General features: G+C 34.9%; 86 protein-coding genes and 1 pseudogene (1 of these 87 running past the window's edge). 60 read left to right on the forward strand and 27 right to left on the reverse strand.

All coding sequences use genetic code 11. The features are described 5' to 3' along the window. The 9 genes from NU08_RS16480 to NU08_RS16520 form a co-directional block, all read left to right on the forward strand. Positions 1-1,320 (forward strand): MBG domain-containing protein (locus NU08_RS16480; protein ID WP_129748213.1); only part of this gene is annotated, 1,320 nt, incomplete at its 5' end. Between the two features lie 29 nt (positions 1,321-1,349). Continuing rightward, positions 1,350-2,669, forward strand: a complete 1,320-nt coding sequence (locus NU08_RS16485; RefSeq protein WP_165352469.1) for an OmpA family protein — start codon at positions 1,350-1,352, stop codon at positions 2,667-2,669. 427 nt (positions 2,670-3,096) lie between these two features. Continuing rightward, positions 3,097-4,029: a quinolinate synthase NadA gene (nadA, locus tag NU08_RS16490; protein WP_129748215.1), complete on the forward strand. Its 933-nt coding sequence runs from the start codon at positions 3,097-3,099 to the stop codon at positions 4,027-4,029. A gap of 29 nt (positions 4,030-4,058) precedes the next feature. After that, complete coding sequence (gene nadB / locus NU08_RS16495) at positions 4,059-5,573, forward strand: L-aspartate oxidase (protein WP_129748216.1); 1,515 nt, start codon at positions 4,059-4,061, stop codon at positions 5,571-5,573. Positions 5,574-5,604: 31 nt separating this feature from the next. Next, entirely contained in the window at positions 5,605-6,336 is a 732-nt protein-coding gene (ric, locus tag NU08_RS16500; protein WP_129748217.1) for an iron-sulfur cluster repair di-iron protein, read from the forward strand. A gap of 14 nt (positions 6,337-6,350) precedes the next feature. Next, positions 6,351-8,474, forward strand: coding sequence for a ribonucleoside triphosphate reductase (locus tag NU08_RS16505; RefSeq protein ID WP_129748218.1), 2,124 nt, complete (start codon positions 6,351-6,353; stop codon positions 8,472-8,474). Then, entirely contained in the window at positions 8,455-8,619 is a 165-nt protein-coding gene (gene nrdD, locus NU08_RS22545; RefSeq protein ID WP_129748219.1) for an anaerobic ribonucleoside-triphosphate reductase, read from the forward strand. The genes NU08_RS16505 and nrdD overlap by 20 nt, the downstream gene beginning before the upstream one ends. Continuing rightward, on the forward strand, positions 8,576-9,292 hold the full coding sequence (locus tag NU08_RS16515) for an anaerobic ribonucleoside-triphosphate reductase activating protein (RefSeq protein WP_242502579.1): 717 nt from the start codon (positions 8,576-8,578) through the stop codon (positions 9,290-9,292). Before nrdD ends, NU08_RS16515 begins: the two co-directional genes overlap by 44 nt. Before the next feature lie 20 nt (positions 9,293-9,312). Beyond that, positions 9,313-9,759 carry a CopD family protein gene (locus tag NU08_RS16520; RefSeq protein ID WP_129748220.1) on the forward strand — a complete coding sequence of 149 codons (447 nt, stop codon included), beginning with the start codon at positions 9,313-9,315 and terminating at the stop codon, positions 9,757-9,759. A gap of 32 nt (positions 9,760-9,791) precedes the next feature. Here NU08_RS16520 and aspT read toward each other — a convergent pair whose 3' ends face one another. Together aspT and NU08_RS16530 are read right to left on the reverse strand one after the other, a co-directional pair. Continuing rightward, positions 9,792-11,474: an aspartate-alanine antiporter gene (aspT, locus tag NU08_RS16525; protein WP_129748221.1), complete on the reverse strand. Its 1,683-nt coding sequence runs from the start codon at positions 11,472-11,474 to the stop codon at positions 9,792-9,794. A gap of 161 nt (positions 11,475-11,635) precedes the next feature. Continuing rightward, a complete protein-coding gene (locus NU08_RS16530) occupies positions 11,636-11,995 on the reverse strand; it encodes a hypothetical protein (protein ID WP_129748222.1) in 360 nt (119 codons plus the stop codon). A 167-nt stretch (positions 11,996-12,162) separates the two neighbouring features. Here NU08_RS16530 and NU08_RS16535 point away from each other — a divergent pair, with 167 nt between their 5' ends. The 7 genes from NU08_RS16535 to NU08_RS16565 all read left to right on the forward strand — a co-directional run bounded on the left by NU08_RS16535 (position 12,163) and on the right by NU08_RS16565 (position 20,753). Beyond that, positions 12,163-12,750 carry a TetR/AcrR family transcriptional regulator gene (locus NU08_RS16535; protein ID WP_129748223.1) on the forward strand — a complete coding sequence of 196 codons (588 nt, stop codon included), beginning with the start codon at positions 12,163-12,165 and terminating at the stop codon, positions 12,748-12,750. A gap of 70 nt (positions 12,751-12,820) precedes the next feature. Continuing rightward, positions 12,821-13,630: an SDR family NAD(P)-dependent oxidoreductase gene (locus NU08_RS16540; RefSeq protein WP_129748224.1), complete on the forward strand. Its 810-nt coding sequence runs from the start codon at positions 12,821-12,823 to the stop codon at positions 13,628-13,630. Positions 13,631-13,821: 191 nt separating this feature from the next. Then, entirely contained in the window at positions 13,822-14,721 is a 900-nt protein-coding gene (locus tag NU08_RS16545; RefSeq protein WP_129748225.1) for a carbohydrate kinase family protein, read from the forward strand. A gap of 386 nt (positions 14,722-15,107) precedes the next feature. Further along, positions 15,108-17,288 (forward strand): HAD-IIB family hydrolase, encoded by a 2,181-nt coding sequence (locus tag NU08_RS16550; protein WP_129748226.1) that lies wholly within the window; start codon positions 15,108-15,110, stop codon positions 17,286-17,288. 262 nt (positions 17,289-17,550) lie between these two features. Further along, positions 17,551-19,062, forward strand: a complete 1,512-nt coding sequence (locus tag NU08_RS16555; RefSeq protein WP_129748227.1) for a glycosyl hydrolase family 32 — start codon at positions 17,551-17,553, stop codon at positions 19,060-19,062. A 334-nt stretch (positions 19,063-19,396) separates the two neighbouring features. Beyond that, complete coding sequence (locus tag NU08_RS16560) at positions 19,397-19,987, forward strand: Crp/Fnr family transcriptional regulator (RefSeq protein ID WP_129748228.1); 591 nt, start codon at positions 19,397-19,399, stop codon at positions 19,985-19,987. Between the two features lie 76 nt (positions 19,988-20,063). Then, positions 20,064-20,753 (forward strand): CPBP family intramembrane glutamic endopeptidase, encoded by a 690-nt coding sequence (locus tag NU08_RS16565; protein ID WP_129748229.1) that lies wholly within the window; start codon positions 20,064-20,066, stop codon positions 20,751-20,753. Positions 20,754-20,899: 146 nt separating this feature from the next. Here NU08_RS16565 and NU08_RS16570 read toward each other — a convergent pair whose 3' ends face one another. After that, positions 20,900-21,256, reverse strand: a complete 357-nt coding sequence (locus NU08_RS16570; protein WP_129748230.1) for a hypothetical protein — start codon at positions 21,254-21,256, stop codon at positions 20,900-20,902. Positions 21,257-21,425: 169 nt separating this feature from the next. Here NU08_RS16570 and NU08_RS16575 point away from each other — a divergent pair, with 169 nt between their 5' ends. From NU08_RS16575 to NU08_RS16620, 10 genes are all read left to right on the forward strand, one after another. Then, entirely contained in the window at positions 21,426-22,553 is a 1,128-nt protein-coding gene (locus NU08_RS16575) for an NAD(P)/FAD-dependent oxidoreductase (protein ID WP_129748231.1), read from the forward strand. After that, entirely contained in the window at positions 22,554-23,267 is a 714-nt protein-coding gene (locus tag NU08_RS16580) for a methyltransferase domain-containing protein (RefSeq protein ID WP_129748232.1), read from the forward strand. Beyond that, positions 23,264-24,316, forward strand: coding sequence for a type III polyketide synthase (locus NU08_RS16585; protein ID WP_129748233.1), 1,053 nt, complete (start codon positions 23,264-23,266; stop codon positions 24,314-24,316). Before NU08_RS16580 ends, NU08_RS16585 begins: the two co-directional genes overlap by 4 nt. A gap of 11 nt (positions 24,317-24,327) precedes the next feature. Continuing rightward, positions 24,328-24,765 carry a 3-hydroxyacyl-ACP dehydratase FabZ family protein gene (locus NU08_RS16590; protein WP_129748234.1) on the forward strand — a complete coding sequence of 146 codons (438 nt, stop codon included), beginning with the start codon at positions 24,328-24,330 and terminating at the stop codon, positions 24,763-24,765. Continuing rightward, positions 24,762-26,030, forward strand: a complete 1,269-nt coding sequence (locus NU08_RS16595) for a beta-ketoacyl-[acyl-carrier-protein] synthase family protein (protein WP_129748235.1) — start codon at positions 24,762-24,764, stop codon at positions 26,028-26,030. The genes NU08_RS16590 and NU08_RS16595 overlap by 4 nt, the downstream gene beginning before the upstream one ends. Position 26,031: 1 nt before the next feature. Further along, the gene (locus tag NU08_RS16600; protein ID WP_129748236.1) at positions 26,032-26,286 is read left to right on the forward strand and encodes an acyl carrier protein; all 255 of its coding nucleotides are present in this window, start codon (positions 26,032-26,034) and stop codon (positions 26,284-26,286) included. Then, the gene (locus NU08_RS16605) at positions 26,283-26,780 is read left to right on the forward strand and encodes a 4'-phosphopantetheinyl transferase superfamily protein (RefSeq protein WP_129748237.1); all 498 of its coding nucleotides are present in this window, start codon (positions 26,283-26,285) and stop codon (positions 26,778-26,780) included. Before NU08_RS16600 ends, NU08_RS16605 begins: the two co-directional genes overlap by 4 nt. Positions 26,781-26,871: 91 nt before the next feature. After that, entirely contained in the window at positions 26,872-27,657 is a 786-nt protein-coding gene (locus tag NU08_RS16610; RefSeq protein WP_129748238.1) for a polysaccharide deacetylase family protein, read from the forward strand. A gap of 100 nt (positions 27,658-27,757) precedes the next feature. Beyond that, positions 27,758-28,831, forward strand: a complete 1,074-nt coding sequence (locus NU08_RS22550; protein WP_317126368.1) for a response regulator transcription factor — start codon at positions 27,758-27,760, stop codon at positions 28,829-28,831. An 80-nt stretch (positions 28,832-28,911) separates the two neighbouring features. Beyond that, positions 28,912-30,267, forward strand: a complete 1,356-nt coding sequence (locus tag NU08_RS16620; protein WP_129748239.1) for a hypothetical protein — start codon at positions 28,912-28,914, stop codon at positions 30,265-30,267. Positions 30,268-30,320: 53 nt separating this feature from the next. On the opposite strand, the gene NU08_RS16625 is transcribed toward NU08_RS16620, so the two are convergent. From NU08_RS16625 to NU08_RS16645, 5 genes are all read right to left on the reverse strand, one after another. Next, positions 30,321-32,105: a mechanosensitive ion channel family protein gene (locus NU08_RS16625; protein ID WP_165352470.1), complete on the reverse strand. Its 1,785-nt coding sequence runs from the start codon at positions 32,103-32,105 to the stop codon at positions 30,321-30,323. A gap of 96 nt (positions 32,106-32,201) precedes the next feature. Beyond that, a complete protein-coding gene (ilvN, locus tag NU08_RS16630) occupies positions 32,202-32,708 on the reverse strand; it encodes an acetolactate synthase small subunit (protein WP_129748240.1) in 507 nt (168 codons plus the stop codon). Positions 32,709-33,123: 415 nt separating this feature from the next. After that, on the reverse strand, positions 33,124-34,149 hold the full coding sequence (locus NU08_RS16635) for an NAD(P)-dependent alcohol dehydrogenase (protein ID WP_129748241.1): 1,026 nt from the start codon (positions 34,147-34,149) through the stop codon (positions 33,124-33,126). A 216-nt stretch (positions 34,150-34,365) separates the two neighbouring features. Then, positions 34,366-34,968, reverse strand: coding sequence for a murein L,D-transpeptidase catalytic domain-containing protein (locus NU08_RS16640; RefSeq protein ID WP_165352471.1), 603 nt, complete (start codon positions 34,966-34,968; stop codon positions 34,366-34,368). Between the two features lie 317 nt (positions 34,969-35,285). After that, positions 35,286-36,566, reverse strand: a complete 1,281-nt coding sequence (locus tag NU08_RS16645; protein WP_129748242.1) for a S28 family serine protease — start codon at positions 36,564-36,566, stop codon at positions 35,286-35,288. A 207-nt stretch (positions 36,567-36,773) separates the two neighbouring features. On the opposite strand from NU08_RS16645, the gene NU08_RS16650 reads away from it, so the two are divergent. After that, entirely contained in the window at positions 36,774-37,991 is a 1,218-nt protein-coding gene (locus tag NU08_RS16650) for a M24 family metallopeptidase (protein WP_129748243.1), read from the forward strand. 489 nt (positions 37,992-38,480) lie between these two features. On the opposite strand, the gene NU08_RS16655 is transcribed toward NU08_RS16650, so the two are convergent. The 9 genes from NU08_RS16655 to NU08_RS16695 all read right to left on the reverse strand — a co-directional run bounded on the left by NU08_RS16655 (position 38,481) and on the right by NU08_RS16695 (position 56,168). Then, complete coding sequence (locus tag NU08_RS16655) at positions 38,481-42,332, reverse strand: M43 family zinc metalloprotease (protein WP_129748244.1); 3,852 nt, start codon at positions 42,330-42,332, stop codon at positions 38,481-38,483. Between the two features lie 266 nt (positions 42,333-42,598). After that, entirely contained in the window at positions 42,599-44,056 is a 1,458-nt protein-coding gene (locus NU08_RS16660; protein WP_129748245.1) for a SusD/RagB family nutrient-binding outer membrane lipoprotein, read from the reverse strand. An 11-nt stretch (positions 44,057-44,067) separates the two neighbouring features. Then, positions 44,068-47,274, reverse strand: coding sequence for a SusC/RagA family TonB-linked outer membrane protein (locus tag NU08_RS16665; protein WP_129748246.1), 3,207 nt, complete (start codon positions 47,272-47,274; stop codon positions 44,068-44,070). A 249-nt stretch (positions 47,275-47,523) separates the two neighbouring features. Beyond that, positions 47,524-49,680, reverse strand: coding sequence for a S9 family peptidase (locus NU08_RS16670; RefSeq protein WP_129748247.1), 2,157 nt, complete (start codon positions 49,678-49,680; stop codon positions 47,524-47,526). 1 nt (position 49,681) lies between these two features. Next, entirely contained in the window at positions 49,682-50,980 is a 1,299-nt protein-coding gene (locus NU08_RS16675) for an aminopeptidase P family protein (RefSeq protein WP_129748248.1), read from the reverse strand. Between the two features lie 3 nt (positions 50,981-50,983). Continuing rightward, positions 50,984-52,219, reverse strand: coding sequence for an NAD(P)/FAD-dependent oxidoreductase (locus tag NU08_RS16680; protein ID WP_129748249.1), 1,236 nt, complete (start codon positions 52,217-52,219; stop codon positions 50,984-50,986). A gap of 243 nt (positions 52,220-52,462) precedes the next feature. Then, on the reverse strand, positions 52,463-53,473 hold the full coding sequence (locus NU08_RS16685) for a 4-hydroxyproline epimerase (RefSeq protein WP_091134305.1): 1,011 nt from the start codon (positions 53,471-53,473) through the stop codon (positions 52,463-52,465). 1 nt (position 53,474) lies between these two features. Then, complete coding sequence (locus NU08_RS16690) at positions 53,475-55,058, reverse strand: aldehyde dehydrogenase (NADP(+)) (RefSeq protein ID WP_129748250.1); 1,584 nt, start codon at positions 55,056-55,058, stop codon at positions 53,475-53,477. A 195-nt stretch (positions 55,059-55,253) separates the two neighbouring features. Further along, entirely contained in the window at positions 55,254-56,168 is a 915-nt protein-coding gene (locus NU08_RS16695) for a dihydrodipicolinate synthase family protein (protein ID WP_129748251.1), read from the reverse strand. Positions 56,169-56,347: 179 nt separating this feature from the next. On the opposite strand from NU08_RS16695, the gene NU08_RS16700 reads away from it, so the two are divergent. Beyond that, entirely contained in the window at positions 56,348-57,193 is an 846-nt protein-coding gene (locus tag NU08_RS16700; protein WP_008469133.1) for an AraC family transcriptional regulator, read from the forward strand. 199 nt (positions 57,194-57,392) lie between these two features. Here the strand turns inward: NU08_RS16700 and NU08_RS16705 are convergent, their stop codons facing one another. Then, positions 57,393-59,597: an alpha-galactosidase gene (locus tag NU08_RS16705; RefSeq protein WP_129748252.1), complete on the reverse strand. Its 2,205-nt coding sequence runs from the start codon at positions 59,595-59,597 to the stop codon at positions 57,393-57,395. Between the two features lie 909 nt (positions 59,598-60,506). Between NU08_RS16705 and NU08_RS16710 the strand changes: the two genes are divergently transcribed. The 4 genes from NU08_RS16710 to NU08_RS16725 all read left to right on the forward strand — a co-directional run bounded on the left by NU08_RS16710 (position 60,507) and on the right by NU08_RS16725 (position 69,011). Beyond that, the gene (locus NU08_RS16710) at positions 60,507-63,701 is read left to right on the forward strand and encodes a SusC/RagA family TonB-linked outer membrane protein (RefSeq protein WP_129748253.1); all 3,195 of its coding nucleotides are present in this window, start codon (positions 60,507-60,509) and stop codon (positions 63,699-63,701) included. A gap of 20 nt (positions 63,702-63,721) precedes the next feature. Then, on the forward strand, positions 63,722-65,422 hold the full coding sequence (locus tag NU08_RS16715) for a RagB/SusD family nutrient uptake outer membrane protein (protein ID WP_129748254.1): 1,701 nt from the start codon (positions 63,722-63,724) through the stop codon (positions 65,420-65,422). Positions 65,423-65,509: 87 nt separating this feature from the next. Continuing rightward, the gene (locus tag NU08_RS16720) at positions 65,510-66,946 is read left to right on the forward strand and encodes a hypothetical protein (RefSeq protein ID WP_129748255.1); all 1,437 of its coding nucleotides are present in this window, start codon (positions 65,510-65,512) and stop codon (positions 66,944-66,946) included. Between the two features lie 55 nt (positions 66,947-67,001). Continuing rightward, entirely contained in the window at positions 67,002-69,011 is a 2,010-nt protein-coding gene (locus NU08_RS16725; protein WP_129748256.1) for a hypothetical protein, read from the forward strand. A gap of 61 nt (positions 69,012-69,072) precedes the next feature. Here NU08_RS16725 and NU08_RS16730 read toward each other — a convergent pair whose 3' ends face one another. The 6 genes from NU08_RS16730 to NU08_RS16755 all read right to left on the reverse strand — a co-directional run bounded on the left by NU08_RS16730 (position 69,073) and on the right by NU08_RS16755 (position 81,559). Continuing rightward, entirely contained in the window at positions 69,073-72,021 is a 2,949-nt protein-coding gene (locus tag NU08_RS16730; protein WP_129748257.1) for an FAD-binding and (Fe-S)-binding domain-containing protein, read from the reverse strand. A gap of 231 nt (positions 72,022-72,252) precedes the next feature. Continuing rightward, on the reverse strand, positions 72,253-74,550 hold the full coding sequence (locus NU08_RS16735; protein WP_129748258.1) for an aminotransferase class III-fold pyridoxal phosphate-dependent enzyme: 2,298 nt from the start codon (positions 74,548-74,550) through the stop codon (positions 72,253-72,255). Between the two features lie 138 nt (positions 74,551-74,688). Next, entirely contained in the window at positions 74,689-76,821 is a 2,133-nt protein-coding gene (locus tag NU08_RS16740; protein ID WP_129748259.1) for a beta-galactosidase, read from the reverse strand. Between the two features lie 253 nt (positions 76,822-77,074). Then, a complete protein-coding gene (locus NU08_RS16745; protein WP_242502580.1) occupies positions 77,075-79,060 on the reverse strand; it encodes an MGH1-like glycoside hydrolase domain-containing protein in 1,986 nt (661 codons plus the stop codon). Between the two features lie 90 nt (positions 79,061-79,150). Further along, positions 79,151-80,704 carry an aldehyde dehydrogenase family protein gene (locus tag NU08_RS16750; RefSeq protein ID WP_129748261.1) on the reverse strand — a complete coding sequence of 518 codons (1,554 nt, stop codon included), beginning with the start codon at positions 80,702-80,704 and terminating at the stop codon, positions 79,151-79,153. Positions 80,705-80,743: 39 nt separating this feature from the next. Next, a complete protein-coding gene (locus tag NU08_RS16755; RefSeq protein WP_129748262.1) occupies positions 80,744-81,559 on the reverse strand; it encodes a DUF1338 domain-containing protein in 816 nt (271 codons plus the stop codon). 188 nt (positions 81,560-81,747) lie between these two features. Here NU08_RS16755 and NU08_RS16760 point away from each other — a divergent pair, with 188 nt between their 5' ends. Further along, positions 81,748-82,218, forward strand: coding sequence for an Lrp/AsnC family transcriptional regulator (locus tag NU08_RS16760; RefSeq protein WP_129748263.1), 471 nt, complete (start codon positions 81,748-81,750; stop codon positions 82,216-82,218). Positions 82,219-82,232: 14 nt separating this feature from the next. On the opposite strand, the gene NU08_RS16765 is transcribed toward NU08_RS16760, so the two are convergent. Continuing rightward, positions 82,233-83,006: an SDR family oxidoreductase gene (locus NU08_RS16765; protein ID WP_165352472.1), complete on the reverse strand. Its 774-nt coding sequence runs from the start codon at positions 83,004-83,006 to the stop codon at positions 82,233-82,235. A gap of 198 nt (positions 83,007-83,204) precedes the next feature. Between NU08_RS16765 and bioB the strand changes: the two genes are divergently transcribed. The 4 genes and pseudogenes from bioB to NU08_RS16785 all read left to right on the forward strand — a co-directional run bounded on the left by bioB (position 83,205) and on the right by NU08_RS16785 (position 85,966). Then, a complete protein-coding gene (gene bioB / locus NU08_RS16770) occupies positions 83,205-84,194 on the forward strand; it encodes a biotin synthase BioB (RefSeq protein ID WP_129748265.1) in 990 nt (329 codons plus the stop codon). A 31-nt stretch (positions 84,195-84,225) separates the two neighbouring features. After that, positions 84,226-84,460, forward strand: a pseudogene (locus tag NU08_RS16775) (XRE family transcriptional regulator); the annotation flags it as partial. Between the two features lie 187 nt (positions 84,461-84,647). Continuing rightward, entirely contained in the window at positions 84,648-85,364 is a 717-nt protein-coding gene (locus NU08_RS16780) for a hypothetical protein (RefSeq protein ID WP_129748266.1), read from the forward strand. A gap of 98 nt (positions 85,365-85,462) precedes the next feature. Continuing rightward, positions 85,463-85,966, forward strand: a complete 504-nt coding sequence (locus NU08_RS16785) for a DNA-deoxyinosine glycosylase (RefSeq protein ID WP_129748267.1) — start codon at positions 85,463-85,465, stop codon at positions 85,964-85,966. 9 nt (positions 85,967-85,975) lie between these two features. On the opposite strand, the gene NU08_RS16790 is transcribed toward NU08_RS16785, so the two are convergent. Both NU08_RS16790 and NU08_RS16795 read right to left on the reverse strand, forming a co-directional pair. Continuing rightward, positions 85,976-86,218, reverse strand: coding sequence for a hypothetical protein (locus NU08_RS16790; protein WP_129748268.1), 243 nt, complete (start codon positions 86,216-86,218; stop codon positions 85,976-85,978). Between the two features lie 251 nt (positions 86,219-86,469). Beyond that, positions 86,470-86,781 (reverse strand): EthD family reductase, encoded by a 312-nt coding sequence (locus NU08_RS16795; protein ID WP_129748269.1) that lies wholly within the window; start codon positions 86,779-86,781, stop codon positions 86,470-86,472. 139 nt (positions 86,782-86,920) lie between these two features. Here NU08_RS16795 and NU08_RS16800 point away from each other — a divergent pair, with 139 nt between their 5' ends. The 23 genes from NU08_RS16800 to NU08_RS22450 all read left to right on the forward strand — a co-directional run. Continuing rightward, the gene (locus NU08_RS16800; protein WP_129748270.1) at positions 86,921-87,898 is read left to right on the forward strand and encodes a GlxA family transcriptional regulator; all 978 of its coding nucleotides are present in this window, start codon (positions 86,921-86,923) and stop codon (positions 87,896-87,898) included. 393 nt (positions 87,899-88,291) lie between these two features. Further along, on the forward strand, positions 88,292-89,152 hold the full coding sequence (locus tag NU08_RS16805) for a helix-turn-helix transcriptional regulator (RefSeq protein ID WP_129748271.1): 861 nt from the start codon (positions 88,292-88,294) through the stop codon (positions 89,150-89,152). Positions 89,153-89,511: 359 nt separating this feature from the next. After that, positions 89,512-90,081 (forward strand): Pvc16 family protein, encoded by a 570-nt coding sequence (locus NU08_RS16810; RefSeq protein ID WP_129748272.1) that lies wholly within the window; start codon positions 89,512-89,514, stop codon positions 90,079-90,081. 131 nt (positions 90,082-90,212) lie between these two features. Next, a complete protein-coding gene (locus NU08_RS16815; RefSeq protein ID WP_129748273.1) occupies positions 90,213-90,899 on the forward strand; it encodes a hypothetical protein in 687 nt (228 codons plus the stop codon). 36 nt (positions 90,900-90,935) lie between these two features. Continuing rightward, positions 90,936-92,513, forward strand: coding sequence for a phage tail sheath family protein (locus tag NU08_RS16820; RefSeq protein WP_129748274.1), 1,578 nt, complete (start codon positions 90,936-90,938; stop codon positions 92,511-92,513). A gap of 49 nt (positions 92,514-92,562) precedes the next feature. Then, entirely contained in the window at positions 92,563-93,033 is a 471-nt protein-coding gene (locus tag NU08_RS16825) for a phage tail protein (protein ID WP_008469163.1), read from the forward strand. After that, positions 93,020-93,490 (forward strand): phage tail protein, encoded by a 471-nt coding sequence (locus tag NU08_RS16830; RefSeq protein ID WP_129748275.1) that lies wholly within the window; start codon positions 93,020-93,022, stop codon positions 93,488-93,490. Before NU08_RS16825 ends, NU08_RS16830 begins: the two co-directional genes overlap by 14 nt. A gap of 6 nt (positions 93,491-93,496) precedes the next feature. Further along, on the forward strand, positions 93,497-93,667 hold the full coding sequence (locus tag NU08_RS22375) for a DUF5908 family protein (RefSeq protein WP_165352473.1): 171 nt from the start codon (positions 93,497-93,499) through the stop codon (positions 93,665-93,667). Positions 93,668-93,766: 99 nt separating this feature from the next. Then, a complete protein-coding gene (locus NU08_RS16835; protein WP_129748276.1) occupies positions 93,767-94,441 on the forward strand; it encodes a hypothetical protein in 675 nt (224 codons plus the stop codon). Then, positions 94,441-96,240: a type VI secretion system tip protein VgrG gene (gene vgrG / locus NU08_RS16840; RefSeq protein WP_129748277.1), complete on the forward strand. Its 1,800-nt coding sequence runs from the start codon at positions 94,441-94,443 to the stop codon at positions 96,238-96,240. The genes NU08_RS16835 and vgrG overlap by 1 nt, the downstream gene beginning before the upstream one ends. Positions 96,241-96,367: 127 nt before the next feature. Then, a complete protein-coding gene (locus tag NU08_RS16845; protein WP_008469168.1) occupies positions 96,368-96,667 on the forward strand; it encodes a PAAR domain-containing protein in 300 nt (99 codons plus the stop codon). Continuing rightward, positions 96,660-97,094 (forward strand): GPW/gp25 family protein, encoded by a 435-nt coding sequence (locus tag NU08_RS16850; RefSeq protein ID WP_129748278.1) that lies wholly within the window; start codon positions 96,660-96,662, stop codon positions 97,092-97,094. The genes NU08_RS16845 and NU08_RS16850 overlap by 8 nt, the downstream gene beginning before the upstream one ends. Then, positions 97,091-100,816, forward strand: a complete 3,726-nt coding sequence (locus NU08_RS16855; protein WP_129748279.1) for a baseplate J/gp47 family protein — start codon at positions 97,091-97,093, stop codon at positions 100,814-100,816. The genes NU08_RS16850 and NU08_RS16855 overlap by 4 nt, the downstream gene beginning before the upstream one ends. Beyond that, a complete protein-coding gene (locus NU08_RS16860) occupies positions 100,816-103,533 on the forward strand; it encodes a hypothetical protein (RefSeq protein ID WP_129748280.1) in 2,718 nt (905 codons plus the stop codon). The genes NU08_RS16855 and NU08_RS16860 overlap by 1 nt, the downstream gene beginning before the upstream one ends. After that, positions 103,517-107,212 carry a contractile injection system tape measure protein gene (locus tag NU08_RS16865; RefSeq protein WP_129748281.1) on the forward strand — a complete coding sequence of 1,232 codons (3,696 nt, stop codon included), beginning with the start codon at positions 103,517-103,519 and terminating at the stop codon, positions 107,210-107,212. Before NU08_RS16860 ends, NU08_RS16865 begins: the two co-directional genes overlap by 17 nt. A 240-nt stretch (positions 107,213-107,452) precedes the next feature. Continuing rightward, complete coding sequence (locus NU08_RS16870) at positions 107,453-109,399, forward strand: hypothetical protein (protein ID WP_129748282.1); 1,947 nt, start codon at positions 107,453-107,455, stop codon at positions 109,397-109,399. A gap of 12 nt (positions 109,400-109,411) precedes the next feature. Beyond that, positions 109,412-110,251 (forward strand): hypothetical protein, encoded by an 840-nt coding sequence (locus NU08_RS16875; RefSeq protein ID WP_066034456.1) that lies wholly within the window; start codon positions 109,412-109,414, stop codon positions 110,249-110,251. A gap of 67 nt (positions 110,252-110,318) precedes the next feature. After that, complete coding sequence (locus NU08_RS16880) at positions 110,319-111,242, forward strand: hypothetical protein (RefSeq protein ID WP_129748283.1); 924 nt, start codon at positions 110,319-110,321, stop codon at positions 111,240-111,242. Next, positions 111,232-112,599 carry an ATP-binding protein gene (locus NU08_RS16885; RefSeq protein ID WP_129748284.1) on the forward strand — a complete coding sequence of 456 codons (1,368 nt, stop codon included), beginning with the start codon at positions 111,232-111,234 and terminating at the stop codon, positions 112,597-112,599. The genes NU08_RS16880 and NU08_RS16885 overlap by 11 nt, the downstream gene beginning before the upstream one ends. Positions 112,600-112,605: 6 nt before the next feature. Further along, positions 112,606-113,181: a hypothetical protein gene (locus NU08_RS16890; RefSeq protein WP_129748285.1), complete on the forward strand. Its 576-nt coding sequence runs from the start codon at positions 112,606-112,608 to the stop codon at positions 113,179-113,181. Positions 113,182-113,209: 28 nt separating this feature from the next. Then, positions 113,210-113,998, forward strand: coding sequence for a GH-E family nuclease (locus tag NU08_RS16895; RefSeq protein ID WP_129748286.1), 789 nt, complete (start codon positions 113,210-113,212; stop codon positions 113,996-113,998). A gap of 55 nt (positions 113,999-114,053) precedes the next feature. Then, entirely contained in the window at positions 114,054-114,614 is a 561-nt protein-coding gene (locus tag NU08_RS16900) for an HNH endonuclease (RefSeq protein ID WP_129748287.1), read from the forward strand. 44 nt (positions 114,615-114,658) lie between these two features. Continuing rightward, positions 114,659-115,343, forward strand: partial view of a DUF4157 domain-containing protein gene (locus NU08_RS22450; RefSeq protein WP_207214079.1) — the beginning only. It continues 1,373 nt past the right edge of the window; 685 of the gene's 2,058 nt are visible here — the first part of the coding sequence; its start codon is at positions 114,659-114,661; its stop codon lies beyond the right edge, outside the window.

Consider the following 115,343-nt stretch of genomic DNA (forward strand, 5'->3'; position numbering starts at 1 on the left):
TCTTGTACAGCTACTGCAACTGTTGAAGTAATTCAGCCTGCTAATCCAGTCAATTTAAATACGGCGGTGGTATCTGGAATAACTACAACAACTGCTTCATTATCTGGTACAGCATCTTCTGACGGAATAAACACTGACAGTGGATCTTGCTTGACAGAAGTAGGTTTTGTATATGCTCAACATGCCAATCCTACTACAGCTGATACAAAAATCAATGTTACTGCTGCATTAGGAACATTTACAAACTCTTTAACGGGCCTTAGAGGAAACAGAACCTATTACGTTAGAACTTATGCTGTAAACAGTAACGGTTTTGTTAATTATGGAAACGAAGTAAGTTTTATTACTCAAAAATATACTCTTACTATAACTGCGGCAACAGGACATACCAAAGTATATGGTACAGCCGATCCTGTATTCAATTACACAGCTTTAGGTTTTGCTAACGGAGATACAAACTCCATACTTAGCGGTCTGCTTACAAGAGATGCGGGAGAAAATGTTGGAAAATACAACATTAAATTAGGAACAATTAATGCTGGTGCAGATTACATAATTACTTTTACTGGTGCAGAATTTGAAATTACTAAAGCCAACCAAACAATTACTTGGAATCAAACTTTAGAATTTGGATGCGCAGATTCAAACAATGTAACTTTAACTGCTACCACAGACAGCGGCCTGCCAGTTTCTTATACAATAGCAAATGCGGCATTGGGAACAATTTCTGGATCAACTTTAAACATTACAGGATCAGGAAACTCAACCATTACTGCAACTCAAATTGGAGATCAGAATCATAATGCTGCCACAGCCGTTGTTAAACCAATTGAAATAAGTCAATCTGGACTTGTTATTCAGCAATGGGCAAACGTTCTATTCTTTGATAATAAATCAAATAATTATGTGGCTTGGCAATGGTATAAAAACGGAGCTGCTATTTCTGGCGCAACTCGTCAGTATTATAGCGAAATTCAGCCTTTAAATGGTACTTATCATGTAATTGCAAAAGACAAAAACGGAAATTCTATCAAATCTTGTCCAATTGAAACTACTGGAACGGTTTTCACCAAGAAAATCAAAATTTATCCGAACCCAGTTAAGCCTAATGCCGAGTTTACTTTAGAGTGTGATTTTAGCGAATCTCAATTAAATGGATCTGAGGTGGTTATTTATGACATTGCAGGGAAATTAGTTCAGACTATTTCAAATGTAAAACCAAAAAATCAAATTATCGCTCCATCACAGACAGCCTTATACATTGTTGTTCTTAAACTGGCTGACGGTCAGTTAAAAACAATCAACTTATTGGTTAAATAAAAATGAGATTTAATTTAAAATTACAAGCAATGAAAATTAAAGCCACCATAGCTATACTAACACTGTTTAGCGTGACGATAAAAGCACAGGAAATTAATTTTAAAATTAACGGCGGTCCGTCTGGAATTCTATACGATAGCAATATCGGAGACGGTAAACTAAAGTTTGGCGGAGGAATAGGTGTTGGATACACCTACTTCTTCAGCAATCACTGGGGAATTTCGACAGGTGTTGATGTTACTTATAATCAAAATAGTTTTGAATTAGATAACGGAACGACAATTTCAACCTATGAAGTCGATGACCAGACTTCTGCATTTGAGTATCAAGTGACTCCTACAAACTACAAAGAAGAGCAGCATTTTATTGGTTTCGCGATTCCGCTAATGATGCAATACAGAACATCAATTGCATCTCAGACACAATTGTACTTTGGATTCGGAGGAAAAATTATGTTCCCAGGAAAACAAACTGTAAAAGCTTCAGCTTCTGAGTTACAGCTGAGCGGCTATTATCCAGATGTGAATCTTTTGGTTGACGATTTACCATCTCACGGATTCGGAAAAGTAACCAATTGGCAGGATAAAACAACTGTAAGCTTAGATCCTGCTTTTATGTTAAGTTTTGAAACTGGTCTAACATTCAAACTAGCAGAAAAAACAAAGCTTTATACAGGTTTATACGTTGATTACGGTTTAACAGATTTGGCAAAAGAAACTCCAAATACCAATATTGTGGCTTACAATCCGAACGGACTTGACAATATTCAGGCAAACGGTACAATTGGAAATAGCAGAATCGTTCAGGAAAGCCGTTATCTATCTGCTGGTGTTCAATTAAAATTAGGTTTTTCATTAGCTAAAGACAAATCAGAACCCGTAAAGGCAAAAGAAGAAACTTTTACTCAAACAGAAACGGCTCCTGTTCAGAAAGAGATTCCTGTACAGCAAAAAGTTGTAGAAGCAGTTCCTGCTAAAAAAGAACTGACTTCAGAGGAAAGAAACTATATTGAAAAACAGCCTCTTGCATTCCAAGAAGTTGGAAATACTAGCGTAACTCCAGAATTGGCAACAAGATTGGATGAAATTGCTAAAATTCTAAAATCAAACAAAGACACAGATCTGAATATTACTGGATATACTTGTGATATAGGAACTGAAAAACGCAATCTTGAAATTGGAATGAAAAGAGCTCAGGCAGTTTCAGATTATTTACAGAACAAAGGAATAGAGTCTAACCGTATGCATTTATTCTCAAAAGGAGAAAGCGAACCTTTAGTTCCAAATACTCCAGCAGAAAATAAACCGCAAAACAGAAGAGTTTCACTTACTCTGATAGACGCAAAATAATTTTTTTAAATTACAATTGTAAAAAGCATGACAAAAGAGTTCGTCTCTTTTTCATGCTTTTTCTTTTTTATAGCAATTCAAATCAGCTAATAAGCCCGAAAACAACTGTATATTTTCTAGACTTAATCTAAGCTTTACCTTCAAGATTTGTAAAAAATACTTTTCATTTATATACTGGAAATTATGATTCTTAATATTTCCAAACATCTTTATAAATCTCACTTTCACTTTCAATTAAGATTCAATTCTCAAGGTTAACATATACAAACAAATATAAAACAGTATGATTAGAATCATGTTTTGAAAAAAACGATGATAATATATTTACCCTATTAAAATTATGTATTTAAATATATTTTAAAGCAGGTTTAAAAGACAACACCATTAGCTTTCATAAAGCGACGTAGTAGAAAATTCAAGAATTAAGATGGACAAGAACTTTTTAGTACAGGAGATAATCCGATTGAAAAAAGAAAAAAATGCCGTTATCCTGGCTCATTATTATCAAGATGAGGATATTCAGGAAATAGCAGATTTCATTGGTGATAGTCTCGAATTGGCTAAAAAAGCACAAAATACCAATGCTGATATCATTGTTTTTGCAGGAGTTCATTTTATGGCAGAAACGGCAAAAATTTTAAACCCAAATAAAAAAGTAGTATTGCCTGATTGGAATGCGGGCTGTTCCTTGGCCGATGGCTGTCCACCTGAAGATTTCAAATTATTCAAAGATCAGTATCCAGATCATATTGTAGTCACTTACATCAATTGTTCTGCACAAATAAAAGCTATGAGCGATTTAGTCTGTACGTCGGCAAATGCCAAAAAGATAATCGAATCGATACCGGCAGAACAAAAAATCATATTTGCTCCAGACGAAAACTTGGGCAGATATCTTCAAAAAGAAACCAAACGCGAACTGGTCTTGTGGAAAGGCTCTTGTGTTGTGCATGAAGCCTTTTCATTAGACAAATTAATAGAGATATATAACAAAAATCCGACTGCAAAAATTGCAGCACACCCTGAATCTGAAGACCATATTTTAAAAGCAGCACATTACATTGGCTCAACTTCGGGAATTATTAATTTCATTAAAACGGATCCTACTGCCGTTTTCATTGTGGCCACAGAAGCCGGTATCCTGCATGAGCTTACGAAAGCTGTACCTGATAAAACGCTGATTCCGGCTCCTACCACAGATGACAACAGCTGTGCTTGTAGCGAATGTGCTTATATGAAAATGAATACACTCGAAAAACTGTATTTGTGCCTTAAAAATGAAAGACCAGAAATGCAGGTTTCAGAAAAACTGAGAACAGAAGCACTTAAGCCTATCGAAAGGATGCTTGAACTATCATAAAAAATGCAATAACTCTAAATCAAAATAACATGCTTAAAACAGATATATTGATCATCGGTTCTGGTATTTCGGGATTATTTTTTGCTATGAAAACGGCAAAAAAACGCCCAGATCTATCCATTGTTATAATGACGAAAGAAACAGCCAAAAACACCAATACAAGACTGGCTCAAGGCGGTATTGCAGTGGTGACAGACCTTATAAAAGACAGTTTCAATAAACATATACATGATACGCTTCGTTCTGGAGGTGGTTTATGCGATAAAGAAGTCGTTAATATGGTTATTAAACAAGCTCCGGAAAGACTTCAGGAATTAATTGAAATAGGAGCTTCTTTTGACAAAAATGAAAAAGGCCAATGGGATTTAGGTCTAGAAGGCGGACATTCACAACATAGAATATTACATCATAAAGATAGCTCCGGACAGGAAATCGAGCAGAAACTGCTCAAAATGATCAAGAAAATGCCCAATATTGAACTCCTAGAAAATCATATGGTCATTGACTTAAATACCGAAACAAAAAAAGCTAAAACAACTTGTACCGGAGCTTTTTTCTTTGAAAAAAAACACAATCGAATAAAATATATTAGAGCTAGAACCATTGTTTTAAGCACAGGCGGATGCGGACAGCTTTTTGAAAACACAACAAATCCGAAAATAGCAACCGGAGACGGCTTGGCAATTGCGGCACGAGCTGGCGCAGAAATTGTCGATATGCAGTACATTCAGTTTCATCCAACGGCTTTGTATGCAGGAAAAGAAAATCAGCTGTTTTTAATTTCTGAAGCTGTAAGAGGTTTTGGAGCTCATATTGTTAATGAAGAGGGAAAAAGATTTTTATTTAAATATGATATCAGGGGCGAATTGTCTACACGAGACATGGTTTCTAATGCTATTAGCAAAGAGCTTCAATTGAGTGGAAAAAATCATGTTTATTTAGACTGCAGACATCTTGATCCTAAAGCTTTTGCAAATCAATTTCCCGTTATCACAGCGCATTGCAACGAATTGGGAATCTATCCTGAAAAAGATTTAATTCCTGTTGTTCCTGCTGCACATTATCAATGTGGCGGGATTAAAGTAGATCAAAATGGAGTTACCACAATAAAAAATCTTTACGCAATTGGGGAATGCGCGAGAACAGGGCTTCATGGTAAAAACCGTTTAGCATCAAACTCACTTCTTGAGGCTTTGGTGTTTGCACATCAGGCTTCAGAAAATGTGGATAGAACTATTGCAGAATTTATTTATTCATCCAAAATATTGATTCCGAAATTTCCAAAGGCGCATAATGTCGATGATTATCTAGCTTTTGAAGTACTTAAAAAGGAATTGCAAAAATTGGTCACTTCATTTTACACTAGTGAAGAACGAGACGCCGATTTGACTTTTGAAAAAATAAAAGAGCTTAATAATTATGCTGTTTCGCTTACAGAAACACATGAAATTACGATTCCGTTTATCGAATTTTCAAATATGATTGCTGCTTCTTTGCTTATCGTTAAACAATGCAAAGCTGCTAAAGATCAAAAAATATGCTGAAACCCAAATTAATCTATACACCCCTACCATTATGAAACTAACAAGCAAAACCACTATTGGTGAAATCGTTGCTGACGATTTCAAAACAGCAGCAGTTTTTACAAAATTTCATATTGATTTCTGTTGCAAAGGCCATCGTACAATCGAAGAAGTTTGCAAAAAAAGAGATATTGAAGAAAGCGTTCTTATTGAACATATTGAAAAAGCAAGAAGCAGTTCTGCCAACCAGTCTTTTGATTATAAAAATTGGACAGCAGACATGATTGCAGATTATATAACCAAAACCCATCATAGGTATGTTGCAGAAAAGTCTCCTACTATTTTGGAATACTTAAATAAATTGTGCGGTGTTCACGGTGCGATTCATCCAGAGCTTCATGAAATTCATACTATTTTTTCAAAAACGTATTTGGATCTCACGGCTCATATGAAAAGAGAAGAGTTGGTTGTTTTTCCTTTTATTAAAAAAATGAATGCCGCATACAGTAAAGGTACAGAACTGGAAACACCGCCTTTTTTATCTATTGAAGCTCCAATTGTAACCTTAAAAGACGATCATGTTACAGAAGGACAACGTTTTAAGAGAATTGCAGCTTTAACCAATAATTATACACCGCCTATTGACTCATGCAACACTTATAAAGTAGCTTTTCTCATGCTGGAAGAATTTGACAAAGATTTAAAGAAGCATATTCATCTGGAAAACAATATTCTGTTTCCAAAAGCCATTGAGCTTGAAAAAACATTTGAAAAAGTGTCTTAAATAAAATCAGAACCATGGAAAAATATGTAATCAAACGCAACGGAGATTATAAGCCTTTTGAAGCTTATAAAATTCAGGATGCCATTCAAAAAGCCTTTCAGAGTGTTAGCCAGCCTGTAGACAAAAGAATTTTCAAAATCGTTCTTTCTGGTCTTGAGGCAAAATACTCGTGGCCTGTAGAAGAAATTCAGGATATTATAGAAAGAGTGCTTTTTGAGAATGGATATTTCCAGACCATGCGTTCGTTTATAATTTATCGCCATACGAGAAAATTACAGCGAGAACATATTAATGGTTTAAACGACGACACTACTTATATAGACAGTACGCAAACTGTTGAAGAATACATCAACCAGTCAGATTGGCGAATTAATGCAAATGCGAATATTTCGTATTCAAACGCGGGACTAGTCAGTAATACCGCGGGAAAAGTAATCGCCAATTATTGGCTGGATAAAATATATAATAAAGAAGAAGGTTCTGCTCACAGGAATGGCGACATACACATCCATGATTTGGATTGTCTTACCGGATACTGCGCTGGTTGGAGCTTACGTGTGCTGTTAAATGAAGGTTTTAACGGTGTGCGTGGCCGTGTCGAGAGCAGACCTCCTTCTCATTTTAGAGAAACATTAGGTCAAATGGCAAATTTTCTGGGAATTCTACAAAGCGAATGGGCAGGCGCTCAAGCTTTCAGTTCTTTTGACACCTATTTGGCTCCTTATGTTTTTAAAGATCAGCTTTCTTATGAAGAAGTGCTAAAAGGAATTAGAAGTTTTGTTTACAATTTAAATGTGCCTGCACGTTGGGGACAATCGCCTTTTACAAACATCACTTTAGATTGGAATGTACCCGAAGATTTAAAAGAACAGATTCCGACTCGAAATGATGAGCACTTATTTCTAAAAGTTACTGATGAAAATCTGATTGAAGAAGCTAAAAAAAGAGGCGTTTCAAAATTGATAGATTTAAAATATGCTGATTTTCAAAAAGAAATGAATCTTATCAATAAGGCATATTATACTATTATGACTGAAGGCGATGCAAACGGACAACCGTTTACATTCCCGATTCCGACAGTAAATATTACAGAAGATTTTGATTGGAATGGAGAAAATGTCGATTTGCTTTTTGAAAACACCGCTAAAATTGGTTCGTCTTATTTCCAGAATTTTATTGGCAGCCAATATATTTTGGATGAAAAAGGAAACCGCATTGAAAACCCTGACGCCTACAAACCAAATGCTGTACGCAGTATGTGCTGCCGATTACAGCTCGATTTAAGAGAATTATTAAAACGAGGAAACGGTCTTTTTGGAAGTGCCGAAATGACGGGAAGCATTGGCGTAGTAACCATCAATATGGCGCGCCTTGGATATCTTCATAAAGGAAACATCATTACTTTGTTTGAACATTTGGATGAATTACTCCAAATAGCTAAATCGACTTTAGAAAAGAAAAGAATCTTTATTCAGCAAATGTATGACCGCGGACTTTATCCGTACACACAGCGCTATTTGAAACATTTTAGAAATCACTTTTCTACAATTGGCGTAAACGGAATGAATGAAATGGTACTAAATTTTTCTGAAGGAAAACAAAATATAACCGACACTTCGGGAATACATTTTGCAACCGAAATTCTAGATCATATTCGACTGAGAATGAAAGAATTTCAGGAAGAAACTGGAAACCTTTACAATCTCGAAGCAACTCCGGCAGAAGGAACAACGTATCGTTTTGCAAAAGAAGACAAAAAGCGTTTTCCAGAGATTCTGCAAGCAGGACAAAATGAAAACATATACTATACAAATAGTTCACAAATTCCTGTCGATTATACTGACGATCCTTTTGAAGCGCTATTGCTTCAAGATGAATTACAATGCAAATATACTGGCGGTACAGTTTTGCATCTTTATATGAGAGAAAAAATAAGCAGTCCAGAAGCCTGTAAAAACTTCGTAAAAAAAGTTCTAACCTGCTTTAAATTGCCCTATATAACCGTAACACCAATTTTCAGCATCTGCCCTATTCATGGTTACTTAGACGGCGAACATGAATATTGTCCAAAATGCGATGAAATTTTACTCAATAAAAACAATCAAAGACACTTGGCTTATGAAAACGAAAACACTTAAAGTTCTAGAAGAAAACAAATCTCAAAGAAGCAAATGTTTGGTTTACACCCGTGTAATGGGGTATCACAGACCTGTAGAAAGTTTTAATATTGGAAAAAAAGGTGAACACCAACAGCGTACACATTTCGAAGAAACTATTATCTAATAAAGAAATATTTAGCCTCACACCTTTTACTTTATTAGACTATCCGCATAAAACAGCCTGCATTGTGTGGTTTGCGGGCTGTAACATGCGGTGTTTATACTGCTACAATCCAGATATTGTTTTAGGAAAAGGAAAGATTGATTTTGATTCGGTTCTTTCGTTCCTTAAAACTCGTAAAGGATTATTAGACGGAGTGGTTTTAAGCGGTGGCGAATGCACTTTACACAAAAAAATAATTGATTTTATAAAAGAAATCAAAACAATGGGATTTGCGGTTAAAATTGATACCAACGGTTCCAGTCCAAAAATATTGAATAGCCTGATTCGTGGTCAATTAATTGATTACGTCGCGTTAGATTATAAAAGTCTTCCTCATACCTTTAAACACCTAACGCAGTCAGGCTTATTTTCTGAATTTCAAGAAAGTCTTTCTCTTTTGATTCAATCGAATATTCCGTTTGAAGTTCGCACTACTTTTCATTCTTCTTTAATTACAGAAAGTGATTTTATTCAAATGATCAAATATCTTGAAAGTCAAAATTTTGAAGGTAATTATTATGTGCAACAGTTTATGAATAATGTGCCAACACTTTCAAAGTTAGACAATTCGACTAAAAAGATACAACTTAAAGACTTCTCTACTTTAAAAATAAAAGTTATTTTTAGAGATTAATAACTCAAAATGAACTTGTTATGACTTTACATCATTTTGTATTAATACTTCATCTTTTGGCTGCTACAATCTGGGTTGGTGGTCATTTGCTTTTGGCTATTTGTTACCTTCCAACAGCATTGAAGAAAAAAGATCCGCAGATTATTTTAAATTTCGAAAAAAAATATGAAAAACTTGGAATGTCTTCTCTCGCTTTACTTATTATAACTGGAATCTGGATGGCGTATGATTTTGGCGTAACGGCAGAAACCTGGTTTCATTTTTCAAGCGGATTTGAAAAAGTAATTTCAATAAAATTGATTTTACTTTTCTGCACTTTCTTTTGTGCAGTGTGTGCACAATTTTTCATTATCCCAAAACTTAGATCACATAATATCAATAAAATGTCTGCTATTATATTAACGGTCACTTCAATCGGTGTTGCCATGCTGATTTTAGGATCAACGTTGCGTTATGGTGGGATTTAAAATTCCTTCCAGTACTTTATTTGGTTCATTTATTAAGACATCATACCAACAAGTATTGGCCCGAATGCAGTCAATAATATATTAGCTAATGCGTAAGGAATAGTGTAGCCTAAAACTGGAAACTTGCTTCCTGATGCATCTTGAACTGCTTTTAATCCAATTGTTGAGGTACCTGCGCCAGTTTGTGCGCCAAGTAAAATTATTGGATTTATTTTTAATATATACCTTCCAAAATACAGTCCGATGATATGAGGAATTAAAGCAACAGCCACGCCGGCAAGCAAAATGCCAAAACCGGTTTCTTTAAGACCAGAAATAAAACTTGGACCCGCAGCAAGACCAACAAGTCCAATAAATGCTGCAAGACCTACGTTGTCAAATATCCACAAGGCGGGCTCTGGAATTCTGCCAAAAACAGGTGTTCTTGAATGCAGCCAGCCAAAAATGAGTCCCATTACCAATGCACCGCCGCTTGTTGTTAAAGTTATTGAAACTCCAAATAATGTAACCGAAAGCAAGCCCAATAGTCCACCAAGTACAATACCCAAACCAACAAAAATAATATCAGTCTCTGGACTTAAACGATCCAGATAACCTATTTCTTTTGCTGCTTCTTCTAGTTTTGCTGGTCTGCCTGAAAGATTCAAAATGTCGCCTCTATTTAAAACCGTCTTAGATTCAAGCGGTATTTCATGGTTTTCTCTAGTTATTTTATTTAGCATTAATCCATGATAAAAACTACTTTTTCGAAGAGACTTTACTGTCATGCCTTCAATTGCTTTATTGGTGATTGTAACATCTAAATGTGCTAGAGGGAAATTCAACAATTCTTCATCCAAAACTTCTGGCCCAACAGAAAAGAGGCTGTCCAAAATGATTCCATGCTGTCCCATAATTACCATTACATCATCTTTATGAATTATGGTGTCTGGTTTTGGATCTAGCAATTGATCTTTATGGCGTATTCTCTGAATAACAATGTTCTTGTTGGATATTAATCTCTCAAACTCGCTTATACTAATTCCAATCCATTTCTCATTGGTAATTCTATATGCCCGAATAATCCACCTCTGATAAGCGCTTTTCATTCCTGGACCGTATTCCTGTTCAGTTTCTCCTGAGATGATTTCAGCCAGTTGTTCGCTTTCTTTAACTAAATCAATACCAAGTAATTTTGGAGCAATTGCGGTCAGAAAAAAGACAAAAGATGTTGCTCCCACCAAATAAGTTACAGAATAGGCTACCGGAATATTGTTAATTAATCTAGTTTTTTCTGCATCATCAAGATTTAAATGGCTTATAGCATCTGAAGCAGTACCAATTACAGTTGATTCAGAAAACGCTCCTGCTAATAATCCTGCTGCTGTTCCTACATCATAACCTAAAAAAACAGAAACAGAATATGCCACTAACAAGCAAGCCAAACATATTACCAAAGTGAGCAACAATTGCGGAAATGCATTCTTTTTAAAACCTTGAAAAAATTGAGGCCCAACTTTATATCCCGTTGAAAACAGGAAAAAATCAAAGAAAATGGTTTTTACAATACCGGGAATTTCAATATCCAGCTGACCAATTAGAACACCAGCGAATAAGGTTCCTAATACTACACCAATTTTAAATGTTCCAATTTTAATGCGCCCGATTAAGAATCCAAGAGCCAAGCATAAAAAAAGTGCCAGTTCAGGATGTTCTCTAAGTATAGCTGTTACCATATTGCATTTTTTTTAGATAAATTTAATCAAAAAACACAAGTAACTAACTATATTTCAGTTATTTAAAAGCAATTATTTTAAATCACATTATATAAACAGAAAAATAACGTTGATAAATGTAAATAACTAGACACTTTCTACAGCAAGCGACTAAAACAAAATTAAAAATAATCCGAATCCAGCATCCAAGTTATTCCATCATCTTCATGAAACATCGGACAAAGAATTATTTTTTTCTCTCCTTTCTCATTGATAAGGTACCAATCTGTTGTATTAATTAAATCAAGAAATTCTCTTTCTGCTATTTCAGCCATCTTATCATTAGCTTCCTCATCTCCTTCTTCTATAAGAATACTTTCCAATATAGAATGTTTAATAAAATCTGCAAGATGTTTATTTTCAGGAAGCTCAGCTAAATAATTGAACTTATAGGTGATTACTCCAAAATCTCTCATATCAAAATACGTTTTAACAATCGATCCGATATTAAGATCTCTCCAGTACAATTCGAATTTCTTCATTATTTATCTTTAAATTATGAGTCTTTACTTCAAACAAATATAGACATATGAATTTCTTATTTATGATACGTTTCGAAACATTTCTGTATTTAAAATTAAAAAAATCAACTAAAATTTGCATATATGACCAATCGGTCATATATTTGCATCGTTAAATACAATCTATCATGACAAAAGGTGAAGAAACCAGACAATTTATTATAGAAAAAGCCGCTCCTATTTTTAACACAAAAGGAATTGCAGCTACTTCTATGAGCGATATTATGGAAGCGACTAAATTGTCTAAAGGAAGTATGTATGTTCATTTTGAAAACAAAGATGTTTTGGCCTGCGCAGCTGTAGATCATAACATGAAAATATTAAGCACTAAACTAGAAACGGCACTTAGAGACGGAAAAAGTGCCAAAGAGCAACTTTTTGCTTATATCGAGTTTTTTAGTAATCCGATCAATCCGCCAGTAATTGGAGGATGTCCTTTGTTAAACTTTGGAACAGAATCTGACGATACCAATCCAATTGTAAAAGAGAAAGTTAACAATGCTATCAAGCGAGGTCAGTCTCTTTTAACTTCGATTATAGAAAAAGGAATCGCTGACAAAGAATTTACGCCTGACTGGAACTCATCAGAATTTGCCACTGCCCTTTTTGCTATGCTTGAAGGAGGACATTTAATGTCTCGAGTGTCTGGCAATAACGATAATATGAAAACAATAGAAAAAACGCTTAAAAAAATTATATCTGAAAAATTGATATAATTTTTTTTATTATAAAAATGACCGATTGGTCATGTTTAAATTTTAGTATTAATAATAAAAAACAAATACCATGTCAAAAACAATTTTAATTACAGGAGCTTCAAAAGGATTTGGAAGAGCTTGGACAGAAGCTTTTTTAGCTAAAGGATACAACGTTGCTGCAACAGCAAGAAATCTTGATACTTTAAACGATCTAAAAGAAAAGTACGCAAGTAAAATTTTGCCATTAAAACTAGATGTCAACATTCGTGAGGAATCTCTAGAAGTGGTTAAGAAAGTAAAACAACATTTTGGAACAATTGATGTTTTGATCAACAATGCAGGTTATGCGCTTACAGGTGCCGTAGAAGAAGCAAACGAACAAGAAGCTAGAGAACAATTTGAAACCAATTTCTTCGGAACTTTATGGTTGACACAAGCTGTTATTCCGATAATGAGAGAGCAAAAAAGCGGTCACATTATTCAGGTATCGTCTATTTTAGGATTGGCAACTTTACCAACAGGAATGGGACTTTACAGCGCTTCTAAGTTTGCTATTGAAGGTTTAAGCGAAACTTTAGCATCTGAAGTAAAACAATTTGGAATCAATGTTACTTTATTAGAACCAAACGGTTATGAATCTAACATCTGGCATACTGGAATTACCAGCAAAAGTTTACCGTATTATGACGAAATCAAAAAAGCTTTATCTGAAAGAGAAAACATATTCGGTAAAGTTGAAGCAACAGCTCCAGCGGTTGTAAACTTGGTAGAAAACGAAAATCCTCCTTTACGTTTATTACTTGGAAAAGTGGCATTTCCGTTCGTAAAACAAAGCTACGATCAAAGATTAGAAAGCTGGGAAAAATGGAACGATGTTTCAGTTGAAGCGCATGGATAATTCATTTTCATTTTTTAAAATTAAGAAAGGCAATCATATACGATTGCCTTTCTTAGTTATACTAAATCAAATAATCAATCCATTTTAGACAAAAAACAGGTTGCATAAGCCGTTATTGTTTTTTATTTTTATAAAATCTGATGAAATACTAAGCATCTGATATAATGTTCTAAAAACAAGAAAAAATTAAAATGAGTAACGACAAAAAACTAAAAGCTGTCGCTTTCGGAGAAGTACTTTGGGATATTTTTGGCGATCAAAAAAAAATTGGCGGAGCGCCTTTAAATGTGGCACTTCGTATGAAAGCTCTTGGCGTTGATTCAAATATGATTAGCTGCGTAGGAAATGATGAAGATGGGCAAGCTATTATAAGCGAAGTCAATAAATTAGGATTGGATACCAATACTATTTTAAAATCTGATCACTTTCCAACAGGATTGGTAAACGTAACGTTAGACGAAAGCAAATCGGCTACTTACGAAATTCTTTATCCTTCTGCTTGGGACAAAATTATTCTTAACGAAGAAGCGAGAGAATTAGTAGTAAATTCAGATGTTTTAATTTACGGAAGTTTGGTCTGCAGAGATGAAGTTTCTCGAGAAGCATTGGACGAATTGCTTAAAACTCATACTTATAAAGTTTTTGATGTGAACCTTCGAAAACCGCATTATAATTACGAAATCCTACAGCATTTAATGCAGTCTGCTAATTTCATCAAATTTAATGATGAAGAAATTATGGAAATCAGTGCCGCTTTCAATTCGCCTTATAAAACTTTAGAAGAAAACATGAATTTTATCTGTTCTCTCAGCAATGCTACAGCGATTTGCGTGACAAGAGGAAAAGATGGCGCTTTATTATTGTGGGATAAACATCTTTATGAAAATGAAGGTTATACCGTAAAAGTTGAGGATACTGTCGGTGCAGGAGATTCTTTTTTAGGCGCTTTGGTCACTTCACTTTTAAACGGAAAAGAACCGCAAGCAGCTCTAAATTTTGCGTGCGCAACTGGTGCTTTAGTTGCTGGATCAGTTGGCGGAAATCCTAAAATTTCAATATTTGATATTGAGAATTTAATTAATAAAAATTAAAAGAAAATAAAAATACGCTACATAAAGGATAAATCTTTGTTTGTAAGCTTCAGAGAAGCTAAATATTTATAGCAAGGGATAAATGGCTACAACATAAAGCTCCAGCGGAGCGACATATTTTACCCTTAAATATGTCGCTCCGCTGGAGCTTTCTTTTATTCTTCATTGTAATTCTATAAATATTTTACCCCGCTGGGGTTTTACTGTAAAATAAAATTTATAAAAATTCCGTTCAACAAGCCATCTTTTTGATACAATCTCCTTTTTATACTTAAATCATTACCTTCTCCATTCAAACATGGGAACTATGTAAATTTTAAATGAAATTATTTCTTCCTAATCTATATGGGCGCAGTACCTTGTGAATCCAAATAATTTAAGGAAGAATGATGAAAAAATTACGAATTTCACTTATCAATATTCACGGACTTTTGAAAGGTTCTGGTTTAGAAATCGGACGAGACGCCGACAATGGAGGCCAAACCAAATACATATACGAATTAGCCGAATTTTTATCGCAGCATGAAGATGTAGAACACGTTCATCTTTTTACCCGATTAATAGACGATCCCGCCCTTTCGCCCGAATATGCGGTACCTATCGAAATTATCAATGACAAATTAGACATTAGAAGAATTCCGTTTCTGGGAAAAAAATACAAAGCTAAAGAACAGCTTTGGGAAGGTCTTGATCTTTTTGTAAATGGCGCGATGCAGCACATCAAACAGCATAACATTTTCCCCGATTGGATTCACTCCCATTATGCAGATGCGGGTTACGCTGCAGCCGAATTATCAGCCGTTTTAAATATTCCTTTTGCTCATACAGGACATTCATTAGGATTTTATAAAAAGAAAAAACTAATTGAAAGTGGTGAAACTGAAGAAGAATTGGAGAAAAAATTCAAGTTTAAAGCCAGAATTTCTGCAGAAGAGAGAACCTTAGAACTCGCAGAATTTATTGTCACTTCTACTGAACAGGAAATTGAAACCTACAAAGCTTACAAAAATTTTGAATTAGGAAAATACCACGCCATTTCTCCAGGAATCGATACTCGAAAATTTGTTCCTTATTACTATCAGGAAAACGATTCTGACAAACACATGGAAGAAGCACAGCGAAAATATTGGGTTGCCGAATCTATTTCAAAATTTCTTACCAATCAGCACAAGCCTATTATTCTGGCACTTTCGAGGCCTGACCGCCATAAAAACTTGAACACTTTAATTGAAGTTTACGGAAAAGACAAAGAACTGCAAAGCATTGCCAATCTGGTCATTTTTGCTGGTATTCGAAAAGACATTGCCAAGATGCCTGAATCTGAAAAAAACGTTCTAACTGATTTGCTTCTTTTAATGGACAAATACGATTTGTACGGGAAAATGGCCATTCCGAAAAAGCATGATGTCGAAAATGAAGTTTCTATCATTTATAGATATGCAGCAGAAAAAAGAGGTGTCTTTGTCAATTTAGCTTTGCATGAAAATTTTGGATTGACCGTTATCGAATCGGCTAGTTCTGGACTTCCTGTTGTGGTGACAAAAAATGGCGGACCTTCAGAAATTATTCCAGTTTGCCAGAACGGAGAATTAGTCAATCCCCAAGAAGAAAGTCAGATCAAAAAAGCACTTCGGAATATTTTAACCGATGAAAATCAATGGAAATATTATTCGAATAATGGAGCCATCAACATTCAGAAACATTATAGCTGGATTAGCCATGTTAATCATTATGTCGAATTGGTTAAAGAAAATCTTTCCCTTTCATCTGGAGCTGGAATCAAAAAACAGCATTATCCTAATATCAACATCAGCCGATTAAAAAGAAAAATCGATCATTTATTGGTTTCCGATATTGACGGAACATTGATTGAACCTAAACTGGCAAATCCGGGTTTGAAAGAATTAAAAGCACATTTGATCAATCGCACCGATAAAATGGCTTTTGCAATGGCTTCTGGACGAAATTTAGCATTAGTAAAAAAGGTAATTGATGAAGAAGAATTTCCTCTACCCGACTTTATAATCTGTTCTGTCGGAACTGAAATCTATTACACCAACGGAAAGGATTATATTTTGGACAAAGGTTGGGCAAAATTCCTTTCTGGAAGATGGAAAAGAGAAGAAATTGTCAATAAACTTAAAGCCATTAAATGGATCAAACTGCAGGAAGAAGAAGCTCAGAATCCGTATAAAATCTCTTATTATTATGAGAAAGAACAGTACAATCATGATGAACTGATTACTGTTTTAGGAACAGGATGGTATAAAGTCAATATTATTCCGAGTCACGGACAGTTTTTAGATTTTATTCCCAAAAGAGCATCAAAAGGAAATGCAATTAAGTTTTTATGCCGAAAATGGTCTATTCCATTAAGTAATGTAATTGCTGCTGGAGATTCAGGAAACGATGTCGATATGTTTAGAGGTTCCATAAAAGGAATTATTGTTGGAAACCGAAGCGCAGAATTGGCAGATTATGAAACCACAAAAAGTATTTATGTGGCTAAAACTTCGGCTTCAGAAGGAATTTTAGAAGGTTTAAAACATTATAAAGTCATAAAATAACATTCGTTGAGGATAAAATTTTAAACACATAGAAACGCAAAGTATGTCATTCCGAGGAACGAGGAATCTCACTCGTAAATCGACAAAGATTGACAAATATTGGAACGGAAATTCTAGTGTGATCTCTCCTTCGTCGAGATGACAAAAATGCTTTCCATGTTTGTTAGCCAAAGTGAAACGCCTTTTCAGCACAAAAAAGCTGTATCTCTATGTGTTTAAAAAATAAAAAAAATTATACTAACAGTTTAAAATAAATAATAAAATGTATTCAGGTTCAGGATTTAGCAACTGGGAAATTGGAGATGTTGATGTATTTATAGATGAAAAAGGAGTTCATCATTTATTTCATTTAATCATTCCCAATCACGATTATATCGCACATGCAATCTCAAAAGACGGCCTTTCGTGGAAACGAGTAAAAAATGCACTATTTGTAGGTGATCCAGGAGAATGGGACGATGATATGTTATGGACGATGCATGTCAGCAAAAAATCGGATGGCGAGGGTTATGAAATGTATTATACTGGCTTGAAACGTCAAGACAAAGGAATTGAACAAAAAGTAGGTCGTGCCATTTCTCCCGATTTAATTACTTGGAAAAAAGAAAACCTATACGGACTTCCTTTTAAAAGTGAAGCGCCACATTATGAAGGTTCAAACAATAATCCACGTCAATGGATTAGTTTTAGAGATCCGTTTAAATACCAATACAAAGGCGAAGATTATTTGTTAATCTGCGCCCGAAGCGCCTCTGGACCAACATACCGCAGAGGCTGTATTGGTGTTGCCAAAAGAGAAAAAGAAGGTTTTGTGTTGCAGAAACCGCTTCATATTCCGTATGTATATGATGATGTAGAATGTCCGTGTGTCTTTGAGATTAAAGGAACTCATTATCTTTTAGGATCCATCAGGGAAGATATTAAAGTACGATATTGGTCTTCTTCAGAATTTAGGGGTGAATATTCTGCTTTTCACAACAACGTTTTAATGCCTCAAGGAAATTATGCTGCAAGAGTAGTCAAAGAAGGAAAACATTTTCTGGTTTATAATTTCTACTTCGCAGACGGAAATGTCAATACGCATCGCGTAATTCCGCCTCCAAAAGAACTCGATGTCGACAAAAGCGGAAGACTTTTATTGAAGAGCTATTATTATTGGCAGAAACTATATAAGAAAACCATTCTTCAAAAAGATCTTCCTCTTCCCTTGCCTATTTTAGGAAATCCAACAGCCGATTTTGTTTTAGAAAATGAAAGCAAATGGCGTTTTGGATGCCGAAGCGGTTATGAAATATACGGTTTCGAAAAACCTTCTAATGATTTTGTCTGGGAAGGAACATTGTCTGTAGAAGGAATGGGAAAAACAGGTTTTGTGATTGAATGTGATAAAGAAGGAACGGGATATTATATTTCGATTGATTTCATGAATGGTTTTGTACAATTCAGAGCTTGGGGATTTAATGAAAAAGACGTCAAGAATAATTTTATCTTCGAAAACATTCAAACCAACCAATTCGAAATTGGAGAAGAAAAACAAATTTCTTTTAAGATTATCCGCTACGGAAATTATTATGAACTCTCAATAAATGATATCGTAAAACTGACTTTATTGGATTTTAAATACAATGAAGGAAAAATTGGTATTTATGTCTGTTCTGCTGTAATTTCGATCAGCGATTCTAAAATTCATGTTATTCCAGAACCAGAAAATGAATATGCCGCTTCAGATCCTGAAAAATATGATAATGAACTACAGCCTAACTCTTTAATTTAAAATATTGACTTATAGTAGTTTAATTTAAGTATATAGTCTCGATTTGCGTATTTTTATCATTTCGACGAAGGAGACCCGAGCGATAGCGAATTGGCGAAGCAAATCTCCATAAGTAGCTCGACAAAGATTGTCAACTCTAGGAACGGAGTTTCTTGCGAAGATTTCTCTTTCGTCGAAATGACAATTATTGTGGTCATAAATGTCAAACTTTGTCAAAGTTTAAAACTTTGACAAAGTTGAACTCACTTCACAAAAATGATAACAGGATAACACAGCTGTTTTTATTTTGAAAGATTAAACCTATATTGGCATTCCAAACTCATAATTTAATAAAATGCCACAAAGTCCGTCTCCAGAAGATGTAAAACGAGTTTTCGAAAATTACTTTACTGCCGATATGAATATCTGGAAAGGGTTTTCGGAGAAAATTAAAGTCCGTGAATTTGAGAAATCAGAAATTATAAAAGATTATCACGGTGTCGAAAAATATCTTAACATCATCATTAAAGGATCTGCGGGATTGTTTGTTTGGGACGGAAAGAGAGACATTTGCATTAATTTATTGTATGAAAATAGTTTTATAAGCGATTATATGTCATTCTTAAATCAGCAGCCGTCGGTTATTAAAACCGAAGCCTTAGAAGATTTAACGCTTTGGTCTATTTCTCATCAAGATTTAAATGAATTGTACCAAAGATCGGAAACAGGCTTGCGAATTGGAAAAGCGATTTCTGAAATGCTCTATGTACGCAAACAGCAGGAACAGATTAATCTTTTGACGCTTTCTCCTCAAGAACGTTATTTGAAACTGATTGAAGGCCGTCCAGAAATTTTTCAGAGAACGCCTTTAAAAATCATTGCTTCTTATCTCGGATTAACAGCCGAAAGTTTAAGTCGAATTCGAAAAAGAGTCATGGAAAAATGATTTCTTACCCAAAGTCAATTTTATTTTCATTTATGCGCCATAAGTTTGCTTCACTAAACCAAACAAATTTAAAACGATGAAAAATAAAATCAACTTCGGAGCAATTATAGTTTTTTATGTAATCGCAGTAATCTGCAGATATGCAGCTGTTAAAACCAATTTATTATCAGGAATAGAAAATCCGTATTTAGTGATTTTACTTCGCGGTGCGGGACCTGCTTTAGGAGCTTTGGCTGCAATCAAGATATTCTCGCTTCATAACCCAATGTCTCTAAAAGGAATATACAAAAATGCAATTGTTCCTTTTGCCGTATATTGGTTGCTCCCTGCCGTTTTAATTGCAGGAGTTTATTACGCTACTATTGGCAAATTCCCAATTTTATTAATGTTTACTGTTCTGGCTTACGGACTTTTGGAAGAAATCGGATGGCGCGGATTTTTACAAGAACAATTAAAATCGCTTCCTAAATTTACTTCTATAGTGATTATTGCTGTCCTTTGGTTTGCATGGCATTTAAATCTGGAAACAACTCCAAGCAACATGATTTTCCTTGGAATCATTTTCTTCGGAACTTGGGGAATCGGAAAAGTATATTCTTCTACAGGTTCATTGCTAGCTGTGGCAGGAGTGCATTCACTAAACAATTTCTTTCGTAACGGTTTGCACGAAACAGAACTTACTTTGATTGTAATTTTACTAGTTATATGGATTGGTTTTATTATTCTTTACAACAGAAAATATAAAACTGTTGTAAATCCTGCTTAAATTATTTTTGCAGGCAATTGAGATAGTTTCTGCATAACCTAATAGAATAATTTTTTCACGCAGATTATGCAGATTAAATCAGTGAAAATCCCTTAATCTGTGGCAGAAAAAACAGCGCAAACTTTAGTTTTGCGCTGTTTCTATTTTTAATTAAGCCTTTCAGTAGTTTCCATTCTTAAGCAATGCTCACTTCCTAAATAAAGCGGATTTCCATGTTTTTCAGACCAGAATCCGTCTAAAACATCTTTTGTGACACATCTATACACTACAACGCCTTTGTAAATTTTATTGTCGTCTCCTTTGTAATTGAAATTAATTACCAGAATATTATCTTTAAAGAAACCTGTCCCTTTTTGCTGATGCGAGTTGATAACCCAATTTGCTTTAATTCGGTTGTTTTTGTCTAAAGTCAAAGTCAAAACACCTTTGTATGTAATTTCATTGCTCTCATCCTGATTGCTTCCCGAAACCGAAAAAGTGCCTACTAGATCTTGTATTGTCATTTATAAATGCTGCTATTTTTTGCAAAAGTAAAGATTATCTTTTAAATGAATTTTTATTCTGTTTTTCTAACCAAAACTCAATTAGCTTTTTAAGATAAAAGTTGAAATTTTGTTAACTTCTTATCAAATTAAGTAAAGTTCGTGTAAGAATTATGACTAAATTGGTAGTATGAGAACAAATCCCGATGTACTTATTATTGGCGGCGGTCTTGCTGGTCTTGCAAGCGCTTTACACTTGTCCAAAAAAGGATTGAAGGTTGTTCTTATCGAAAAAAATACATATCCAAAACATAAAGTCTGCGGAGAATATATTTCAAATGAAATTCTACCCTATTTATTTTGGTTGGATTTAGACGTTAGGAAACTTCACCCAACAAGTATTTCTAATTTTGAATTTACAGCACAAAATGGAAAAACGGCAAAAACTAAACTTCCATTAGGCGGCTTCGGCATAAGCCGTTATGAATTGGATCATTTTCTATTTCAAAAAGCTGTAGAAAATGGCTGTACTATTATAACAGAAACAGTTACAAACATTTCTTTTGAAAACGACATTTTTACCGTAACCACTTCTGAAGAAATGCTTTCTGCTAAAATCGTTTTGGGCGCTTACGGCAAAAGATCTAATGTTGATCAGGTTTTGTCAAGAGATTTTATTTCTAAGAAATCGCCGTGGCTGGCCGTCAAAGGGCATTATTCTGGAAATTTTGATGAAAAACTTGTCGCTTTATACAATTTTCAAGGCGGTTATTGCGGTGTTTCAAAAGTTGAAAATGATGTCATAAACATTTGCTATCTAGCCGATTTTGAAACTTTTAAAAAATATAAAAATATAGAAGAGTATCAGAAATCTGTACTTTATAAAAACAAGAAACTGAAAGCTGTTTTTGAAAACAGCACTTCCCTATTTGAAAAACCATTAACCATAAGCCAGATTTCATTTGACAAGAAAGAACCGGTTGAAAATCATATTTTAATGATTGGCGATACCGCAGGATTAATTCATCCCATGTGCGGCAACGGAATGGCAATGGCGATTCACAGCGCCAAAATTGCTTCTGAATTAGTATTGGATTTCTATTACGGAAAAATAGAATCAAGAAGCGAATTTGAGAAAAAGTATATTCAAGAATGGAAAAAGCATTTCAGTAAAAGATTATTCTTTGGGCGTTTATTAGCCAAAGCGCTCACATACAAAAATTTTACGCATGTAATGACAACTGTAGCGGCTTCAATTCCGTCATTACTTTCCTTTATTGTAAAACAAACACACGGCCGTCCCATAACAGTTGAATAAATGAGCGTAAACACCAAATATAGAACCGAAGAAATTGAAATCATGGACGATTTTTCGCTAGAAGGCGAAGAATTGATCGGTGCTTTAGATCAAATTGCTTCTATCAATCAATTGCTTGGAGGCAATAAATTGACGCTTCACGGCATAAAAAAACTTTTAAGCAAAACTGATATTTCAAAAACGATAATAATAGCAGACATAGGTTGTGGAAATGGCGATATGTTGAGAATGCTCTCGAAATATGGAAAAAAACGTAATCTAAATTTTAAACTGATTGGCATTGATGCAAACGCTTTTACGATCAACTATGCTAATAAACTTTCTAAAGATTTTCCAAACATAGAATATCTCTGTATGGATATTTTTAGTGAAGAATTTAGCCAATTAAAATATGATATTGTTCTATGTACGCTCACATTACATCATTTTACAACAAACCAAATTGCAGATGTAATGAATACTTTAAACAAAAGTGCTTCAATAGGTATTGTTGTAAATGATCTACATAGAAGCAAATTAGCGTATCGACTATTCGAACTTATTGGAGTTGTCTTCAATCTCAACAATATGTCGCGCAATGACGGATTAATTTCTATTCTTAAAGGATTTAAAAAGAAAGAATTAGAGCATTTATCAAAAAAATTAAATCTAAAAAACTACTCCATAAACTGGAAATGGGCTTTTCGCTACCAGTGGATAATTACAAAAATATGAGTGTCAAAATAATTACAGCTGTTAAACAGCTTCCGCAATATTCCAGAACAACAGAAGAAATACTTCCGCTTGTCGATGTGTGGCTTGAAGGTCAGGAAGAACGTTTCATCAAAAAAGTAAAAAAGATATTTGAAGGTGCTTCTGTAGATAAACGTTATTCTATCATGGAACCTTCGGAGGTTTTTACTGCCACTTCATTTGAAGAAAAAAATGATATTTACAGCCGTGAAATGATTGTTCTAGGACATCAAGTTCTAGAAAAAGCATTAGAAAAAACAGGCTGGGATCCGCAGAGTTTAGATTACATCATTACGGTAAGCTGCACCGGAATTATGATTCCTTCGCTTGATGCTTATCTGATTAATAAAATGAAATTACGACAAGATATTGTTCGTCTTCCTGTAACCGAAATGGGTTGTGCAGCTGGAATATCTGGAATTATTTATGCGAAGAATTTCCTCAAATCAAATCCGGGCAAACGTGCAGCTGTAATTGCCGTAGAATCGCCAACTGCAACATTTCAGCTCAATGATTTCTCGATGCCTAATATTGTCAGCGCTGCCATTTTTGGAGATGGTGCTGCCTGCTGTTTACTGTCATCAAAAGAAGAAGATTCTGGCCCCGAAATTCTCGACGAACAGATGTATCATTTTTACGATGCCGAACATATGATGGGCTTTAAACTCACTAATGGTGGACTGCAGATGGTTCTGGATATTGAAGTTCCAGACACAATCGCTTCGCATTTTGGCGACATTATCCATCCTTTCTTAAAACAGAATAATCTAGAAATAAAAGATATTGACCACATGATATTTCATCCGGGCGGAAAGAAAATCGTCACAACCGTCGAATCGCTTTTTGCGGGATTGGAGAAAAACATTGACGATACAAAAGAAATCCTGAGAGATTATGGCAACATGTCGAGTGCTACCGTTTTATACGTTTTAGAAAATATTATGAACCGAAATCCGAAAAAAGGAGAAAAAGGTTTAATGCTCAGTTTTGGCCCAGGATTTTCGGCACAAAGAGTTTTATTGCAATGGTAATTTGAAAGTTTATGAAATTAGATGATATTATCGCACAGCTTCCGTACAGCGAACCTTTTTTGTTTGTCGATGAATTGCTTCATGCTGACGAAAACGGTGTAACAGGAACTTATACATTTCGAGAGAATCTTGACTTTTACAAAGGGCATTTTAAAGATAATCCCGTTACTCCGGGCGTTATTTTGACTGAAACGATGGCTCAGATAGGAATGGTTTGCTTGGGAATATTTCTTTTAGGAAATGAATTAGGAGCAAATACCGTAATCGCTTTTACTTCTGCCGATATGGAATTTTTGAAACCCGTTTATCCAAATGAAAAAGTAACAGTAACTTCTGAGAAATTGTTCTTTCGTTTTGGAAAATTAAAATGCAATGCAGTAATGAAAAATGAAGCTGGACAAGAAGTTTGCAGAGGTGTTCTGGCAGGAATGATAACAAAAAGATTATGAAAAAGCGAGTTGTAATAACTGGTCTCGGAGTTGCTGCGCCAAATGGTGTTGGAATTCCTTCATTTACTCATGCGCTGCAAAACAGCATTTCGGGTATTCGACATGATGCTCAGCTTGAAGAATTGCAATTTTCTTGTCAGATTGCGGGTCAGCCTCAAATATCTGAGGAATTGAAATCGCAATATTTTACAGAACTCGAACTTCGCGGATTTAATAGTACAGGAATCTTATACGGCGTTATTGCAGGTCTTGAAGCTTGGCATAATGCAGGATTGCCTTTCAATGAAAATCCCGATTGGGACAGCGGAGCTATTTTTGGAGCTGGCACTTCTGGAATAGATAAATTTCGCGAAAGCATTTATAAAATTGATGAACTGCAAGTACGGAGATTAGGAAGCACTGTTGTTGCACAAACCATGAACAGCGGTGTAAGTGCTTATCTTGGTGGTAAAATCGGATTAGGAAATCAGGTTACAACAAATTCTTCGGCTTGCACGACTGGGGCTGAAGCTATTTTGATGGCTTATGATCGAATACAATCTGGACAGGCAAAACGAATTTTGGCTGGAAGCACATCTGATAGTGGCCCTTATATTTGGGGAGGTTTTGATGCGCTTCGTGTTTGCTCATCCAAATTTAATGATAAACCCGAAGAAGGTTCAAGGCCCATGAGCGCTACGGCAGCAGGATTTGTTCCTGGAAGCGGTGCTGGCGCTTTTGTTATTGAAGATTTGGAAACTGCTTTAGAACGTGGAGCAACAATTTATGCCGAAATTTTGGGAGGAAACGTCAATTCGGGCGGACAAAGAGACGGCGGAACCATGACCGCTCCCAACAGCAGGGCGGTACAAAGATGCATTAAAACAGCTATCGAGAATTCTGGAATTCATCCGAATGAAATTGATGCTATAAACGGTCATTTGACTGCTACGACAAAAGACAGTCTTGAAATTGAAAATTGGACAAAAGCATTAGGAAGAAATGGCGCTGATTTTCCGTATATTAATTCTTTAAAAAGCTTAACTGGCCATTGTTTAAGTGCTTCTGGAAGTATCGAAAGTGTTGCTGCAGTATTACAACTTCATGAAGGATTTTTGTTTGGAAATAAAAACTGTGCTGATCTTCATCCTGAAATTGCTGAATTGATTGCCCCTTCAAAAGTACTTTTAGAGACTATTAAAACTAATCCAAAAATAATTGCAAAAGCCAGTTTTGGTTTTGGCGATGTAAATGCATGTATATTATTTAAAAAATTCGAAAACTAACATGGACAGAACTGAACTTATAAAGGAATTAAAAGTAATTATCAAACCTTTTACAACAAATACAGAAGCATTTGACAACCTGACAGAAGAAACCGATTTTATTAAAGACCTTAATATCAATTCGGCTAATCTGGTTGATATTGTTTTGGATATTGAAGAAAACTTTGATGTCATACTCGACAATGCCGATATGGAACGCATGCTCGACGTAAAAACTGCAGTTGAGATCATTGAAACCAAACTTGCCGAAAAATGATTGGCAATGATGTTATAGATCTTGCACAGTCGCGTATAGAAAGCAATTGGCAAAGAAAAGGGTTTATAGAAAAGCTTTTTATAGCCAAAGAACAGCAGTATATAAAAGATTATGATAAGCCTGAAACTATGGTTTGGCTTTTATGGAGCATGAAAGAGGCTGCGTACAAAATTTATAATCGTCAAACCAAAATACGGGAATTCAGTCCCAAGAAACTTTCTTGTTCTTTAGATTTTATCGATTGTAATCTCGCATTGGGTAAAGTAATTTGCAATGAAAATAGATATTATACCAAAAGCATATTTTCTTTAGAAAGCATTCACACAATTGCGGTCGATAATTTTGCAAACGTCAATAATGTAATTGAAGTTGAAAATCAAGAAATTATTAAAGACGAAAACGGTATTCCATTTTTGAAAGTAGACAATATTCTTTGTGATATTTCAATCAGTCATCATGGAAGATTTGAAAAATCGGTAACTATGAGAATATAAGAAAATCTTCTTTTGTTTGGAATAACAATAGTAATAACAAGAAAAATCTTTAATTTTGAATAAAATTTTATTCGGTACCAATCTAAAATCTATGAGAATACTTTTTACTAAAGCAGTATTATTTTTGTTGTTCTTATCTTTCTTTTCATGTGAAAATAAAAAACCTAAACCTGCAGCAAAACCAACGTATAAAGCCGGTGTAATTTTATCTTTTGATGATGCTTACGTTGACGAATGGTCAGAAGCAGATCAGGTTTTGCGAAAGTATTCTTGGAAAGCTACTTTTAATGTCTGCAGAATAGATTCTATTGGTGCCCCAGAAATTAAAACACTTTTAGAAATGCAGAAATATGGTCACGAAATCGCTGGACATGGTTATCATCATTACAATGCGGTTAAGTTTACAAAGCAATTTAGTGTTAAGAAATACCTGAAACAAGAAATCGATCCTATGATTGTTTCCATGAAAAAGAAAGGTTTCAACGTTACTTCTTTTGCCTATCCGTACGGAGAAAGATCAGATTCTCTGGATCAGGCTTTATCACCTCTCTTTAAAATTATTAGAGGAAGAGCGTTTGGAGGTGAAATTCCAGAGAAACAAGACAGTTATTTCGATAATTCAAAAATTGTATTTGCTTTTGATATTGACAATAGCCATATACATTTTAGCATTCCGTACGTACTTGAATTATTGGATTATGCCAAAAAGAACAATAAAATTCTTCTTCTATGCGGTCATAAACCCGTTAAAGAAGTAACCGAAAATTATCAGGTTAAAATCGAGACTTTAGAATTTATCTGCAAATACATGAAATTGAATGATCTTAAATTCTACAAACTTTCAGACTTAGACAATTTGATTTCGGCGAAGCTTTAATGCTTATATTTGTGCTTATCAAATAAAAAACAGTCCTTTAACCTTTAATCTTTTTTTGTACTTTTAATCATTCATAAGCTTTTCAATTACTTGATTTAAAATGCAAAAAGAAAAAACATTCAGAGTTTTATTTTTGATAATCCTTATGCTTTCTGCGGTTCCGACTTGTTATGGACAATATAAGATTTCGGGATATATTGATGCTGAACAGAAAAACAAAACAGTTTATTTGAGTCTGCTAAAATATGATGAAGAAACTATGATTACCGAAAATCAGATTCTTTTTTCTACTCAAACTGATAACTCTGGTTATTTTGAATTTAAAGGCCAACTGTTGTCCGAAAAAGACAAGCTCTATCGCATTCATTCCAATATTAATACGATCAAAGGACTGCAATTGGTTAGCGATAATGAGAAAAGCAATTATCACAATTTTATTTTTTCAAACAGAGATACAATCTATTTTCCAAAATCTGGAAGCAATTGGTTTGGACAATCTAAAAACAGCAATTTGACTGATAAAGAATGGAGAAAACTAAAATCTTTTGAAGAACAGCTAGAAAAAAATAATGCACAAATCAAAAACAAGGAAGCACAACAGCAAGCCATAAATGATTTTGCTGAAAGAGTAAAATCATACAGCGAAAAGAACATTAAACATCCGTTGTTGAAACTTTTGGCTTTTTCAGACATTAAACGAAATGATTTTAATATCAAAAATGACTTTGAAAAAAATGAAGTGTTTTATGATGGCATTTTAAATTCACTAAAAAACTACTACGGAGAAACTTCTTATTATCTCCAATATCAAGATGAAATTTCAAAAATTTCTAACGTTATTTTACAGCAGAAATATGCCTTTCAGAAAAAGCTCAATTATACTTTAAGTATACTAGTTTTCATTCTAGCTTTTATTTCTATATTTCAATTTAGAAAATTGAAAGCTCTGAAACCTCAAATAGCAATACAAGAAATTTCAAATTTAACTTTGACGAATCAGGAAGAGAAAATTACCAGATTGATTTTAGAAGACAAATCGAACAAAGAAATTGCCGATGAACTTTTTATCTCACTAAGTACAGTAAAAACCCATATTCGAAATCTTTATGCAAAACTGGATGTCGCAAACCGTCATGAATTGGCATCTAAATTGAAAAATCATCCTTGGGATTAGTCCCAATTTCAGCCTCTAATTAACTGATTCCTAAAATTGCCCAATCTAATTTTGTTTCCGAAATCTTAAATCAATCGGAAATGAAAAAAAATCTTTTATTGCTAATTTTTGCCACAATCTCTCAATTTATCTCGGCTCAAGAGACTGACAAAGCTTTTAAAAACAGACAAAACATTCAGGAAAAACTATTGGAAGCAAAAGCGCTTTTAGAAAAAGATAATGGAAAACTTTGGGGCAAACCAATCTGGAATGACAGCATTATTGTAATCGACTTTGACAATTCAATCTATAGTTTGGCAAAGTTACCTAATAGCAAAACGGATATTGGAGTTTTGTATTTTAAAACTATGGAACCTAATTCGCTCGTTTTTGTCAATACCACACAAAAATATGAGGAAAAAGAATACGCAACGGTTCTGAATAATTATCTAGATGATAAAAGTGCTACAATTATCCATGAATTATTTCATTTACTGCAAATGAAATCCAAAAAATTTAACGGAAATCCGATTGAATATCTTGATGAAACTAATGCAAGAATTTTATTGCGATTGGAATATCAGGCATTAAAGAATGCTTTGAAATCGATTATCGAAAAAAGAAAAACAGATGAAATTAAAAGTTATTTGAAGGATGCTGTACTATTTAGAAAAGAAAGACAACAGCAATATTCAAAATATTTGAATGATGAGCTGGAAATAGAAACTTTGGAAGGTTTGGCAAATTACACTGGTTTTGTTTTGTCTTCTTATGACAATAAATATGAAAAAGCGATTGAAGAAATTAACCAACGAGAAGAAGCCAAAACATACACGAGACCTTTTCCGTATGCCACCGGCCCAGCCTATGGTTTGCTTTTTGATTTTTTAAATATCACTTGGAAAAATAGTTTAGATAAAACATATAATTTCGCTGATATTTATGAAGTTATGATTTTAAAATCAAAAATAACTATAACCAAAAAAGAATTAGAATTAGCTAAATCCAGAAACAATTTTGATGAAATAAATAAACAAGAAATTGCCCGAGAAGAAGAACAAAAAAAGCTAATTTCTTATTATACTGATTTACTAATTAACAAACCAACATTGAAAGTAGCGATTACCGATATCGACCATTATGGCCGCACTTTTAATATGAACGGGACATTGACTTTAAACGATAAAGGAATTGTATATTCTAGCATTAAAGGTCGAGATAAATCAGGTAAAAACTTTGGAAATTTTGCTACAGTTGAAGGCAAAAATCAATTGGGCAAAGCAGGTATTTTAAGTTATGATAAAGATGAGAAAACGTATTTTGTTTTTCCGCTTCCCTCTAAAATTGAAGGTCAAAAAATTACAAGTGAATTTTACGAAATAGAACTAAATCCAGATTGGAAAATTATAAAGCAAAATGACGGAAATATGGAAATTGTAAAAGAATCTAAAAGCTAATTTATATTTTTCTTAAAATAAAACGAGCTTCAAATTTTTGAAGCTCGTTTCTTTTATAATAAGGTTTCGTCATCATCAGGATTAAAACTGCCTTTGGCAGGATATTGAATGCTATCTTTCAATTCTTCTACTCTTTTCGGATCAAATTTCGGAAGCTGCAGTTCGTTGTTTTCCTTCCATTTTTTAACTGTTTCAGAGATTTCATCCGCCTTTTCTTTTGAAAAAGGGGTATCTCGCGCCATGTATAAAGTTTGTGATGGATAAGCCAATGAAGTTCCACTTTTTTCTATAATATCCATCATTCTCAATAAAAGATCTTCCTGAACTTCTTGTGATGTTTCGACATTTATAGCTTCTATATAGGCTGTAATTTCGACTTTTAAAGCATCCGCAGTAATTCCAGTAAAACGAACTATAGGTGGCGTGTTTAAAACAGCAGGATGCGCGTAGAGCAAAGATCTTAATTCTACAAGCAGATAACGCATTTGATCTGGAGTGGTTTCCATTCTAAAACCAAAAATCGGATTGAATATAAAACGGTCGCGATGCGCGTAATTTTCTATTTTACTTGCCGATAATTGGCCATTCGGAATCGTTACAATACTGCGTGCCGCTGTACGAAGCGTTGTAGAACGCATTCCGATAGATTCTACAGTCCCTTTTATATCATCAACTCGGCAATAATCTCCAACACGCAACGGCTGATCGGCAATAAGGCTCACACTTCCAACAAAGTTTTCTATAGTTTTTTGCGCTCCCAGAGCCAACGCAATCCCCCCGATTCCCAGTGCAGCAAGTCCGGCTGTAACATCAACTCCTATAATTCCTAAGATTGCTATAATTCCGATTACGACAATTGCGGCTTTCATGGTACGGCTCAAAAACAATACGGCAGATACTGCAGATGCGCGTCCTCTACTATTCATTCTGCTTCGTGTGTACATGCTCACAAAGTCGGTCATTCGCCAAAGCAGGATTAAAAAAGCTAAAATTCCAATAGTGATTATTATAATGCTAAAACGCTGACGTACTATAATCGAAATTCCCATTCGCTGCGTAAAGGCAACAAATAAAATTACCGTAATATACATTTGAACAGGAAGAGTCAGTGCGTCTATAATAGCAGTACCTTTTTCTGTATCGGCTTTTTTCCATATTTTCTGAATCAGGAAAATGAGTATAAAAATAAGCAGTCTCGACAATAGATAAGTAACTACTGCCATGATCACGACTACTCCCCAATGTCCAATGGGAACATTTCCTAATTTTCTTTCTTTTAAAACTCTCGGCAATACTCTGTCCAAAAAAGTTTTTTCTCCGCTGACATCCGCTCCACGAATTGCTTCTACTGTTTCTGCCGAAAAAAGCCATAATGCTGGCTCGCTGTCATCTGACTGATTTTCTAAATAAAGCTGTATATTTATTTTATCAGTAGATATATTTCCAACCAAATCAATGCCTGTTGTCAGATTATCATCTAAACGTCCTAATTCTTTATTACTTAAAATAGATGATGGCGAAAAATTACCTCCCTGATCCAAGAGCTTCTGAAAAGTCTTTGCTATTTCTATCCTTTCAGCCGTTTTACGATAAGAACGCTTGCTAAGCACAAGATACTGGCTTGCACGCAGATAATTCTGATCGCCAATTGCTTTTATAAATCCGTTCACCGTTCCTTGAGGCGTTCTTCTTCCTAGCGAATCGTCAGGAATTTTTACTGGTTCTTCGGCTGTAGTTTTAGATGTTCCCAAAAGCTGTGCTTCTAGCTTAGAAGGAATCATCAATAATGCCGATGCGAGCAATAAAAAAGACAATAAACGTTTAGTACCCAAAATCATATTTTTTGCTTTAGTGACTTAGACTATTAAAAGTAAGAAATATGGCAGAAAAACAAAACGTTTCGGCAAGAAAACAATTTATTTGCTGTGTCTTTTTTAAAATTCCACATCAAAACCTTCACTAGATTTCATCAAGGCAATCCTTGAACTCTTTACAAACTCAATTAACCCGAATTGATTTAATTTTTCAGTTATATAGCAAATTTTATTATCAGTTCCGGTTGTCTCTAATATTGTATACTCTTTTTGGATTTCTAAAATTCTTAAATCATGCTCTCGAAGCATACGTTCCATTTTAGCTTCAGTCATAAATGCAGCTGTCGGAACTTTAAATAACACGGTTTGTACAGAAACAATTTCTTCATTCAATGAATAATAACATTTATAAACTTCTATAATTTTTTCAATCTGCGCCACTAGATTAATGACTTGATCTAGAGTTTCATTTACTACAATTGTATGTCTGTACATTTTATCGATTTCACAAATAGACATATTTAGGCTCAAAATATTGATTTGTTTTCTTATAAACATTGAGCTTAGCTTAGTGATTAACCTTATTTGATCTTCAGAATAAATAGTAAGTGTAAATTCGTTTTTCATTGCTGTTTTAATTTGTTCTTATTTTTGATGGATTGGTAAGGAGAATAAAAAAAACCTTTCACATTTGACTGAGAAAGGCTTTTATTAATAGACAATAGAATCCTGACTCGTCATGTGATACGAATAATGATAATTGAAATAATAATGCTATTCTGGATAGAATTTTTCATATTGCTATAAACAAAAAAACCTCCCGTAAAAGGGAGGTTTTTCTAAATTGTATATTTTACTTATTTACATAACACCCCTTCACTACTATCGAATGATAATTGTGATAATAATTGAAGCGATGTTAATACTATTTTTCATTTGCTTGATTTGTTGCGCAAATATATTGATATTTTTTAATCTGCAAAGATTAATTATAACAAACAAAAAATCCGTCTTTTACAACGGATTTATTTACTTTTGAGTTTTAAGGTACTAAAACGGCTCTGCCTTTTATTTTTCCTTGTCTCATTCTATCATAAACTTCGTTGGCATCATCAAGTCTATGTTTTTCAATTTCTATATGGATTTTCTTTTGTCTTGCCAGACCTACAACTTCCATCAGTTCTGTTCTTGATCCCCAATACGGATTGGTCATACTCACGCCAAAAGGTAAACCATTCATGCTGTATTGGTAATGTCCTCCGCCGAGACCAACAATGGTAAGATCTCCGTCAAGACTTACAACTTTTGTTCCCAAATCTATTGTAGAAGTTGCTCCTACGAAGTCTAGAACCACTTTGGCTTTTTTGATTCCTGTAATTTTCTGAATTTGTTCTGCTGCATCAGCGTCTTTAGAATTAATTACATAAGCCGCTCCTAATTCTTTTGCAAAAGCTAGTTTATTTTCAGTAACATCGCAGGCAATAATTTCAGCTCCGCTTATTTCTCTCAATATCTGTAACGCAACATGTCCTAATCCCCCAACGCCAATTACTACCACATATTCGTCGGCCATTAATTTAGGAAGCGAACGTTTTATCGCAGAATAAGGCGTAAGTGCAGCATCTGTCAATGGAGCTGCAATAACAGGATCTAAATCATATATAGGCACCAAAAGTCTAGAAGATGGCACGAGCATATAGTCGGCCATACCGCCGTCCAGTCCTAGTCCGCCACCATATGCTTGTTCAGATTGATGATCACAATAATTTTCTTTGGACTGCTGGCAAGGTTTGCAATGTCCGCATCCCCACGGACCGTAAACTAAAACTGCATCTCCTTTTTTATACCCTTCAACATTCTCCCCAACTTCTTCAATCCATCCAGCATTTTCATGTCCTAACGTAAAAACGGTTCCAACCACTGTTCCTTCATCTATAATATGCAGGTCTGAGTGGCAGACACCAGCTCCGCCGATCTTTAACAAAACTTCATCACCTTTAGGAACAGGTCTTTCAATGTCATTAACAACGCGGACATCTTTGTGTCCAAAAAAACGTACTGCTTTCATAAAATAAACTTTTAATTACTATTCTACTAATTTACAACTTGTATCTTTTATAAGTTTTATCAGACAAGTTAAGTTTATCCTAATTTATAGCCAATAACAAGCTTTTATATAGAAAGCGGTAATAATTTGGGGGTAAGCAAAAAATGTAAAATCGAATGTGCTGATATAAAAAAGAGAGCCTAGGCTCTCTTTTTATTTATATTTTGCTGATTCTATTTAATAATAAACAGACAATAAGATTTTAGAATTTGAACTTTCTATATATTTTGAAAGTCTAGTTAAAAATTCTTGATTAACCATTGGACAACCGTGACTGTTAATGATATAATACTCTTTTTCATCGGATGGAACCTCTTTATAAGAATGCAATACAATGGCACGTTTCATGGCATTATTATTCGTTTCGTCCAATCCCGCCAATCTAAAAGCTTTTCCGAACACACCTTTATATGGTTTTTCTACAGAGTATCTTCCAAGTGAAGTGCAGTTAGATTCTGGAGCATTACTAAATTGTAAGATGTCTCCTTTTATTCCAGTTTCAGAGCCTTTTCCGTGTGCCACTAAACCTTGATCGAGAATTTGATTATTTTGAAGATCGTAAACAAAAAAGCGATTTCTCCCAGATTTAATTTTCATGTCCACAAGAAAAGCAATTTTATTGTTATACTTGTGATTTGATGCTGTAAAAGCCTTTATTTCATTTACATGCTCATTGAGTCTTGCAAATTCAACTTCGTCTAAAATTTCATCTTCGTCCCACATACTTAATGAGGTAAACGAACTTAAGAAAAAAAGCAGTGCCAATAAAAATACTCTCATGCCCGGCAAAATGTTAAGTTAATAGTTATGACTTGGGGTCATTGATAATTTTTTCTGTTGCAAAATTATACACAAATCTTATACAATTCCCATACCATAAGTTAAAGATATTATAAATATCTGAAAACTACAATATTATATGTTAAAATTCGATTAACAGACCACATTTCATGCTAAAACGTGTTAATATTATCTCAATGTAACTTCCTTTCTATTGATTTATTGCGAATAAGCATAAAAAAAATCTGCCAAGTGAAAGCCACTTGACAGAAATTATTAGAAACATAAACGCAATTAGTAATTTTTTTTTGAGCCTTCTAATCCAGCCATTTTTTTAATGTATCCATAATCAGTTTTTGATCATTTTCAGGAAAATTTTTGACTCTTGTTGAATGACTTCCTTGCGGAAGCACCATTTTTAAAGCATCAACATTCGGCTTTGGAGTTGGAGAACACGAAAACCAAGTATCATAGCCTCCATAAATGTAAAGTATTTTATCGCCTTTGTTTTCAACGTATTTGCGCACTTTCTTAATATACTTTGGATTATATTTTATTGTAACGTCTTTTGGTGCGAATCGTGCATTGGAACTGCTTTTTACAATAGTTAACAGATCTGAAACAGGTTCAAGATCAAAACCATAATAGCCTAATTCGCTCAAATGCTGGTAATAAGACGGCAGATAGACAAATGACATTTTATCATTGTAAGTCCCTACTCCAACAATTTTATTCAAATAATCAAAAAGCTCTTTTGCAGAGGCATTTACTGGCGGAATTTCCTCGCATTTGCCACCCCATTGCCAAAACGAAAAAGGAAATTCTAGAACAGCATATTCCAACGCTTCCGCGAAAGGAACTTCCATAAATTGCATCTTTTTCTCAACTGAAAAACCTTTAAAAACATCTAAGACAGCTTCTCTATTTTGCAAGACAGCTCTTTGAAACGCTGTTATTTTTGCTCTGCATTCAGGCGTTCCAACGGTTCTTGTATGCTCTATCGTTCTTGGATCTTCGCAAGTATTAATTAGCGGTGCAACATACGGCATTGCCACATCTACATCGTTTGGATAGATTGATTTATAAATTAAAGCCGTTTCTCCTCCTTTACTGATTCCAGTTGAAATCCATTTTCCCAAGTATATTTTTTTTAGTTTAGTGACAATGTTATGATAATCTTCAATAGCTTGATCATTAGTTAAATATTCCCATTGAATCGGATTTGGTCTTGATTTTCCATAAAAACGATATTCAACCGCAACCTGATTGGCCTGCAACAAACTGCTCACTTCGCTTTTAATATTTTCTGTATTATAACCATGAGTTTCAATTACAGTCGGTCTGTCGTAACCTAAATGCGATAGATAAATATAATGTTGAAAAGTGCCTTTTTCTGGATGTTTATGATCAAGAGGTTCGTCTAAAATAAGCTGGTACGATTCGGTATAATTTTCTAAGTTATCGATTCGCGTTATAATGGCTTTTGGAAATAATTCGGTTAGTTTTTGCTGTAGATTTACTGAAGATTCCTGAGCAGAAACCTCAAAATAGTTCAAGCAAAGAAGGAACAGCGTAATAATAAAGGATTTTGGATTCATTTTTAATCTTGTTATTTGAGTTTTTAAAAGTAAGTGCAATACAAAGCAGTAACTGATACTATATTACCCTTAAAATGTAGTATTTTATCTAGTTTACATTAACATAGAACAAAATCCAAATAATGCTTTACTTTTATTGAAAAATTGAACTTTATATCAGTTTAACGAATTACGGTGCATTAAATAATAACTTTAAAAAAATAAAAAATGGCAATTGGAGTTGGCGGATCAACTGTAGACATCGAATTAGAAAAAATACAAAACATGACGCTTGGTGTTGTGCCAATCGAACTACCTGAGTATAAACAGCGTATTAAAAAAGCGGTTTCTTTAATGAAAGAACTCAATTGTAAAGCGCTTTATGCAAATGCAGGAACCAATCTGTATTATTTTACAGGAACGAAATGGAATCCGTCTGAGCGTATGGTTGGCGCTATAATTTTTGAAGACGAAACTGTTGAATATATTGTTCCGAAATTTGAAGAGGGAACTTTTAAAACTTTCATGAAAATCGAAGGAAACTTAAATTTCTGGGAAGAACATGAAAGCCCTTCTGAATTGTTTGGGAGTATTCTGAAAAATAAAAATGTAACTGATGGAAATATTGCGCTGGATGAATCGGCTGCTTTTTTTCTAATTGACGCAATCTCAAAAGCAAATACAAATTTCAGTTTTGTAAACGCTCAACCTATAACTGCAGGTTGCAGAATGCATAAATCGGTTAATGAAATTGCTATTATTCAAAGAGCGAAAGACATAACAATGACTGTTCAAAAAGCAGCGGCTCGCATTTTGCATCCAGGAATTGCCGTAAGCATTGTTGCTGATTTTATACATAAGGCACATATTAAAGCTGGTATTCCGTCAGGTTCTTATTTCTGCATTGTTCTTTTTGGAGAAGATTCACAATATCCGCATGGAGTTACTTCTCCTCAAAATTTAGTTGACAATGATGTCGTTTTGATTGATACCGGATGCCGTTTAGAAGGTTATTTGTCTGATATCACTAGAACTTATGTGTATGGAACTCCAAATGACGAGCACAGAAAAATCTGGAATCTTGAAAAAGCAACCCAAAAAGCAGCTTTTGATGCTGCGCAAATTGGAGCAACATGCGGATCTGTAGATGATGCTGCGCGTAAAGTTCTAGCGGAAGCGGGCTTAAGCGGTGATTACGAAATTCCAGGCTTACCGCATCGTGTAGGACATGGAACTGGTTTGGACATTCATGAATATCCTTATTTAGTAAGAGGAAATCAAACCATTTTAAAAGAAGGAATGGTAGTAAGTAATGAACCTATGATTTGTATGCCGGGTCAATTTGGTATTCGCCACGAAGATCATTTTTATATGACGGCAGAAGGTCCAAAATGGTTTACGGAGCCAATGCAGAGTATTGATAATCCGTTTGGATTAGAGGTTTAAAATAATTTTGATTTAATATTTTAGAAAGAGCTGTTTGTTTAGACAGCTTTTTTTCTTTATAAATTATATGTCGCTCCTCCGGAGCTTTTTCATCTCTGAGAATTGCAATTTCTATAAATATTTTGCTTCTCCGAAGCTTTCTAATTTTTGGTAAATTGAATTTTCTGTTCTTGTGCAATTATTTTTAAACATAACTCTATTTTTCGTTCTTAGAAAACAAATGATTGATGATTCTCTTTGCGTTCCAATGGCTGAAACCCATTGACTTTGTTTAAATTTAAACTTGATTTTTATAAAATATCTACTCCTCAAAAGTTTTTTCTAATAGTTTAAATGCTTCGGAGAAGCAGAATATTTATAGAAAAAATACAATTTCCAAATATAAAAAAGCCCCAGCGGGTCGAAATATTAAATCATTAATAAAGGGTAAAAAAAGTAGGGCTGTCCATTTTCGTAAACAGCCCTTCTCATTTTAACTAAATTAACTTATTACTCAACCAATAATTTTTTCTTTTCTACAAACTTTCCATCAGTAGCCACAACAATATAAACTCCTTTATTTAAATATTTAAGAGAATAAACAGTTGTATTATGAACAGTATCTACCAAATGACCTGTACTATTGTAAATTGACACTTTCACTTTATTGACATCAATGTTATCAAAAGTAAAGTTCACAACGTCTGACGCTGGATTTGGATACATTGTAAATGCTTTCGCCGTATTTGTATTTATGCCTGGCAAACCAGTGCTTCCAGATTGCAAATCGATTGTATGAGAAGCGCTCCATTCGCTAAAAGCCGCTCCATTGATTGCTCTTACTCTAAATTCATATACAGTTTGAGTTCCTTGTTTTGGAATCCACAAATAATACGTGGTAGAAGTTCCCGCCGCTGTCCATCCTGATGAAGTATTTAATTGCACTTCATAAGACGCAGCATCTGTTGATGTTGCCCAAGAAGCATAAAATCCTGACGAATATACGCCTGCGTTTCCAAGATTAGCAGGAATTGTCAAAGTTGCTGGATTTGGTGGAACAGATGTTCCTGCTTGAACAGTATAATCCTCGATTTCACCATCCCCAAGATTTCCGCATGTTGAAGACGGATTAGTATTATATTTCATCACCACTCTCATTCTGGTAGTTCCAGTAAATGATTGAGGCGTAAAACTTGCCGTAACCGCACCATTTGATGAAATATTATTAATCACTTTTTCAGATGCTTCAAACTGATTGTTTTTATTGTAATCGATCCAAACTCCCCAATATTCAGTGTAAGCAGAGCCAGTAAAACCTGGAGTTAAAGTAACGCTTGTATTTGCATTCGGATTCAGCGTAATCACTTTCGAAGTATAATCGGCATAACCGTTTGTTTCTTTTCCAGATGTATTTACAAAACTTCCTACTGCTACAGAACTTATGTATTCATAACCGTTTGTTCCTTGCGCAGTGCACGGTGGAGCAACCGGAATTGTTACAGAAACCACATTAGAATACGCAGAATAATCAGTTCCAGATTTTGCTCTCGCTCTATATTTATAAGTGTTTCCTGCTGTTAAACCTGTATTGGTATAAGTTGATGCAGTGTTAGCTAACGTAGCAATTTCTGCATAAACATCATCTGCTCCCGCTCTCTCAATAATTACATTTGAAGCATTCGTAGCATTGTTAGTCCAATTAAGAATGGTTTCTAAATTTGCTGCATTGGCTGTTGCCGTTAAATTTGTTGGCGCAAATACTATATTGGTAGTTTGTACTCCTGCTAAAATAGGTTCGTTTGGTTTGGTGTTATAAGCAAAATCCAAAACGGTATATCCTACTCCACCAACTTCCACTTTTACGTGCATCCATCCGTAGCAAGTACGTCCTCTACTTGTATATTCAAAACCAACATATCCTGTTTTATTATCCCAAGTTGTATAGGTAGCTGTTCTCAAATCCAATTGATTTGGATATGCTCCTGGCGCTGCAAAATTACTTGAAGCTCCAATAGAAGTACCTTGTGATAAGAATGATATATTTCTTGTTCCTGCTTCAGAAACTAATCTTTTTCCGTAGGTCTCCATTTTTAAAGCTGCGGCAGCATATTGCCAAGCTCCATATTCAGTATTATCTCCAATACCCAAATCAAAATATTGCCATGTAGATGCTGCATTAGCCGTATAATCTGGATTGTTTACATAAAACACTCCATAAGGCGCATCAAATTTCAAATTGATTGTTTTTGTAGCGGTATCCAAAGTAGCTATACCGCCAGTAATTGCTGCATCTTTAAACGTAACTGTAACAACAGCATCGTTTGTTGTGTTGTGCGCAGTTGCTTTTCCTGTAAAAGAAAGTACTGTTTTAGTATTGCTTTCAAGAGTTAAAACTGCAGTTAAACCAGCTGGAACACCAGTAATAGTATAATCAGTTCCTGCTGTAAAAGTACCGTTGCTTTTTGTAAATGTACCATTATTAGTACTCAAAGCAATTGTCGCTGTAGAAGTTATGCTTCCATCATTTACTTCTGCTTCATACAATGTATCTGGAGATAAAGTTGTCGCCGTTTTATCGGTCATTCCTGTATAAATTGGAGTGTTTGGTTTTGTATTGTATGCATATTCCAAAATTGTATATCCATCACCATCCGCATTTACTTTTACTTTAAACCATCCATAACAAGTAAGGCCATCCATTAAATAATCGAATCCTACGTAACCTGTTTTTCCGTCCCAAGCTGTGTAACTCGCTGTTCTTAAATCTAATTGATTTGGATATGCACCCGGAGCAGTCATATTGCTTGTTGGACCAACGGCTGTGTTTGAATTTAATAAAGAGATATTTCTAGTGCCAGTTTCGCAAACTAATCTCTTGGCATAAGTTTCAATTTTTAAAGCATTTGCAGCATAACGCCAGCCTCCAAATGCACGATCATCTCCTTTTGCTATTTCAAAATATTTCCATGTCAATGCCGACGAAACCGTCACATCTGGCATGTCTACAAAAAAGATTCCGTATGGATCTGAAAATTTAAAATTAAAGAATAAAGATGTGCAAGATAAATCAGCTGTTCCTCCCGTGAATGCAGCTGGTAAAAAGCTAATTCCACCTGAAGTATTATTGCTTAATGCATGATTAGTTGCTTTTCCAGTTAATGTAACTGTAATTTGATTGTTGGAATTTACAGTAAGCACAGGTGTAATTCCTGCTGGGAAAGTATGCGTAAAATGAGTTCCTGCTGTCAAAGTTCCAGAAGAAACAGCAAAAGTTTTAGTTCCGTTTAATTTGATTATGGATGAAGTGTCAAAAGAACCGTCGTTTATAATCGCTTCTTTAAAAGCTGTAGCCGAAGCAGTAAGCGTGCTTCCTGTAGAATTTACGCCAGTATCAATTAAGTTTTGCGCCTGCCAAAGTGATTTTCTCGCAGGGTGTTCTAAAGCAGCCAACATTCTATCAATCTGACCTTGAGTATACATTTTGTAGCAGCCTTGCGCTCCATTGTACCCCATGTAGTTTTCGAAATTTACTTTGTCTCCGCTGCAATTTGTTCCGGGAGTACAGCCTAAAGTATGTTTTCCGTCTTCCGCTGGAGTATCGGCAACTTCATCAGTTCCAGTACATCCTCCTTCAAAAGTATGGATTAGGTTAAGGAAATGACCAAACTCGTGAGTAAGCGTTGCAGAGAATTCTTTACTGTAGGAGTTATCATATAAATATGCTCCATTAAAAACAACACGAGCTGTATTGTTTGCTGTCATGTCTGAACTGGGATACCAAGCCACCCCTGAATTATTTGTTGCTCCGTCATTGTACAAATCGTTCTGTATATAGACGTTCATATATTTGGTATTATCCCAAGCATCCGAAGCGATTTGGTCATCATATCCGCCTCCATTTCCGTAACCATTTTTAGTTGGATGAAAAACTACTCCTGTCGTACAGCCGCCATTCGGATCTTTTTTAGCAAGCTTAAATTCAATATTCAAAGTTCCGCGTCGTGCCTGAAAAAACGATTCAACGGTCTGAAAATCGGCATTACGACCATTAAAATCATCATTAAGTTGAGCTAGGTGATTTACGATTTTTTCGTACGTAACTGTTTTTCCGCCTTGTACATCTCCATAAATATGAAATACCACTGGAATTGTGTAAGTAGTTGCAGCCGTTTTTGCCGTTGAAGATTTACGCTGGGCCGCAAAATTTTTACTGAAAACATCAAAGTTCTTTTTCTCTTGAAGTGCATGTGGATTATTCCGATACACTTTTTCATTTTCTTCGCTTGTTCTACAAGGCAAACCTTGTGCGCTAACTTTCAATAAGCTGAAAATCAGAAAGCAGATTAGTAATTTTAATTTCATTTGTTTAGGTTTTTTAATTAGTAACAATCAAAATTACCGCACAAGCTTCTATCTTTCTGATAGTATTTTAATCAGAATTAATACATAATTATCACATTTTTAACCTTAAAAAAAACACATAATAAAAAAATATTCATAATAAAACACTAAAAACAAACCTTATTAAAAACATAAAAAGAATCAGTCTTCCCTTGCAAATACTGTAAAAAACAAAAACCAGCACTTAGAAAGTGCTGGCTCAAAAAACAAATTAAACTAACTCAAAATTAAAATTTGTCCCAAAAAATCTTCGTTGTCATTAAATCTCCTCCTATTGCTGCTGAAGCTGCTTCATAATTTGCCGTATTCAGCGTTTTGTCAGATGTGGAATAAATATTTCTAACAGGAACTTTACCCTCTGCTTCTTGCACAGCTGTTGAAGGCGCTACCAATATTGGATAATCTAACCTTCTGTATTCTGTCCATGCTTCAAAACCGCGATTGTAGTAAGCGATCCAAAGCTGGTAAGCAATTTTTTGCTTGTCTGTTCCTGAAGCAGTAGCAAAAGCAACATCAGGACGTGCAAGATAAGTTTGAGCATTAGCATCAGAAACTCCCCAAAATTTCATGCTTGCTTCTATCCCCTTAGTATAATATGTTGAAGCATCAGCTCCAACGTTAAAGCCTCGGCTTGCCGCATCTGCCAGTAAAAAACAAGTTTCGGTATAATCGAATATAACTCCTGGATTTGTTTTCTGTTTTAATCTTGCACCAGTATTTGAATAATCTGCATAATTAACCTGTTTTGCGTAAGGAGCTCCTTTATATTGCCCGTTTACCTTTGAATTTGGATTGAAGAAAAAATCGCGTCTCGGATCTTCTTTTCCATTTAATTCATTTACAAAAAATTCAGCAATATTAATCTGGCTTTCGTTTACCAAACTGTCATACAATGGATTCATGTCTGTTATTGAAGAAAAGTACTGAAACAATGCCGTATCAGCTTCTTTACTCATAACTCCTGAATTAAAAGCACTTTCTACCATTGCTTTTGCCTTTACAGCATCAACATCAGCAAGGTGCAAGCCCATTTTTAGTTTTACGCTATTGGCTAATGTTTTCCATTTTGCCACATTTCCGTGAAAAATCAAATCGGCATTTCCAAAACTTCCATTTTCATCATTCAAAGCCGCAATAGCAGCGTCCAAACGAGAAGCCAAATCAAAATAGATTGTTTTTGCATCGTCATATTTTGGAAGCGGAAATTTTTTAATATCTAACGCTTCAGAATATGCGACATTACCAAATAAATCTACTAGAGTTTGATAAGCCATTACAATTTGCACTTCTAAAATAGCAAGCTGATTTTTCTTTATGCCTTCTTCAATTGGCCCTAATACTTTTGTGTTTTGAATTTGCTTTTGTGCATTTACTAGATCTTGAAGCACATCACGGTATAACAGTACAGCATGTGAACTTCCTAAATTTCTTTTCGCCTGATTATAATTGGCTTCATCCGTATAGGTAGATGTAGACCAATGCTGTGCATAGGCTCTAAAATTGTTTGAATTTACCGAAGCATTGGTTAGAAAGTAAGCATAATTAACCTGTGCGCTAGTCATCAACGCACTTGGCAAAGCGGTTTCATAAGCCTTTTCATTTTTGTTCATGTCATCTAAGTTATCACATGAAGCTACTGCACATAAAACGGCTCCTGCAAAAAATATTTTTTTTATAATTGTCATGTCTTTATTTTTTAGAATTGAACTTTCATGGTAAAACTGTACTCCTTTGTAGTTGGCAGTACTCCAGTCTGGAAACCTTGTAAATTACCCGAAGATGCTCCTGCCTCAGGATCTGCGTATGGCAGGTTTTTATGGATGATCCAAAGATTGCTTCCGTTTAAAGCAAAAACCATATTGCTGATGAATGTGTTTTCTAAAAATCTTTTTGGTAGTTTATAGCTCAAACCTATTTCGCGAAGCTTTACATAAGACGCATCATATACATATTGCTGCTGTGGCATAGAATTATAAAAATAGTATCCGTCTGTTCCAGTTACACTAGCAGTAACATTATTTGGTGTTCCATCTTGTTTTACACCATCCAACAATATACCACCGCCTTGAGCAACTGGTTCACGCTGAGGAACTCCATTATGGTTATTGCTTACTGTACTTTCGTAGATTCCCGTCGTATGTCCGTATTGCTGATCTAGAGAATATACATCTCCACCTTTTTTCACATCAATTAAGAAATTGAAAGAAAGGTTTTTGTACGTTAAAACGTTATTGAAACCGCCAATCCAATCTGGAGCAACATTTCCAATGACAACTCCCGCACTTTGCAGATATCTTCCGTTTGAACGAATTACTTTTTCTCCGTTTAAATAAGTATATCCAGAACCAACCAACTGCCCTACTGGCTTACCAACTTCAGCCACATAGTTTACCCCTTGGAATGATCCTAACGAAATCTGACTCGCTCCTCCTAAAGAGATTACTTCATTTTTATTGGTTGACCAGTTTACTGTAGCTTGCCATGAGAAATCTTTAGTTTTTATAGGAGTAGCATTTACTGTAACCTCAAATCCTTTATTCTGAACATCTCCACCATTAATCCAAGCTCTTGTATATCCTGTTTGTGTTGGAGTTTCGATAGAAAGAATCTGATTTGTTGTATTAGTTTTGTAGTAAGAGAAATCAACGCCTAACCTATTTTTAAAAAACTTAAGTTCAAGACCAGCCTCAACTCCTTTGGTCAACTCACTTTTTAAATCAGAATTGCTTCTGCTATTATCTGTAGAAAAACGGATTCCACCTGGCCCAAAATTGGTATTTTTAGGATAAAGCGTAGAAGTTACCGCAAATGGAGCATCGTTTCCTGTTTCAGCATAATTCAAACGCAGTTTACCAAATGAAAGCCAATCTGCTTTAATATGATTGCTAAAAATATAAGTCGCTGTAATCGATGGGTAAGAATAGGTATCATTATCTTTTGGCAAAGTAGATGATTGATCTATTCTATAAGTTCCTTCAAGAAAATAAGTATCTAAGAAATTAAAACTTGCCATACCATAAACACTATTGGTTCCCAATGTCTGCTGCATCTCGTCAGGACTGTTAATTGGGTCAATTGAGTTGGTCAAGGCATAAATTCCCGGCACAACCAATCCGCCATTTGTTACCGCGTAGATAGAATTATTAACAGAACGTCTCGTGTTTCCTCCTAACATACCATTAAAATTGATTCCGTCTGTGATGGCTGTTTTGAAATTCAATACTAAATCTAAATTGATTTCGCGGAAATTTTTATCATATCTAGAATATTGGCCAAGAGCATTTGGTGTTCTTTTAGAACCTACAGCAATACGCTCTTCCTGCAATTGATGGTAAAAATCTACTGCACCGCGTCCCATGATATCAAACCAATTGGTAACTTCTGTTTTTACCACAACATTACCGAAGAAGCGATCTCTTTTTAATGAATTGTAGTTATTATAACGCTGAAAATAAGGATTGTCGTGAAACTGAACTGCTAAATTGTCTGGCGAACCAACGTTCCATGTTGTGTTTTTACCTGTTATTTCGTAAGCTTCTTTTAGATCTCCAAAATCAGCATTAGTCGTATACCATTGTCTTACGCTGCTCAAATAATTATTTCCTCCATCGCCATATCCTGTTTCATTCATTCCAATGGCATTAGAAGTCAAATAATTGGCTGAAGTTGAAATTCTCGTTTTAGGTGTAACTTTATAACTTCCAGAAAAATTAAAATTGTCTTTTCTGTTGTTGCTATTAGGAAGAATTCCTTGCTGCTGATTGTAATTTGTATAACCAAATCTAAAGTCTCCCTGATCATTTGCTGCCGAAAAAGCGATACTGTTGATATATGTTAAACTGTTTTGATAAAAACTATTTGGATTGTTTTTTACAGCGGTGTAAGGCGTCGCTTTTCCGTAAGTTGGCAATTCTGGATAAAACGAATTCCAGTTGTAAACCAACAATGAAGGATCAAATTTTGGCCCCCACGCCGCATCATCAGTAGCTGTGTAAGGATGAACTCCACTGCCTAGATCAACTGTACCATAAAAATCACCATAACCTCCTCCGTATTGGTTTTGATATTCTGGTAAAGTTTTCTTGTCTACAACTCCAACATTTACTCCAGAACTAAAATCAAATCCTAATCCTCCTTTTGTTTTGCTTCCTTTTTTAAGCGTTACAATGATAACACCGTTTGATGCTCTAGAACCATATAATGCGGTTGCAGCCGCACCTTTTAAAACGTTCATCGTTTCTATATCATCAGGGTTAATATCTGAAGCGGCATTTCCGTAATCATAACCTCCTACGTTTCCTCCCGATTTTTGATCGGCCGAATTGGTATTATCATTATTCAATACAATTCCGTCAACAACCCATAAAGCCTGATTGTTTCCCGTTAATGAAGTAGTACCACGAATGACAACATTGGTAGAACCGCCAATATTGTTATTTCTTCTGATTTCAACTCCAGCAATTTTTCCTGAAATATTATTCGAAACGTTACCAGTATTTATTTTAGTTAGCTGATCTCCATTTATTTCTTGTGTAGCATAACCCAAAGATTTTTTCTCTCTCTTAAGTCCTAATGCTGTAACTACGATTTCTTGCAATTGTGTCGATCCTGCGGTCATTTTAACATTTACACTGTTGCCGCGTGCTGGAACTTCTTTAGTCTGCATTCCAATAAAACTAAACACAAGCACAGCATTTGCATCAGCTTTTATTGAATATTTCCCATCAAAATCAGTTTGAGAGCCATTCTGAGTTCCTTTAACCAAGACACCAACGCCTGGCAGCGGAACTCCATTCTCATCTGAAACAATTCCCGACACAACCCGATCTTGGGCAAAAGTCAGTTTAGTCAACAGTACAAAAAAGAGTACTGCAATTTTTCTAAAATTAATCTTCAATTTCATAAAATGGTTTTATAATTAATGTGGCAAATATTTTGCTTTTTAGACAATTATTATGATAATATATTACCGAAAAACCTGATTATATTACCCTATAAATAACAATTTCGCAATCGCACAATTACCATATTATCTTTTAGAAAAGATTTCAAAATCAAACAATTAACTCAAATCAAAATCAGAAAGCCTAAAAAAAAAGAGGAGAATTTCATCAAGTTGAAATTCTCCTCTTTTTATAATATATTACTTTTTTTATTTCGCTCCTGGCGGGCAATTTTTTTCTGTATATCTCACAAAAGTATCCATTAAATGTTGTGAGGTTCCTTCACCTTCATCAATGCTATGCGAACGGTTTGGATAAATCATTAAATCGAACATTTTATCGTACTTCACCAATTCGTTAATTAGAACTTCTGCATTTTTATAATGCACATTATCATCGCCTGTACCGTGAATATAAAGTAAGTTTCCTTTTAAATTCTTAGCATGAGTTACTGGAGAAGCCTGAATATAAGTTGCTTCATTTTCCTCAGGCAATCCCATATAACGTTCTGTATAAATGTTATCATAAAAATGCTGATCTGTTACTGCTGCAATCGCAATTCCCGTTTTATAAATATCTGGGTATTGAAACATTAAATTTAAAGTTACAGCGCCACCACCGCTCCAACCGTGAATTGCTACACGATCGGCATCAATAAAATTCCATTTTAGAACTTCTTTAGCCGCCATTGCCTGATCGTGCGTATTGATAATTCCGATATTTTTATAAATTGATTTTCTCCACTGTGTTCCTTTCATTGCAGGAGTTCCTCTGTTATCCATAGCAATTCCGATGTATCCTTTTGGAATTAAAGCAGCGATAAATTCATTAAAATATGGTCTGTCATTGGCAACCGTAGCCATTGGTTCTCCATACACATAAAAGAAAACTGGATATTTTTTTGAAGCATCAAAATCTAATGGCTTTGCCATGATTCCGTCAATATCAATGCCATCAACTGTTTTCACTTTAAATTTTTCTAACGAATAATCTCTATGAGGAGCAGAAAAAACATCTGCTTCTTTTGGATAAATCTTTTGATGTCCAGACAAAGCGATCACTCTCTGATTATAATCTCTCGAAATGCTTGCGTTGGTATGCTGTGCGTAAGCCGCATCTGTAGAAAAGATATATCGGTTTGAACCTTCAAAAATAGCTGGTGTTACTCTTTTTGTCTTTTTAGAACTTAAATTGGTCTCATATAAATAGCGCTGTGTTGCATCTGATGGACTGGCAACAAAATAGATTGTTTTTGTTTTTTCGTTATAAGCTTTATAATAAGCATCAAAATTAGTTTTGGTTATTAATTCTTTTGATTTTCCGTCCAAACTTATTTTATAGATATGCATCCATCCGTCGGCATCAGAACTCCATAAAAAGGATTTTCCATTATCCACAAACTGACATGGAAAAGTATCATATAGTCCTGAAGAAATATCAAAAACATCTATCCAAGAATTTGACTCTTCTTTATAAATTACTCTTGCCGCACCCGATTTTGGATTGCAATCGTACATCGTTACCTGATTCTGGTTTCGGTTTAACTGAATCACCATAACAGACTCGTTATTAATCCATTTCATTCGAACCAAATAATTATTATCTGGCTCTCCCGGAATGTTTAGCCAATTGGTTTGCAAAGAATCAATATTCACAATTCCGATTTTAACCGAAGATGGTCTTTCTCCTGCTTTTGGATATTCTACAGGAATAATTGTCGGATACAACGAATCGGTATTATTAATCATATAATGAAATTTGGTAGACGTTGCATCTACTCTCCAAAAAGCAATGCTTTTTCCGTCTGGGCTCCACCTAAATCCATCACGCGCAGCTAGTTCTTCCTCATAAACCCAATCAAAAGTTCCGTTGATGATTTTATCTGTGCCATCTGTTGTAATGGGTGTAATTTTTCCAGAATTCAGATTTTCAACATAAATATTGTGTTTTGAAACATAGGCAACATTTTCATTATCGCTTGAAAATTTAGCAAACATTAATGATGAAGCGTCCAAGTTTTTGCCTAATTGTTTTCCTTTTCCTGTAGCCAAATCAAAATACCAATAGTCGCCTCGGGTGTTGTCTCTCCAAACTTTCTTAGAATTTGTATAAACTAATACTTTTGTTTTTAGATCGTTCCAGACCAATTGCTCAATTTCACCACTAAATCCAGATGCCGCTAATTGTGCTTTTGATAAAATAATGTTTTGTTTATCCAGCTTATCGACATCGTAAATGACTACATTGTTATCATTATTCACCCAAAACGAATGAGAATTTGGCAACCAATTTAGATTGTTGATATCAATCTTCTGTGCAAAAACAGAAGTGCATATAAACAAAAGAAACAACAAATACTTTTTCATCTTATTTTTTGTTTTTAATTAAATTTTCAATTTCGGCAATTTCTATTGGCAGTGCTTCACTCAGGTTGATGTTTCCGTCTTCTGTTATCAAGTAATCATTTTCCAAACGGCAACCTATTCCCTCTTCTCTAATGTAAATTCCAGGTTCGCAAGTAAGCACCATTCCCTTTTCAAAAGGTCGTGAATACAAGCCAACATCGTGAACATCCAATCCTAAATGATGCGCTGTTCCATGCATGAAATATTTCTTGGAAGCAGGTTTTTCTGGATCTTGAGATTTAATTTCTTCTTCTGTAATTAACCCTAACTTAACCAATTCAGCTTCAATTAATTTTGCCATTTGAAGCTCGTAATCTTTCGATAAAACTCCAGGTTTCAGTAATTTTGAACCTTCTTTCAAACAATGTAAAACTGATTCGTAAACCTCTTTTTGTCTTGCACTGAAAGTTCCGTTAACCGGAATACATCTTGTGGTATCCGAATTATAGTTGGCATAACAGCTACCAAAATCCAACAGCACCATTTCATTTTCTCGGCAAATATCATCGTTAGTGTTATAATGCAATGAACAGGCATTTATTCCAGACGCTACAATAGATCTAAATGCTTGTCTCGTTCCTCCGTTTTTTACGGTTGCATATAAAAGTTCGGCTTCTAACTCGTATTCTTTTATATTAGGACGAATTGCACCTAAAACTCTATGAAAACCTTCCGCACTAATAGCAGTTGCTTTTTTAATTAAATCAACCTCTTCTTTTGATTTAATTGGACGCAATTCGCGGGTTATTTTTGCCGCACGTTCATATTGATGCAATGGATATTTTTCTTTGCACCATTTAATCATTCGGTCTTGTCTAGTTTCAATTTCAGCAGTCACCCTTTTGATATGCTCATTGTGACCCAAATAAAATATATCAGATTCAAAGGCAAAAAGCTGTAAAGTCTTTTCAAATTCGTGAAGCCATTTGACATTCTGGATTCCGGAAATAGCTGTTGCTTGTTCTTTGGTTAAAAAATTACCATCCCAAATGAGCGTATGTTCGTTTGCCTCTTTAATAAAAAGTATGGTTCTGTTTTCTTCTTTAAATGCATCTGGATAGAGCACCAAAATGGTTTCGTCCTGATCAATTCCCGACAGATAAAACAAATCGTTGTTTTGTGCAAAGCCCATAACATCGTCTGCATTATTAGGCATGACGTCATTTGAAGTCAGAATAGCCAAACTGTTTGGCTTCATTTTTTCGGTAAATCTTTTTCGGTTTTCTAAAAACAAAGAAACCGGAATCTGGTTGTATCTCATATTTTATATTTGGAATCTGTCTATAGCAACAGAGGTCGGTTTACCAGAAATAATTTCTGTTATAGTTTTTCCTGTGGCCGGTGCGAGACTTAATCCCATCATGGCATGACCTGTTGCTAAGGTCAAATTTACGACTTTTTTGTCTCTAGCAATAATTGGCATTCCAGATGGCGTACAAGGCCTAAATCCAAACCAAGTGTCTTCTGCTTTTGGCATTTCCACTTTCATATCTGGATAGAAATCATTGATGCTGTTTATAATTCCTTGAAGTCTGTTTGCGTTTATTTTATTGTCCTTGGTGTGTGTAATTTCCATAGTTCCACCAAATCTTATATCATTAGACATTGGAGTTACGGCTACTTTCCCTTCACATAAAATAGACGGAATACTAGGCTTTTGAGTCTTATCTTTTAAAGTAAAACTATATCCTTTTCCTGGTAAAATAGAAATGGAAATATTTAGTTTTTTAGCCAAAAAAGGACTCCAAGATCCAGATGCCAAGACCACTTCATCTGCTCTAAAGAGCCCTTTGTCGGTTACAATTTTTTCGATTTTATTTCCTTCTAAAACAAAATCTTTGACACTAGTTTTAGAATGAATTTCGACTTTTAAACGAGATAATTCTTCTTTTATAAAAGACATAAATTTTTGAGGATACAAATGGGCATCGCTTTTATAATGAACACCTCCAATTACGCTGGTAGCCGTTCCTTTTTCTAAAAGTGATACTTGAGATTTCGACAGATAATCTACCTCTAGTCCAAGACGTTCTGCTTCTTTGCCTTCGTGATACATTTCTTCTTCTACTTTATCGCTTTTATAAAGCATCAAAAGTCCTTTTTCCTCATAAAAGAAAGAATTATTTTCTTTGGCAAAATCCTGATATAATTCTTTACTCAATAAAGAAAGATCGCGTAAAGCAGGCATTGCTTTTTCTACGTGACGTAAATTGGCATGTTTATAAAACTGCATTCCCCAGCTTAATAAATCTTTGCTTAAACGCGGTTTTACATAAAACGGACTACGGCTATCAAACATCCATTTTATTCCTTGTGCAATCATTCCGGGCTGTGCTAGCGGAATAATATGTGAAGGCACAATCATACCTGCGTTTCCGTACGAACAGCCATTATCCATTTCTGACTCATCATATACGCTTACCTCGTAACCTTCTTTTGCGAGATAATAAGCTGAACATAAGCCAATAATTCCACCGCCAATAACAGCAACTTTTTTCATAAATTTTAATTCGTTAAGAGTTCTTTGAACTACTAATTATATTTTAAATCTGTTGGATGAAATTATATGTTGCATTAAGAATTAAAATTGTAAAAGATGGTTTTAGCTTCAACAACAACCACGTTAATTTGGCTAAAGCCATCCTATTTACAATTTCTAAAATCCCCTAGTTAAAACTACGGGCTATTCAAAAAAACAATAATTTAATTTGACCAACAGCTTAATTATATTATAAACTGATTTTTAAATAACCTGAAATCCAAATGCATATGGATCGTCGCTTTCATCAATTATAATAGTATTATATCCGTACACTTTTGCCCAGCCTTGAATGCTTGGAACAATAGCTGGAATATCTCCAATAGAAGTTTCTTCTACCACTTTTCCAATAAACTTACTTCCAATATAACTTTCGTGAATAAACTCTTCTCCTTTTTTTAATTTTCCTTTAGCGTGCAATTGCGCCATTCTTGCCGATGTTCCTGTTCCGCATGGCGAACGGTCAATCGCTTTGTCGCCATAAAAAACGGCATTTCTGCCAGATGATGTTGAATCAATAGGTGATCCCGTCCATAACATATGTGATACATCTCGAATTGTATCATTTTCTGGATGAATGAAATAATCTGGATATTTTTCATTAATCTTTTTGCGCACTTCTTGGCTATACTGAACAATTTTGCTTGCTGTAAAATCTTGAACACCAGAAAAATTCTTTTGCGGATCTACAATGGCGTAGTAATTTCCTCCGTAAGCCACATCAAAAACAATTTCGCCCAACTCAGGACAATCAATCGTAAGACCTTCTGCCGCTAGATATGATTTTACGTTGGTCAGACGTACCCAATCTACTTTTTTGCCAGTCTGCTGATATTCGATATGCACTAAACCTGCAGGCGCTTCCATTTTGATAATTCCAGGAACTTTTGGCGTCACCAAACCTTCTTCGACAGCAATTGTAATAGTTCCAATTGTTCCGTGGCCACACATTGGCAGACAGCCAGAAGTTTCTATAAATAAAATTCCAAAGTCATTTTCAGGATTTGTTGGCGGATACAAAATGCTGCCGCTCATCATATCATGTCCTCTAGGTTCAAACATTAATCCTTTACGAATCCAGTCATATTCTTTTAAGAAATGCTGCCGTTTTTCGCTCATCGAATCACCTTGCAAATTAGGTCCTCCACCTGCAACAACCCGAACTGGATTCCCGCATGTATGAGCATCTACGCAAAAAAAAGTTTTCTTTACCATTTTATATTTGAGATAGTGTTAGTTTATTATTTACGGTACGAACAATCTGTAGCGGATTCTCGTTTTGCAATTCAGCTGGCAGCAAATGATCTGGCCAATTCTGAAAACTAATAGGACGCACCCATCTGTAAACCGCATCTATTCCTACTGCAGTATAACGCGAATCTGACGATGCAGGATAAGGTCCGCCATGAAGCATTGAAGCGCAAACTTCTACTCCTGTTGGCACGCCGTTATAAATTAAACGTCCTACGCGATTCTGTAAAGCGGCAATTACTCCTTTATGAGTTTCAATTTCATTTTCCTCACTGATTATTGTTCCTGTCAGCTGTCCCTCCAACTTAGAAATCACTTCTATTAATTCTGCTTCATTTTCGCATTCAATTAAAATTGAAAAAGGACCAAAAACCTCATTGTGCAATACTGCATTTTTTAAAAATTCTTTTCCATCAACTTTTAGCACAGTTGAAGCACCGTGATTTGGTGTTACTTCACCTTTAAATTGAGCTATTCTTGAAACTCCATTCTGCTCTTCTATTTTTGAAATTCCATTATTAAAATCAGCGTAAATAGAAGGATGAAGCATACAGCCTGGCGTAATTTTTTCTATTGCCTCATTAAGATTTTCAGCAAAGTCATTTAGTTCTTCTCCTTTTAAAGCTAATAATAATCCAGGATTTGTACAAAACTGCCCTGCTCCCAAAGTGATCGAACCTGCATAAGCTGATGCCCATTTTTGGCTATTTATTTTTAAAGCATTAGGTAATAATACTACTGGATTTATACTTCCCATTTCGGCAAATACCGGAATTGGTTCAGGACGCTGTGCCGCTAAATCGCACAAAGCGCGTCCGCCTTTAATACTTCCTGTAAAACCTACTCCTTTTACTAATGGATGTTTCACCAAACTTGTTCCAAGCGTTCTTCCATCACCAATAAGGTTAGAAAAAACACCTTCTGGCATATTAGTTTTCTGAGCCGCTTTAATAATTGCTGAGGCCACCATTTCGCCAGTTCCTATATGCATGGAATGACTTTTTACAATAACTGGACAACCTGCAGCCAAAGCCGAAGCTGTATCTCCTCCGCTTGTAGAGAATGCAAAAGGAAAATTACTTGATCCAAAAACCACAATTGGCCCTAAAGGTGTTAACATTTTGCGTAAGTCTTCTTTTGGGGCAGGTTGTCTGTCAATTATTGCAGTATCTATTGTCGCTTGTACCCAGCTTCCTTCTGTAAGCATATCGGCAAAAGCTTTCAACTGGCCGATTGTTCTTCCGCGTTCTCCTTCTGCTCTTCCTCTCGGGTAACCCGATTCGGTGCAGTATTGAACCAAAAGATCGTCTCCTAATGCTAAAATTTCGTCAGCAATGGCATTTAAAAATTTAGCTTTTTCTATACCCGAATAGTTTTTATAACTCGCAAATGCATGATTGGCCAAGGTTACTGCCTCATCAATTTCATCTTGAGTTGCCTCTGTAAAAACCCATGGATTTTCTATGTTCAATATTGGATTAAACGTCTTTAGTGTTTTTGTACCGCCTGCTTTTAGCTGGCTTCCTATGTAATTTTTTCCTGTAATCATGATTTTTGTCTTATGAATGAATAAGTGCAGTTATTTCGAGTCTGTTTTTAACCTCTGCTTTCAGTCGCAGCCCCAGTAAAAACAGTAACCGAAAACCCTGACTGTAAATGGAAACCGAAAACTGAGACTGCGACTGAAAGCTGAGATCCGAGACTGAAAACTAAAAAAGCAAAGCCAATCTCTTTAAATATGCTGTTATAGATTTTTATAGTCTGGCAAAGTTGGTCTAGTGCGTAATCCTTCAGCAATAATGGCTAGCACTCTTTCTCTCTCTGCTCCTTGCAATGGCAATCTTGGCGCACGAACATGTTCTGAACCAATTCCTGTTGCAACTTCTGCTAATTTGATATTCTGAACCAAAAGTGCATTAATATCCAATTCTAATAAAGGCAAGAACCATCTGTAGATTTTCAAAGCTTCGTCAAATCTTCCTGCTTTTGCTAATTTGTAAATTGCCACTGTTTCTTCAGGAAAAGCACAAACTAATCCAGAAACCCAACCATCAGAACCCATAAATAGACTTTCTAATGCTAATGTGTCAACTCCTGATAATATTTTTAAACGATCTCCAAAACGGTTGATCATTCTGGTAACGTTAGAAATATCTCTAGTTGATTCTTTTACTGCTTGAATATTATCATATTTCAATAACTCTTCAAACATGTCTAAAGTAACTTCAATTTTATAGTCAACTGGATTGTTGTAAACCATAATAGGAAGCGACGTATTTTTTGCGACTTCACTATAGAAAGTAACCGTTTCAAAATCAGACGCTTTATAACGCATTGGAGGAAGCATCATTAATCCTTTTGCTCCATCTTGTTCAGCTTTATTAGCAGCTAAAATGGCATTTTTTGTAGACTGCTCTGCAATGTTCATAATTACAGGTACTTTATTTTCTGTTAGCGAAACGGTATGTTTTACTAATTCTCTTTTCTCTTCTTCTAAAAGTGTGCTGGCTTCTCCTAAAGTTCCTCCCAAAATAATTCCCGATACTCCAGCATCTAATTGTGCTTTCATATTGACTTCGAACATGTTGAAGTCTAATTTATCATCTGCGGTAAATTTTGTGGTCACCGCTGGCATCACGCCATTCCATTGAATACTCATATTTTTAATTTTTTATTAAAGCCAAAATTATCTAGAAACCAGAGAGCTAACCCTTTAAAAATTACCACAAAATGATACTATATTACCCTGTATAGAAATAAAACTTAAAAAACAGAACATTATAGCATCATTTTTTTGATTAAATGCAATATATTTGATTGTAACTAACTAACCACTATATGAAAGTTTTTCCATTTAAAATTCCAAAATCTGGAGAAGATCCCCTTATTTATCAAGAAGATATCGAAGTATCATTTTATGATAAACTGCATCAGCATGAAGAAATTCAAATTAGTTTTATTGAAAAAGGAGAAGGAGCCGTTTTTGCTGGCGATACTATTTCGCAATATCGTGAGGGCGATATATTGGTAATTGGAAGCAATCTGCCTCATGTTTTTAGAAGCGACGTTCAGGAAAATGTAATTTCTGTAATGCGCACTTTGTTTTTTACCTTCAATTCGTTCGGAAGAGATTTTTTTGAACTCTCTACTTTTAGAAATATTCAACCTATTCTGGAAAGCAGCAAAAACGGATTCATTATTCATAACGCACCGAAGAAAGTTGTCAAATATTTTAAAAAGCTGAAGAAAGCTGACAGTTATACTCGTTTTATATTATTTCTAGATATTCTGAAATGGCTGTCAACATCTGAATATACTCCACTTTCTAATTATTTATATCAAAAGAAAATCACGGATAATGAAGGCAAAAGGATGCAGATTGTGTTTGAATATGTCATGACCAATTTTCATAAAAATATCACGCTTGATGAAATTGCTTCGATCGCCAGTATGACCAAAAATGCTTTCTGCCGGTATTTTAAAGTCCGGACCAACAAGTCTTTTTTTCAATTTCTAATTGAAGTCCGCATTGAGAGAGCTGCAAAATTATTATCTAATAATGAAGAACTCTCTGTTTTGGAAATTGCCGAGTTGTGCGGCTTTAATAACATTTCCAATTTTAATAGAAAATTTAAGGAATTAAAACAGCTTTCGCCTTTGCAGTATAGAAAACTGAATTTGTAATTCATGAGTACGAATGTTTCATGCTTCCGATAGCTATCGGGAGCGTGAAAAATCTAAACGCAAAAAAATTTCACGCAGATTCTAGCAGATTTCAGCTAATTAAATTAGATTTTTTTAATGAAATCGATAAAAAATCAGCTGTTTAATCTCATTCTTTAAACGAGACCAAACAGCTGATTTATTTTAGAAAATATTTTTTCTAATTACCAGATACTGCGGTTATTTCAAGCACAACGCTTGATTCTACTTTCGAAGAAGAAACTCTCAAACCTACATTCATTAAATAATCTCCTGTAAAAGATTCTCCAGATTCTTCAAGCGTTTTCTTTGCTTCTGGCATTAAATTGATTTCTTCAACTTTATACTTTTTATAGGCATCTAAACCTTGAAAACGCACCAAGTTATATTGCGGATCATAAAGCGGATGAAGCGTATACGAAAATAAAACTGCTTTGTCTTTTGATTCGTCAACGTACATTAATACCGCGCGACTGTCTTCATAAGGAGAAACGATTCTATACATATCGCCGTGCCAGATTACAGAACTTAATCTTTTATAATTGGCAACTGCATCCTGAGTATATTTTAATTCTTTTTCTTTCAGTTCTTTTACATTAATGTCAAAACCTAATTTTCCCATCATGGCAACATCAGTTTTGAATTTAATAGACTGATTACCCCAAGAAGTTACGTGATTGCAAATCGAAAAAGCCGGAAAGAACTGCGAATAACCCCACTGAATAAATACTCTATTATAAGGATCTGTATTATCACTTGCCCAAAACTCAGTGAAATATTTTAGGAAAGCATAATCAGTTCTTCCTCCGCCTCCCGCGCAAAGCATCATTGGCAAATGCGGATATTTTGCTTTAATTCTTTCTAAAACTTTATATAAACCTCTGGTGTATTCAATAAATAAATGTGACTGCTGATTTTTTAAATAGATAGAATACGCATTAGTCATCATTCGGTTACAATCCCATTTAAAGAATGCCACTCCTCCATTGGTCTGCATAATGTCATCTACCGTTTTGAATACAAAATCCTGCACTTTAGGATTCGATAAATCCAAAACCAATTGTGTTCTGTAATAACTTTCTTCTCTATTTGGCAGTTTTAAAATCCAATCTGGATGTTTTTCATACAATTCGCTTTTCGGATTTACCATTTCGGGTTCAATCCAAATTCCGAATTTAACTCCTGTTTTTTCTGCCTGCTGCATTAGAAAACCTAAACCATTTGGCAGTTTTGTTTTGGTTGCCTGCCAATCTCCTAATCCAGATTTATCTCCGCTTCTCGGATATTTATTTCCAAACCAACCGTCGTCTAATAAAAACATATCGACACCTAATGTTTTAGAATCTTCAAACATTTCGGTTAATTTCTTTTCGTCGAAATTAAAAAAGGTAGTTTCCCAATTGTTCAATAAAGTCAAGCGAGATTTGTCTCCATCTTTTACGCCATAATTTTTTGCCCACGAATGTAAATTTCTGCTGGCCTGTCCTTTTCCTTTATTTGAAAAAGTATAAATAAAAGAAGGAGTTGTAAATACTTCTCCAGGCTGAAGGATATATTCTGAAGCAAACGGATTAATTCCAGAACTGATTCTAAGAGAGTTTTTATTGTCCAGTTCAAAAGTAAACTTAAAATTTCCAGACCATGCAATGGTTCCAGCAACAAGCTCTCCAGTATTTTCTTTAGCTTTTTCATTTAAACTTAAAAAGAAAACTGGTGTCTGATACATATTGGTTCTTACACCCAACTTCGAATCAATTACTTTCGCACCGCTCGTTAATTCGCTTTCCTGCATTCTTACCTCTTTGGCCCAATCACCATGAAACTGAGTCAGCCAATATTTATCGGCATCAAAGTGCAGCATAGACGAAGCGTAGTTGTACAGCGTTACAGGTTTCTTTTCGCGGTGCACAATATCTGTCCACTGTTCAATAACATTTTCCTTATAAAAAGCTTTATAATACAATGTCACTTCAACAGGGTAAACTGGATCTTTCATTTTTATACTAGTTTCAGTCGTATTGCTATCTAATTTTTTTGTTTGATGATTAACATAAATCAGCTCCAAAGCAGGATTTCCGTCATTGTGAGTCATTCGGATAGCAGACTCAAACAAATTATTTGTCCCGTAAGTCGGATAAGCCTCGTGTCTTAGATTTAGTAACGGATTTCCATCGTTTATAACAAAGGTTCTTTCGGTTTCTTTTGAAAGCGCATTATAAGCCGAAGCTTCAAGTTTTTTCCCTAAATAAGATTGGTAAAGCAAGCCGTTTTTTGCCACTTTTAGAATTAATGCTGTATTCTGGGTTTCAATGGCAATGGGATCATTTTGTGCATTAGTCTTCCAAAACAAAATGGTTAAGACTAATATGAGAAGTGCTTTTTTCATAAAAGTTTAATTAATAATAAATAATGTTTTTTTGGGAGATTTTAAAAGATTACAATACAATCAATTGTAATTCATCTTAAAACTCCGAACATCACATTTATCAATTAAACCACGAGAAACAGATCATTTAGTTATACCAATAAAAAGTGCTATTGCGTATAATTTCACAAGAAAATGGTTTTGAGCTCTAATTCAACCATTTTATGTTATGAAGAAATGAAATTCAAAAATAGGAAAATATAATTGAAAGTATATTTATTCCTACTGGTTTTATTTTTTTAACATTAAATAAATATGTTTCAAAAAATAGAAACTTGATGATTTTTCTACCAATTTTTACCGATTATGATATTTTATTACCTAAAAAAGGTTCTTAATCGTAAAACTGGCTAAAATATCTGCAAGCTTAGTCTTACATATTAGCTCAAATTTGCCACTGGTATGGTCGAAAAAATAAAATTGACCAAAAATTTCAAAATTATTCTGCAAAAAAAATTCTGATACTATATTATCCACTTTTAAAAATAAAAATAATCACTTTTTGACTTCTCAAAATCTCCACTGTTTTTTCCAAAAATTAATTTTAAGAATCGAACAGAACAAATAAGCTTTTAATAACAACAAAACTCACATCTATTAGTCTAATTGACTTTAACTTACACTTTATGCATATATTACCCACTTTAATTTTTAAATTATCTTGAATAAGGTATGTTTTTTACGCATATCTCAAAAAACTGGTAGGTACTGGTATGTGCTGGTTTAGAAACATTTATACTTTTGGTTTTCACATTTATCTCTTTTTTAATAAACAATCTGCACGAGCTCAAAGCATTTTGTTTCTCCAAAATGAAAAAGATGAAAACGGACCACGAGAATAAATTACTAACTAACAAAAACCACTAAAACATGACCAAACAAAAACCGACAAAAGAGTGGCTTTCTTCTGAGACATGGAAGATTACCAAACTAACATCTGGAGCCTTACTGGCACTCGCTCTACAGAGTTCTTTTGCTGCTGAGTTAAAAGAAACCAAATTCTCCACTAAACTGAGCAGTAATCTAACTTTGGCAAAAGATGACAACGCTTCAGTGTTTGTAGAAAAACTAGTAAAAGGAAAAGTAACAGGCCCGCAAGGAGAACCGCTTCCTGGTGTAAACATTCTTGTAAAAGGAACAAAAATAACGGCAACAACAGACTTTGACGGTAATTTTACTATTGAAGTTCCAGACTCCAACAGTATTCTTGTTTTTTCTTACACCGGATTTTTAACGAAAGAAGTTCGCGCTGACGACGCTGTAAGCATTCAACTTGAAGAACAGAATCAAACTTTAAATGAAGTGGTTGTCGTTGGGTACGGAACTCAGAAAAAAGCTTCTACAACGGGAGCAATCGCTTCTATTAAAGGAGGTGTTTTGACTCAAAATGCATCTGCAAACGTATCAAACGGAATTGCTGGACGTATGTCTGGGGTAATTGCCAATAACCGTTCTGGAAGACCTGGTGATGACAGCTCAAGCCTTTTGATTAGAGGATTTAATTCATTTGGCGGAGGTACAAGTCCGCTTGTAGTTGTAGACGGTATTCCTGACCGTGATTTGAACAGGATAAATCCAGATGATATCGAATCAGTAACGGTTTTGAAAGATGCATCAGCAGCTATTTATGGAGTTCGTTCTGCAAATGGAGTAATTTTAGTAACGACTAAAAGAGGAAAAGTAGGCGCTCCGACAATCAAAGTTGACGGATCGTATGGGATTCAGCAGTTAACCAGAATGAGCGAAAGAGTTAACTCTTGGGAATACATGACGTACTATAACGAACTTAATGCTCATAAAGGAACTACGCTCCCTTACACTCAGGCAGAAATTGACAAATATAAAGCAGGAAACGACCCAAATTATACCAGTACAGATTGGTTAAAACAAGTTTATAGAAAAGATGCTCCACAGGCTAATCTTTCTCTTTCTGTTAACGGAGGTAACGAGCAGGTTAAATATTTCTTTTCTGGACAATATTTAAATCAGGAAAGTAACCTTAGATATAGCGACGAGAGATACAGACAATTCAATTTAAGATCAAATATTGATGTTAATATCACTTCAAACTTTAAAGTAAACTTAGACATTGCTACTCGTAAAGAAGACAGAAACTATCCTGCGGTAAGCATTGGAAGCATTATGCACGAGACAGTTAGTATGTATCCTTTTATTCCTGCATATTGGAAAAATGGACTTCCGTCGTCTGGTATTACAAATGGTAGAAACCCAATTTTAATGTCTTCGCCATCGGCAGGTTATGATCACGTGATAAACTTAATTGTAAACCCAAAAATTGGATTTGAACTGAAATTGCCAAAAATAACAGAAGGATTAACATTAAGCGGATATGCAGCATTTGATTATAATGTGCGCAACGAAAAGAGATTCACAAAACCTTGGGATGCTTATTCTTATGACAAAACGAACGATAGTTATAACAACGTAAAAAACAGCACTAGCATAACAAGTGTAATGCAAGATGAGAGAATTGCAAATCAAAATACGTATTTCGCAAAATTAGCGTACGATCGTAAATTCAACAAACACTCGGTAAATGCATTTGTAGGATACGAGCAAACTACAATGGACAAAACCCAAACATATGCTTACAGAAGAGATTTACTAAGCGATCAATTGGATCAGATTTTTACCGGAAGCACTAAAGGGCAAAACGCTACTGGCGGCGCTTATCAGGACGGACGCGAAAGTTTCCTTGGAAGAGTGGCTTACAATTTTGATGATAAATATTTTGCCGAAGTTTCTGCACGTTATAACGGATCATTCAATTTCCCTTCTTCAACACGTTGGGGTATGTTTCCTGCTATAAGCGCAGGTTGGAAAATCTCTGAAGAGCCTTTCTTTAAAAACAATATTAAAGGATTTGATTTACTAAAAATAAGAGCTTCTTGGGGAAGAATGGGTAATGACGATTTGAGAGAAACTATTAATGGTGTAGAATATCTTAACCAATATCTTTTCTTGACAAGATATCAGTTAACAACAGATCAGCAGTTGTACAGCTATTTTGGATCAGATTATACATTAAACAACAGTATTTATCTTTCTTCTACTCCAAACCCAAATATTACTTGGGAAATTCAAGATTCTAAAAACATCGGTTTTGATTTCGGATTCTTTAAAAATAAATTAACAGCAACTTTTGACTATTTCAGCAATAAAAGATCTGACATTCTTGCAGCGAGAAATGCTTCTGTGCCTTTGTACACAGGATTATCACTTCCAAAAGAAAATATTGGAAAAACGGTAAACAGAGGTACTGATTGGTCTATTAACTACGCAGACAATATCAATAGTTTTAAATATAGTGTTGGTTTTAATTTTACTTATGCACAAAGTGAAGTATTATTCCGCGATGAAGCGGCAAATATTCCATCTTGGCAAAAATCAACTGGAAGAGCTATTGATTCTTGGATGGTATATCAAACAAACGGAATTTACCGTACTCAAGCAGAAGTTGACAATTCTCCTCATTTTGAAGGAGCAAAACCGGGTGATTTATGGGTAAAAGATATTGATGGTGATGGAAGCATCACTTCTAATGATAAAGTGAGAATTCCTGAATCGGCAACGCCAAAAATTGCTTACGGTATTCCAATCAGAGCTGAATACAAAGGTTTTTCTGTAGATATGCTTTGGACAGGTCAGGCAAAAGCGAGACAAATGATTCTTCCGCAAGCTCAGGGAGCTATTGTGGCACCACCAAGATGGTTATACGAAGACCGATATACTGCTGATAATCCAAATTCTAAATACCCTGTTGCCTTCAATGATTCTGATCCAAGAAACAATATTCCAGCTGACTTCTGGTTAAGAGACGCTTCATTCTTCAGATTAAAATCTTTGGAGATTTCCTATACATTACCAGAAAAAGTCTTGTCTAGATTCGGAATATTAAATACGAGATTTTATGCGGGAGGAACCAATTTGTTTTCTATCGATCATATGAAACAGTACAATTTAGATCCTGAGACCAATAATACGACAGGAGTAAATTATCCGCAAACTCGTATTTACAGAATCGGTGTAAGCATTGAATTATAACAAGGTAAAAAGATCAAGACATGAAAAATTATAAAATCAATAAACTAATAAATATAAAAAAGAAGGCTCTTATTGCGGCTGCTTTTTTTATCACAGTTGCCACTGTAACATCTTGTACTGAAGACCCTTTAGATAAAGCGCCTTTGGATTCTTATACAGATGAAAATGTGTGGAATGACTTAAAACTTACCGAAGCTTTTGCTAATAATCTCTATAGCGTTTTACCAAGTACGCAACACAACTGGAACGACAGAACCAACCGCAGCTGGATTTTATCTACTGCTTGCGATGAAGCATTCAATAATTTTAACGATTATGATGTATGGAATTTAAATTCTGGAGCCCTTACTCCAGATAACGCAGGAGATTTCAATACATGGAAACCTACTTATGCGACCATTCAAAACTGCAACATCTTTTTGTCCCGAATTGATAACGTGCCAGGAGACGAAGCTTGGAGAAATAGATTAAAAGGTGAAGTGCTTTTCTTAAGAGCTTATGCGTATTTCAAATTAATTAGTGATTACGGAGGAGTTCCTCTTGTTACTACACCTTTTGACTTAAACAGTAATTTTAAAGTAGATCGCAGCACTTATGACCAATGTGTCGATTTTATTGTCACAGAATTGGACAAAGCTGCTGAATTGCTTCCTTTAATTGCTAAAGATTTAGGAAGAGTAACAAAGGGCGCAGCTTTAGCTATAAAATCAAGAACATTACTTTATGCCGCAAGTCCGCAATGGAATCCTTCTAATGATTTAACAAAATGGAAAAAAGCATCAGACGCTGCAAAAGCAGTTATGGATTTAAACATGTATTCTCTTTACGATAAAAAGTACGAAGATCTATTTACGACAAACAATTCAGAAATTATCTTCTGCCGTTTATCTAGTAAAGATCCGCAATGGAGTGCTTTTAATGGTGTAGAAATGTTTAATTCGCCAAGTGGTTTTCACGGATGGGCTAATTTTGCACCAAGCCAAAGTCATATCGATGCTTACGGAACAGCTGACGGAAAAGACATTACAGATCCAACATCTGGTTATGATCCTCAAAAACCTTATGTAAACAGAGATCCTCGTTTTTACAAAAACATTGTTTATGACGGACGTGCTTACGGAAAACCTGAATTCTTTCAAGATCGTTACGATGCAGGAAGTTCAAATAAAGCCGAATTTTACGAAGGCGGTTTAGATTCTCCACAAGGTTGGGATACTTGGAATGCCAGTAAAACTCGTTATACTTTCCGTAAATATTGCGATACAACGTACAATTACAATAATGAAACGCAAACTAATAAAGCTTGGATTATATCTCGTTTAGGAGAAATTTATCTAAACTATGCCGAAGCACAATTTAAATTAGGAAATGAAGGGACTGCCATTCAATATCTTAACTTGATCAGACAGCGTGCAGGAATTACAAATCCGTTAGCAGGTTTGACTGGAACAGCTTTAGAGAATAAAATCCGTAACGAAAGACAAGTGGAATTATGTCTTGAAGGATTCCGTTACTATGATGTTCGCCGTTGGAAAATAGCCGAAGAAACTGAAAACAAACCTCTTATGGGAGTAATCATTACCAAAAACAATGACGGTTCTAAAACCTATACCTACGCTAAAGTTCAGGAAAGGATTTTCAAACCACAGCATTATTTGCTCCCAATTCCGAGAGATGAAATTAACAGAACAGGTTTACCCCAAAACCCTGGTTATAATTAAACTATAACCGATTAAGCAAACCCATCTAGAGGGATGGGTTTGCTTTTAAAATTTCTTTAGAAATCAATCCAAATTGAAAATAGCGTTATGAAAAATCATTTTATTGTTTGTGTGGCAAATTGCTGTTTCTTTTTGAATTCATTCAGTCAGGAAACAATTACTTTCAGATCTACAGATCCTGCACTGCAGCTGGCATTTGAACGTGCCAAAAGTATGGCTTTAAGTTATAAAGGAGATTCGAATGATCCTGTTGGACCATGGTACGAAGCAGCTCTTCCTTCTCGATCTGCATTTTGCATGCGCGATGTATCGCATCAAAGCATTGGCGCAGAAATCCTAGGTTTGGGTAAGGAAAACAAAAACATGCTTTCGCTTTTTGCTAAAAACATTTCAGAAAGCAAAGATTGGTGCTCTTATTGGGAAATCAATAAATACGGAAAACCTGCTCCAGAAGATTACAGAAATGACAAAGAATTCTGGTATAATCTTAACAGTAATTTTGATGTCATATTTGCCTGCTGGAGATTGTATTTGTGGACAGGCGATGAAGATTATATCAAAAATCCTGAGTTTGAAAATTTCTTCGAAAAATCTTCAACAGCTTATATTGAGCGCTGGATTTTAGAAGCCGATTCACTATTAACCAGACCAGAATTTGTAAACACTCCTACTCCGTTCAATAGTAAAGACGATTTTCATAAATGTAGAGGATTAGCATCTTATTCCGAAGGCATTCCGGGTTTAAAAATGGGAGTCGATCTTGTAGCAGCCATTTACAGAGGATTACTTACCTACTCTTCTATTTTAAAAGAAAAAGGAGAATTTGAAAAAGCAGCTTTATTTGAAAAAAAAGCAGCAAAATACCAAGAGCAGATCGAACAAATCTGGTGGGATAAAAATGCATCGGCCTACAATGTAATTTATACCGCTGACGGCAAATTCAGCAAAGATTTTGGTGAACTATTTTTATTATGGTTTGATGCCTTGACAGATGCAAACAGAATAGAAAAAACGATTAAACATATTCTTTCAGAAAAAAGCAATGTCGAAAATGCCTCTTATCTTCCATTCCTGTTATATAAATATGGCTACGAAGACAAAGCATACGAATACATTTTACATTTAACCGACCCTGAAACCAAAAGAAGAGAATATCCAGAAGTTTCATTCGGCGTAATTGAAGGCATCATTCACGGCTGTATGGGAATAGAGCCAGATGCATCGAAAAAAACAATAACAACAACACATCGAGGAAAAAAAGAGAGCATTTCTGAGGTCGACAATTTACCCGTATTACAGACAACATTAGCTGTAAAACACGAAAAACAAACAACAACAACACTACACAACAAAGGCGAAAAATTTATAGAATGGAAAGCTATGTTTACTGGAAATTATAATTCTATTTTTATAAATGATAAAAAAGCTGCCGTAAATCATGAAAAGGACAACAAGGGAAATCTCTACACTGTTATTACAATTCGTGTGAATCCTGGCCAGAAAATAACGGCAGCCTGTCGCTAAAACAACTCGTCCAATGTACTACTAATACAAAGGATACAATTTAAAAATAAACGCTATGAAGATATCTTCTAGAAAAAAACTTAAATCTATTTTATTTGTCCTTATTGCTTTATGCTTTATTACAAATACTGCATTTTCGCAAAACGACCAACGTTGGCAAATTAATACCGACGGTTCGATTTCTTGGCAAATAAACAATACAATTCCGCATGATGATCATATCGAAATGAGCGGTAAAAGAATCTCGTGCGTTCTGAGATATGGCGTTTCGGCAGATGGTTCTTTTCATGCAACCCGCAGCTTGGTTTGGCCAATGCTAAGAACCATTCCGAATAATACTCATGCGAGCTTAACACGTCAGTTTGCGCAGGATGCTTTTGATCTTGTTACTGTAAATTACAAACCAATTCCAGCAGAAAAAACAGTTTCATTAACGTTAAACGGAACCTTATTCGTCAAAAGCAAAACAGACAAACTTGAACTTACCAGACAGTTTTTTCCTTCTACAGCTTTGGCGGTTTATAACGAAATTTATACCATTAAAAACAGCTCTGATAAAAACTGCACTGTAGAAATTCCAAAATCGAATGCGGTTTATACCACAGATCCTGCAAAAGGAACTGAAGGCAGTTATGCAATACATGCAGATCTTATTAATAATGGAAGTTTTAATCTGAAACCAAATGAATCGGTTAGCTTTTCTGTTGTCTATTCAGGCGTAAAAGCAAACGAAACCGTTCCTGCTGTAAATGCTGAAGAAGAAAAAAACAAACGTTTAGAATTGATTAGCGAAATATGGAGTAAATTAATTTTGGAAACTCCCGATCAAGTTTTGAATACCGAATTTGCTTTCGCGAAAATCAGAGCGGCCGAAAGTATTTTTGAAACCAAAGGCGGACCAATGCACGGTCCGGGCGGAGAATCGTATTATGCCGCTATATGGGCAAATGATCAAGCAGAATATATCGGTCCATTTTTCCCATATTTAGGATACAAATATGGAAATGAAGCTTCCTTAAATGCCTATCTTCAATTTGCCAAATTCATGAATAAAGATTACAAACCTATTCCGAGTTCAATTGTGGCAGAAGGAACAGATATTTGGGCTGGCGCAGGAGATCGCGGAGATGGCGCTATGATTGCTTACGGAGCTGCTCGCTACGCGCTTTCGAGAGGAAATGCTGATGAAGCAAAACAATTATGGCCATTAATTGAATGGTGTTTAGAATATTGCCACAGAAAAATAAATGCTGACGGCGTAGTCGCTTCAGATTCTGATGAATTGGAAGGACGTCTTCCTGCAGGAAAAGCCAATCTTAATACTTCTTCTCTGTATTATGATGCATTAAATTCCGCCATTTATCTAGGTAAAGTTTTAGGGAAAAACGAAACGCAGCTGAAAGCATATAAAGCGGAAGCTGAAAAATTAAGAACTGCTATAGAAAAGTATTTTGGCGCTAAAGTAGAAGGTTTTGAAACCTATAAATATTATAAAGAAAATGATGTTTTAAGAGCTTGGATTTGCACCCCGCTTACCATGGGAATTTATGATAGAAAAGACGGAACTATAGATGCCTTATTTTCTTCTAGATTATGGACTAAAGATGGTTTAGCAAGTGTTGCCGGAGATAAAATATTCTGGGATCGTTCTACATTGTATGCTTTAAGAGGCGTACTTGCTGCTGGCGAAACAGACAAAGCGCTGGATTTCTTGCATTATTATTCTAACCGACGTTTATTGGGAGATCACGTGCCATATCCTGTAGAAGCATATCCAGAAGGCGATCAGCGTCATCTTTCGGCTGAAAGCGGTTTGTATTGCCGAATTTTTACAGAAGGATTATTTGGTATTCGCCCGACAGGTTTACACAGTTTCGATTTTACGCCAAGACTTCCTAAATCTTGGTCTACTATGAAACTAAAGCATATTCATGCATTTGAACGTGATTTTGATATTACAGTTGAAAGAGCCGGCAAAAATCTAAAGTTAAAAATAAATGATGGAAAAAAGCTAGCTATCAGTAAAGTTATTAAAGATGGCAACGCAATAAATATTAAGTTATAATTTTTTTTTTGAATTATTGTTTTTGAAACAAACCTCCAAGATATTTTGGAGGTTTGTTTTTTTATTTCAAAGCCTTAAACAATATTTCTACCGGATGCAATGCTTTTCTTCCTGTTCCATCAGCAATTTGATGTCTACAACTCGTTCCTGATGCAGAAATTAAAGTAACTGTTTCTTCTTTTCTAATTGTTGGAAATAATACCAATTCTCCAATTTTCATTGAAATATCATAATGTTCTTTTTCATAACCAAAAGAACCAGCCATGCCGCAACAGCCGCTTGGAATATTTAAAACAGTATAATTCTTAGGAAGAGAAAGTATCTTTTTCAGCGGAACCAAAGAAGACAAACTTTTCTGAAAACAATGTCCATGCATGCGAACTCTTTCTGTCTGTTCTGTAAAACTATCCGATATAATACGTCCAGTTTCTAATTCTTGAGCTAGAAATTCTTCTATCAAGAAAGTTCTTTTCGCTGCTGCTTTCGCTTTTTCTTTTAAATCTCCACGGCACAAATCAGGATATTCATCACGAAAAGAAAGTATCGCCGAAGGTTCAATTCCGATCAAAAAACCATCATTTGGAATCGCTTTTTCAAAATCTTTGATATTCTGTTCTGCAATTTCACGTGCTTCTTTCAACATTCCTTTCGAGAGATAGGTTCTCCCGCTTATTCCTATTTCAGGAACCAAAACTTTATACCCTAATCGATTCAAAAGTTTTACGGCCGTCTGCCCTATTTCTACGTCATAATAATTCAGGAATTCGTCATTATATAAATACACATTTCCATTAAAAAAACTACCTATCTGTTTATAGTTTTTTATCCATTTGACAAACGTAATTTTATGCATCAAAGGCAATTGTCTTTCTATAGTAAAACCGGTACTTTTTTTAATCCAATTTCCGAGAATTCCTTTGGTAGAAAAATTATACATCCACGGAACTGAAGCAAACAACTGATTTATTTTTGGCGTATTTCCAATAAGTTTCGATCTAAACTTAACACCGTTTTTATCATGATATTGCTGCAAAGTTTCAGCTTTCAATTTTGCCATATCTACGTTTGAAGGGCATTCAGACTTACATCCTTTACAGCTGAGGCATAAATCTAAAACATCCAGCAGATTTTCATCATCAAACCTATTAGGTTTTACTGAGTTTGTAATGGTCTCTCTCAGCATATTAGCACGCGCTCGAGTTGTATATTTTTCATCTCGGGTAGCCATATAACTTGGACACATTGTGCCGCCACTTTTCTCTGTTTTTCTGCAATCTCCAGATCCGTTGCACATTTCCGCGGCACGAAGTATTCCGTTGTGTTCCGAAAAATCAAAATAAGTTTCAGGCATGGGTGTATCTTGTCCGGCTGTATATCGCAGACTTGTATCCATTGGAGGCGTATTCACGATTTTCCCCGGATTAAAAACATCCCACGGATCCCAAACCTTTTTTATTTGAACAAATAATTGATAAATTTCATCTCCCAACATTAACGGAATAAATTCGCCTCGAAGTCTTCCGTCTCCATGTTCTCCGCTCAATGAACCTTTATATTTCTTTACCAAATGTGCTATATCGGTTGCAATAGTTCTAAAAAGTATAGTTCCTTCTTCGGTTTTTAAATCTATAATCGGACGCAAATGCAATTCTCCAGTTGCTGCGTGCGCGTAATGCACACAGTTTAGATTTCTCTTTTTTAGAATAGCATTAAAATCTTCAATAAAATCTGGCAGATCATTTACATCAACTGCTGTATCTTCAATTACTGCAACAGCTTTGGCATCACCGGGAATATTAGATAATAAGCCCAATCCTGCTTTTCTTAATGCCCAAACTTTATTGGTATCTTCACCGTAAACAATGGGGAAATGATATCCCAGATTTTTAGAACGCATCAAAGCTTCCATCTCTTTGGCAACGCCGTCTATTTCTTCTTGCGAATCTCTTAAAAATTCAACCGCTAAAATAGCTTGAGGATCACCTTTCACAAAAAAACGATTCTTGCTTTGTTCGATATTTTCTTTGGTGCATTCCAGAATATAATGGTCAATCAGCTCCACGCTATCTGGATTAAATTTCAGCGCTTCAATATTAGCTTTTAAAGATTCATGAATGCTTTCAAAATGAACACAAACCAAAGCTGAATAAGGTTTTAAGGTATCAACCAGATTCAGTTTTATGGCTGTAGAAAAAAACAGTGTTCCTTCAGATCCAGCAATTAGTTTACAAAAATTAAACTTTTCATCAGAACCATTAAACGGACTGCTGTCTGCCAATAAATCTAAAGCATATCCTGTATTTCTTCTCGGAATTGATTTCTTAGGAAAATTAGCTTCAAATAAATTTCGATTATTTTCAGATGATAATATTTCTTTGGCTTGAACATAAATGGCTTGCTCCAGCGGACTCACCACATTAATTCCGTTGCATTTATCTTCAAATTCTTTATTGGTCAAAGAGCCAAAGACAACCTCATTTCCATCTGCCAAAAAACCTTTTATTTCAAGTACGTGCTCTCGAGTTGATCCATACACAACAGATCGAGCTCCGCAAGCATTATTTCCCACCATTCCACCAATCATACAGCGATTACTGGTGGAAGTTTCTGGTCCAAAAAAAAGTTTATACGGTTTTAAATGCAAATTCAGTTCATCACGAATAACGCCAGGTTCTACCCAAACGGACTTTTCTTCCTGATTTACCGAAATAATTTTGGTGAATTCTTGTGAAATATCCACAACAATTCCGTTTCCAACCACTTGTCCAGCCAGCGAAGTTCCAGCTGCACGAGGAATGACACTGCTCTTGTTTTCCTTTGCAAAAGCAATAATTTTCTGAATATCTTCTTTAGTTTTCGGAATGGCTACAGCCAAAGGCATTTCTTTGTATGCGCTTGCATCTGTTGCGTACAGCAGACGCATGGTATGATCATAAAATAATTTGCCCTCTAATTTCTTTTCTAAACCTTCAAGTTTTGCAGAAATCTTTGGAAGGATATTATTATTCATTTTAGTATTTTATTATATCGGTGTCCTTTTATCCGAAAATGGATTAAAGTCAGTAATAATCTTTGTTTGGTGCTTTTTATTATTTTGAAAATACAATTCAGAAACCCAATGAAGATTTTGTCATTTCAACCGAAGGGAGAAATCACACAAGAAACTCCTCAATCAAAATCACCTATCTTTGTCGAATCCCTCGTGTGATTTCTCCCTTCGGTTGAAATGACAATATTGCGTTTATAATTCGCTTAATGCAATATCTAGCAACTCGACCATTTCATCAGCATTTTGTTTATTAAACGGCATTGGCGGTTTTATTTTTAAAACATTGTGCAAAGGTCCATCTGTGCTTAACAAATAGCCTTTTGCTTTCAGTTTTTCGACTACAATGTCTATCTCAGGAATAGCTGGTTCCATGGTAATTCTGTCTTTTACCATTTCTGCTCCAATAAATAATCCGTGTCCTCGAACATCACTGATAATAGGATATTTGTTCATCAATTCTTTTAGTTCATTCATCAGATAATTTCCTGTTTCCAATGCATGCTGCTGCATTTCTTCCTGCTCGATTACCTCTAAAACAGCCAATCCTGTAGCCATAGAAACAGGATTACCGCCAAAAGTATTAAAGTATTCCAAGCCATTATTGAAAGCCTCTGCAATCTCTTCGGTTACAATTACAGCCGCCAGCGGATGCCCGTTCCCGATTGGTTTTCCTAAAACAACAATATCTGGCACTACATTTTGCAATTCGAATCCCCAGAAATGATCGCCAATTCTTCCAAAACCAACTTGAACTTCATCTGCAATGCAAACTCCTCCTGCTGCACGAACATATTCATATACAGTTTTTAAATAGTTTTCTGGCAACGGAATCTGACCTCCAACTCCCAATAAAGTTTCACAGATAAAAACTGCTGGTGCTTTATCTTCTTTCTTTAAATCTTCGATAATTCGCTGTACATCTGCAGCATATTTTTCTCCTGCTTCTGCATCGCCATATTTATAAGGACCTCGATACAAATCTGGATTAATTGCTTTATGAATCCAAGGCATTTGACCAGAACCGCCTTTACTGTCAAATTTATACGGACTCATTTCCATTGCCACTGTCGAAGTTCCGTGATAAGCGTGATCGAGTACGATAATATCTTTTTGTTTGGTAAAATGACGGCTCATGCGAATCGCCAAATCATTGGCCTCGCTTCCAGAATTGACAAAATAACAAACGCTTAATTTCTCTGGTAAAGTTGCCGTCAACCTTTGCGCATAATCTGTTATGGCGTCATTCAAATATCTTGTGTTTGTATTTAAAGTCGCTATTTGATGCTGCATTTTTCTTACCACAACCGGGTGGCAATGTCCAACATGCGATGGATTGTTTACACAATCAACAAAAGTTCTTCCTTTGTCATCATATAAATATTGCAAAGCTCCTTTTACAATTTTTAATTTGTCTTTGTAGCCAATGCTTAAATTTCGTCCTATTTTCTGTTTTCTAATTTCAAGAAGTTCAGAATAATCATCATTATTGATTAATCCATCAAAACCGCATGCTTTTCTAAAAGTGTCTTGTGCTTTGATTGGGTTTATTTTTATCCATTTATACAACAAATCCCAAGCTGGTTTTTCGGTAACAAAATGATGTTCATTGCTACTGTCCAATGATGCATTATAAGCAGATTGTGTCACGCTGATGCAAAGCCTTCCTGCAATTAGATAATACAATAGATCTAATTCTTGTTCAGTAAGTGCATACGAATTATGATATCCTTTCACAATGGTTGCCACTACAGCTAATGGATCTTCTTCATCGAGAATCGCATACACACAAGCAATCGCTAGATTATTGATTAAAGCGGTGTAAACCATATCACCAAAATCGATCAATCCGCTAATTTGATTTCCTTTCACCAAAACATTATAATCATTGGCGTCATTGTGAATATAGGCATGTCTCAATCGATGCAACTGTGGCAGCACTTCTGTATCAAACTGCAATAAAAAATAACCCACAATACGTCTTCTTTCATGATTTAGAATATACTTTAAATTGTCTCCTGCTTCACTTGCACGGCTAATATCCCAAGTATAACTGCGATGCATTGCCGGATGAGAAAAATTCCCAAGCTCAGCATCCATATTGCCTAAAAACGAACCTAAATTATAATGCAGTTCGCTGTTTTTGTCCTTTTCGTCTACCCAAAAAGTTCCTTCCAGAAAGTTTAAAATTCGAATATGATAGGTTTTAGAATCTATTATAATATCAGTTAACTCCTCACCTCTTTTATTGCGACAAAAATGCTGAAAATAATCTGAAATATCACTTTGGGAAAGATGCCTCATAATGGCGGCCTGAGCCTCCAAAAATGGAAACGAATGATTTTCATTTGATACCTTTAGAATATATTTTTCGTTTTTATCATCGGACAAAAGAAAATTCAATTCATCGTATCCATTTAATGTTTTTACGGTTACATTTAATCCGTAATGCTCTTTTACTAAGTCCTGAATAACTGCTTCTGAAAAAATCATTGCTATTCTATTAAATTGTTTTTGTTTCTTTTTTTCAGCCACGAATTGCACGAATTTACACGAATTAAAGACTTTAAAAATTAGTCCAAATTTGTGTAATTCGTGGCAACTTTATTAAAAAAATATTCGTGGAAAACCTTATTTCCAAATAACAGCCTGAGCTGGTTCTAATGGATTTTTTCCCACCAATATTTTGCTTCCTGCAGGAATTGGCATATTTATGGTTTCATTGGTATAATTCACACCCACATAAAAACCATCACGCCATTCTACATATACGCCTTTTGGCAAATCTTCAATAGCAACTTTTGCACGTTCGTATACAGTTCGTACCAATTGCCTTTCCAGATTTCCATCTTTGCTTTCTGCTCCAATATAGGTAATGGTTCCTTTTCCAAGTTTTCTAGTAATCGCAGTTGCTTTACCTTTGTAAAATTGATCGGCATAAGAAGCTAAAACTTCCGTTCCTTGTTTCGGATTTAAAACATCTGCCCAAACATTCCATTTATAAGTATTGTTTCCAGCATCTATAGTTCCGTTTACATCTTCAACGAGCATATCAAAAAAATCGACATCTGCTCCAATCAAAGGCAAAATTGGACCGCTCCAATTAGCTTCGAAGAAATGACCGTTTTTATCCTTTTGACCAGTTCGGCACGAAAGGATTAAATTTCCGCCATTTTCAACATATTTCGTCCATTTGTCTACCAATTTTTGATCAATTAATTGATACGCTGGCGCAACGATAAACGGATAAGCAGAAAAATCGCTCTCTTCTGTGATAAAATCCATTGGCGCACCAGTCGATTTTACAGCTGAAGTATAGATGTTTCTATGTCTCCAAGTGCTCCAAAATTCGGTTTGTTTCTGGTTTTCTAAATCCCACAGATTTTCGTGACTCCATAAAAATCCCGTTTTTCTTTTTGCAATTTCCTGTGGAATTACTGCTTTTGGATTGTATTCTTTGCGAAGCAGTTTCATATCTTCAATTGACTGAACAAACTCTTTTCCGCCTGTTGTTAACGTCACGCCATCTGTACCCACAATTCCGTCATGATACATTTCGCTGCTTCCTAAAGGATGTCTGTATCGGTAAGTACAAGTAAAAGAACAGCCTCCGCCAAAAGCTTGAGAAATCCACATGTGAACTGTTCCTGGCAATAATTGTGGATTAATGCTCGCCCAGTTTACCTGTCCCGGCTGCATTTCCATTACTCCTGTAATGCCATTTATAGATCTATAGTAATCATTTGCTTCCGAAATTTTATTAGGATGTCCCATTCTGAAATTTTGTTCGCCTAAATTGTTTCTGCCACTTACAGGATACATTGTATAGGTTGCAAAATCCATTTTATCGGTTTTCCTTGGATCTGCTCCGTAAACTACATTGGTGTAATTTGTAGTAATCCATTGCTTTGGGTTGATATACTTTCGAAGGACTTCAGCCTGCAAATTCAAATATTCTGCTTGAGAATCAGCTGTGTATCGTTTAAAATCTAGAACAGCATGCGGACTTAGTTTGTCTTCAAAATAAATCTCTGCATTTGGAATCGCAATCTGCTCAAAATTATTGTATCTGATGCTCCAGAAACTCGCCACCCATTCCGCATTTAATTTTTCAATTGTTCCGTATTTTGCTTTTAGCCATTTCTGAAATCCTTTTTGTGCCGATGGACTAAAATCGTCTGGCGCACCAGGTTCGTTATCAACTTGCCAGCCTATAACGTTTTTATTATTGCCGTATCTTTTTCCGAGCTCGGTAACAATTTTGGCCACAAATTCTCTGTATTTTTCATTAGAAACAGATTGATTGGCTCTGTTGCCGTGTTCTCTGCGTCTTCCGCTTGCGTCTACCAAATAGATTTCAGGATATTTTTCTCCCATCCATGCTGGAGGAGTTGGCGTTGGTGTGCACATGATGACTTTCAAGCCTTGTTTTTCGGCAATTGCCAATGCGTCGTCCAGCCATTTAAAATCGTATTTTCCTTCTTCGGGTTCCATAAAAGTCCATGCAAACTCAGCGAAGTGCGTAAACTCAAATCCAAGTTTTTTAATGTTTTTTAAATCACGTTCCCATTGTTCTCTAGGCCATTGTTCGGGATAATAATAAACTCCAATCTGCATTAAATCGTGCTTGGAGAAAAAACGTTGCGGATCCTGTTTTTCTGAAATTGCTCCCTTTTTGTTCTGAGCAAAAACAGGTGTCAAATTGCAGTTTGCCATAAGCAATCCTGCTAATATAATTTTGGTTAAAGTTTTGTGGTTAGACATGTTAGTTTGTTGTTGTTGTTGTTGTTGTTGTTGTTGTTGTTGTTGTTGTTGTGGATTACCACTTAAAAGAATCTATAATTATTAAATTGAATTAAACACATAGAAACATAGTTTTATTTCTAAAAAAGATAAAGTGAAAGAAACTAGTTTCTAACACATAGCTATGTTTGCTTAAGAAAAGTGTAACGTCTTTCACCGCTACAATTATGAGTCTAGTAAACTATGTTTCTATGTGTTAAAAACCAACCTTTATTTATTTATCCTCTAAAAGCAGCATTAAATAATGCGAAGCCGACCAGCTGAAGTTGTAAGCTTCCAATCCTTTTCCGTTTACGGGCTGATAATTTTCTCTGATAGAAGTTCCTTTGTCCATAACGCCTTCAGCATTGTGCATCAATTTATATGCAAGTTGGTTTGCTTCTTTTGTGTAACCGTATTTTTCCAATCCGTTAATTCCGAAATAGCTTTGATCAAGCCAAATTGGCCCTCTCCAATATCCGTTATCTGGTTTAAACTTTGGGTGATTGGCTGCTAATGTTGGCAAAGGCACAAAAGTGTTCAAACTCGCTGGATCAACCATATTGTTTTTTGCTGATTGGGCTTGTTCGGCAGTAGCTACTTCTGCCCAAATCGGACAATATCCTTCGCATCCCATTGCTTTTATCAATGTTTTACCATCAATTGTGGTGTCATAAAACCAGCCTGTTGTCTCATCCCAAAATTGCTTTTGAATTTTAAGTTTTAATGAATCGCTTTCATTCGTCCATTTTTTAGCTTCATCATTTAATTTTAAAACTGATGCCATTTTACTGAGATAGTTTTTCTCAGCAAATAAGAACGAATTTAAATCAACGCTTTCCTGATCTAACGAATACGCTTTTTCTCCGTTTTTCAATATTTTGCTATCATCAAAACGTACGGCATTATCCATTCCGCTTTCCCATTTTGCTGCAATTACAGTTCCGTCTGTCGAACCAAATTCGCATAAACCATCTTGATCGTGATCGCGTTCTTTGTACCACCAATTGTGATATAAAGTCAACTTTGGGTAAAACTCTTTTATGAAATTATTATCTTTTGTTTTTTCATAAATTTTCCAAACAGCCCAAGCAGCAAGCGGTGCTTTTGTATTGCGATAATTATTTTCTTCAAGAAGATTGTTTCTGTAAACACAATCCGGAATAAAACCATTAGGATCCTGATAATCAAATAAAGCACGCATTTGATTTTTAGCTAATTCGGCATCATAATTGGCTACTGCTACAGCATGTTTCCAGCTGTCCCAAGCCCAGAAACCATGAAACCATTCGTAATTGTAACTCGGAAAAAGACCTCCATGTTTCAATCCTTCCGCAGCAATTCTGGTATTGTTTTGTAAGGTTAAAACCAATTTTGCAACCAAATCTGAATAACCCTGGTCTTTGTAAATACTTTTCTTTTTGGCAATAAGCTGTGACAATTGTTTTTCTTTTTCTTTTTGTGTGTTGTTTAACAGTGTAGTAAATACCGTTTTCTGTATCGTTTCGTTCTCCGTTTTCCAAGAATATTGAGAAAAAATAAAACTTTGAGAAACTACAATTTCTTTAGTTTCATTTGGTTTTAAAACCAGTTTTTCTGTTTGTGCCTTATATCCTTGCTTCGTAATTTCAATTTCTGGATTTGATTTTAGAAACTGAATGTAACCAACCGCGATACTTTTTGAAGAAACAATTTTTAAAGTATTTTTCTCATTCGATAATTGCAAATCATCTAAAAATAGAGACGCATTATAAAACGGAAAAAGCGTAATAGTCTTTGCCGTTTTATTGGTAATGCTTGTTCTTTGCAGAGCCGAGTGCCCAGATAAAAACACCAGTTGTTGTTTTACTTCTAATTTTTCATTTTTAAACTGCTGTTCTAAATGACTATTGTAACTGTTTTGCGCTAGCAATGAACTTTTCCAGTCGATAATATCTTGGCCTTTTTCGTCTTTTAATTGCAATGAAACAAAAGAAGAACTTAACCAAACGCCGTTTTGTTCGGTCATTAAAAAAGGCCCCGAAAATCCTGCTTGAACATTTGAAGCATCTAAAAATCCGAAGGCGAACCAAGCGCCTTTATCAGAAAACGCAAGAGATTTTCTGTCTGTAGCATTTACTGGATTTCCTTTAAAATTAATACTGTTTTTAGCTGATTCTAAAATGGGAAAGTCTTTTTGAGACCAGCCCGACGAGATGATGAAAAAGGATACAAGAATCAAAAAAAATTTCTTTTTGTACATGTTATTTCATTTTTGTGAAGTGTTTTTTATTTAAATATAGGACTTGTTCTTTTACTGGCAAAATTCATTTTACAAATGAAATTTTATGCCCTGAGATAATGCCACGCCAACACCATAATTGATTGTATTGGTTTGTCTTCTCATGTAAATTTTCCAAGCGTCAGAACCTGATTCTCTTCCGCCTCCAGTTTCTTTTTCACCTCCAAAAGCACCTCCAATTTCAGCGCCAGATGTTCCGATATTTACATTCGCAATTCCGCAGTCAGAACCTGCAACTGATAAAAACAATTCGGCTTCTCTTAAGTTGTTTGTCATAATTGCAGAGGATAATCCCTGCGCTACATTATTCTGAATTTCAATCGCATTTTCTACTGTTCCTGAATATTTCAACAGATACAATACAGGCGCAAAAGTTTCATGCTGTACAATTTCAAAAGAGTTGTCAGCTTCTGCAATTGCAGGTTTAACATAACAGCCGCTTTCGTATCCTTCTCCAAAAAGCACACCGCCTTCAACCAGAATTTTTCCTCCTTGCACGACAACCTTTTTCAAAGCTTCATTATACAATTCAACTGCTTGTTTGTCAATAAGAGGTCCGACATGATTTTTCTCGTCCAACGGATTTCCGATACGCAATTGTTTGTATGCTGAAACAAGAGCTTCTTTTACTTTATCATAAATACTTTCGTGAATAATCAAACGGCGTGTTGTAGTGCATCTTTGTCCCGCTGTTCCTACGGCGCCAAAAACGGCGCCAATAATAGTCATTTCCAAATCTGCATCGGGTGTTACAATGATGGCATTGTTTCCTCCTAATTCTAGTAATGATTTACCGAAACGTCCTGCAACTACCTGCGCAACAATTTTACCCATTCTAGTAGAACCTGTAGCAGAAATTAACGGAATACGTTTATCATTCGTCAGCAACTCACCTATTTTATAATCTCCTGTAATTAAACACGAAATTCCTTCTGGCAAATTATTTTCTTTTATAACCTCTGCCATAATATTTTGACAGGCAACGGCACAAAGCGGTGTTTTTTCAGATGGTTTCCAAACACAAACATCTCCGCAAACCCAAGCCAAAGCGGTATTCCAAGCCCAAACGGCTACTGGAAAATTAAATGCAGAAATAATTCCTACAACTCCTAAAGAATGATATTGTTCATACATTCTGTGTCCCGGTCTCTCAGAATGCATCGTTAAGCCGTGCAGCTGACGCGAAAGCCCAACCGCAAAATCGCAGATATCGATCATTTCCTGAACTTCTCCGTAGCCTTCCTGCAAAGATTTACCCATTTCGTATGAAACCAGTTTTCCTAACGCTTCTTTGTTCTTGCGTAATTTTTCACCAAACTGACGTACCATTTCGCCACGTTTTGGCGCAGGAATTAATCGGAATTGTTTAAAAGCTTCGTTAGCCGATTTCATCACTTTTTCATAATCACCTGCTGTTGATGTTTTAACCTTTCCAATCAATTTTCCGTCAACAGGAGAATAACTTTCTAGAATCTCTCCGCTTGAAAAATTATTCAATCCTGTTGAAGTTCCTTCATTTATGTCTTTTATATTTAATTCTTTTAAAGCTTCTTTTATTGTAGTTTCTAATTCTTCGATTGCCATTATGAACTTTTTAGTTGTGCGTTTTCTATTGACTGAATATTATATTGTTTTTTGAAGCTTTACATCGGTGCTTTCAAATATTTTATCTGCCGATGACGCCACAAAACCTTGATATAATTCTCCGTTTGACATTGGGTAACGCAAAGCAAATTCATAATAACATGATGGTACTTTTAATGTTCCTTCCTCAAAATCAACATCGTACAAATCTGCCAATGTGCTTGATTGTTCTAAAAGCTGCTCTGGAGTTCCTTTAATTTTTCCGCCAGATGCATTTAGTTCCCATCCGCTAGCTTCTAAGAAATTGTTTAATTCTTCTAAAGTTTTAAATCCTTTTAAAGCATTGGTATTGATTGTAAAGTGATTAGCTCTAAAACCGTACACATACATCCAAGCTGCATACTCAGATTCTTCTAATAATGATTTGTAAACTGCTTGCGAATTTCCTTTCCAAACAGCTCCACTTAAAACCAAATTAGGGTCGTTGAATACATTTTGATCACAGCTATCTAAAAGCTGCTGCACTGTTTCCTGTAATTCTTCAGAACATTTTTCTAATTCTAATTCAGAAATGAAAATTCTTGGCGCATTTTTATCTAATGCATTTTCGTAATGTTTAGCATATAATTTTTTCGTTTCAAAATAATATTCGCCTTTTGCTTCGTAGCCAACATTCAGGAAAGCTTTTTCTAAAACTTCAATATTGACACGTTTATCGTTGAAAGTACGAATTGCAATATGGTCGTTTAAAATTTCTTCACCTTTTTCTTCCAGTAATTCATGTATTTTTAAAGCTGATGGAGTAATCTCAATATATTGCTCCCAAAGTTTCGTAAGTAGTTGATTTTTATCCATTTTTAAGTTTGTTAAATAGTGTTATAATGACACAAATCTATAGATAATACTGTTATTATAACATTATAGATATACGATTATTTACAATTCGACACTTTGAACTCTTTTTTTTGTAATTTTGACACTTTGAAAACGAGTTTGACCGAAAGAATTGTCAAAATAATAGAATCCATAAACCAGCACAGCATATGGCAACGATTAAAAAGAATGAAAATATTGACTTTTTAGATAGAGAAATCATACAGAAACTAAGCGAAAACGGTAGAATTGCTTTTTCTGATTTGGCACGCGAATTAAACATTTCCAATTCGTTGGTACATTTAAGAGTTCGTAAACTGCAAGAAGCGGGAGTAATAACTGGATTCTCTGTAAAACTAGCTCCAAAAGAAGTTGGTTTTGAAACCATTACCTACACAGGAATTGTTACAAAAGAGGCTCATTTCTCCTATTCTATTGCAGAAAAACTTAAACAGATTCCCGAAGTGGTAGAATGCCATTGGGTTTCTGGAAATTATGCTTTATTCATTAAAATCGTAGCTGCCAATAATGAAGAACTTCGTAAAATATTATACGAGCAGATTCACCAAATTGAAGGCGTTGGAAGCACCGATTCTTTTTTCTCTTTTGGTTCTGCATTTGAGAAAAATCTTCCTGTATAAACCTAACTATTTTATTATCTTTTGATTACATATTCATACCAAGTTTGTTTTCCCAAATTATTATCTGGACACAGATTTATTCCCGTAGTAAATAACTTGTGGCGTATATCTTCTGGCTCTTTTAATTTTAATTTTTTAGTATTCTGAATGACTTGGAAATAAGTCTTGGCCATTTCTTCAAAATGAAGCACTTCTGGACCTCCGAAATCTTCCATTAAACCTTTTGGAGATTCTAATGCAAGAGAAGCCAATAACTCGGCAACTTCATGTACAGCTACAGATTGAAACCTCATTTTCGAAGGAATTGTTATGGAATTGCTTTCGGCATTTTGATCTAATCCCTTAATGATATTAAAAACAAAATCATGAAATTGAGTGGTTCTAAGAATGGTAAAAGGGATACTGCTTTTTGCAATGGCATTTTCTACTTCTAATTTTGCTTGATAATAAGGATAATCGCTTTTGTGAATTCCAACTATAGAAATATAAATAAAGTGTTTTATTGTATTTTTATCTGCTGCATCAAGCAAATTCTTAGTGCCATTTATATCTGTCTGCTGAGAATTCTTCGGATTGCTTGCACAATGAATAATGACCTCTACTCCTTTTGCAGCTTCTTTTAATCCAAGATTTTGAGCCAAATCTCCAGTAAAAAACTGCACATCATTTCGAACTTCACAATTTGCTTGAGTTGTTAATACTGCTGTTTGGAAACCTTTTTCTATTAATGCTCTAACAACATATTTTCCTAAATGTCCGTTTCCACCCGTAACTAATATCTTATTCATCTGCTTAGTATTTGAAGATACTATATTAGAAAAAAAACTTTTATTTCTCAAAAATGTTTCGGTATCATTATTTTGGTTTTGAAGAAGAACAAATCTGCCATTATTAACCGGTCTACCTAAAATATAAAAAGTGGTACATTTTGATGATACAGCAAAACGATACTTTTGAATAAAAATCATTAAAGCATATCAAATAAAATGAGCACGCAAATAAGACACGACTGGAAAAAAGAAGAAATTCAAGCAATCTACGATCAGCCTTTGTTAGAATTGGTTTATCAGGCTGCTACCGTACATAGAGAGTTTCATAAACCTTCAGAAATACAGGTTAGCACATTACTTTCTATAAAAACAGGCGGCTGTCCAGAAGACTGTTCTTACTGCGGACAAGCAGCACGTTACCATACCGATATTAAAGTTCAAGCACTACTTCCGACAGAAAAAGTATTAGAACATGCGCGAAAAGCAAAAGATGGCGGTTCTTCTCGTTTTTGTATGGCAGCCGCTTGGCGCGAAGTTCGTGATAACAAAGATTTTGACCGTGTTATTGAAATGGTAAAAGGTGTAAACGATCTTGGACTGGAAGTTTGCTGCACGCTCGGAATGCTTACCGAAGAACAAGCTGTACGTCTTCAAGAAGCGGGTCTGTATGCGTATAACCATAATTTGGACACTTCTGAAAGTTATTATGATGAAATAATCAGCACGCGTAAATTTGATCAGCGTTTGGATACGATTAACAACGTGAGAAAAGCAGGAATCACGGTTTGCTCGGGCGGAATCATTGGTCTTGGAGAATCTGACGGCGATAGAATTTCTATGCTTTTAACTTTAGCTACCATGCCCGTTCATCCAGAATCTGTTCCTGTAAATGCTTTGGCGAGAGTAAAAGGAACGCCTTTAGAAAACAACCCGAAAGTGCCTCTTTGGGATATGGTAAGAATGATTGCCACAGCGCGTATTGTTATGCCAGCCTCTATTGTCCGTTTAAGTGCCGGACGCATCGAAATGACCGAAGAAGAACAAGCTTGGTGCTTTATGGCAGGAGCCAATTCTATTTTTACGGGAGAACGCGAAACGTTATTGGTAACGCCAAATCCTGGATTGTCTGAAGATATGCAAATGTTTCAGAATCTTGGGCTTAAGCCTTTGGTTAAAGAAAGTAAAGGTAGTTGTTCAGTAATCTAAAAAGCAACTATAATATCAGACAAAAAGCTATATTAAAATTCCTGTTGAAGCTTTTCAGAATTTTGATGAAGAAGGCTGTGAATATTATTTAGAATACTTTTAATATGAAAAAAGATGCTTACATCGGGAATGCTAAACCTGTATTCCACATCAATCCATTAGAAAAATTAAAAAAACTACAAAAAGAGAAAATCGCTTTGTATGAGCGTATGCTGAAAGAGAAAGATGAAATGATGGCTAGGCTTGAGAAATTAATCGGTAAATAAGATTTATACAAAATATTGGTCGATATATAAGAGAGACTTTTTTAAGTCTCTTTTTTTATGTTTTTAAGTGATTGTAAAAGTCACTAATCACAGCAAAATTTATTTTTATAAGATTAAACATGTATGTTTGTCGAAGTGAAACAATTGAAGTCTAAAACGTATTTTGATAAAAATGTAAATAATTAATATGATTAGAAAATATATGGATTTTATTACAATTACAAATGTGTCATACTTCTTTATTTTCCTTGGAGGAATTGCTGCAATTGTCCTTTCAATTAAGCAAGCGCAAGGTGCTGAAGATGATAAAAAAGAAATTATCGAGAAACAAGAAAAGAAAATCCACGAACTTGATAGTACATTAAAGGAAAAAATTAAATTCATTGAAAGTTATATTTCTGGCGGTGATGCATATCCTCAGTTAGATATAATTGCGGTATCTAAAGCAAATAATATAAATCAAATGTCTTTTCAATTAGCTAATAACTTTGAATTACCAATATATGATACTAAAGTTGAAGTATATAATTTTGATAAATTAAAACCCAAAATAATTAAAATCGCGGGAAAAGATGATCGTATTAGTCAATCAGATTTTACTAATTCTCTTATATTTCGTGACGCTGTAGCCACAATGACTCCTCATAGTATAAAAGGAGGGATTTTTATAACTGATGTTCGTGAAGGAAACTTTTATGCAAAGTTATTTACACGAAATAAAATGCTTGTACAAAAAATAACTATTTATCATTCTAATGAGATTTTTTATGTGGGGATGGCTATATATCAAGATGGAAGTCCGAAAAAGTTCGATAGAATTTATAGCTTAGAATCCACACCAGAAATAAAAAAAATATTAGATAAAAGATTGAACTTAATGCCAGATACTTTAATTATTATTTAGTATCTCCTACTCCTCAAAACAGTCAACTCACTAGCGCTGTGTAAATGTATCTTTCTTTACACCACCTCATCTTCATCTATAGAAAACACAAAAAACCAATGCTAAAAAACGCCCTTCAACCCTTAATCGATAATTCCACAATTATACTAATTATGGGCACAATGGCTGGCGAACAATCTATTGCGAAGCAACAATACTATGCGAACAAAGGCAATCTTTTCTGGAAAATTTTGTTTGCTGTTTTTGAGGAAGAATTCAGTACTTCTTATGAAGATCGTAAAGCGCTGGTCAAAAAATACAATATTGGACTTTGGAATGTCCTTAAAAGCTGTAAAAGAGAAGGAAGCAGCGATGCTACAATAACAGAAGAAATTATTAACGATTTTGAGAATCTGCACAAACAGTTCCCTAACATAAAATATGTCTTTTTTGAAAGCAAAGCCGCCGCAAAATACTTTCACAAACATACTGTACCGCAAGATGGAATTACTTATACAACCCTACCCTCCACTAGCGGGCTAAATGCAGGATTAACTACAGCTGAAAAAATGGAACAATGGAAAGCCGTATCAAAAATAAGGTTTCCAAAATATGAAGATTAATAGCAACAATTACCTATTACGCATAATGTAGAAAAGAATTTCTTCTTCTAATTCCCTTGACAGATTTTCATACTTCATCTTACGACGATAGTTTTTCTCGCTTCTATCTTTATAAAGTTCAGTTTTAGCTGTACTTGCACAATAAGCATCACATATTACTTTAAATTTTTGATCGAGTATATACAATTCTTTCATTGAATCAAAATACGCTGCAAACTTAACATTGTACAATTCGTCGGGAATGGCGGCCATAGGTTTTGTATTTAAATTAATACTGTATTCTACCTTAAAAGTTCATATTACAATACTCAATTTTAAGCATCGTCTGTTTTCAATCAATCCTTAATTCCACACATAGAACAACTTGCATTGAAAGAATACTTAAAATTAAAATGAAAAATGTTAATCTTTCTTTTTGAACCTTTGGAAATGGTTTCAGATTATAATCTGAAACCAGAAATAGTAAAATGAACCTTGAACCGTTAAAATGAAACAATGAAAAATCAGGTATTTTTCACATCATAGATATAAATCTGCACCTCATCATCACTGGCTAAAATCCTGCGGTCAGCGGCGCATTGCTGTCCGATATCTGACTTAAAAGATTCCATCATCGTTTCTAAAGAATCGAAATATAAATTGGCTACCAGATATACATCCGAATGTCCCGTTGTTGACCGAACTGAACCATTGCTTACTTCATATTTTATTAATCCTGGAAGTTTTTTGGCTAATGGAATATGCACTTCATAATAATGTTTTTCGAAAGAACTGATGTCTTTTGGCGTTTTGTAAATTACAGTCATTTTTGCCATGATATGGATTTGTTTAGAATGTTAGACAATTGCATAAAGTAAATTTAAGGGCAAATCTTGAACTGTTTAATATGAAAAATAGACATTCTTAATGGTGTATTTGGACAGCAACTTTTAGTACCTTTATATAAAAAAGAAAATGAAACAGCTTACTATAATAGTTCCTGAAGGAGATAATAATCTTTCTAGCATATCGGGCGCTTATGAAATCTTTACAAAAGCAAATGGTTTTTATAGAGCAAATGGCCAAAAAGAACTGTTTCATATTCAGCTTGCTGGAATTTCTGAAGAAGTAGAGTTCAATCAGGGAATATTTACTGTAAAACCTCATCTTCATATTTCTCAGGTCAATAAAACCGATCTTATCATTATTCCTTCATTAAACCATAATTATAATCTTGCCCTTGAACATAATGAAGAATTGGTGCAATGGCTTCGAAAACAATATACAAAAGGTGCCGAAATTGCCACTATTTGTACAGGCGCGTTTATGCTTGCCGCATCGGGACTTCTAGACGGAAAAACCTGTTCTACTCATTGGTCTGTCAAAGAAAATTTCAGCAAGATGTTTCCTAAAATAAACCTGCAAATTGACGAATTAATTACAGATGAAAATGGAATTTATACCAATGGCGGCGCTTATTCTTTTCTAAATCTAATGATTTACTTAATCGAAAAATACTACGGCAGAGCTACGGCAGTTTATTGTGCAAAGGTGTTTCAGATTGAAATGAACCGAAGTACACAATCTCAATTTATTATTTTTTCTGGTCAGAAGAAACATGAAGATGAGATGGTGCTTCTTGCGCAATCTTATATAGAGCAAAATTTGGGAGAAAAATTATCTATGAGCGATATTTCTAATAAATTTAATGTGAGCAGAAGGAATTTTGATCGAAGATTTATTAAGGCAACTGGAAATACTCCAAGCGAATACCTTCAAAGAGTAAAAATTGAAGCGGCAAAAAAAGCTTTTGAAACAGACCGCAAAACGGTAAATGAAGTTATGTACGAAGTTGGCTATTCTGATGTAAAAGCCTTTCGAGACGCATTTAAAAAAATTACCGGACTTCCGCCCATGGAATACAAAAAGAAATACCACAAAGGCGCTGCCTAATTTTCTATCATAAACTTCTCTTTCTAAATCAATTAGTCCAAAATATAATCTGGTCTTCTTGAAAGTCTTTCTATTTGATTAAAAAAATGTTAATTAACACAGAAAATGCAAAAACACGTAATACTACTCATAGTAATATTCCTATAGATTAAATAAATTTACACTCCTTTTTACAAGCCGCTATTTAATCCAAATATTTTAATTGAATTTAAATCAAGTTATAAAACCATTTTAATGTTTAGTAGAGAAATGACTTTTTGTATTAAAAACTATTAGTTAAACTCTATTGGATATTAAATCGGCTTTATGGCAAGAAAATATTATTATTTATTTTTCATTTCGTATGTCGTATTAAAAATTAATATTACATAAGAAGCAACAAACACCCCAAAGATGCTCGAAAAAAAATCTATAGTAATTGGATGTGACGATATCACTATATTGACTGTGATATTGAATGCAATATCTATAGTCTCTGATTATGCTTTTTCTACGGTCACAGTTTCGAGAGGAGTTGATTTAAAGAATACGATAAACTCTTTAAATCCTGATTTGATAATTTTGGGTTTTAAACAAAACAAACTTGTTTTAAATGACACCAATTTCAGTTCTGACAAAAGGGATCTTCCAATTCTATATCTGACTCAAAATTATGAATGCGAATCCTTATGCTGGTCTAAACAAAGTATCGTTTTCACTTATCCGTTTAATCAGATTCAGAATACCGATTTTTTAATTTATAGAATACGCTCTATTTTTCTTTTAAAAAAAACAGAATCACAAAACACACCTGCCACGTCGTTTGCAGAAGCAGCAATTCAGAAAAACGATTCCGACAAATTAAGCCATTATGTAATGGAACTTGATCAAAAGGTTGAAGTTCTCTTAAAGATAAAAGAACGCATTTCTTACCTCTACCCCAATGTTGACGATGCGACGAGAATTGAATTAATGTCTATTGTAAATTCTATCAAAACCGTTGCAAATGACAATAAACTTTGGGATGATTTTAAAATCTATTTTGAACAGTCAAATCCTAATTTTCTTCTTGCTCTTGCCAAAAAACATCCTTCTTTAAGTTCTAGGGATTTAAAATATTGCTGCTATATTAAAATGAATATGAGCAACAATGATATTACCAATCTGCTTGGCATAAATCAAGATAGCGTTCGCACTCATAAATATCGTCTTAAAAAGAAATTAACGCTTAAAAAAGAAGATGATATCATTTCATACCTAAGAACAGTTTCTTAAAATTCTTCCTTCATTTTTTCTAATATTTGTATGCTTTTCTTATACCTCAGCATTACAAAAATAGCTTCGCGCTTTCAATTTTTATTTTTTTCATTTCTTTAAATCTATACTTATTCTCAAAATATTTCTGTACGTGCAGAACGGAATTTTATGGCTTTAAACTGCAATCTGCAACAAAGTATAGACAAAAAAAACTTTGTCTACATTTTGTCTACAAAAAATAGATAATCGCTTATGGTTTTGTCTACAAAAAGTACATTGCCAATTTTCCCTACAAATCTAATTCTCAGCTACTTTTACAAGAACCAATAGCTAACTTAATAGTTATGGCACTTCATTAATTCTAAGAGTTAAATGCGATGATCAACCAGGCACTTCAATTTACGAATAAATTACTGGGACAGTTTTTAAAAAACCGTTTTGGTTTGACCGAAGACAAAACCGTCTTGAATTATCTCATTGAACCAAGCGGGACTTTGCCAAAAGCAAATCAGAACAAAGTGGTTTTATCTCTTATCAATATTGAAAAAGAAACCAATCAGCCTTTTTATATCAGAAATCAGAAGTTAGAAAGCGGCAACTATTCCAATTTCAATCCGACAGAAAGATACAATATAGACTTGCTAATCAGCAGTAATTTTGAAGATTATACCGAATCTTTAAAATTTCTGGATGCCATAATTGTCTTCTTTCAGATTAATAATTATATCGATGCATCGTCCTCCTCTTCTATTCCAGATGGTTTGAGCAGGTTAGAATTTGAATACGAAAAGATCTCTTACCATCAGATGCACAGTTTATGGACAGCGATGGCAGCGAAATATCAGCCTTCGATTATTTATAAAATGAAACTGATAAAAGCACAGGCGCACGAAATTATGGAAATTATACCGTCTGTAAAAAATACCAGTAATAATATCGTCAAATGATACAGAGCAATTACATACAAATCTTTAGCATTGCGGCTTATCATACTTTTTTTGATAACGGAAAATGCAATTGTCTCCACTTTATTCCCAATCATAAGACTGACAAAACATTAAAAAAATTCGGATTTAAAATGAATATTGTCTCCAACGGATTTGATTTATATTCTAATACAAAATCTTCGCTATCAGACTTATTAAATTATATTTCTACGACAACGCAGCAAAATTATTTTGAGTTTGATATCAAATGCAGCAATCCAAACTTTATTCTCTTTACCACATTGCCAATCAATTGGATTGGAGCTGTTACGTATTCCAGTCAGGATCCTAAAAACTTAAAAAATAATGGTAAAATAATTTTAAACCAAACATTAGAAAACAAACCAGTTTCTTCTCATTTTGGACATTTAAAAATTTATTTCGAAGATATACTAACAGCCCATTCTCCTCTTTTTGAAATAAACTTTATCGCAAGGGCAACACAATGGCAATATTATTTTATCAATAAAAATGCTGTACAGCTTAATAATCTTTCGATTACAGAAAAGGAAAACATACAATTTGACGGACCGCAAAATGTAACAATCCAAACCGGAGAATCGGCATTATTGTTTACTTCCAATAAAACCTATATCACACTTAGCGAAAAGCCAAAATATAAATTTGATTTGGTAAGCAGTTCATCATCTGCAAATCAAAACAATATAAAGCCCAAAGTAATTATAAAAGGACTTCCGTGTCCAGATGTCTCCCGAGTCGGAATTATCGAGAATAGCGACCAAAATCAAGTCGCATCACCAATGTATATCTATCTATAAAAAACTATTAAAAATGAACATTAAAAACTAAAATCAATGAATTTATCTACCATTCAAACTCCTGGTGTTTACATTCAAGAATTAAATGCTTTTCCCAATTCTGTTGTTGGAGTTGCTACGGCTATACCAGCATTTATAGGGTACACACCACAGGCCGCATACGAAGGAAAATCGTATACGAATGTGCCAGTAAAAATCACATCTTTTGCTGATTTTCAGGCTTTTTTCTGTTTGCCGGATCCACCTGCTCCCGCAAGTCCGTCAAAACAATACAGCCCTGAATACTATCTGGTAGCAGAAAAGAGTCAGCCCCTAAAGGGAGACTACATGCTAATTGCAGGAACGTATTATTCAATTGTTCCAGATCCTAACACGGTTTATTATTTATACAATAGCGTAAGGCTTTTTTATGAAAATGGCGGTGGAGATGCTTATATTGTTTCTGTTGGTTCTTATGGCCCTCCGTCACAAAAAGCAGGAACTCCAGGCATTCCAGTTGTAAATCCAAATGTACAGCTGAATGATTTAACAAAAGGTCTTTCTTTATTGCTGAATGAACAAGAGCCAACCATGTACATTTGCCCAGAAGCTACTTTGTTAAGCGTAGAAAATAATGGAACTCTAATGCAATCTATGCTTTTACAGGCTACACAAATGCAGACTGCAATGTGCTTGTTTGACATTATTGGCGGTGATGCTCCAGATCCTATTTTATATACGGATGATATTTCCAATTTCAGAATGAATACAGGTTCTGTTGGGTTAAACTATGGAATGGCTTATTATCCTTTCATAGGAACTACGATAATGCAGACTTCTGATATTGATTATACAAATTTATTTGGCGGAGATTTGAAACAGCTTGAAGCAGTTCTTAATCCACCAAGCGCTCCTAACCCAGCCGCTGCATCGATTATTGCCAATATCCAAAGCCCGTCAAGCACTTTGACTGTTACGCAAAATCACAATGCATTGCTTATTGCTAGCCAGACTTACTCTCTCATGATTAAACATATTTTGGCCGATGCTAATATTCTTCCTCCAAGTGGAGCTATGGCAGGAGTTATTACTACTGTTGATAACGCTGTTGGTCCGTGGGAAGCTCCTGCAAATACTTCTTTTGTGGGCGTATCATCATTGCCAATTTCTCTTTCTGAAAGCCAGCAAGCCAATTTAAACGTTGATGCTGTTTCTGGTAAATCGATAAATGCGATTAGAACATTTAACGGTTTAGGCATTTTAATCTGGGGATCAAGAACACTAGACGGGAATAGTCAGGATTGGAGATATATTCCTGTGAGAAGAACCATGATTTTCCTAGAGCAATCTTGCAAACTCGCGGCTCAGGCATATGTATTTCAGCCTAATGATAAAAACACTTGGGAAGCTGTAATTTCTATGATCAGCAGTTTTCTTAGTTCTATTTGGAAACAAGGAGGTTTACAGGGAGCGAGCGCTTCTGAAGCCTTTTCTGTAGCCTGCGGATTAGGTTCGACAATGACTGCAGATGATATACTAAATGGTTTCATGAATGTAACTGTAAAAGTTGCTGTTGTTCATCCTGCCGAATTTATCGTTCTGACATTTCAACAGCAAATGGCAACTTCTAGTTAATCAAATAATACTCTTAATTAAGCAAATTTTTAATTTAAAATAAAATAATATGGCAACAGATGACGGAAGCGTACAAGGCGCAACATGGCCCATGCCAAAGTTTAGATTCGAAGTAGATCTTGGAACAGAATTGACAAAAGTAGCTTTTCAGGAAGTTACAGGAATGGATGTCGAAAATCAAATTATAGAATATCGCAAAAGTAACAGTCCTCTTTTTTCTGTAGAAAAAATGCCTGGCATTACCAAATACGGCAACGTAACCATGAAACGCGGAATTTTTGTAAACGATAACACTTTTTGGGATTGGCACCAGCAAGTCGTAATGAACACGATAAAAAGAAGAACGGTTCTGATAAAGTTATTGGACGAAAAAGGTGGTGTAACCATGCAATGGACTTTAAACAATGCTTGGCCAACCAAAATTACCAGCACCGATTTAAAATCTGACGGTAACGAGGTTGCAGTAGACACTATAGAAATTGCACACGAACAGCTGATCATTAAAAATGGCGGTAAGTAATGATTATCCTGTAAGTTTTTATTTTACACTCTCTTTTGCGGGTGTAGATGCGGCTTTCAAAGAGGTATCTGGAATTTCTAAAGAACTAAGCGTAGAAGAAATTGTTTGCGGAGGCGAAAATAGATTTAAATATCGCCTCCCAACCATTTCTAGCAGTCAAAACTTAGTGCTTAAAAGAGCTATGGTGCCTGCAGGATCTCAATTGGTCAATTGGTGCGCCAACTGCATCGATCAAGGATTATCAAACCCAATACAGCCCAAAAATGTGATCTTAAAATTGCTCAATGCCTCTGGTGTAGTATGCATGCAATGGACTTTTAACAACGCTTATCCGGTAAAATATTCTGTTTCTGACTTAAACTCTCAGGAAAGCAATATTGCGATAGAATCTATTGAACTGGCTTACACCTATTTTGACATTTCTAAGGATACCAACTTTAATAAACTTTTTACGTAGACCATTATGCCCATCGAAATAAGAGAACTCATTATCAAAACGGAAATCGTAACAACGAATGCAAAAAATTCGGCTCTGACCAAAGAAAGAGAATTTTCCATTTTGAGAAAACAGCTGCTGGAAGAATGTAAAAGATTAATTGCAGAGAAAAATCAGGAGAATAGTTATAAACGTTAAAGCAAAATCAAAAGATTAAAAAATCTGCATGATCAGCGAAATCTGCGAGAGAAACATTTAACAGGCTTTAAAAAAATTTAAACTTAAAATAATAACCCAATGGCAAGTTTAGAATTAATGAAAATTACGGGATATACAGACGAAGAATTTCAAAACAAATTCTCCGGAAATCCGTATGCTTTCATGATTAATCCTGATAATATCAAAATACAAAAAAGCATCGAATATAACGAACAGCAGGCTCCAGCAACAAGTTCTGCTTCTCAAAAATATAAAAGCACTCCAAGCGATAAACTGAGCTTTGAAATGGTAATAGACTGTACCGGAATCATAGATGCCAAACGTACTGATATGGCCAAAGAAATAACAGCTTTAGAAACGATTATTTACACTTACAACGGAAAAATACACCGTCCGAATTTTGTAAAAGTACAATGGGGACAGAACATCACGTTTAACGGAGTTCTCGATTCTATTGACATTTCTTACACTCTGTTTAAACCAGACGGAAGTCCGCTGAGAGCTAAGATATCGCTGTCATTTAGCCGTTACATTTCTCCAAAAACAGTAACTAGAACTGATGCTCCAGAATCTCCAGATCTTACCCACATTGTAAGTGTTTCCGAAGGAATGTCATTGCCACAGCTGTGCCAGAAAGTATGGAACGATGATTCGTACTACATACAGGTTGCAGAGTATAATAAACTTAACAAATTCAGAAACCTAAATGGTATCGACAAATTAATTTTTCCACCTATAAACCCTTCTAATTAATGAGTGCCTCAACCGAAATAAAAAGTGGCGGAATCGCAACATTTGTCGTAAAAGTCAACGGTTCTCCAATAGCCGATGAACTAAGTGTGCTTTCTGTTCATATAGAAAAAAAAGTAAACCGAATTGCTTCGGCAAAAGTTACCATTCTAGACGGAGAACCCAATACTGGTAAATTTGACGCCAGTTCTTCCGCTACTTTTGTTCCAGGAGCATCAATCAGCATTGAAGCTGGATATGATAATAACAACGCAGTTATTTTTTCTGGTGTAATCATGAGCCAGACCATCCGTATTGATAATCTTGTAGGATCGGCTCTTGAAGTTGAATGCCGTGACAACGCCATAAAAATGATTGTTGGTCGAAAAAGCCTTACTTACTCAAAACAAAAAGACAGTGATATTATGACGTCTCTTATAGGAAACTATTCGGGATTAAGTGCAGATGTTACTGCTACTAGCACAACTTGGCCAGAACAAGTACAATTTTACGTTACAGATTGGGACTATCTTTTATCTCTTGCCGAGGCAAATGGACTAATCGTAACGACTTTAAACGGAAAAATTTCTGTATTTCCTCCTGATAAAACTACTACATCGGTACTTACCGTAACGTATGGTGATACTTTGCTTGAATTTAATGCCAAACTAAATGCCGTTACGCAGTTAGGAAATGTAGCTGCAAATAGCTGGGATTTTAAAACGCAAGCCGTTGTAACGGGTAATGCAGCGCCAAATGTTTCAGGAACTGGAAATTTAACCACAAAAAAACTATCAGAAGTTGTCGGACTTTCTACCTATCAACTGCAGACTTCTGCCCCACTAGAAAACGCAGATTTAACCAATTGGTCGAAAGCACAGATTATTAAAAGTGAATATTCTAAAATAATGGGAGAAGCCAAATTTCAAGGCACAAATTTAGTTGATCCCGGAAAATATATGACCTTCGCCGGTCTTGGAGATCGCTTTAATGGCGATTACTTAATTGCAGGAGTTGTACACGATTTGTCGCAAGGAAACTGGGTCTCTGAAGTTTCGCTTGGACTTTCTCCTTTTTGGTTTACTGAAGAGCCAGATGTTATGGCACCACCCGCTTCTGGTCTAGTTCCTGGCGCAAAAGGTCTCTTTAACGCAACCGTAAAACAGATGTATGAAGATCCCGATTCTCAATATAGAGTTTTAGTCGATGTTCCGTTGTTGGACCCAAAAGGCCAAGGAATCTGGGCAAGGCTTACCAATTTTTATTCGACAAGTGGAGCTGGTGCTTTCTTTATGCCCGAAGTTGGAGACGAAGTCATTCTGGGTTTTATAAATGAAGATCCTCGTTATCCTATAATTCTCGGAAGCGTCTACAGCAGTACAAGCATAAAACCTTTTACAGGTTTAGATCCGAATCAGAAAAACTCAATAAAAGCCATTGTTTCCAAATCAGGAATATCGGTGCAGTTTGATGATGAGAATAAAGTATGGACTGTTGCCACACCGAATAAAAACACAATCATCATTAGTGATAAAGACAAGAAAATCACCATTCAGGACGAAAACAATAACAGTATCGTAATGTCTAACAGTGGAATTGATTTATCAAGCCAGAAAAACATCAACATTTCGGCAAATCAAAATGTTACCATCAAAGGAAATCAAGGTGTCAACATACAGTCAAGTGGCGGAGATGTTGCTATAAAAGGCCTCAACATCAAAGAGAATGCAGATATGCAATACAGCGCTCAAGGCGGACAAATGGCACAAGTCTCAGGAGGAATGCAATTGACATTGAAAGGCGCGATGGTAATGATTAACTAATTATGAGTTATTAGTTATGAATTGCGAATGATTACAATTTAAGCTTTATCAAAGTTTTAAACTTTGACAAAGCTACACAGCATCGATTAAACAAATAGACGATTAACCAATTAAACAAAAAAAAACTATGCCACCAGCAGCAAGACTTACAGACTTTCATCAATGTCCTATGGTTACTCCTGGAGTGCCACCAGTTCCGCATGTAGGCGGACCAATAGTAGGACCATGTGCGCCAACTGTTTTAATCGGCGGATTACCAGCAGCCAAAGTTGGCGATACACTGGTTTGTGTAGGACCACCAGATTCTATTATAAAAGGATCTGCGACAGTTATGATTTGCGGTATGCCAGCCGCAAGAATGGGAGATACAACAGCCCACGGAGGCTCAATTATGCTAGGAGCATTTAATGTGATGATCGGTGGATAATTTGGAACATACTGAAACTGCCTTTTTAGGTTCAGGATGGGCATTTCCCGTGTCTTTCTCTGCAGATAATTATATGCTGAATCTATCTGCTAATGAAACCAACATCAACGAATCTATTCATGTTATTCTAAATACCCGAAAAGGCGAACGCACTCTTGAGTCTGAATTTGGTTCTGGAATACAACAGTTTATGTTTAGAAAAATTGACAGCACGCTTAAAGGCGAAATTATTGAAGCCATAAAGTTTTCCTTACTGCGATACGAGCCTAGAATATTGGTACAGGATGTAAAAGTTGCATCGACTGATGTTGCAAACGGAAAAATAGAAATACTGATTAGCTACATCTATTCAAAAACCAATACAAGACACAACTATGTATTCCCATTTTATGTAAAAGAAGGAACAAACTTAGACAAGAAAAAATGATTTTAATTGATCAAAATAGCGCTATAAATTCTCTCAACGAAGCACTCGTTCCGAATCCGCGTTTAATAGACGGAAGAACCGAGCAAGACTGGCTGTACTTTTTGACAGAATTCAGCAAATTGATCAATTTCTATAATGACAGCAATACCATTCATGGCAATTGGAGTCCATTTTTGCTAAAAGATCCTGTCTTTCTGATGGCTTCAATTTCAAAAACAAATTACAAAAAACTACATTCAGATTATAAAAATAGCTGTACTGAAATTCAAAGATTAGTTCAAAACGAAAACGGCGGAATTCCGCATTCAAATGCTTTAAACAATCTTTTTGACCGCATTACGGCCATTTATAAAATTATAGAACGCTGGACGCATTATATGCTGAGAAATAGCGAAATCTACGATCTTAAAACTTATATTTTACAAGAAGTTAGAACAAGATTAAGCATTGATTTCTGGGCAATTCAGTCTTTTAGAGAATATTTAAACAAATTAGCTATTGATGGTTTGTCTATTGCTTCAGCGCCTCTGCAAGATTTTAACTCTTTTGACAAAAGCATTTGGTATATCAATAAAGACAAAACTCCTTTTTGGCAGGTTTTCGGATTTGAAACAGAACATTCCGTTTTACAGGAAACAAGTTCAATAACGGCATTTAGTCTAGATATTCTAACAAAAATTGGAGATAAGCTATTTCAGTTTTTAGAAACCATAATTCATCATGCGGGAAAAGAATTCAAGAAATTAAATCTTCAAAAAGGACATTTTCCAGACACCGTTCTTTTGCGCTCTTTTGTAAATATTTTAAAAGTACAGCAAGATCGCATGAATGGTCTTTCTGAAAAACATCTTGATTTTTATTATAGAGATATTCTAAAACAGACAAAACTCCCTGCAGTTGCCGATCACACGTTTTTGTGTGCGACGCTTACAAAGCCAACATCTGTATTTACTTTGCCAGCCGGAACTTTGTTTAATGCAGGCGTCGATGCGCAAAAAAATCCTATTCTGTTTGCTTCTCAAAAAAATGTAAACCTAAATCCTGCTGCAATTGCAAGCGTGCATAAGCTTTCTTATCAAGATAAAAACAATGCTTTTTATAATTTACAAACTGTTGATAAGCCAACAGAAATTCAATTAGACGCAGAAAATAAAGCAATCAGTTGGGAAACTTTCGGTTCAGATGACCTTTCTCTAAATCCTTCTTTAATCGGAATTGGATTTGCTTCACCAATGTTATTATTGCGCGAAGGAGAAAGAACAGTAAACCTGACTTTGGAATTTGATTCTTCCATAGATATAAAAATCCTGCAAGAAGCCAGTTATTTTTTGAGTACACAAAAAGAATGGCTAAAATTGGATTTGGCTCCAGCAGATTTTACAGCAGATGCAACAAAACAAAATACTGTTTTTACGATAGAGATAGTTCTTGACGCGACTGTAGCTTCAATCGAACCTTTTTTGGTTAATCCTGACGGACTAAAAAGCGATTGGCCAATGATGAAAATTTTATTTCAGAATGTTCCAAATCCGCAAGAACCTCCTAAAATTACTTCGATAACTATTGCTTTAAAAGTAACGGGGGTAAAAACCTTTCAATTGTATAATGATTTTGGGGAATTAAGCACAAAAAATCCCTACACTCCTTTTGGACCAATTCCGTTAGTGAATGCCAATTTTATTATCGGAAACAATGAAATCTTAAGCAAACCTCTAGACAGTTTTATTGTAGAAATAGATTGGGATAAAAGGCCAGCCAATTTTGAAATGTATTATCAGCAATATAATGAATACCTGCATCCAACTAAAACAACTCCAAAAACAGGACTTGGAAGCACACTTAGAAGCATATTATCTAAACCTGAGGAGGCTGTTGTTTTTCCAAGCGAATTCACAAACACCAGTTTTACTGCCAATTTCAATATTATGCAGGACAAATCATGGCAAGGTCTGAAAATGACCAAAATTGAAAAGAGTAACGTTGATAAAGTATTCATTCCAACTGATGAGATTCCACAGCCTGTTTGTTTATTTGACCCTTTTCTATTAGGAGTTCCAAATAATATTCTTAATACATCTAGCAGTTACTATATATATGTTAAACCTCTTTCAATTTCAAGTGCTACAGGAACTAATGCAAAAGTATGGAAACCCGATCCAAACATCCAAAAAGAAGCTTTAAAGTTTACAAAAGAAAGTTCATCGGGATTTATAAAAATGACTTTGTCCAGTCCGGAATACGGTTTTGGCTCAGAATTGTATGCAAATGTTGTAGCTAGCATAGCTTTGCAAAACGGCAATAAACTTGCAATGGCAAAAGACAAGGAAGTAAAAGATTTTATTGCTGCCGCCAATGTACCGTTTGCTCCAAAAATACAATCCTTTTCAGCTATTTATAATGCTAGCGTAACCTACAAACTTGATGGTACGGTTGGCGATTATCCGCTGCAGTATTTTATTTATGCTCCTTTTACAAACTATACCGTATTTGATAGTGAAACAGCTGACCAAACCAAAACCAATACATTTAATACCCAAATCATTGGAAGTTCTGAAAGCGATGCCGCAAAAGGTTTTCCGCTTTATCCTTCTTTCAACTATAATGGAGCACTTTTTATTGAACTGGATAATCTCATTTGCGACAGCACTTTGAATCTCTATTTTGAATTGGCCAGAAATTCAACTGCACTTACCAATCAGAATGGTATTATGTATTATTATTTAAGCGATTCAGGGTGGAAAAACATTCACCCATTATCTGATCAGACAAGTCAGTTTAGATGCTCTGGAATTATAGAAATTCCTATTCCGGCAGATTGCAATAATAACAGCACGATAATGCCTGGAACCAAAAACTGGATTTCTATTGCGGCTACTGGCAATCTTGCTTCGTTTTCTAAAACCACTTTTATGCAAACCAACAGTTTTAGTGTACAACGAACAGGAACTTCATTTCTGACCGATACACAAAGTCCGCAGATAGAGGCTAATGCAATCACAAAACCGGAAACCAAGATTCCAGAAATAGGCACAATCATTCAGCCATTCGCTTCTTTTGGAGGAAAAGCCGCGGAAGACAAAACCGATAGAAACAAAAGAGTAAGCAATAGCATTAAAACCAAAAACAGAGCCAGTACGCTAACCGATTATTATACGCTGATTGCCGAAAAATTTGATACCGTATACTATTCAAAAGTAGTTACTAAAAAAAGCGACAACAGCACTAATGTTTATTTAGTCAAAAAAATAGCATCAGATAACGATTCAAACGCTTTTATTCCTTTGGTAACCAATTCAATTGAGATTCAGGTAAAACAATATTTAAACGCCAATTCGTCGCCGTTCATAAATCTGAACGTTTCCAATTTTAACTTGGAATATGTTTGCATCAATATCTCCATTATAGTCGATCCAAACTATCAAAAAACGTTGGTAAACAAAAATGTTAATCTAGCTTTAAAGAAGTACTTATCGCCATGGATTTCCAATTGCCCCTCTGAAATCGAAATCGACAAACCGCTTGTTGATGCCAAAGTGAGCACATTCGTTCAAACTATTGAAGGCGTTCTTTCTGTTGAGAATGTTTCCTTTTCAAGCTATTACATCAATCCCGTTTCAGGAGTGCAAACCGCTTTAAAAAGCGAAAAAAAAACTTTAATGCCATACGGACAAGCAACGCTTTTAGTTTCTGCTCCCAATCATAATATTTCAAATCTGATATAATGGATACCAATAATCAAATAACAAAAACACAGCTTCCGCCGCATCAGGATTTTAATTTCCTGAAAGACGAAGCTATTGATTATATCCAAAATCATATTAGTACAGAATGGACCAACTTTAATCCGAGTGATCCTGGAATGACCATTTTGGATCAGGTTTGTTATGCGCTTACAGAATTAGGTTATTGTACCGATTTTTCTATTCCTGATATTTTGACCGATTCTACAGGGAAAATGGAAATCGAGAATCAGTTCTATCTTCCTTATAAAATCTTGACTACTTCGCCGTATACAATTGATGATTACAAAAAATACATCATTGACGGGATCGAAGAAGTTTATAATGCTGAAATAGTGACTTACAATGACAATCTTCTGCCGTTTAGCAGAGTATATCAAGTATATCTTTATATAAATCCCGATATTACCGATAGTATTCAGCGCGATACTATTTGTAAATCGTCATTTTATTACCTTAATCAAAGCCGAAATATTGGCGAACTTTTTAATATGCCAATTGCTCTGCAGCCACAAAACTGCTTGATTGGCGGAAAAATTGAAATTGAAAAAGACGCAGACGAACAAGCCATTTTATTAGAACTGCAAGACAAAATTCGCACTTATATTTTTCCGAAAATAGCTCAGGTAAATTATGATGCTCTAAAAGAAGATGGATATAATGCTGCCGAAATATATGATGGGCCTTATCTTAAAAATGGCTGGATTTTAAGCGAATCTATATTAGATAAAAAAAATACTCTCAAAACTATCGATCTAATTCCAGTAATTGAGTCTGTAGCTGGCATTATTTCAGTTTTAGGAGTCCAACTTTATCAGAACAATAATCATGTTCAAGCATTGCAATCGACTATCAGTCAGATAATAGCGATAGATATTCTGGCTTCTTATGGAGAAAAAAAACTATTGTTAATCAGCAACGGAAAAGAAGTGCAAACTGATGGTTTAAGCCCGTTGCAAATTAATCTCAGTAAATATCAAGAAACAGCGATAAGTTTAAATAACAAACCTGCTATAAAATTGCCTAAAAGCAGTTTTAGAGACATTAATAGCTATTATTCTATCCAAAATACATTTCCGCAGCAATATGGCATTGGCGATGATAAAATAGAAGACGATTCTACTCCCATACAAGTCGCGCAATCACGCCAGCTAAAAGGCTATTTAACTCTATTTGATCAGGTTTTAGCCAATCAGTTTTCGCAATTGGCCAATGTTTCAAAACTATTTTCTTTTACCAATTCCGTATGCGGTTCGCCTTCAGACAAAGATGCTTTTTATGCGCTAAAAGATAAGTATGAGAAAAAACATTTAGAATATCCTGTTCCATACAAAATGTTTTCTCCAAGCTATTTTTATCAGTCACTGTACAATGTTCCTCATATCAAGCCTTTATTAAAAAACAATAATGTCTTTGAATACACTTATGGCGACGAAACTAAAAAAGAACTAAAAGAAAAAAGCTGGTTAGAATATCAGCAAGATCCTTACAATGCTTACATCTTCGGAATGATGAAAATCATGGAGGAAGAAGATGTCAATTTTGAAAGAAGAAATACAATTTTAGATCATTTGCTTGCGAGACACGGCGAATCGCCTAAAGTTATTGATGCCATAATTGCTGGTACAATTTATACTGGAAATAAGAAAAAAGATCAAATCATTTTGAAGAGTCTATATCTGCAAAACCTTGATTTATTAACGTACAACAGAATTAAAGCCTGCAATTTTCTAATTGCTTCAAAAATAACTCCGACTCATAATCTCAATATTAAAAACGATCATTACGATTACATCAATGAAAACACGTCTGATTTTATTTTTAAATCGGAACATCTCAATAAAAAAGAAAAATTAAGCAAAACCGATTTCAGCAATTTTTCGGGATTTGAGTTAAAACTGAATCTCCTTTTCGGATTAAAAAATATATATAACAATTTTATTACGGCTCAATTTGAAGCTTCACAACATTCTATAGAAGACCAATTGAACGCCAATAAAACTATACAAAAAGTATATTGGTTTAAAGAAAAAAGAAAAGGCAGCATCTTTATTGAAACCTCTATTCTTTTAAATCAATTAAAATATAACATAGAAATCGTAAAGCAAAGTGATAATTTAAATTACACAATTCAAAATACTGATTTTAAATCAGTAACTAATATAAATTATATCCTAAATAGTCTGAACCAAACTGCTTTGGATGCTCAATTTCAAAATGGTTACTTGGAGTTTGCTTCGGAGAAATATCTTTTGGTTTCTGGCGATTCTCAAACTGTAATAACTCCTGATTATACAAAAAGTAAATTATCAGATTATGCATTTCGAATTACGGTTTCTTCTGGAAACGGAATCATTACAATCAATGATGAACTTTTTAAGAAAAATGCAATTTTAATGTTTCCTGATTTTATCCCAGAATTGCAAACTCCTGAATTCAAAAAACGTTTAAAACTGTTTCTTTCAATATGCCTTCCAACAAACATAAAATGCGAATGTCTGTTTGTAAGTCTTCAAGAACTGGAAACTCTAATACCAAATTACAGTGGCTGGCATGATAGCTTGCGTTTTAAAAATACTCAGGATTTACTCAATAAACAGGAAAATGATTTAGAAACGACAAATCCTGAGACTTCTTCAGTGAATTTGATCAATAGTTTAACCTCAATTTTAGGAACAAAAAATGGAAGAAATAAATAGCCATATTGTATCGAGTCTAAAGTGGGACACAACTTTTGACCAGAAAAAAGAAAGTTACAGACTTCAGGAACGCTTGAGCGCTTGGAGCAAAATCTCGTTGCCTAGAGAAGTCGCCACTATTTTTAATGAATTATGTCCGCAGGAACAAAGCTGGCGAATTGAATCTCTGGAACTTGATCTTGGCTCTTGCGATTATGGCGATCTCGAATTTGACTTAAGTCGAAAAATACGGAATTTATTAAGAGAAAAAATAGCCGAATTAATTCTGTATCAAAATAGTCAGAAGCAAAACGGAATCGCGGTTTACAATAAAGAAAAATCGATTCTGGAAAATCTGATGGTCTTTTTGTTAGAAGGTTATCTGCCATGGAATTATCAGAACAAAGAAGGTTCTGTAAACCAAATTATGGCAGAATTGCTTCAGAATAATCTTGCTGAGGTTATTGCGATTATCAAGGAAACCGGAATGACGCATGAAGAAGTTAGAAAACGAATTGCATGGCAGTTTGACGAAAAAAATATAACCAAAATAATTGCAGCTCTGGAACCTAATAATAGCAGTTCGATAATTGAGTTTAGCTCGATTATGGTAAATATTCAAGTTAAGGAAACTATTATCCAGACGAGTACAATCAGTTTCAAAAAGAATCTTTGGTTCTTTATTCTTAACTTTTTACTGCTGGAACGCGGGACTCTATTTAATAAGCTCGCTTTCATGAAAAGCAGTATTCTTCAAATGGCAAATCATTACAATATTGCTTATGCAGAACTGATTGTTTTGATCGAAAATACGATTGTAAAACTCTCTGATAAAACTTCTCAAAACAACAATTTTATTGCTTGCCTAAAAATACTGACTCAGGAATATGAAACACAAAAAATAGAAAATCATTTACCTGATTATAAGATAAATTATTGGAGTTTACTTGAACAATTACTTCAAAATAAAAACAGCCGAAAATTTAAGGCAGACAAAGACAATTTAAACGAATTGATTGTGGCATTAAGTACTGAAAACAAAACAAAATTTAATGCCCTTATTCAGCCCATTTTGAAAGAAGAAAACCTGCTTGCTTCACTGCTTCAGGATTTAAACGAAACTTCTTTAAAAGTACTTTTTTCAAGATTAGACACTACTCCATCGCTCCTTCAAATGGAATCTATAATTTATTTGAACAAGCTGAGCCAAACCTTTAAACTCAAAACAAACAATAAGGCTTTATGGGAAATTGGAATGCTTTTTTTAATTAAAAATAAAAATGCTGACAATAGTGCGTTTCTGCTTTTCTGCATTAAAGAATTAGGTAGAAAAAACAATCTGAGCCACGAACATTTATTGGCGATGTTTACCAATGCTAAAATTCCTGCGGCGGTAAGAAACAATAATTCGGCAACCATTTATACCAATCTCAATGCGATTTACTGCAAGGAAATAAACCGTAATAATTCTAATTATCCAGCCGTTCATTTTAAGAATCTTGTTGCCAAATTAGAACTGGAATTACAGAAAAACAGCACCAAAAGTGTCTTTTTTATCGATTTGCAAAGATCACTTACTAGAACGATTTTACTGCATCCTAAAATGGCTTTTGAAGTAATGCTTTCATACGGAAATAAAGAAGTTTTAAAGAAAATACTTCCGCTGGTTCTTAATCGTGAAATGCTGCAATTATTGGTAAAAACTGCCAATTATAAAAAGACAAAACTCGTACAGACCATTCAGGTTGTCTATGAAATCCTGAACGAAAAGGATAAATATGATTTTCCAGAAGAATTGATGACGGATAATTTATTACTTCTCGGAATGCAGGAAATACTGTTTCATCCCGAACATAATTCCTCTTTGTTTCTGGAAACTATTATCGTTCAGTTATCCAAAAAAGTAACCGATACGAGACGCAACGATTATTTTCAGTTTATCGCAAAACTGATTCAGTCCAAACGAATTAAATCTTTTGGAGTTGCTATCAAGAAGACATTTTTAAATCAATTAAAAAATACAAGTTCAATTGATACCGTTGCGCTTGCATTGCTCATTCAGAACACATCGCAACAAGATCAGCAGGAATTAGCACAATTGCTGATTCTCAATTTTAATGATTCGGGTTTTATAGAACTGCGAAAACAAGACAGAAAGGAAAGCGAAAATCTATTGCATTATTTCTTGACAAATGGTGTTGCGCTGAAAAAGAAATGGATTCAGAAAACGTCTGCTGTCATTATTAATAGCGTAAAATCGGTTTCAAAAACTAAAATTACTTGGGAATTAAACGAGCTTTTCTGGAACACAATTTTAAAATATTCGTCTTATAAAGGCAATGAAATCTTATTTGAAAAACTGCTTCAGAAAGAACTGAAATTGTATTTGAAAAAGACTGTTGCTAAAGAAAAAGTACATCTCCAGAACGAAACAAAAACTTTTGAATCAGCAAACTCTGTAACAGAATCAGAACATTTTTTTGAAAACGAAATGAATTCAAGTTATACTTTTTCTAATGGAATTTCAGAATCTATCAGTTCAGACCTATCTTTTGAAATTCAGGAATTATCAGAAAAAGAAAAATACAAATGGCTTTCTTCCATTATTATCAAACGTCAGATTCCTAATGTTTTCAGCATTTCTAAAACAATAGAAATCAAAGATATTCTGAATTTCATTATGGTAAAAGAGCCTCAGATTTTCTTTAGAATAATGAAAAAAGAATTTATTCCCGAAGCCCAAATGGATTGGCTTTGCCGCAATATCAGCTTTCATAATTTGTGCAATGCCGTAAGCCAATTGGATAAAAACAGAGAATCGTATTTGAGAATTCTAGAAAAGTTCAATCAGGTTTTGGGATCTGTAACCATCAAAGGTTTGGCTTCTAAAGAAATGCAGCATCTTTTGCTTCGAAAACTTTTAAAAGCTGTTGTCAATGACAATTGGAGGCTTATCGCGATTGATAAAATATGGAATGAACTAATCTGGGAAGTGGTGACTAAAAAAGGAATTTCTAAGAAAAACTTTTTGGCCGACATGGAAAAATATATCTATCATTTTCCACCAGCTTTACAGCTTGGTTTCAAAGAAATTCTTCGAACAGAAAAACAAACTTCGCCAATTTTAAAACAAACCGAAATACTATCAAAAATGGAATCAAATAAAATTAAAGAAAAACCAAAAACTAACCTCAAGCAGGGTATTGTGGTTAGAAACGCAGGAATTGTGCTCTTAAACGATTATATCGCAATGCTGTTTGACCGTTTGAATCTGACATCAGAAAAAAAATTTATCAGCAACGAACATCAGGTTAGAGCTGTGCAGTATTTACAGTACGTTATTACGGGAATGCAGGAAACTGAAGAGGTTTATCTGCCGTTGAACAAAGTTTTGTGCGGTTTACCATTGACAGACACAGTACCCGATTTTGTAGAAATATCTGATCAGGAAAAGCAATTAATAAACGGTTTAATACAAGCAGCTATTTCGCATTGGCCAGATATTGGAGATTCTTCCATAGATGGCTTTAGAGGAAACTGGCTTGTACGCGACGGAATTCTGGTAGAACTGGAAGACAAATGGGAACTTACAGTAGACAAAAGAGCTTATGATATTTTGATCAACAGATCTCCCTTTGCCTTTTCGATTATAAAATACCATTGGATGGATAAGCCTTTGCATGTCATTTGGCCTTATTGAAACAGCTTTTTAAGAATCATTCACGCTTACGTTAGTCAGCACATTTTTGTCATTTCGAGGAACGAGAAATCACACTAGTTGATCGACAAAGATTGTCGATTACGAAAACGGATTTTCTTGTGTGATTTCTCCCTTCGGTCGAAATGACAAAATCAGATTCCGATTGTGAATGATGAATAGAATAACAAAAACCATTGAATACGATCTTGAAATATAAATTAATCAACTAAAAAAACTATTATGAACAGTTACAATGAAAATCTGCATTCTAGTGTATTGTCATCATTAGAAAGTCAGGAGATGACCAAAAAACAATTGAGTTCACAATTGAGCACTTCAATGTTTACTCTTTATTATGCCGAGGGAGCTGAAATTGTTGCGCAGGAAAAACTCGATGCAACAACCAAAATGTACAAAGAACAGCAACATATAAATAATGTAGTTGTTAAGAATAAGAACATGGCAGACAACTTGCTATTATCTGCAAATCAGCAAAAAACGTATGTCACACAAGCCGTTAGCAATATGGCGGTTTGTGCCTCTAACATTCAAATTGCCTCAAATTCTATTGTGCGTTTGGCAAGTGATATCGGAAGCATTTATAGCATTATTAATGCTGCAGATTATGGAACTCAAATTTACCAGCAGGCTCTTGAGGCGTACAATCTGATTAACAAAACGGCTTACATCGCTGAACAGACTTCGCAGTTTGCTATGGAATCTACAGCGTCGATTGCTGAAGTTTCAACCTCAACAGTTGCTGACGGCGCTAAGTTAACGAATACCTCTGTCAACAATTTATTGCAGGTAACAACTGCTGATTTAACAGCAACGACTGCTGTATTAACAACAGATAACGACACAAAAGCTAAAGCAAGTATTGCCACAAGAGCTGCAGAAGGCGCCATAAAATGTAGTGAGGTAGAATATGATGCTTCTAAAAAAGCATACAACTATAACAATGCATTATTTAACCAAAATTTGGTTGTAGAAGTGCCAAAACAGTTTGATCCTGCAGCAGGCACTTTTAGCGTTTCATTTGATGCTTACAGAAGTCCTTTTTCACCAGAAGACAGAGATCCAGGAACACAAAACAAAGGATTGGCCAATCCCGTTTTAAGCTATAATATCATTATGGTAAAAGACAGCAAAAAATCATTCTTTAGCTCTTCTAATGCAGAATTGTTGGTGGGCAATTCATCTCAATGCAAAAGTATTCCTGCTTCTCAGAATCCAGATGCCAAAGGAAAATATAAATCATCTATAGTCTACAAAGAACTTAGAGATTCTGACAATGATCCTCTTGTTCTTGGCGAAAATTATGTTGCATTTCTTTTAATCATCTTTACAGAAAACTACAAAAAAGAAATCAATACGTTTGATGAATATCTGTCTGCTCCTTCTGAGACGTTTGCTTTAACTTATACTTTAAAAAATGCTAAGAATATAGCGAATTCTAGAGAGCAAGCTTCTGAAGATTTGTCTAAAATCACTTTTAGTGTCGATAAAGAAGATGTATTAAAAGCAAATGAAATTGATTACAGATGTTTCTTCTTGCCTTATCCAGATGATATTGCTACAAACGAAGATTTGGAAACTCTAGAGTACAAAATTGAAACCATGGAGTTAGAAGAAGAAATTAAAGCTGTAGACGCAGAAATTAAATCGCTTAACGAAGAGATCGAAACCTTAAACAATTCTGCTAGTCAAGCCGACGGAGCTAAAAAAGATAAAGAAACGGATCAGGACAAACAAAAAAGCCTTAGTTTGAAAAGTGCTTTGGCCGATGCTAAAGAAAAATTACGCATTGCAAAAAGCCAATTGACAGATTTGAATGCTAAACTGAAAGATGTTAAAGAGAAATCTCCTAAACCAGTTAAAAACAGCAATGCTTTCTACTTCAATTTAAATTTAGCAGAAAACATTCCTGCTGGTAATTTTACCAGCGCTAAACACCACAAAGCGGCTTCTGGTCAAGAATTTAGTGTACATATTGATACTACAACTACAGATAATTTTGGAAATCCGCTGATTGAGGATAAAAGTTATATTCCTGTTGTGTTGTCTTACTACAAAGGCAGTGAAAACGCTAAAACCAAATACACCAACAGTCTTTCTGACTGGCAAAACACAACGCCAATACCTTATTCTACAAAAGAAAATCTGAAATCTTCATCAACCATTTAACACCTCAACTATATGGAAACTATATTATCACCAAGTCCTAATTTGCAGAGATACGGAATTACAGAAAAGAAAAAAGCTGAACTAGACTTGATTAAAAATCAAGTGGTTGATGCAACTGCAATTGTACAGCAGCAGCAAACCATTGTAAACTCGCTGAATGAAAAAGCAACGAGATATCAAGGTTATTTATTGGTTTCAGAAAGCAATCGTTCTCATGCTTTAAGCAATAAAAACTTAATAGATCAAGTTGTCCAAAATGCATACGATTTGGCGCTTAATTCGGAAAATGCCTTTTCAAAAACGGCAACTGCAACTCAGGATTCAAAAAGAGTAAGCATTTGGATTAGCGATTTGATTAGCAAATTAATTTATTCTGTAGAAATAATTAATAAACTGTCTAATCTTGTAATTCGCAAAAAAGCGCTTAATCCGTTAATTTCTGATGATTTAATTACCAGAATCAACACTGCAGGCACAGACGCAAACAATGCCGTTGCTCTTACGCTTGTTGCTTTAAAATCTACGTTGGCAGCAGAGGCTTCTGTTCTTGAATCTGAGGAAGCAATTACTCTAGAAACTAAACAAGCTGCTAAATTGTATTTTACTTTAACAAATAGCAAATCTTTAGAAGCAACTTTGCCTGCACCATCCCCTTCTGATTCTTCTATTAGAGGATTAATATACAATGCGTATAAAAATGCTCAGATTGCTTACGAAAAGGCAAATACTGCAAATGATGAAACTGGAAGACAATTGGTTATTGCAACAAGCAATTTAAGTAAAGCGCAAATCAAGCTTCAGTCGCTTCAATCTAGTTTAGCTGCGGCAACTGCTGCGGCTTATGCTTCTTAAAATAAATTAAAATGTCCACTGTTTCAATCCTGCATTCAGTGGACTTTAATTCTAATTTTTTAAGGTTATGAATCATACTAACAAGAATTTTTACAGACAGTTTTATCTAAAAACAGGAGGATTTCTGCCTACAAAACCGTTGAATAAAAGTCTTTTTCCTGGTGATTATTTCCAAATCAAAAATGGCGAAATCATTCTTCTGGGAAACATTTATCGCAATGGCATTATATTGCATCACGACGCAGATATTAGCAGCACAATTGCCTTAAATGATGCCAATTGGAATTTTAGCGATGGCATTTCAAAACCTTATTCAGGAAGATCGCTTGCACATGGTTCTATTGAAGGTGATTTTGAATTCAGCAAGCAAATACTGGCTTTTGCCCATAAAGGAAGTTTCATTTTTAAAGCCGAAGAACCAGAATCTGTAAAAATTAATAATTGGAACGAAATCCAGCAGCAGTTAATTATAAAACTAACGCAAACCTTATATTCTTTCAGAGAATTGTACGTAGTGACAGAAAGTGCAACAGCCAAAAACACTACTCTCGCTACAGCTGGGGAAGCAAATGCAGAATTGGAACTAGCTTGTGAAGCAGAAAACTTTGGTCTGACAGATATTTTTGGACATTCTAAAACCAAAACAATCCAGTCAAAAGATATTGAATATTATCATAGAGAAACCAAAAGAAAACCCGCTTATTTTAAGGCTAAAAAATTAGTCGTTCAAGACGAAAAACTATCGTATTTCATTAGTGATTTTATTGCCAGAGAAAACAATGTTAGTGCATGGACAGATTCTTTTTTTGATTCAAATTTTCATAATGATGTTGATTACAATACTCAGATGCTTATGCAAAATGCACAAGGTTTTTATTTGGATATGCTGCAATGCAATGAGTTAAATCCGAATACGGCTTTGTTATACTTTAAATGGGCTGATGCTAATTTGGACGATGTAGAAAAACTATTCGGAGCGTATGGAAACTAATTCCAATATCACGGTTTTGTACAATGAAATGGATTGGCTGCAAATGGTAATCGATCAGGTGATTTGCAGTTATCTGCTTCAAGAAGGCCACGAAAACCGATGGCAAGATATTCCATTGCCTGAAGCCGATGAAGATACTGAAGAAAGTGTTTATTATAAAAAAATAGCGGAATGGGATCTGAATCTCTACGAAAGACTTACTCTAGCTTTGATTCTCGCTCCTCAGATTAAACCTGAAATACTAGATATTTTCTTTAGCAAAAATGCGATGTACGATCGAGGCTTTACAGAATTTGGCGGTGTTGTCAATAAAAATCATAGCGGTTTTCTGCCTACTGGCCAAACGCTTTCCTTTTTAATTACGGCTGTTAATCCTGAATTACGTATTGAATTGCTCCATATTCTGAACACTTCTAATATTCTTGCCAAAGAACAGGTTTTAGTTTTGGAAAGTACAGAATCTAATATTCCTATTCTGAATCAGGTTCTTTCGATTAATGAACGCTGGCTAAACTTTTTCATAACGGGCACTCTGCCTAAATTGGAACATAGTGTTTCGTTTCCAGCTCAACAAATTTCGACCAATTTAAATTGGGACGATTTGGTTCTCGAAGAACATGTTATGAATCAGGTCATGGAAATTAATGCTTGGCTTAATCATGGCGAAACTCTTATGAAAGAATGGGGTCTTGAAAACAAAATAAAACCTGGCTATCGAACCCTTTTTTACGGACCTCCTGGAACTGGAAAAACGCTTACAGCAACTTTACTCGGAAAAAGCACAAATAGAGAAGTTTATAGAGTTGATCTTTCTATGATTGTCTCAAAATATATTGGTGAAACCGAAAAGAATCTGTCTAAAATATTTGATGTTGCACAACACAAAGATTGGATTTTATTTTTTGATGAAGCCGATGCGCTTTTCGGAAAAAGAACTACTGCCACATCTTCAAACGATCGGCACGCCAATCAGCAAACGGGGTATTTACTGCAAAGAATCGAAGATTTCCCTGGAGTAGTTATTCTCGCATCCAATTTAAAAGAAAACATGGATGAAGCTTTCTCTAGAAGGTTTCAATCGATGATTCATTTTACAATGCCAACCGCCGAAGAAAGAATGCTATTGTGGGAAAAAGCATTTTCAGGAAAATGCCAGCTTGATCCAAATATTAATATCGAAAATATTGCTGAAGAGTATGAATTGGCTGGTGGTGCCATTATTAATGTATTGCGTTTTTGCGCTCTGGCTGCGATTCAGAAAAATGAAACTATAGTGAGTCAGCAGGATTTATTGGAAGGCATTAGACGTGAATTTAAAAAGGAGAATAAAACACTCGTGGTTACTCAAATGAATTGACGCATTATGAAAAAGAACGAAAACATAAAAAAAGTTGCCGTTGCTGCACCTCAATTACATCGCCTTAAAGTGACTCTTAAAATTGGAAGCTGGAAAAAATATTTCGATTCCAATTATGTCAACACCATCATTGCAATGGCTTTAAATGATTTCGACGACAAAATCTTTTTTTTCATAAACGGATATCTTATTACAAGCCAAAATCTTTATTTGGTTGTACAAACTACTGAAAAAAGTGTAGATGAAATGGTAAGTAAAATTGAGGCTAAGATTATTCATTTATTAAAAAACAATCCTCAAAAACTAAAAGAAAACCGTAATGAAATTTCTTTTATTGCTGATGATGAAAGTCTTTTCTACGCCGCAAGAAAACCTTTATTTAAAATATATCCTTTAGAAAATGATCATTTGATAAAACTCATTACAGGAAAAAAAGTAAAACTCTCCTATTTTGATCAAAACCTTGAGAATTTAAAAACTATGATTCACAATCATCCTTTTTGTTCGGCAATTCATTATTTAGGCGGTATTGGCCCTGTGAAAGTCACATCGTTTAAAGATCAAATAGACTCGGAAGAGTAAGCAGTTATCCAATTCAAAAAAGAAGAAAATGACGCAACAACACAAAAAAATATCCGAAAATCAGACAATTGTAATTGCTGCAAATGCGACTCAAAGAAATAATACTTCCCAATTACGGGATAATCGAGTATTCTCTGTTGTTCAAAGAAAACTTCAAGAAAAAACCTTATATAATACTACATCTATACAATTAAAAAAAGGTGATGGAGAAGAAAAAAAGAAGAAAAAAAACAAAAAGAAAAGAAAACGACAAGATTCTGAAAGCGATGAAGATAGCAGTGGCGAATTTATTCCTCCACAAGCCAAAAAACAGAAAAGATTTCATGTTCCAACAGATATTACTGAACAAGTTATAAAAAGCACTGCTCATAAACGTGTTAATGTAAATAACAGATATGACGAAATATATACTTGTCCTGCTTGTAGACGGCCTTTAGCTTATACAAAAAAAGGAGGCAAAAAGCTGGAATTAACAAGGTATGCTTATACAAGTAAAAGCGGCAATTATCACGAGCAACGTGCTCTAGCATTAGACCATTTTCCTACTTGGGATCAACGCGAACGTGACTTGAAATCTAGAGGAGCCAGTGATAACGAAATGAAAGAAGATCACAATGATCCAGACGGTCTTAGGGCTTTTTGCAAAGTATGCAATGAAAGCCATAAATATGAGAGAAAGAAAAAAGTCGATTATGAAAGTGATGATGACGAAGAAGGATACCATACATCAGATGATGAACCTGAAAATAAAGGTTTTTATAAAGATTTTCGTTATGATCCTGATTCAGGATCAGGCGGTTCTGGCATAATAGCGTAGAAACTATATATTCTAATATATTCCTCATCGCAATTTTAATAAAAAGAAAGGCATTATGAATAGCTATAGTAAAGTTCCAAAAGAAAATGATTATCAAGGAGCGGCAACCAGTCTTACTCCTAATAGAAATACTATTGGCAACACTTTTCAGTTGGCCGATAATCGTGTTTCGTCTTCGACCTTAACCAATACCAATATTTCCGTTAGGCAATTAAAATCTAATCAAGCGATTGCCAATTTTAATTCTAATGTTGTGCAATTGGGACGGATAAATTTCACCAAAGAGCAACGCGAAAAAAAATTAGCGGCAAATAAAAAGAGTAACGGAGGCTTTCATACCTGCACGAATTGTGGATTCCAACACAAAAAAATACACTATGCTACCTTTAAAGGAAGGAGAATGGGCGATGGACAATTTCACGTTGATCACATACAACCTGCATCAAAAGGTGGTAAAAATAACATGAGAAACGGCAGAATTTTTTGCGGAACATGCAATACATCCAGAGGAAACAGAGCAAATGTAGGAGTAACAGGTTTCAAGAAATATCATGCACTGCACAGAAAAAAAATTGCAAAAAATTATATGCGCAGACCAAGTAAAAAAAGAAGATAAAACTTAAATCTAAAAATAACTAATAGCATTTAAAATTAGTTTTTATGGAATATTCAACTGATAAAACAAAAACGCAATCTGCCGCGAATAGTTCTGGCGAAAAAGTTATTCAAAATAAGGCAAGAGAACTTAAGGATAATCGTCCTATTTCTGTTTTACAAAAAAAAGTCAATAATACTGGTTTGCCAGACAATCTAAAATCAGGCATAGAAAACCTCTCTGGTCATTCTATGGATGATGTTAAAGTACATTATAACTCAGACAAACCTGCCCAACTTAATGCTCATGCCTATGCGCAAGGTTCAGATATTCATATTGCCTCAGGACAAGAAAAACATTTGCCACACGAAGCGTGGCATGTGGTACAGCAAAAACAAGGGCGAGTAAAGCCTACTCTGCAGATGAAAGGCAAAGTCAATGTAAATGATGACAAAGGCTTGGAAAAGGAGGCTGATGTTATGGGGACGAAAGCACTACAATTTGTAAATGATGGATCGCAAAAGAATGTTCATTATACCAATTCTTTAAATTTACAAACAGTGCGTCAGCTCGTACGTATTAAATTAGACAACGGAACCTATTATCCAGATTCTCATGCAACGGGGCAAATAGTAGAAAGTGATGAACTGACCTCTGAACAACGAGGAAAAGCAAATACGGATCTGCAAGGAAACGCAGTATTAATTAACTCGATAAGAAACGGTTGGAAACATATAAGGCAAAATATAG

Source organism: Flavobacterium anhuiense (genome assembly GCF_004151235.1).
Classification (GTDB): Bacteria; Bacteroidota; Bacteroidia; order Flavobacteriales; family Flavobacteriaceae; genus Flavobacterium; species Flavobacterium anhuiense_A.

Excerpts from the sequence above, each read along its gene's own strand:
- NU08_RS16485 (WP_165352469.1), top strand. The coding sequence starts at position 1,350 with ATGAAAATTAAAGCCACCATAGCTATACTAACACTGTTTAGCGTGACG.
- nadA (WP_129748215.1), top strand. The coding sequence starts at position 3,097 with ATGGACAAGAACTTTTTAGTACAGGAGATAATCCGATTGAAAAAAGAA.
- nadB (WP_129748216.1), top strand. The coding sequence starts at position 4,059 with ATGCTTAAAACAGATATATTGATCATCGGTTCTGGTATTTCGGGATTA.
- ric (WP_129748217.1), top strand. The coding sequence starts at position 5,605 with ATGAAACTAACAAGCAAAACCACTATTGGTGAAATCGTTGCTGACGAT.
- NU08_RS16505 (WP_129748218.1), top strand. The coding sequence starts at position 6,351 with ATGGAAAAATATGTAATCAAACGCAACGGAGATTATAAGCCTTTTGAA.
- nrdD (WP_129748219.1), top strand. The coding sequence starts at position 8,455 with ATGAAAACGAAAACACTTAAAGTTCTAGAAGAAAACAAATCTCAAAGA.
- NU08_RS16520 (WP_129748220.1), top strand. The coding sequence starts at position 9,313 with ATGACTTTACATCATTTTGTATTAATACTTCATCTTTTGGCTGCTACA.
- aspT (WP_129748221.1), bottom strand. The coding sequence starts at position 11,474 with ATGGTAACAGCTATACTTAGAGAACATCCTGAACTGGCACTTTTTTTA.
- NU08_RS16530 (WP_129748222.1), bottom strand. The coding sequence starts at position 11,995 with ATGAAGAAATTCGAATTGTACTGGAGAGATCTTAATATCGGATCGATT.
- NU08_RS16535 (WP_129748223.1), top strand. The coding sequence starts at position 12,163 with ATGACAAAAGGTGAAGAAACCAGACAATTTATTATAGAAAAAGCCGCT.
- NU08_RS16540 (WP_129748224.1), top strand. The coding sequence starts at position 12,821 with ATGTCAAAAACAATTTTAATTACAGGAGCTTCAAAAGGATTTGGAAGA.
- NU08_RS16545 (WP_129748225.1), top strand. The coding sequence starts at position 13,822 with ATGAGTAACGACAAAAAACTAAAAGCTGTCGCTTTCGGAGAAGTACTT.
- NU08_RS16550 (WP_129748226.1), top strand. The coding sequence starts at position 15,108 with ATGATGAAAAAATTACGAATTTCACTTATCAATATTCACGGACTTTTG.
- NU08_RS16555 (WP_129748227.1), top strand. The coding sequence starts at position 17,551 with ATGTATTCAGGTTCAGGATTTAGCAACTGGGAAATTGGAGATGTTGAT.
- NU08_RS16560 (WP_129748228.1), top strand. The coding sequence starts at position 19,397 with ATGCCACAAAGTCCGTCTCCAGAAGATGTAAAACGAGTTTTCGAAAAT.
- NU08_RS16565 (WP_129748229.1), top strand. The coding sequence starts at position 20,064 with ATGAAAAATAAAATCAACTTCGGAGCAATTATAGTTTTTTATGTAATC.
- NU08_RS16570 (WP_129748230.1), bottom strand. The coding sequence starts at position 21,256 with ATGACAATACAAGATCTAGTAGGCACTTTTTCGGTTTCGGGAAGCAAT.
- NU08_RS16575 (WP_129748231.1), top strand. The coding sequence starts at position 21,426 with ATGAGAACAAATCCCGATGTACTTATTATTGGCGGCGGTCTTGCTGGT.
- NU08_RS16580 (WP_129748232.1), top strand. The coding sequence starts at position 22,554 with ATGAGCGTAAACACCAAATATAGAACCGAAGAAATTGAAATCATGGAC.
- NU08_RS16585 (WP_129748233.1), top strand. The coding sequence starts at position 23,264 with ATGAGTGTCAAAATAATTACAGCTGTTAAACAGCTTCCGCAATATTCC.
- NU08_RS16590 (WP_129748234.1), top strand. The coding sequence starts at position 24,328 with ATGAAATTAGATGATATTATCGCACAGCTTCCGTACAGCGAACCTTTT.
- NU08_RS16595 (WP_129748235.1), top strand. The coding sequence starts at position 24,762 with ATGAAAAAGCGAGTTGTAATAACTGGTCTCGGAGTTGCTGCGCCAAAT.
- NU08_RS16600 (WP_129748236.1), top strand. The coding sequence starts at position 26,032 with ATGGACAGAACTGAACTTATAAAGGAATTAAAAGTAATTATCAAACCT.
- NU08_RS16605 (WP_129748237.1), top strand. The coding sequence starts at position 26,283 with ATGATTGGCAATGATGTTATAGATCTTGCACAGTCGCGTATAGAAAGC.
- NU08_RS16610 (WP_129748238.1), top strand. The coding sequence starts at position 26,872 with ATGAGAATACTTTTTACTAAAGCAGTATTATTTTTGTTGTTCTTATCT.
- NU08_RS22550 (WP_317126368.1), top strand. The coding sequence starts at position 27,758 with ATGCAAAAAGAAAAAACATTCAGAGTTTTATTTTTGATAATCCTTATG.
- NU08_RS16620 (WP_129748239.1), top strand. The coding sequence starts at position 28,912 with ATGAAAAAAAATCTTTTATTGCTAATTTTTGCCACAATCTCTCAATTT.
- NU08_RS16625 (WP_165352470.1), bottom strand. The coding sequence starts at position 32,105 with ATGATTTTGGGTACTAAACGTTTATTGTCTTTTTTATTGCTCGCATCG.
- ilvN (WP_129748240.1), bottom strand. The coding sequence starts at position 32,708 with ATGAAAAACGAATTTACACTTACTATTTATTCTGAAGATCAAATAAGG.
- NU08_RS16635 (WP_129748241.1), bottom strand. The coding sequence starts at position 34,149 with ATGAAAGCAGTACGTTTTTTTGGACACAAAGATGTCCGCGTTGTTAAT.
- NU08_RS16640 (WP_165352471.1), bottom strand. The coding sequence starts at position 34,968 with ATGAGAGTATTTTTATTGGCACTGCTTTTTTTCTTAAGTTCGTTTACC.
- NU08_RS16645 (WP_129748242.1), bottom strand. The coding sequence starts at position 36,566 with ATGAATCCAAAATCCTTTATTATTACGCTGTTCCTTCTTTGCTTGAAC.
- NU08_RS16650 (WP_129748243.1), top strand. The coding sequence starts at position 36,774 with ATGGCAATTGGAGTTGGCGGATCAACTGTAGACATCGAATTAGAAAAA.
- NU08_RS16655 (WP_129748244.1), bottom strand. The coding sequence starts at position 42,332 with ATGAAATTAAAATTACTAATCTGCTTTCTGATTTTCAGCTTATTGAAA.
- NU08_RS16660 (WP_129748245.1), bottom strand. The coding sequence starts at position 44,056 with ATGACAATTATAAAAAAAATATTTTTTGCAGGAGCCGTTTTATGTGCA.
- NU08_RS16665 (WP_129748246.1), bottom strand. The coding sequence starts at position 47,274 with ATGAAATTGAAGATTAATTTTAGAAAAATTGCAGTACTCTTTTTTGTA.
- NU08_RS16670 (WP_129748247.1), bottom strand. The coding sequence starts at position 49,680 with ATGAAAAAGTATTTGTTGTTTCTTTTGTTTATATGCACTTCTGTTTTT.
- NU08_RS16675 (WP_129748248.1), bottom strand. The coding sequence starts at position 50,980 with ATGAGATACAACCAGATTCCGGTTTCTTTGTTTTTAGAAAACCGAAAA.
- NU08_RS16680 (WP_129748249.1), bottom strand. The coding sequence starts at position 52,219 with ATGAAAAAAGTTGCTGTTATTGGCGGTGGAATTATTGGCTTATGTTCA.
- NU08_RS16685 (WP_091134305.1), bottom strand. The coding sequence starts at position 53,473 with ATGGTAAAGAAAACTTTTTTTTGCGTAGATGCTCATACATGCGGGAAT.
- NU08_RS16690 (WP_129748250.1), bottom strand. The coding sequence starts at position 55,058 with ATGATTACAGGAAAAAATTACATAGGAAGCCAGCTAAAAGCAGGCGGT.
- NU08_RS16695 (WP_129748251.1), bottom strand. The coding sequence starts at position 56,168 with ATGAGTATTCAATGGAATGGCGTGATGCCAGCGGTGACCACAAAATTT.
- NU08_RS16700 (WP_008469133.1), top strand. The coding sequence starts at position 56,348 with ATGAAAGTTTTTCCATTTAAAATTCCAAAATCTGGAGAAGATCCCCTT.
- NU08_RS16705 (WP_129748252.1), bottom strand. The coding sequence starts at position 59,597 with ATGAAAAAAGCACTTCTCATATTAGTCTTAACCATTTTGTTTTGGAAG.
- NU08_RS16710 (WP_129748253.1), top strand. The coding sequence starts at position 60,507 with ATGACCAAACAAAAACCGACAAAAGAGTGGCTTTCTTCTGAGACATGG.
- NU08_RS16715 (WP_129748254.1), top strand. The coding sequence starts at position 63,722 with ATGAAAAATTATAAAATCAATAAACTAATAAATATAAAAAAGAAGGCT.
- NU08_RS16720 (WP_129748255.1), top strand. The coding sequence starts at position 65,510 with ATGAAAAATCATTTTATTGTTTGTGTGGCAAATTGCTGTTTCTTTTTG.
- NU08_RS16725 (WP_129748256.1), top strand. The coding sequence starts at position 67,002 with ATGAAGATATCTTCTAGAAAAAAACTTAAATCTATTTTATTTGTCCTT.
- NU08_RS16730 (WP_129748257.1), bottom strand. The coding sequence starts at position 72,021 with ATGAATAATAATATCCTTCCAAAGATTTCTGCAAAACTTGAAGGTTTA.
- NU08_RS16735 (WP_129748258.1), bottom strand. The coding sequence starts at position 74,550 with ATGATTTTTTCAGAAGCAGTTATTCAGGACTTAGTAAAAGAGCATTAC.
- NU08_RS16740 (WP_129748259.1), bottom strand. The coding sequence starts at position 76,821 with ATGTCTAACCACAAAACTTTAACCAAAATTATATTAGCAGGATTGCTT.
- NU08_RS16750 (WP_129748261.1), bottom strand. The coding sequence starts at position 80,704 with ATGGCAATCGAAGAATTAGAAACTACAATAAAAGAAGCTTTAAAAGAA.
- NU08_RS16755 (WP_129748262.1), bottom strand. The coding sequence starts at position 81,559 with ATGGATAAAAATCAACTACTTACGAAACTTTGGGAGCAATATATTGAG.
- NU08_RS16760 (WP_129748263.1), top strand. The coding sequence starts at position 81,748 with ATGGCAACGATTAAAAAGAATGAAAATATTGACTTTTTAGATAGAGAA.
- NU08_RS16765 (WP_165352472.1), bottom strand. The coding sequence starts at position 83,006 with ATGAATAAGATATTAGTTACGGGTGGAAACGGACATTTAGGAAAATAT.
- bioB (WP_129748265.1), top strand. The coding sequence starts at position 83,205 with ATGAGCACGCAAATAAGACACGACTGGAAAAAAGAAGAAATTCAAGCA.
- NU08_RS16780 (WP_129748266.1), top strand. The coding sequence starts at position 84,648 with ATGATTAGAAAATATATGGATTTTATTACAATTACAAATGTGTCATAC.
- NU08_RS16785 (WP_129748267.1), top strand. The coding sequence starts at position 85,463 with ATGCTAAAAAACGCCCTTCAACCCTTAATCGATAATTCCACAATTATA.
- NU08_RS16790 (WP_129748268.1), bottom strand. The coding sequence starts at position 86,218 with ATGGCCGCCATTCCCGACGAATTGTACAATGTTAAGTTTGCAGCGTAT.
- NU08_RS16795 (WP_129748269.1), bottom strand. The coding sequence starts at position 86,781 with ATGGCAAAAATGACTGTAATTTACAAAACGCCAAAAGACATCAGTTCT.
- NU08_RS16800 (WP_129748270.1), top strand. The coding sequence starts at position 86,921 with ATGAAACAGCTTACTATAATAGTTCCTGAAGGAGATAATAATCTTTCT.
- NU08_RS16805 (WP_129748271.1), top strand. The coding sequence starts at position 88,292 with ATGCTCGAAAAAAAATCTATAGTAATTGGATGTGACGATATCACTATA.
- NU08_RS16810 (WP_129748272.1), top strand. The coding sequence starts at position 89,512 with ATGATCAACCAGGCACTTCAATTTACGAATAAATTACTGGGACAGTTT.
- NU08_RS16815 (WP_129748273.1), top strand. The coding sequence starts at position 90,213 with ATGAATATTGTCTCCAACGGATTTGATTTATATTCTAATACAAAATCT.
- NU08_RS16820 (WP_129748274.1), top strand. The coding sequence starts at position 90,936 with ATGAATTTATCTACCATTCAAACTCCTGGTGTTTACATTCAAGAATTA.
- NU08_RS16825 (WP_008469163.1), top strand. The coding sequence starts at position 92,563 with ATGGCAACAGATGACGGAAGCGTACAAGGCGCAACATGGCCCATGCCA.
- NU08_RS16830 (WP_129748275.1), top strand. The coding sequence starts at position 93,020 with ATGGCGGTAAGTAATGATTATCCTGTAAGTTTTTATTTTACACTCTCT.
- NU08_RS22375 (WP_165352473.1), top strand. The coding sequence starts at position 93,497 with ATGCCCATCGAAATAAGAGAACTCATTATCAAAACGGAAATCGTAACA.
- NU08_RS16835 (WP_129748276.1), top strand. The coding sequence starts at position 93,767 with ATGGCAAGTTTAGAATTAATGAAAATTACGGGATATACAGACGAAGAA.
- vgrG (WP_129748277.1), top strand. The coding sequence starts at position 94,441 with ATGAGTGCCTCAACCGAAATAAAAAGTGGCGGAATCGCAACATTTGTC.
- NU08_RS16845 (WP_008469168.1), top strand. The coding sequence starts at position 96,368 with ATGCCACCAGCAGCAAGACTTACAGACTTTCATCAATGTCCTATGGTT.
- NU08_RS16855 (WP_129748279.1), top strand. The coding sequence starts at position 97,091 with ATGATTTTAATTGATCAAAATAGCGCTATAAATTCTCTCAACGAAGCA.
- NU08_RS16860 (WP_129748280.1), top strand. The coding sequence starts at position 100,816 with ATGGATACCAATAATCAAATAACAAAAACACAGCTTCCGCCGCATCAG.
- NU08_RS16865 (WP_129748281.1), top strand. The coding sequence starts at position 103,517 with ATGGAAGAAATAAATAGCCATATTGTATCGAGTCTAAAGTGGGACACA.
- NU08_RS16870 (WP_129748282.1), top strand. The coding sequence starts at position 107,453 with ATGAACAGTTACAATGAAAATCTGCATTCTAGTGTATTGTCATCATTA.
- NU08_RS16875 (WP_066034456.1), top strand. The coding sequence starts at position 109,412 with ATGGAAACTATATTATCACCAAGTCCTAATTTGCAGAGATACGGAATT.
- NU08_RS16880 (WP_129748283.1), top strand. The coding sequence starts at position 110,319 with ATGAATCATACTAACAAGAATTTTTACAGACAGTTTTATCTAAAAACA.
- NU08_RS16885 (WP_129748284.1), top strand. The coding sequence starts at position 111,232 with ATGGAAACTAATTCCAATATCACGGTTTTGTACAATGAAATGGATTGG.
- NU08_RS16890 (WP_129748285.1), top strand. The coding sequence starts at position 112,606 with ATGAAAAAGAACGAAAACATAAAAAAAGTTGCCGTTGCTGCACCTCAA.
- NU08_RS16895 (WP_129748286.1), top strand. The coding sequence starts at position 113,210 with ATGACGCAACAACACAAAAAAATATCCGAAAATCAGACAATTGTAATT.
- NU08_RS16900 (WP_129748287.1), top strand. The coding sequence starts at position 114,054 with ATGAATAGCTATAGTAAAGTTCCAAAAGAAAATGATTATCAAGGAGCG.